Below are 114762 nucleotides of genomic sequence, written 5' to 3'. Positions count from 1 at the left end.
CGACTCACCCGTCTCGAGCACGCCGGGCCCGTTCTGTGGAATCCCGTCCATCTTCGGGTTTAGATTCTTGAGGTGGGGGTGAATCGTGTGTGCGTGCCGCCCAAGATTTTCGAATTTCACCCGGACGAGATCTCCCTCGACGGCGCGGATCGTCGGTCCCGGAACCTGCCCGTTGTACGCCCAGGCCTGGAACTCGATACCCGGCGCGATCGTGATCGTCGTGTCGACTGCGGTGAACTCGAACTCTCGAACGGTTCGCCCGTTTTCCGTGTACACGCGCTGCGGGACGGCGTCCTGGCCGCTCTTTCCGGTGTTGAACGTCGACAGGAACTCGTGAGGATCGAAATTGGTGTTCCGATACTCGTCGACGGCACCGAAGTTACCGTGGTCGTCCTCGTCATCGTCGCCGGCGCCGGCACCCGTCTGACTGGCCCTGATCCCGACCGCCGCACTCCCGGCGACGCCGAGTCCGCCGAGTACGGTGCGTCGGCTAACGTTCGTTTCACCGCCGAGTGCCTCGACGAGTCGCTGCTCGAGCCGTTCCGTGATTGCCGCTGCGTTATCGTACTCTACTGATGTCATTGACGTCACCTCGATCCGATTTTCCGTTTCTCATAGCTGGCGCTTCGATGGCCAACCATAAGAATTTGATGCGTCTAAACTTTGATTGAGTCTAGACAAATATTGGGTTCTCGATATCGCCATCGATAACTCGCTTACCGAGTGCCGAGACTGTGGCAGCCCTCGAACAGCAGCTCGTAGGGGACGATGTCGGTTTAGAGGTCAGAGGCTGTCGGGGAGACACTGCCACAGGAGGGACCGGTGCACACGAACGTCTCCAGATCGGGACTGCAAGCCAATATAATTAGATGCGGCTAATCTTATCGCTCAGAAGCGGAGTGAGAGCACGTCCTCATCGTGAACCACTATCCGCGAGCACCTCAGGTCGCTCACAGTCCGAGGATCTCCCGCGCCTGCGACGGCTCCGCGACTTCGCGGCCGAGTTCCTCGGCCACCCGGACGACGCGCTCGACCAGTTGCGCGTTGCTCTCGGCGAGTTCGCCCTGTCGGTAGTAGACGTTATCCTCGAGCCCCACCCGGACGTGACCGCCGAACAGCAGCCCCATCGTCGCGAACGGCAACTGGTGGCGGCCGAAGCCGAGCGTGTTGAACAGCGCCCCCTCCGGTAGGTTGTCGATCGCGTTCAGGAAGTTCCGCGGCCGCGGCGGCGTCAGCGTGCCGGGGCCGAAGATCAGCGTCGCGTAGACCGGCTCGGCGAGGTCGCGGCGCTCGAGCAGGCCGTGGGTCTCGTTTATGTGGCCGTCGTTGAACACCTCGAGTTCGGGCTTGATGCCGCGGTCGACCATCTCTTCGTGGAGCGAGTCGACCAGCCCGCGGGTGTTCTCGCTGGTGAGGTGATCGTAACGGTTCAGCGGCCCCATGTCGAGCGAGGCCATCTCCGGCGGCGGATCGGTCCGCAGCGGGAGGTGGCGGTCCGCGTCCGGCGCGCCCGTTCCGCCGGTGGAGTGCTGGATGATCACGTCGTCGGCGTACCGGCGGATCGCGTCGTCGATCTCCTGGAAGCGCTCGGTCGCGAAGGTGCGCTCGCCGTTGGGCCGGCGCGCGTGGACGTGGACCACCGACGCGCCGGCCGCCTCCGCTTTCGCCGCCGCCTTGCCGATCTCCTCGGGTGTCTCCGGGAGGTGCGGCGTCGTCTCCTTGCCCTGGACGCCGCCGGTCAGCGCCGCCGTGACGATGACGGGGTCGCCGGCGAGGAAGTCGCTGTAGGTCACGCGTCGTCACCTCCCGCTGACTTCGCGTCGCCGTCCGCGCCCTGCTCGTCGGCGTGCGCACGGTAGATCTCGCAGTCGCGGTCGTGGACGAGGTCGTAGCGGTCGTTGCAGATATCGGCCCGCATCGGCTGGACGAATCGATCGGCCGCCGTGCAGTAGGCCCGCGGCTCGTCGAACGGCTCCCGGTCGGGGTCGTCCGATCCGTCGCGGTACTCGAGGTATGGACAGCCCATAGCATCCCGTTCTATCTGCTAGGTGTTAACGTCGGTTGCCGAGCCGGCCCCGACCGAGGAGGGTCGGATCGAGCTCGAGCGGGGCCGATCGGTCCCGGTAACATCCGCGTCTCCGGGTGACACGAACGCGAGCAAACGGTTCAAGCGGTGGGTCCCTAGAACCGTCAATGTCACCGAACACGCCCGGACTCCACCACGTGACGGCGATCGCCGGCGACCCGCAGGACAACGCCGACTTCTACGTCGGCACGCTCGGCCTGCGGTTCGTCAAGAAAACCGTCAATCACGACGATACCGGCACCTATCACTTCTACTTCGGCGACGGGGAGGGCTCGCCCGGGACGAATATCACGTTCTTCCCGTGGACCGATCAGGGTCGGGAGGGTCAGTTCGGCGCCGGCCAGACGCAAACGACCGCCTACGCGATTCCCGCCGAGTCGGTCGACTACTGGCGCGATCGCCTCGAGTCCGAGGGCATCGACATCGAGGAAACGGAGCGGTTCGACGAGACGGTGCTCCGGTTCGCGGACCCCGATGGGATCGGACTCGAACTGGTAGCAGCTGACGCGGAAACCGCCGCTACTCCCTGGGAAGACGGCCCGGTGCCGACCGAGCACCAGCTCCGCGGGTTCTACAACGTCACGCTGGCGGTCGACGAGTTCGGGCCCACCGAAACGATCCTGACGGACGTGCTCGGCTACGAACTCGAGGCCGAAGCCGACGGTAGACGGCGCTACCGGAGCGCGACTGGCGGCCCCGGTTCGATCGTCGATCTGGTCGAGACCGACGCCGGCCGCGGCCGGATGGGCGTCGGCACGGTCCACCACGTGGCCTTCGTGGCCGAGAGCGTCGCAGAGCAAGAACGGTGGCGCGAGGCCTACGCCGACGCGGGACTCTCCCCGTCTGCGGTCATCGACCGGAAGTACTTCCAGTCGATTTACACCCGCGAGCCCGGCGGCGTCCTCTTCGAGATGGCGACGACCGGGCCCGGTTTCACCGAAGACGAGCCCCTCGACGAACTCGGCGAGCGGCTGACCCTGCCAGAGCGACTCGAGAACGAACGCGAGGAAATCGAAGCGCAGTTGCCCGATTTCGACGGACCGACAGTCGACGCGAGCGGAGAGTGACGCGAGCCGCGATCGCCTGGTCGTCCGCCGTTTGTCGCGTCGCAGGTCGGCCGCGACGGGTAGGCTGCATCGAGCGCTCGAGCCGGGCCGCCGTCGCTTCGTTGCGCTTTCGCCCGTCGGGGGTTTTATCCCTTTGAATGGCCACCACCAGAGCATGAGTACACGATCGAACGCCACCGGCGAGGTGTTCTGGGGGGACGCCGACGACGAGGTGGCGCTCGAGCGATATCGGACGCTGGTCGGGGCCATCGACGACGGGCTCTATCAGCTCGACGCCGACGGGAACTTCGTCGCGGTCAACGAGGCGATCGCCGAGCTGACGGGGTACTCCCGAAGCGAACTTCGCGGCGAACACGTTTCTCTCCTGCTGGATGGGACCGATATCGAAACGATCGAAGCCGAACTACACGACTACGTCGCGGCGAGAACCGACGAGATTTCGCCCTTCGAACTCGGCGTCCGAACCGCCGACGGCGACACGGTTCCTTGCGAACTTCGGATCACCCCACTTGTCGACGGCGACGAATTACGGGGGACGATCGGCGTCGCGCGAGCCCGTTCGGAGACGCCGCAAGCGAACACGCTCGAGTCGGCGCAGCCGTCTTACGAGTCGATCACCGACGTATTGGACGAGGCCAACATCGGCGTCCTCGTCCTCGACGAGCACTTCGACGTCAGGTGGCTCGACGAGACGATCGAGGAGTACCTCGGGCTCGACCGCGAAGCGGTCGTCGGCCGGGACAAGCGGACCGTGATCGACGACTACCTGCGGGGGACGTTCGCCGAGCCCGACTCGTTCACCGACACCGTCCTGACGGCGTACGACGAGGGCGAGTACATCGACCGTCTCGAGTGTCGGGTCGCCGCGGACGGCGACCGAGAGGAACGGTGGCTCGAGTATCAGAGCAAACCGATTACCTCGGGGCAGTACGCCGGCGGTCGGATCGAACTCTACTACGATATCACCGACCGAAAGCGGTCGGAAGGCGCCTTGCAGGAGAGCCAGGAGGCGTTTCAGTCGCTGGTCGACGCCGTCGAGGAGTACGCGATTTTCCGACTCGATTCCGAGGGACGCGTCACCAGCTGGAACAAGGGTGCAGAGCGCATCAAGGGCTACGACCGCGAGGAGATCGTCGGCGAGCACTTCTCGACGTTCTACACCGAGGCGGATCGGCGGGCCGGCGTCCCCGAGCGCAATCTCAGGGCCGCAACCGAGCACGGCTCCACCGAGGACGAGGGGTGGCGGCTCCGGAAGGACGGCACTCGATTCTGGGCGAACGTCACGATCACCGCAGTGCGGGACGACGACGGGAACCACCGGGGCTATCTGAAGGTGACTCGTGACATGACCGGCCGGCGGCAACGCGAGCAGGAACTCGAGAGCGAACTCCAGCGCATCCTCGGGCGAATCTCCGACGCGTTCTACGCGGTCGACGACGAGTTCAGGTTCACGCACGTCAACGAGCGCGCGGCGGAACTCCTCCAGCACTCCGAGGAGGAACTGCTCGGAGAGAAACTCTGGGACGTCTTCCCCTCTGCGGCAGAGATCGACGAGATCTGGGACGCCTTCCACACGGCCCTGGAAGAACAGAAACAGACCAGCTACGAACTCTACTACGACACGCTCGACTTCCGGGTCGAAGCGAACCTCTATCCCTCCGAGACCGGCATCTCGGTGTACTTCCGAGACGTGACCGAACGCCGGGAACGAGAACGGGAACTCGAGCGGACCGAGCGGCGGTTCGAGGCGATTTTCGAGGACCCGAACATCCTCGTCGGCCTCCTCGAGCCCGACGGGACGGTGCTCGACATCAACGGGACAGCGATGGAGTACGTCGACGCCGACCTCGACGCGGTGACCGGCGAACCGTTCTGGGAGACGCCCTGGTGGGGCGAGGGCGATGGCATCCGAGACGACGTCAGGGAGTGGACCGAGCGCGCGGCGGCCGGCGAGTACGTCGACTTCGAGGCCGATCTCACCCGGCCTGGCGGTGAACAGTACACGTTAAACGGCGTCTTCAGACCGGTGACGAACGACGACGGCGGGGTCGTCTCGATCGTCGTCTCCGATCGCGACATCACCGAGCGCAAGAAACGCGAACGCGAACTCGAGGAGTCCGAGCAGCGCTACCGGACCATCGCGGAGTACTTCCCGAACGGGCTCGTCACGCTGTTCGACCACGACCTCGAGTACACGCTGGCCGCGGGCCAGGGCTTCGACCGAATCCCGGTCGAGCCCGCGGATCTCGAGGGACGGACGTTCGACGAGGTCTGGCCCGACGAGGTCGCCGACACGCTCCAGCCGGCGTTTCAGGCCGCGTTGAACGGCGAAGAACGGTCGGTCGAGCTCACGTACGCCGGCCGCGAATGGGTGTTGCACGCTGTCCCGGTCACCGACAACAGAGGCGACGTCTTCGCCGGCGTGACGATGGCGCAGGACATCACCGAGCGCAAGGCGAACCAGCGCAAACTCGAGGAGACGATCGCACAGCTCGAGGAGTCCAATAAACGGCTCGAACAGTTCGCCTACGCGGCCTCCCACGACCTGCAGGAGCCCCTGCGGATGGTCTCGAGCTACCTGCAACTGATCGAGGGCCGGTACGCCGACGAGCTCGACGCGGACGGCGAGGAGTTCCTCGAGTACGCCGTCGACGGGGCCGAGCGCATGCGCGAGATGATCGACGCGCTCCTCGAGTACTCCCGCGTCGAAACGCGGGGCCAGCCCCTCGAGCCGATCGACCTCGATGCCGTCCTCGAAGACGTGATCGAGGATTTGCAACTCCAGATTCAGGAGACGAACGCCGAGATCACGACCGAACGGCTGCCTCGCGTCGAGGGTGACGCCAGTCAGCTCCGGCAGGTCCTGCAGAACCTGCTGTCGAACGCGCTCGAATACAGCGGCGACGAGCCGCCGCGTGTCCACGTCGACGCCGAGCGACGCGGCGACGAGTACGTGGTCTCGGTCCACGACGAAGGCATCGGCATCCCTCCCGAAAACCAGGACAGCGTCTTCGAGGTGTTCCAGCGGCTCCACAGCCGCGAGACGTACGACGGGACCGGCATCGGTCTCGCACTCTGTGAGCGCATCGTCGAGCGCCACGGCGGCGAGATCTGGCTCGAGTCCGCGCCCGGCGAGGGATCGACGTTCTCGTTCACGCTGTCCGCTGCAGACCCCGCCGCGTGAATTCGGCCAGTAACGGGTAGGTCACTTGGTGCCGGGCGAGACGATCGGATCCGCTCCGAGCGGTTCGACTCGAGCGACCGATCGCCGAAGACCACCCCAGCCGGCCGGGACTCTCGCTTTTAACAGCGATCCGGGCGTACGGTCCTCCATGACACGATCTCCCGCGGGGGAGCGCGACGCGCCGTTTCGGTTCGAGTACCACCCGTCGACGATCCGATTCGGATCGAACTGCGTCGACGACCTCGAGACCGAACTCGAGCGACGGGGACTCGAGCGCGCGCTGATCGTCTGTGGATCGACCGTCGGCAGCACGCCCGAAGTGATCGACCCTGTCAGGGAGGGGCTGGGGGACCGACTGGCCGGCGTTTTCGACGAGACGACGCCGAAGAAACGCCTCGCGACGGCGGTCGACGGCCGCGAGGCGCTCGAGGCGGCCGACGCGGACGTGCTCGTCAGCCTCGGCGGCGGCAGCAGCCTCGACGTCGCGGCGGTGATCAGCGTCCTCGCGGCGGGCGATCGGTCGCACGAGGACGTGGCCGCGGAGTTCGCCGAGCGGGGGACGATTTCGGTCCCCGACGAGGGGCTGATACCGATCGTGACGGTCCCGACGACGCTCGCCGGTGCCGACCTCTCGATGGTCGCCGGCGTCACCGCCGCGCCCGACTCGAGCCCGGTCGAGGCGGAACTCGGCGGCGGCATCTCCGATCCGGGGCTGATGGCCGCGGCCGCGTTCTACGATCCGGAACTCGTCGCGACCACGCCCGACGCGATCCTCGCGGGCTCGGCGATGAACGGCTTCGACAAGGGCATCGAGACGCTCTACGCCGGCAACGCGACGCCGATCACCGACGCGACGGCCCGCCACGGCCTCGAGAAACTCGAGGACGGCTTCCGCGCGTTCGGCGACGGCGACCGCGACACTGAGACGTTTGAGACGATCCTCGAGGGGATCGTCCTCGTCCAGTACGGGATCTCCCGACCCGGTGAGACGACGGCCTCGATCGTCCACGCATTCGGCCACGGGCTGACGCGGACCGGCGACCTCCAGCAGGGGGCTGCCCACGCTATCGTCGTCCCGCACGTCCTCGAGTACCTGTTCGACCAGGAGGACGTGGACGCCCGGGCGGGGATGCTCGCGGACGCACTCGGCGTCGGCGAGGCCGCGGATGGGCCGGCGGCAGTCGTCGAAGCGGTCGCGGAGATCCGGGACGCGCTCGGCCTCCCCACGCGGCTTCGGGACGTCGACGGCCCCGAGAAGAGCGAGTTTTCCGACGTGGCGCAAGCGGTCCTCGACGACGCGTTCATGGCGAACGCGCCGCCGGGGCTGGACCCGACCGTCGAGGAGATCGAGGGCATCCTCGAGGCGGCGTGGTGAATACGGGTCGATAGCCGGCGGAGGACTCGTTTCTCGGACACCGTTTCACTGGGCGAACCGATCGCTCTCTCGCGTTTTCCGGCCGGGACGGTATTACCGAACCGATAGTAACGGCGATCGACGGCGACTGGCCGAAGCGAACATGAGCGAGTACGCGAGACGGAACGTGTTGCGGACCGCGGTCGCGATCGGGACAGGTGCGGTGACCGGGGCGGGAGCGGCCGCGAAATCGGGGGACGGCGCCGGCGGCTGGTCGTCGGTCCGCGGCGATCCGGGAAACACGGGCTTCGTTCCGGACGCGACCGGACCGAAGTCGCCGGTCGCTGTCGCCTGGACGTACGACCACGGCGGTCGGTTCGCCGTCGTCGACGGGACGGCGTACCTCGCGACCGACGACGGGTCGGTACACGCGATCGACGCGACGGACGGGTCGCCCGAGTGGGAAACCGAGATCTCGACTGCGAGCGGAGAGGCGGCGGCCGTCGCCGGATCGCCGGCGGTGGCCAACGAGACGGTGTTCGTCACGACGAGGGAACGGGATCCGGACGTGGTCGCGCTCGACGCCGCGACCGGTGACCTCCGCTGGCGGGAGAACGAACTCGGTTACGAGACGAATCAGGTACCCGTCGTCGCGAACGGACTGGTGTTCGTCGTCGCCGATAAAGTCCTGTACGCGCTCGAGGCACGCAGCGGCGAGCGACGGTGGCGGTTCGATCCGGAGCCGATGACGACCGAGGACGGGCAGAAACGAGGGGATCCCCTGCAACGAGAGCCCGTCGCCGTCGCGAACGGGACCGTTTTCGCCGTGAGCAACAATCGGCTGTTCGCTCGAGGGGTCGAAACGGGGGCCGAGCGGTGGACGGACGCGGTCGACGACTGGCGGTCGAGCACGTTCTCCGGCCGTCCGATCGCTGCCGACGGCGTCGTCGCCGTCGTCAGAGACGACACGGTGACGATCTACGACGCCGAAACCGGCGAGCGCAGCTCGTCGGTTCCCGTCCGTTCGCTCGACGTCCTCACCGACGACCGCGTGTACGCCGTGACCGGGAGCGGTGCCGCCGACCGGTCGACCGTCGCCGGCTACGAGCCGACCGGCGACCCCGTCTGGCAGCCGTCTGCCGACGTCGGTTCGATCGCGTCCGCGGTCGTGGGCTCCGAAGCCGTCTACGCGGGGCTGGAGAAAGTAGGTGACGCGGCCGGCGTGGCCGCCCTCGACCGAGCCGACGGGAGCCGCCAGTGGCGCGTCGACACCGACGCGACGCCGCGTCAACTCGCGGTCGTGGACGACACCGTCTACGCGAGCGGCGACTCCCTCGTCGCGATCAGAGCCGAGGGCGACGAGCCAGGCGACGGCGGTGGCGACGGCGAGGCGTCGCCCGGGTTCACCGCCGGGACGAGCGTCGCAGGCGGCGCGCTCCTCCTCGAGTGGCTCCGTCGACGAACGGCCACCGAGCAGTGATCGACGGACTCGAGTCGGCGGTGTCCCGAACGCACTCGTCACCCGCTCCCGTTCGCGTCGGCCGGTGGCCCCGTCTCCACCGTGTCGATCGCCGGCGGCGTATCCGCGCCGCGTCGGGGCGGCTCGAGGCCCCTATGAACCGGCGAACAGAGCCGGACCGCGTAGATACAGAGGATCGTCCAGCCCCCGACGAAGACGAACAGCCCGACCGGATCGGTGAGATGGACGAATTTCAGGACGTTGAGCCCGAATCCGCCGAGTAACAGCGAGAGAAGTTGCCCGCCGCTGGCCCAGTCCGGAACGCGCTCGGTGATGGCGTCTCGATAGTACGTCGCGTACAGCAAGCCACAGCACGCGCCGAGGAGCACCAGCCACGGATGATCGGTCGGACGAGGTAATCCCGTGTCGGCGTGGACGAGCCAACCGTAGACGGGTAGTGCGACGAGCAAGACCACGAACTCGCCGCGACGCCCGTCCGGAAACTGCCAGTCTCCGCCGTCGTCTCGGAACCAGTGTCGCATCGGGAGGGCACCACCCGTCGGTACGACGTGTCTGTTTGTTAAGGATTCTACGGCTCGCCGTCGGCGTACGACGGCCGCTCTGCGTACTCGATCGGGTCGCGGACGCCGACGTTCCGGAACGCCTGTAGCCGGAAGGCGCAGGCGTCGCAGGTGCCACAGGCCGGTTCGTTCTCCCGGTAGCAGCTCCAGGTGTGCTCGTAGGGGACCGCGAGTTCGACGCCGCGCTCGGCGATGTCGGTCTTCGACCAGTCGACGAACGGCGCTTCGATCGAAACGTCGGTCTCGGGTTTCGTCCCCACGTCGACGACGTTCTCGAAGGCCTCGAAGAATTCGGGTCGGCAGTCGGGATAGCCCGAGAAGTCCTCGCTGTGGGCCCCGATGAAGACCGCCTCGCAGTCGTTTGCCTCAGCGTATGAGACCGCCATCGCGAGCAGGTTCGCGTTCCTGAACGGGACATAGGAGGTCGGGATCTCGTCGCTCTCTAGGTCGGCGGCCGCGACCTCCATCTCGTCGTCGGTCAGGCTCGAGGCGCCGATCGCCGCGAGGTGGCCGGTCTCGATTTGCAGAAAGTCGGCCGCGTCGAATTCGGTGGCGAGGCGGCGGGCGCACTCGAGTTCGCGGTCTTCGGTCCGCTGCCCGTAAGAGGTGTGGAGCGCGTAGATCTCGTAGCCGCGGTCGCGGGCCTCGGCGGCGGCGGTGGCGCTGTCCATGCCCCCGGAGAGGAGGACGACGGCGCGTTTCGCGGTCGATTCGTCGGTCGGTGAGTCGGTGGGTGGTGTCATATGCAGCTACTGAATCACGTTTCGGGCGCGTCGTTCCAGAGGTCGACGTGCAGTCGCGGCGTGTATCGGAAACCGTGCTCCATCGCGAGGTCGGCGACCCGCGTTCGGGTCTCGGCGAGGCGTTCGCGGGTCGCCCCCTCGGGCATCAGGAGCACGTCGTCGTCGCGGATCGGCGCGGCAGCGGCCCCTCGAAGGGCCGCGAGGAGATCGAGAATCTCCGGCATGTCGTCGCCGTCGGTGACGACGAACTTCAGCTGGAACTCGTAGTCCTCGACCAGCCGAGCGAGCGTCTCGAGATCGATCCGGTCGCGTTCGTGGCGTTGTGCCCACTCGCCATCTCCCTTGGGATCGCGCTCGGCCGTCGGCGTGCTGCTCTCTAACTTCGGGCTGATCGAGGCGAGGTCGATCGGCGCGTCCCGATAGATCGTCCCGTTCGTCTCGACGGTGGTATGATACCCCCGGTCGTCGAGTGCCTCGAGCAACGCGACGCTCTCCTCGTGGATCAGAGGTTCGCCGCCGGTGAGCACGACGTGGTCGGCGTCGTGGGCCTCGATCTCGGCGAGGAGTTCCTCGAGCCCGAGCCACGCGTGGGTCGGCTCCCAGGAGGTGTGATAGGAGTCGCAGAACCAGCAGCGGAGGTTGCAGCCGCTCGTGCGGACGAAGGTCGACGGAACGCCCGCGAGGATCCCCTCGCCCTGCAGCGAGGAGAACAGTTCGTTGATCGGCAGGCCGTCGGGCGCGTCCTCGGCGCTCGAATCGGACTCGGATCCGAGGTCGACCGAATCGGAAACCGGCATCTCAGATCTCGCCGCCCCCGCAGAGTTCGCTCGTTTCGCTCACCTGGACGGACACGTCCGTGACCGTTTCGGGGAGGGCGGCCGCGAGTTTCCGCTCGAGGACGACGCTCATCACCTCGGCCGTCGGCGGATGCTCGAGAACGACGAGCGCGTCGTCGTCGCCGGCCGCTTCGAAGGCTTCGATCAGCGGATCGCCGGCCTCGAGTAGGAACATGTGATCCCACTCGTCTATTACCTCGGTAATATCACCCTTGTCGGCGATCCATCCCTCCTCGGTCAGGCGGCCGGAGACGGAAACGGCGACCTCGTAGTTGTGGCCGTGGGGCCGCGAACACTTGCCGTCGTGGTGCTGTATCCGGTGGCCAGCGCTGATCCGGATCGGGCGATCCCGCCCGACGTGGAGGGTTCGCTGGGATCCGACGACGGATTCGTCGCGGCGGGGCGCGTCGACGGTCCCCTCGCTCGGCCGACCTTCTATGCGTTCAGTCACACACCGGTATTCTCTCGAGAATACTTAAATCTGGAGGATCGTCGGCGCTCGCGTCGAGCGCGTCGTCGCGCTCCCGGGGGATGTCGACGCTGCGCACGAGGACGCTGCCCGCTGGCGGACACCTAGACGATCCGAGTGATGTCCGGGCCTCTTGCGTGGTGAGTGCCAACGGGGGCTATGTGGAACTTCGAGGACGATGGGGACGAACCGCTCGTGTGGACGGCCGTCGACGCGCCGGCCGAGGGGACCGTCTACGACGTGATTGGCACGGCCAACGGACCCTGTGCCGTCGGCGACGGCGGAACGGTCGTCGGTCGTGCGGCCGACGGCTCCTGGGGAATCATCGTGCCGGACGGCCCCGGTGCACGGGGCGAGACGCTTCGCGCGGTCGCGGCCACCGACGACGGCCGCCGAATCTGGTTCTGCGGAACGGGCGGTGCGGTCGGCTACTTCGACCTCGAGAGCGGCCGCCGAGTCGATTGCTCGAGGCCCGACGGTATGGACGTGACGTTTCACGCGCTGGCGGTCTCGGACGACCGCGCCTCGGAAAAGCTCCTGTTGGCCGACGGCAACGGCGTCGCCCTCCCCGGCACCGTCGACGGAGAGAACCCGGCGTGGGATCGGCGGACGACCCCCGCTGACGGAACCGCGATCACGGCGCTTTCGGCCGACGAATCGGGGTACGGCTACGGCGTCGACGGCAACGGAGCCGTCTGGAAGACGACGCCGTCGGGCCGGGATCGGATCGGTATCGCCGACGCGGAGGACAGTCTCTACGCGGCCGCCGCGTCGGCGTCGACGCTCGTCGTCGGTGGCGGTAACGGCCGCTTCTACGAACGCGACGAGACCGGCGGCTGGACCCCGCATTCGCTCGGTGACGCCGGGATCGAGTGTCTGGACGTAGACGGATCGACGCGGCTGGTCGGCCGAGAAGGCGGCTTGCTTCGCGTTCGCGAACGCGGGACGCGGCGCGAAACGGACTGGGACGGCACGGCGACGGTCCACGGCGTTCTCGCCGGCTCACCGCACGTCGCCGTCTGCGAAAACGGGCTCGTCCTCGAGTCGACGGCCGAGTGATCCGGCCCTCGGTTACGCGTCCGAAGAACTGCTCGAGTCGCCGTCAGATCCGGATTCGTTCGTGCTGCCGTCCGACGGCGACCCGCTCGAATCGCCGGTAGCGACGGATCCGGAGCCCCCGGACCCGTCGCCGGTCCCGGCCTCGCTCGTCCCGTCCGCGGACTCGGAGCCGGCCCCGTTGCTCGAGTCCGCGTCGGTGCCCTCGGTGTCGGCGTCGCTCGGATCGTAGCTCTCGCCGCGGCCGTCGAAGTTGTCACCGTCGGCGCTGGACCGCGCGTCGCGGGGTGCGCCGCGGGGGCGTTCGATGACGAGGCCGCTCTTGCCGACCGCGACGTCCGGCTCCCCCAGCGCGACGTCGTTGAGAACGCTCTCGGTCGGCGTGTGTCGTTTCTCCCACCGTTCGCCGCCGTCGATGCGCTGGTAGAAGGCGCCGGCGTCACCGAGGGCGACCAGCTGATCGCCGTACTTGTCGAAGGCGCGGAGCGACTTCTCGCCGACCCGAATCGGTGTCCAGCTCTGGTACGAGTCGTCGTACCGGTAGACGCGGCCGTCGCCGGCGGCGACGTAGACGCGTTCGTTCTCGCCCGCCCAGACGTCGTAGAATTTCACCTGCGCGTTGACGATGCCGATGCCTTCCCAGCCGTCGTCTTCCGTGGTCTTGAACGCGTTCCCGCTCGTATCGACGGCGTAGCCGTAGCCGTTGGGCGAGGCCGCGAGCCCGGCGACTTTCGATCCCTGATCGTTAGGCTTGCTCGTCACGCCCCAGTTCACGTCGAAGCCGTGGACCGTGACGGGAAGGATCTCCCCGGAGCCGTTCGCGACGAGGAGTTTCTCGTCGCCGGTCTCGCCGGAGACGGCGAGCCCCTCCCACGTGCTCGTCATCTCCTTGGGATAGGAGTAGTCGAACTTCCGGCGCGTCTCGATGTCGTAGCAGCCGATCGCACCGCTCGAGCCGGCGAACCAGATCCGGCGGCCGTCGTCGGTGACGTCCATTCCGCGGAGCTGGTTGCTTCTGACGTTCGGGCCGTCCTCGACGATCGTCTCCCAGCCGTTGCCGCGATTGGCGACGATGACGCCGCCATCACCGATCGCGTAGGGGCCGGCGACGGTGCTTACGACTTCGAAGAGATCGTTCGAAAAGGGCGTTTCGACGGTTTTCCACTCCGGTTCGTCCGCATCGGGGCCGAGTTCCCACATGCAACCTACGGAAACGGCTGGGGAGGGATAAATAGTGTAGACGTTCTAATGTTTCGGAGAATCCACGGGGAAGCGACCCGTGACCCGGATAGCTGCGTTTTCACCGCGCCGGCCGTAGTCGTTCAGTCCTCGAGCTGATCCTGGAGCCTGTTTTTGGCCTCGGTACGGCGTTTTCGCGAGAACTCGGGCGCCTCGTCCGAGAAGTCGATCTCGATCTCGTCGAGCGTTCGCCGGTAGATGTTCGTTCGTCGCCCCTCGTCGGAGAGCTGCCGCCCCTCGCAGGTTAACAGTCCGGCGTCGACGAGCTCTTCGATCCGGCGGTAGCAGGTGGCGATCGGAATCTCGATCGCTTCACTCAGTGCCTGCGCCGATTTCGGCGTCCCCGCGGCACAGAGGATTTCAGCGCTGTATTTGCTCCCCAGCGCGGAGAGGACTGCAGCTGAATCCGCGTCGTCTTCTTGTGTCCGACTCCGAGACATAGTACTCTCGTTACCAATTATCAGAATTGAATCTTGTGGTTATCGAGAGTATCTTTTATGTGTGATTACTCGAATGGTGTCACTCCGCAGACGCGACGATTGGGTCGACCCCGATGGCGCGGCGAGCGAGACGCATTTGAGGACCCGGCTCGAACGACGCGGTATGAAAGTCGCGGTCGTGACGGTCGGCGACGAACTGCTCGCCGGACGAACGACGGACACGAACGCAACGTGGCTCTGCGAGCAACTCGACGACCGCGGCGTCACGGTCGAGCGCGTCACGACGGTTCCGGACCGCGTCGGCGACATCGCTCGCGTCGTCAACGAGTACCGCGCCGAGTACGACGCCGTCATCGTCACCGGCGGGCTCGGTCCGACTCACGACGATCTCACCATGGAGGGCGTCGCGGCCGCGCTCGGGCGCTCGGTCGAAGAACACGACGCCGCGCTGGCCTGGCTCGAGGAAAACGGCTACGCGCGCGGCGATCTCGCCTCGGGGACGACGGAGCTTCCGGCCGGGGCGCGAGCGCTGCACAACGAGGCGGGCGTCGCCCCCGGCGCAGCCCTCGAGAGCGTCTACGTCCTCCCCGGCGTGCCAACGGAGATGAAGGCGATGTTCGAGACGATCGCCGACGAGTTCGCCGGGACGCCGACCTATCGGGAGACGGTGATCGCCGACGAACCGGAGAGCGCGCTGCTCGATCGGATCGCCGACGTTCGCGAACGGTTCGATATCGCCATCGGGAGCTATCCGGGCGAGTCGGTTCGGCTCGAACTCAGGAGTACGGACGAAACGACGGTCGAGGAAGCGGCCGCGTGGCTCCGCGAGCGGGTCGACTCGCCGAACGACGAGCGCTAGCGGTACAGATACGCGACCCAGGCGATCGTCACGATGAGACCGAGGACGAGTGCGCCCCAGCCGACCACGGTCATCGGCAGTTCCGTTTCCGTCGCGAGAACGGCGGCGTGCAGTGCGTTCATGATCGCCGATCGGTCCCCGTCCCCCTTAATCCTTCAGAAATCGCGTCAGTCACCGCTCGCTCGTCGGTTGCGTCGACCGCGGAGCGAGAGGGGTCCCACCGACTCCCCTGGTGAGCCTCGAGCCCGACGAAATCGCACCGAACGGGACACGATACGGCTTTCCGGCTGGCGCGCCCAGTGATCGGTATGGAGTCCATCGGTGTCGTCGTCAACCCGATTGCGGGGATGGGCGGTCGGGTCGGGCTGAAGGGAACCGACGGAAAACTCGAGGAGGCGCGCCGTCGCGGTGCCGAGCCGCGAGCCCCGGAGCGGGCGCGCGAGGCGCTTCGATCGTTGTACCGGCGCGCTCCCGATCTCTCCGTCTACACGGCCGCAGGCGTGATGGGTGAGCGTGCGGCGCGGGATGCCGGCTACGAGCCTACAGTCGTCTACGATCCAGCGACTGCGGCGGACGCCGCTGTCGACGGGCCGGCGAGCGTCGCCGATCCCGCGACGGCGGAGACGACGGCAGCCGACACCCGCGCGGCCGTCCGTGCCTTGCTCGAGCGGGGCGTGGATCTCGTCCTGTTCGTCGGCGGCGACGGGACCGCCGTCGACGTCGCGACCGTGCTCGAGGAGGCGGCCGCGGACGAGACGCCGATGCTCGGCGTGCCGGCGGGCGTCAAGATTTATTCCTCGGTGTTCGGCGTGACGCCGGCCGACGCGGGCCGAATCGCCGCCGAGTTCGACCGCGTCGAAGCCCGCGAGGTCAACGACATCGACGAAGACGCCTATCGCGAGGGCGAGGTCCGGACGGAACTGCAGGCTATCGTGCCCGTTCCCGTCGCGCCGGACGTGCAGTCGGGCAAGCAGGTCTCGAGCGGCAGCGTCGACTCGCTGGCAGCCGGTTTCGCTCGCGAGGTCGAACCGGGCCGAACCTACGTCTTCGGTCCCGGCAGCACCGTCGGCGCGATCGAGACGGAACTGGGCATCGACCCGTCGCCGCTGGGCGTCGACGTCTGGCGGGCCGCCTCAGATACCGAGGCCGGCGGGTCAGCCGAGAGCGGGGGCGACGGAGATTCGACTGGTCGGCCCGGCGAGGTCCTCGCCCGCGACGCGTCGGAGTCGGAGATCCTCGCGGTCCTCGCGGAGCCGATCACGGTCGTCGTCTCGCCGATCGGCGGTCAGGGATTCATTTTCGGTCGGGGAAATCACCAGATCTCGCCGCCGGTGATCCGGCGAGCCGACGAAATCGCCGTCGTCGCGTCGGGGGAGAAACTGGACGGGATCGATTCCCTGCGCGTCGATACCGCCGACGCCGAACTCGACGACCGGCTCCGGGGCTGGACGCAGGTGCGGACGGGACGGTTCACTACCCGCCTGGTGAAAGTCTTCTAGATGCAGCCGTCGGCGGCCGTGTTGTTTAAGGAGGACCGTGACCGGACCGTATAACTCAACCATATAACGATGCGACGATATATAATGACCATATAGTCAAGATTAAGGTCGGGTCGATCATAGAGGGGGATATGGAAACGCGGAAAGTGCAACGACTCGGTCCGTCGACGCTCGCGATGACGCTCCCCGCGGAGTGGGCATCCGAGCACGGCGTCGAGAAGGGCGACGAAGTGTCGTTACGGACGAGCGGCAAGGGCACGCTGACCGTGATGCCCGAGTCCGCGAGTACGGAGGAAACGGAAGCGATCATCCACACCGACGATCTCGACGCCGACGCCGTCGAGCGCGCGATCGTCGCACAGTACGTCCTCGGACGACGCATCATCCGCATCGAGCGCGAAGACGGCGCCCTCGAGTCCGACCACATCAACGCGGTCTATCAGGCCGAAACCCAGCTGATGGGACTGGGCGTCATCGAGGAGACCCCCGAGAGCATCTCGATCCGCTGTTCGGTCGACCCCGAGGACTTCACCCTCGACAACCTGCTCGAGCGCTTAGAACGGACCGGCCAGACGATGCGCGGCGAGGGGATCAAGGCGCTGGCCCACGGCAACCCCGATCTGGCCCAGCGCGCCCTGAACCGGGAACGGCAGGCGAACAAAATCTTCGTCCTCCTGCTGCGACTGATCTTCACGGCCTACCAGAACCCGAACCTCGCCCGCGCAGTCGGTCTCAACAGCGGCTTCCCGCTGATCGGCTACCGCTCGATCGCGAAGAACCTCGAGCTGACCGCCGACAACGCCGAGGACATCGCCGAGATCGTCATCGAGACGGAAGGCCACTCTCTCAACGTCGACAGCTCGGTGATGCGTGACATCCGGGAGCTGAACGATCTCGTCGACGAAATTACCTCGAGAGCCGTCGAGGCGGCCGTCGAACGCGACTACAACAAGTCCAACGAGGTCCGGTCGCTGTTCCACGACATTTCCGACCTCGAGCAGGAGATCCTCACGGAACTGCCGGAGATGGACAACGAGGACCTGCTTCGCATCCGCGAGGTGCTCGTCAGCCTCCAGCAGACCGCTCAGTACGCCATGCGAAACGCCGAGATCGCGGCCAACCTCGCGCTCAACGAGGAGTCCGAGCACACGACGATCAAGTGACACGGCGCCCGCAACACGGTCCCGGCATCCGATCCGCGTCTCGAGGATCGGCCATCGCTCGACGGATCGGTCAGGAATGAGTGAAGTTAAGAGACCCCACACACAACGCCCGAGCATGGCTACGCAATCCGAATCGACGGACAAGGGCGTTGGACTGGCGCTCGCACTGAGCGCACTCGCGGTGATCGGCGCGCTGTTGATGCTGACCGGCGCACCCGATGTCACGGCCGCCTGGGGCTTCGCCGCCGCCGTTCTCTTTAGCTCGCTGGCGGTCGTCGGCATCCACCTCTACTGGGACTGACGCCGACGGGCTCGCGTCGGTCTCGGTTCGCCACTGTCGTCTCCGGATACACGACTCGAGTAGCGACGAACCTGTACTGTTAGCCGTTAAGAGTTAAGACCGACGGTCCCCTAGTGTAGCGTACGGACGATGACCGACTACTCCGACGAAGAGCGACAGATCATCTCGTACCTCCGCGAGAGCGCCGCCCGCGGCGAGCAGTATTTCCGGGCGAAAAACATCGCGGACGCGATCGGACTCTCGTCGAAACAGGTCGGCGCTCGCCTGCCACACCTCGCGGAGAAAGCAGACGAGGTCGACATCGAGAAATGGGGTCGTGCCCGGTCGACGACCTGGCGAGTCACGATCAGCTGATCGTCGTCACCACGTCAGCGCTCGCTCGCGTACCGGAGCACACCCCCGATCCGGTCGCTGCCGCTCGAGCCGGCGACCCCCGCCGGTCCACCGCATTTTTATCCGACAATCGCTCACGTACGGGCATGACTGTACGGGTCGACCGGTCGTTCGACGTGGACGCGTCGCCGGAACGGGTGTGGGAATTCATCGCGGACCCGTCGAACCGGGCCCGGGCGATCAGCGTCGTCGACGAGTATTCCGTGGACGATCCCGACGGCCGCCGGGTCACCTGGCACGTCGAGCTCCCCATTCCGCTCGTCCGGAAGACGGTCCGCGTCGACACCGAAGACGTCACTCGGACGCCACCGGAGTACGTCAAATTCGTCGGGAAGTCGAAAGTGATGGAGGTCACCGGCGAACACGAGATCATCGAGACAGACGACGGCGCCCGCCTCGTGAACTACTTCGTCGTCGACGGTAAACTGCCCGGCGTCGAGAAGTTCTTCAAGCGGAATCTGGACTCCGAACTCGAGAACCTTCAGCGGGCGCTCGAGCGCCACCTCCAGACGACACAGTAACGGTGGTGGGGCGGCCACTGTCAGCATATGACTCTCGAGACAGGCGGCGGAGACGACGGCGACGCCGGCGGTGACGGCGACGGGCTCACGCTCGCGCTCGCCCAGATACGCGTCGAGGCCGGCGAGGTCGAGTCGAACGTCGACCGAGCGCTGGCGGCGGTGTCGCGGGCCGCCGACCGTGGTGCGGACCTCGTCGCGCTTCCGGAACTGTTCAACGTCGGGTACTTCGCGTTCGACCTCTACGCGCGCAACGCCGAGCCGTTCGACGGCGAGACTTTCACCCAACTCCGTGAGGCTGCGGCCGAGAAGGAGATCGCCGTCCTCGCGGGCAGCATCGTCGAGGATCTGGCGGCGACCGAGGCCGTCGACACGCCCGCCGACGAGGGACTTGCCAACACCGCAGCGCTGTTCGACGCCAGCGGTGAGCTGCGACTCGTCTATCGGAAACATCACCTATTCGGCTACGAGTCGGCGGAATCCGAACTGCTCGTCCCCGGCGAGCGCATCGAGACGGCGACGATCGGCGGCCTCACCGTCGGCGTGACGACCTGTTACGACCTGCGGTTCCCGGAACTCTACCGGCGACTGGTCGACGACGGCGTCGAACTGGTTCTCGTCCCGAGCGCGTGGCCCTACCCCCGTATCGAGCACTGGAAGACGCTTTCGCGGGCCCGCGCGATCGAGAATCAGGCCTACGTCGCCACGATCAACGGGGCCGGCGACTTCGAGGACGCCACGCTGCTCGGCCGCTCGAGCGTCTACGACCCGTGGGGCGTCTCGCTGGCCTCGAGCGGCGACGAGCCGGCGCTGGTGACGACCGAGATCGATCCGGCGACGGTCGCCGAGGTTCGCGCGGAGTTCCCGGCGCTTCGCGATCGGCGGCTGTAGGCTGCCGATCACCCCGGCCGGGTGTCGACCGCTGACTTTTTATTTCGGCACCTCTTTTCACTGGATGCCGGCAACAGGCGCTTTTCACGTCTACACCGGCACTGCGCGTCGCTCCGGCCCGTCGCACGCGCTCGGCTCCCGGGACCGAGCGCAACGCCCGCATCCGTCTCCTCGTCCCACCTTTCGCCCCTTTCGTTTCGGACCGCTCGAGCCAGGGCTCCCGGCGTCCTCGAGTCAGAACGGGAAGCCGCCGTAGCGCAGGTAGACCATGTCGAGGATCAGGAGCAGTTGGAAAAAGCCCTGCACACCGCCGAGCATGGCGTTCTGCTGGCCGATGGCGGCGATGATCGACGGGTCGGGGCTGGCGGATCGCATCTCCTTGTACATCCGCAGTTCGCCGGGCAGCAGAAAGCCGAAGCCCTGGACCGAGAGGATCGTGACGATGCCGAGCGCGACGGCGATCGTGGGCTCGGTCATTGCGAACTCGCCGATCGTGAGCGCGACCCAGGCCAGCGAGCCGACCGTCGCGAGGACGAACGGTATCTGCCAGCGCCGGTCGCCCCAGGCGTCGAGACGCCACCCCAGCAACAGCAGGATCGGAATCAGATTCGCCGCCGTAAACAGCGCCAGCCACGGTTCAGCGTGAGGAAACATCCCGATGCGCTGGGCCAGCGTGATGCCGCCAGCGATCGTGACGAACGCCAGCGACGGCAGCAGAAACGCCGTCTTGGGCGTCAGCCGCTGGAACACGGCCGAACTCTGCTCGTCGTCGAGGCCGCCGATCACCGGGCCGAGCACGGTGCCGATGAAGATATCGAACCCCGTCCAGAGCACCCCCGCCATCACGTGGACGTAGGTGTGTTGCTGGACCGAGCCCATCGTCACCGCGTAGCCGAGCGCGGCCAGTGGCACCGCGATGACGGCCACCGCGAAGGCCGGATTCGCTTGCTCCCCCATCCCCCTGATCGTGCCGCGAACCGTCGACGTCGACATACGAGCCAACTACTATCACAACTTCTTAAATGATGTTGCCCGAGCAACTGCTTCCGGAAAATCCGCGTCGCGTCGGACGGAAGTCGACCCGACGCTAGCTGCCGGTTCGGGCCCGATCCGTTATCGATCCCGGTCGACGCTCTCCCCCGGTCGCGTCGTCGCCCCCGTGCCGAGTTTCAGCCCGGGCGAGAGACTCGCATTGATTCCCGTCTTGACCCGATCCCCGGCGACGACGCCGAACTTCCGGCGACCCGTCGAGACGCGCTCGCCTTTGACCGTAAATCGAATATCTTCGTCGTCGTGGCGCAGATTCGCGACGTTCGTTCCCGCGCCGAAGTTGACGTTCCGGCCGAGGACGCTGTCGCCGACGTACGAGAGGTGGCTGACCGACGTGCCGCGCGAGATTACGCTGTTCTTGATCTCGACGGCGTGGCCGATTTCCGCGTTCGGGCCGATCAGCGTCGCACCGCGCACGTATGCGTTCGGGCCGACTTCGGCACCCTCGCGGATCAGGGCCGGCCCCTCGATCACGACGCCTGGGTCGACGGTCGCGCCCGCCTCGACGACCACGTCGCCCTCGAGCGTGGCGTCCTCGCTCACGTCGCCGTCGATCCGGCGCTCGAGCTCACCGAGCTTCCACTCGTTGGCCTCGAGAAGTTCCCAGGGGCGGCCCACGTCCAGCCACCGCTCGAGTGTGATGGGAGTGACAGCGAACTCGTCGATGACGCGCGCGACGACGTCGGTGATTTCGTGCTCGCCCCGCTCGCTCTCGGGCACTTCGAGCCACTCGCGCGCCGCCGCGGGAAAGGCGTACGCGCCGGCGTTGGCGAGGTTCGTCGGCGGATCGGCGGGCTTCTCGACGATCTCCGTCACCCGGTCGGCCTCGCCGTCCGTGCCGGCGGTGCTGAGCACACCGTAGTTGCTGGGCTCGGCGACCTCGATCGCACAGACGGCCGGGCAGGCGTCGAACAGCCGGTCGATCGCGGCCGGATCGTAGAGGTTGTCGCCGTTCAGGACGGCGAACGGCCCCTCGAGGTGGTCGCGGGCGGCGTTGACCGCGTCGGCCGTCCCGGCCTGTTCCTCCTGAACGGCGTAGGAGACCGGGACGCCGCGGTACGCGGAACCGAAGTACTCCCTGACGGTTTCGGCCTCGTAGCCGACGACGAGGACGATCTCGTCGGCTCCGGCATCGACAGCCGCGTCTACCGTGTGGGCGGCGAGTGGTCGATCGGCGACCGGCAGCATCGGCTTCGGCACCGATTCCGACAGCGGTCGCATTCGAGTTCCCTGACCCGCCGCGAGAACGACAGCCTTCATGTGTTCGGCCTTTCCACGAATCGTCGGATAAGCGGTTCGTTCGCTCGCGGCAGCCGGGGAAATCCCGGAAGCCGATATCCGCCGCCGATCGTCGAACGTGTCGGAACGGAACCGCGACGTCAGGGAGCCCCGTTTCCGAAGCGGTCGAACAGCCCCGAGACTGAGTCCGTCCACGACGAGGCGTCCCCGATCGCCGCGAGTCCGCCCGTTCCGCCGAGACAGAGCCGTCCGTTCGCGGCCGCGATCGATGCCGTCCGGCCGACGGCAGTCGACTCGAGCGTCCATCGCGGCGACCCGTCAGCGGTCGAGAGCGCGCGGATACGCCCGTCGGCGGTGCCGAGATAGACGGTGTCGCCAACGACGACCGGATCTGTGGCCGCCTCGCCGACGGCGAGGCGCCAGCGCTCGGCGGCCGTGGCCCCATCGACCGCGTAGACGCTCCCGTCCGCGCTGGCGACGTAGACGTGCCCGTCCGCGACGGCCGGCGATGCAGCGATTCGATCGCCGGTCTCGAACCGGAACCGACACGAGCCGTCGGCTGTCGACAGCGCGAGGAGCGCGTCGCCACAGCCGACGTAGACGCATTCGTCCCCGACCGCCGGCGGCGTGTGCGCCTCACCGTTGCCCTCGAGCGCGGCCTCCCAGCGCCGGCGTCCGTCGCCGGCCGCGAGCGCGATCACGCGGTTCTCACAGGCGACGTAAACGACGCCATCGGTAGCGGCGATTCCGGCGACCACGCCCTCGAGCGGGACAGTCCAGATCGCCTGTCCAGTCTCGGCATCGATCGCGTGGAGTGAGTCGCCGGCGACGGAAACCGTCCCGTCGGCGACGATCGGTGGCGTTCGAACGCCGCCCTCGATCGGATAGCGCCAGTCTCGCTCGCCCGTGTCGGCCGCGAGCGCGTCGACCCCGTTCTCGGTCCCGACGTAGACGGTGTCCTCGACCACGGCCGGGGTCGTCTCGACGGCGCCGTCGGTTTCGACGCCCCAGCGCTCGCTGCCGTCCTCGAGCGACAGCGCGGCGACGCGGCCGTCCTCGCTCGCAACGAAAGCGGTGTCGCCGACCAGCGCGGGTGGGGCCGCGACGGCTCCGGCCGTCTCGACGCGCCACTGCGTCGTCGGTCGGCCGCCGAGCGACTCTCCGTCCGCGACGTGACCGGTTCGCGCCGGATCCGTTCCGGCCATCGGCCAGTCCCGATCGACGGCCCCGTCGCGGTCACGAACGTGCTCGAGGCGTTCCGTGGCGGTCGTCGCCGCGCCCGAAACCGATGGGACGGGGTCGTCGACCAGCGGCCGGACCGCGGGCAGCGCGTCGACGGCCTCGATCGTCGTCAGCGTCCGGACTGCGGCCGCCCTGACGCGCGCGTCGGGATCCGCGAGGCGCGGGCGGAGTGCGGCTGCGATGGCGTCGAGGTCGCCCTCGAGTCCCTCCACTTCGGCGACTTCGGCCAGCGCGGCTCCGGCGGTGGCCCGAACGTCGGCGTCCGGATCGGACAGCGCCCCGCACAGGTCGCTCGTCACCGCGTCGAACCCGCTCGGATCGTCGTCGCCCATCGTCGCGAGCGTTCGTCCCGCTGTAGCTCGCACGACTGCGCTCTCGTCGGTGAGCCCCACCGCGATCTTCGAGAGGCCGGTCGGACGCAGGCGCCTGGACTGGTCCGCGAGGACCGAAAGCGCGAGGACCGCCAGCCCGGCGGCCCACGGCTCGTCGCCACTGTCCTCGAGGCGCTGGCCCATGCCGGTGAGTCGGCTGTTGATCCCATCGATGTCGCTCGGTGTCTCGCCGCCGGCGACGATCGATGCGGCGTCGAACGACCGATCGTCGACCGCCTCGAGTCCGTCTCCGATCGCGGAGCCGTCGTCTCGGCCGGTCATCGCGAGCGTCCCGAGCGCGAGGGCCGCGTATCCACGGACCGCCGTCTGGTCGTCGTGGAGGAGGTCGGTCAGGCGATCCCGCGCCGTCGCCGCATCGTCGGGCTCGGCGGCCGCCAGCCGCGCGATCTCGCCCGCGGTCGCTGCGCGGTCGACCGGGTCGAGGCCGCCCGACTCGAGGCCCTCGCACAGTCGCTCCGTAACCGACTCCCGGTCCGTTTCCGCGAGCGCGGTCGCCAGTGCACGCGCCAGCGACCGTCGTTCGCCGCCGTCGGCGGCTCCCAGCCGATCGATCAACGTCGGTTCGGCGGCGCCGATCAGTTCCGGGTCCGTTCTGGCGACGTCCGCCAGCGCCGCGGCCACCGCTGCCGCGCGCTCGTCACCGGCCGTCAGGACCGCCTCGAGGACCGCGAACGGGGTCGGCTCCGTCCCTGCGTCGGCCCCGAGCAGCGCCTCGAGCGCGTCGAGGGCTGCCGCGCGGACCGCTGGGATGGGGTCGACGAGAACGTCACAGAGGGCCCCGACGGCGGCCTCGGTTTCCCCGCCGGTCTCGAGGCCGAGGACGGCCAGCGCCTCGCAGGACGCGACGCGGACCGCCTCGTCGTCGGCGTCGGTTTCGTCGACGGCCAGCGCGACCGCCGGCCGACGGTCGTCCGGCGCGTCGGGGGCAACCGAGGCGAGCGTCTCGCGGACGGTCCCGCGAACGCTGCGGTCCGGGTCGTCGAGTGCTCCGAACAGCCCCGGAAGCGCCGGTCGGACCTCGTCCGGTGCGCTCTCGGCGATCCGCTCGAGCGCGAGCGCCGCGTTGTTCCTGACGCTCGCGTCGTCGTCGGCGAGCCGATCACCGAGCGCCGGAACGACCGCGCGGACGGCACGCGGCGTCTCGTCTGCGATCGAAAGGAGATCGCGGGCGGCCGCCCGCCGTACCGCCGCGCGCTCGCCCTCGAGTCGCCGACCCAGCGCCCCGATCGCCGGATGCGCGTCCGCGGTCCGCGATTCCCCGACGTCGGCCAGTCTGCGGGCCGCATCGCCGCGAAGCCACTCGTCGTCCCCCTCGAGACGGTCGACCAGCGCGGCGACGGTCTCCCGATCGTCGGCGTCCTCGAGCGCGAGTACGCCCAGCGCGTCGGCCGCGCGGTGGCGGACCGACTCGTGGGGGTCGTCGAGTCGGTCGGCGAGCCGAGATACCACGGGGCGAATCGACGCCGGATCGGCCGCCGCGACGGCCGCGATGGCGCGGACGGCCTCGAGCCGAACGCCGTCGTCCTCGTCGTCGAGAACGCAAGCGAGGTCGGCGACCACGGGGGTGACCGCGTCGGGAACGGCCGCCGCGACGGCGGCGATGGCTTCCACGCCCCGGCTTCGAACGCTCGGCTCGTCGCGGCCCAGTCTGCGGGCGAGCGGTTCGACGGCGACGTCGACCGCGCCGGGCCGCGCCGCCGCCAGCGTCGCGAGCGTCTCGGCCGCACGCGTTCGGACGGTCTCGAGCGGGTCCTCGAGTCGGTCGACGAGCGCGTCGACGGCCGGCACGACCGCATCGGGCGTCGCCTCGGCACAGTCGCGGAGCGCGCGGACGGTCTCGGTGCGAACCGCCGGCTCGTCCGCGAGGGTCGCGGCCAGCGCGTCGACGACCTCGTTGACGGCGTCCGGATCGGCCGCGGCGACTGCCGCCAGCGCTGCTGCCGCATCGGTTCGAACGTCGTCGTGGTCGTCGTCGAGCCCCGCCGCGATCGCATCGACCGACGGTGCGACGGCCGACGGACGGTCGGCCGCGACGGCGTGGATCGCTCGCGCAGCGTGTTTCCTGACGGCCGGTTCGTCCTCGAGTCGATCCTCGAGCGCGGGGAGGGCGTCGACGGCGGCGTCGGGATCCGACGACGCGACGGCCGCCAGGATCGCCGTCGCGTTCTCCCGGACCGCGACGGTCCCGTCATCGGTCGCCGCCGCGACCTCGTCGGCGACCGGAACGACTCGTTCGGGTGCTGCGTCGGCGATCGAGGCCAGCGCGTCCGTCGTTCGGATCCGCACTCGCTCCTCGTCGTCGGTGACGTAGTCCGCGAGATCCGTCGCCGAATCGGCGACTGCGGCTGGTTCGGCCGCGGCGATCGACGCCAGCGCGTCGGCCGCGTCGGTCCGGACGTCGGTCGATCCCTCGAGCCGATCGGTCAGCGACGGCACGCCGTCCCGTGTCGATTCGGGATAGACGGCCGCAACGGCCGACAGCGCCGCGACTGCGTGCGCCCGGACCGCCGGCTCGTCCTCGAGCCGGTCGGTTAGCGACGGGACGGCCGAGCGCACGTCGGCCGGCCTGTTCGCAGCCTCGTCGGCCAGCGTCTCGGCCGCGTACTCCCTGACAGCGGGGTCCTCGGCCGACAGAAAGTCCTCGAGTCGCTCGATTCCGACGGTGACCTCGAGCCCGTCGTGTCCGTCCCCCGGTCCGTCCGTGATCTCGTTCGATTCTGACATGGTGGCTCCACGACGCGTGCTCGTAGCGCACGCCGTCGTATTGATAACTGCACCTCCAGATACAGTCAGTTAATCCTACGCCCGGCAACGTCAGATCGGCCGGCAGACGGGCGCGAGCCCCGTCCCATCAGACGCAGGCCGGTCGCCTAATCTCATTCGTCTCGACAGCGTACACGATTCGCTCCGAACGCGGACGGAGTACTCGCTCCGAGTCAATTATGAGGGAGACGGAGACAATCACGTTGATCTGAAACGTATGGCCGACGGAACGAACGCGCGGTCGGACGGGGCGACGCGACGGGAACTGCTCGCCGCCGTTAGTGGCGCGAGTTCGGCGGCGCTCGCTGGCTGTTCGACGACGCTCGGGACCGGCCCTGATCCGACGTTTCGCGTCGGAACGCTCCGCCCGCCGATCACGCTCGATCCGTTCGACGCGATATCAATCGGCTCCGAGCAGGCGATCGGACGGGTGTTCGACGGCCTCTACGAGTACGGCGAGGGGATCGATACCGTTCCCAAACTCGCGGCCGGCGAGCCCCAATTCGAGAACGATCGCCGCGAGGTCGTCGTCGAACTCGAGGACAGTGCGCGGTTCCACAACGACCGCGAGGTGGTCGCCGACGACGTGGTCTACTCGTTTACCGCGCCGCTCGAGGAGGACGCGCCGACGGCGTGGCGGGTGAGCCCGTTCGACTCGGTCGAGGCCGTCGACGAGCGCACCGTTCGATTCACGCTCGCGGAGCCGTATCCGGCGCTCGAGCACGCGCTCACGCAGCCGATCGTCCCTCGACAGGAGCGGGAGGACGATCCGGAGGCGTTCGCGACCGATCCGATCGGCGCCGGTCCGTTCGAGGCGGTGTCGTTCAGCGAGGAGAAGAAGGCCACGCTGCGCCGCTGGGACGACTACTGGGACGAGCCGACGCCCGCGATCGGACGGCTCACGGTGGCGTACGTCGAGTTCCCGATGACACAGCTGTCGAGCCTGCGGACGAACCGCAACGACGCCATCGAGCCGGTCTCGCCGACGATCGTCGCTCACGTCAGCGACGTCGCGAACGCGTCGGTGAAGCGCCGACGGGGGTACACGTCGTTTTACTTCGGATTCAACCTGAACGAGGGGCCGACGACCGACCCCAAGGTACGGGAGGCGATCAGCTACTGCATCGACCTCGAGAAGGCGGTCTCGGAGTTCGTCGAACCGATGGGACAGCGGCAGTACGGACCGCTACCCCCACAGGTCGCGGACGAGTGGGACATGCCGACCGAGGAGTGGGCGGCGCTCGCCAACGAGAAGAACACCGAACGCGCCCGTCAGTTGTTCCGCGAGGCCGACGCGGCGAGCGGCCAACTCCGCATCCTCACCTCGATGGATCCGAAACACAAGGAGTTCGGCGAGGCGCTGGCCGGCGGCCTCAGAGACGCCAGCCGCGGCGCGCTCGTCGTCTCCGTGCCCGAGACGTCGTTCCTCGAGCGGTACGTCTCCGGCTCCGAGCGCGACTACTCGGTGTTCGTCGGCGAGATCAGCGGCACGCCCGATCCGGACTCGCACCTCTATCCGGCGTTTCACGAGAACGCGGCCGGCGTGACCAACGGGACCTTTTACCGCGAGGACGCGGTCATGGAGCGGCTCTCGGCGGCCCGAGAGACGACGAACCGCGAGCGCCGACGACGGCTCTACGAGGCTGCGATCACGCGGCTGCTCGAGGATCGGGTCTGCCTCCCGATCTGCTCGTTCGAGAACAGTTTCGCCGTGGACGCGGGCCTCGAGAACTTCCGCGTTCATCCGATCGCGAAGGTCAATCCACGGCTCGCAGCGGGTGACGAGGTCGCCAGAGTGAGGTCGGACTCATGAGTTCGAACGGAAACGGCGGCGAGAACGGCGGTGGAAGTGGTGACGGCGGCGACGGGGATGAGAGCGGCGGGTTCGGCGTCGGAACGGCGGTCGCGCTGGGCGTGGGCGGCATCGTCGGCGGCGGCATTTACGCGGCGATCGGCATCGTCGTCGCCGCCGCGGGGATCCTGACGTGGTTCGCCTACTCCCTGGCGACCGTCGTCGTCTTCTGCTGTGCATACTCCTATATCAAGTTGAACGACGCGACCGACAGCAACGGCGGCTCGGTCACGTACATCGAGGAACTCACGGGGCGATCGACCGTGGCGGGCGTGGTCGGCTGGACGCTCGTCGTCGGCTACATCGGGACGATGGCGATGTACGCCTACGCGTTCGGAATGTACGGCCGGATGCTGATCGGGGTCGAATACGTCTGGGGGCTGCCGGTCCGGCAGTTCCTCTCGGTCGGCATCCTCGCTCTCTTCGTGGGATTGAACCTCTTGGGCGCGGGCTCGTCGGCGGCGGTCGAACGGTATCTGGTGTTCGTCCAGGCGGGGATCATCGCAGTGTTCGGCCTCATCGGGCTCTGGTACGGTGCGGCGAACTTCCAGTTACAGTCCGGCCTCGCCGAACTCGGGCTCAATCCCGTCATCGCCGCCTCGGTGGGCTTCGTTTCCTTCGAGGGCTGGCAGCTGCTGTTCTACGATCAGGAACAGTTCGACGATCCGGACGAGACCCTCGGGAAGGGCGTGTTCATCTCGATCCCGATCGCGGCGATCATCTACATCCTCGTCGGGTTCGTGATCACGACGCTGCTGCCCGAGGAGGTGATCGCCGCCCAGCCCGAGCCGGCGCTGCTCTACGGCGCCCTGCTCATCTCGAAGTGGCTCGCGCTCGCCGTCGGGATCGCCGGCCTCATCTCGACGGCCAGCGCGATCAACTCGACGCTGTTCAGCGAGTCCATCTTCGCGAAGAACCTGATCGGCGACGACATCCTCCCCCACGAGATGGGCGATCCGGACGCAGACGCCGCCCCGAAGCGAACCGTGATCGTCATCGGCCTTTTGACGGCCGCCTTCACCGTCCTCGGCAGCCTCGAGGCCGTCGTGGAGTTCGCCTCGCTGGCCTTCATCGTCGTCTTCGGCGCGATGAGCGTGCTGGCGTTGTCGGTGCGCGACTCCGACGAGGTCGACGTCAATCCGATTCCGCCGGTGCTCGGCGCGATCGGCTCGGCCGCGTTCTTCGTGATGCTGACGTGGTACCTCTACTCGCAGCTTCCCGCCGTCTTCTGGCTGGTCGTCGTCATCGCCGTGGCGGTCTTCGCGGTCGAAGCGATGTACTTCAAACGCCAGACGCTCTCCGAGGGTGTACAACAGATGGAGAATCGAGTCTAGGCCTTCGCCTGCCAACTCCGGACGCGATCGGCGCTGATACCGTCGACGTCGTCCGCGACGGCGTCGGGATCGGCCTCGGTCAGGTCCTCGAGGTCCTCGATCCCCGCCGCAGCCAGCTTTTCCACGGTCTTCGCTCCGACGCCGTCGAGCGCCTCGAGATCGGAGCCCGACTCGCTCTCGCGGGCCTGGAACTCCTGGTAGTTGCAGATCGGACAGCCGAGCTCCCACGGCTCGTCGCCGCTATGGACGACGAGTTCGGGCAGGTCGTGCTCGTCGCAGTACTCGTCGGTGACCTCGATCTCGCCGCGTCGGGGCAGGGGCAGCGAGTACTCGCAGTCGGGATAGCGCGTACAGCCCACCAGCCGGGAGCCGCTCTGGAGGGTCTTGATCGCGAGTTCGCCCCCGTGTTCCTCACCGCACTCGGGACAGTCGCCGATGATCGGCCCCTCGCCGGCGTCCTCGGCCTTGCAGAGCGGACAGCCGTGGACGAACGTCTGCCGGCCAGCGAGCATCTTGACCTCGTTCAGGCCGTGGTCCTCGCACTCGGTCTCGAGGATCAGCGGTTTCCCCGTCGAGGGCAGCGGCAGGGTGTACTCGCAGTCGGGGTAGCCGTCACAGCCGATGAAGTAGGAGCCGTGGCGGCTCCGGCGCACGAGCAGGTCCTCGCCGCACTCGGGACACGGCCCGAGTCGCTTGTCGTCTTTCAGCGACTTCTTGAGGTGGTCGCCGATCTCCTCGCGGGAATCGGCCAAACTCGCGAAGATGTCCTCGAGCATCTCCCGGGACTCGTCGGTCACCTCCGACAGGTCGGCCTCGCCGCTGGCGATGGCGTCCATGTCGGCCTCGAGCTGGGCCGTCATCTCCTCGCTGACGACGCGGTCGGCGTAGTTCTCGGCCGCGTCGACGACTGCCATCGCGAGCTTCGTCGGCCGCGGCGGATCGCCTTCGATGTAGCCCCGGTCGTAGAGCTTCTCTAAGGTATTGTGGCGGGTCGACTTCGTTCCGATCCCCATCTCCTCCATCGTCTCGATGAGCCGCGACTGGCCGTATCTGCGCGGCGGCTGGGTCTGCTTGGCCTCGAGTTCGACGTCGGAAAGCGCCAGCTCCTCGCCCTCGTCCACGTCGGGGACGTAGTTCTCCGTCGTGGAGAAGTACGGATAGACGTCGTGATAGCCGGGCTCGACCAGCCGCTTGCCGTTGGCCTTGAGCCGGTAGTCGTCGACCTCGGCGACGACTTTGAGGTGTTCCCACTTCGCGGCGTCGGCGACGGTCGCGTAGAACCGCCGGACGACGAGTTCGAACACTTCCCACTCGTCGTCGCTCACGTCGCCCCGGCTCGGGATCTCTCCGGTCGGGTGGATCGGCGGATGGTCGGTCGTCTCCTCGTCGCCTTCCGTCGGAACGATCTCGTCGGCCTCGAGCAGCGACTCGGCCGAGTCGCCGAGCGTGTTGTGGCCGACGAAGTCGTCGAGCAACTCCTCGGGGTCGAGATCGTCGGGGTAGACGGTGTTGTCGGTCCGCGGGTAGGTGATGTAGCCGGCGGTGTAGAGATCCTCGGCGATCGACATCGCCCGTTTCGCGGAGTAGCCGATCGCGCTGGCCGCGCGGATGAACTGGGTCGTGTTGAACGGTTCAGGTGGCGCGTCGGTGCGGGTCCGCCGGTTGACGTCGACGACGGTCGCGCTGTCGCGGTCGGCGAGTGTGTCGTAGACCTCGTCGGCGACCGCCTCCTCCCAGATTCGCTCGGCCTCGTTGTCGTCCTCGTCGCGGTAGAAGTACTGGGCTTCGAAGGGGGTCGAATCGCCCTCGTGCTTTGCGAGGTCCGCAAAGAGCTCCCAGTAGTCCTCGGGGTCGAAGGCCTCGATCTCGCGCTCGCGGTCGACGATCAGCTTCAGCGTCGGCGACTGTACCCGGCCGACGGAGATGAAGTCGTTGCCTAATTGGCCGGCGGAGAGCGAGAGGAAGCGCGTGAGCGCGGCCCCCCAGACGAGGTCGATGATCTGTCGGGCCTCGCCCGCCGCTGCGAGGTCGAAGTCCAACTCGTCGGGCTCGTCGAACGCGTTCTGGACCTCGTTCTCCGTGATCGAGGAGAACCGCACGCGGCGGATCGGCACCTCCTCGTCGACCTCGCGGACGATGTCGTAGGCTTCCTTGCCGATCAGCTCTCCCTCGCGGTCGTAGTCGGTCGCGATCGTGACGCGCTCCGCGCGGCGCGCGAGGAGTCGCAGCGTCGCGACGATGTTCTCCTGGGTCGCCGTCTTCTCGACGCTCGCATCGATCAGTTCGACCGGCTCGACGTCCCGCCAGTCGGAGTACTCCGACGGGAAGTCGACGCCGACGACGTGGCCCGACAGCCCCACGCAGCGCTTGCCGCCCCACTCGTAGACGTTGACGCCGTTCTCGCGACTCGAGTCGTACGTCCCGCCGCTCAGGATGTCGGCGATCCGGCGGGCCGCGTTGTCCTTCTCCGTGATAATCAGCTCCACCGCGGCTCACCTCCGGGTCCTCGAGCGCCCGGCCGCTGTCGCGGACGAGTATCGTTCATCGTCGCCCGGTACGATTGAGCATCTGATAACGCTTTCGCCAAAACCGGACGACAGCGCGGGTGTGCGTGCGGTCGGGCGTCGCGCAGGCGCGTGCGAGGACGTCGATAAGTCGCTGTCGCGCCGGTCGCGGAAACCGGTTCGACCGAACGACGACTAATCATGCGATATGTTACCGACCACCTTATACTCGCTCGAGTCATAGAAGGGGTGGAGAATAACGAAATGGAACGAAACTTCGGTGGATTCGGTCGCGCCTGGCGCTTGGTCGGTGGCGCACTCGTCGCGTTCGTCTTCGTCGCCTCCTTCGTCGGCCTCGTCTCGATCGGGATCGCCCTTGCCGTGGTTCTGATCGTCGCCGTTCCGGTAGCCCTCTCCACCGGCAACCGTCGGCGGCGCATCGTCAACCGGTTGCCGGGGATCGGCACCTACCGCAGCTACCGGTCGAAGACGGGTCAGACAGACGAGATCTCGATAGAACGGCCGAGCTAGCTGATCGACTGGATCCGCGAGCGGCGCGGAATCATCGCCAGAAACGGATGAGCATCGTCGGCTCCGGAACCGGCAACGGCTCCCGCGAGCCGATCCCTTTTACTGTGTCTGTCTGAGACTCACACACGAGATCTCGTGGCAGCGACGGATCCCGAGCGCAAGCGCGTCGACATGACGACGGGGGCCATCTCCCCGAAGCTCCTCCGACTCGCGTGGCCGCTGGTCCTGGGGAACCTCCTCCAGACCGTCTACAACCTGGCCGATATGTTCTGGGTCGGCCGCGTCGGCAGCGACGCCGTCGCCGCCGTCTCGCTGATGTTCCCCCTCTCGTGGCTGTTCGTCTCGACCGCGATGGGGATCACCGCCGCCACCATCGCGCTGGTCTCCCAGCACGTCGGCGCGGGCGACGACCGGACGGCCGACCGCGTCGTCGCGCAGACGATCCTGCTCACGCTCGCCGTCTCGAGTGCCCTCGCGGTGCTGGGCTTCGCCGCTCGGCGGCCGTTGCTGACGCTAATCGGCGCTCGCGGGCAGGTGTTCGTCGAGGCGCTCGCCTACATCGAGGTGATCTTCCTCGCGCTGCCGTTCACGTTCCTCTTTTTCGCCTTCCGGGCCTCGCTGCAGGGCGCGGGCGATACGAAGACCGCGATGTGGCTCGTGTTCGTCTCGGCCGGCCTCAACGTGGTCTTCGATCCGTTCCTCGTCCTCGGCTGGGGGCCGTTTCCGGCGATGGGGACTCGCGGAGCGGCGATCGCCACGTTCCTCTCACGCGGGTTGGCGACTGTAGCAGGGATCGCGATCCTGCTCGACGGCCGCTTCGGCGTGCGGCTCCGTCCGGGTGATCTGACGCCCGATCTCGACGTGCAGCGACGGTTGCTCGAGATCGGCACGCCGGCCACGCTCGACGGCTGGGCGCGCAGTTTCGCGGCGGTCGCGATGGCCGGCTTCGTCGCACGGTTCGGGGCTGCGCCCACCGCGGCGTTCGGGATCGGCGTCCGGCTGATGTCGGTGACGTGGGCCGTCGCGGGTGCGGTCGGCCAGGCGACCGCGACCGGCGTCGGCCAGAACCTCGGCGCGGAGACGCCCGATCGCGCCGCCGCCGTCGCGCGAACGGCCACCGCGGCGACGATGGCGCTCATCTTCGTCGTCGCGGCCGTCCTGTTCGCGTTCCCGGCGGCCGCGATCCGGATCTTCGTCGCCGATCCCGCCGTGATCGCCGAGGGCGTCGTCTTCCTGCGGATCACGACCCTCTTCTGGGCACCCTTCGCCGGCGTCATGGTCATCCAGGGCGCGTTCCGCGGAGCCGGCAACACGCGCGAGGCGATGGTCCTCTCGATCCTCTCGCGGTGGGTCTTCCGGTTCCCGCTCGTGATCGTGCTGGCCTTCTCGTGGACCGCGACCGTCCCCGTGGTCGGCGTGACGGTCGCCGGCCTCGGCTGGGGCGTCGAGGGCATCTGGTGGGCGCTCGTCTTCGGGATGGTCGCCTCGTTCGTCGTGGCCGTCGTCTGGTTCCGGCTGGGAACCTGGACCGACGTCGTCATCGACGACGAAGGGGAGGCAGACCGCGGCGACCTCGCTCGCGACGATCGAACCGCCGCCGGCGACGGCGACCGGGAATTCGTCGACGACTGAGCGGCCAGCCGCGGTTCACCGGCCGACTCGAGGGATCGACCGACCCTTCGATCACTCCCAGCGATCGGACACAGCGACCAGTCGATTCGATCGAGTGAGTGGTGGCGCGTTTACTGACTTCAAGCAGTGCGAGTACCCTCACGAACGTTGATACGCGTCGCCTGGCGACCGTAACAGACTTAACACCACCTGATGATACCACCTAGTTGTATGAGCGACTTCGAGCAGTTCAGTCAGGTCGGCGAAGCCGACGTCACCCGCGCGATCGGACAGGAGTGGACCGAGGAGTTCATGGACTTCTCGGATTCGGACGTGATCATCGTCGGCGGCGGCCCCTCGGGGCTGACCGCGGCGAAGGAACTCTCCGAGCGCGGCGTCAAGACGATGGTCGTCGAGAAGAACAACTACCTCGGCGGCGGCTTCTGGCTCGGCGGCTTCCTCATGAACAAGGTGACGGTCCGCGACCCGGCCCAGCAGGTTCTCGACGAACTCGAGGTATCGTACAAACAATCGCAAGACAGCGAAGGGCTTTACATCGCGAACGGCCCCGAGGCCTGTTCCGGGCTGATAAAAGCCGCCTGCGACGCCGGCGCGAAGATGCAGAACATGACCGAGTTCACCGACATCGTCATCCGCGAGGACCACAAGGTCTCGGGGATCGTCATGAACTGGACGCCGGTCCACGCGCTGCCCCGCGAGATCACCTGCGTCGATCCCATCGCCGTCGAGGCCGACCTGGTCATCGACGCCACGGGTCACGACGCGATGGCCGTCAAGAAACTCGACGAACGCGGCGTGCTCGACGCCCCCGGCATCGCCGACGCCGAGGAATCCGCGACGGGGATGGACCAGACCGGCGACGACAGCTACGGCGCACCTGGTCACGACTCGCCGGGCCACGACTCGATGTGGGTCGGTAAGTCCGAGGACGCCGTCGTCGAACACACCGGTCTCGTCCACGACGGTCTCATCGCGACCGGCATGGCGACCGCGACGACCTACGGCCTGCCGCGGATGGGACCGACGTTCGGTGCCATGCTCGTCTCCGGCAAGCGCGCCGCCCAGGTCGCGCTGGACGAACTCGAGGTCGACGCCGACCCCGTCGAGTTGACCTCTCGCGCTGCGCCGGCCGACGACTGACCACCGTTCTCGGCTTTCCCGAATCTCGGCCCGTCCCCGGTCGACCGGAGCGGTCAGTTCCTACTTCCCGATGTCCGAGGCCCTGGCCCGAGCGAGGAGCGTGCGGGCGTCACGCGCCAGCATGTGGCCGCGGCCGACGGCCGTCGCGCTCGCCGCTTTGAGGTCGTCGACGTATGCGTCGTGGGACGGGTAGAGTTCCGACAGCGTCGCGTCGTTTAGCTGTACCGTCCGCCCGAAGAGATCACAGGGGACCGCCTCGTAGGTCGCCACCGGAACGTCGATCGGCGGCAGCCGGAGGCCGCCTTCCGCGTTGCCGTACTCGTCGCGCTCCAGAACGACGTTCCCCTCGTCGTCGATGGTACGGTCGAGCCGGTCGGCCCACGGCGGTTCGTCGCCGCGGGCGACCCACTCGCGAAGCTGTTCTAAGGCCGCGCGCCACCCGAATCGCGCCGGGAAGTAGTTGTACCCGCACTCGCCGAGAGTGTCCGCCGGGCGCTGGCCGTAGTTGCCGGCCCGCTTCGGATCCCGGTTTGCGTTCTCTCCCTGAAAATCGCGACGGCTGACTGCCGCAGTCCATTCCCGGAGCCAGGTGTTGACGTGCGACGTGCCGGCGACCTCCCAGAGCTTGAACAGCCCTTCGTCGTCCCGTGGGCCGGGCCGGGCATCCTCGAGGTTTAATCCCGTCGAGGGGAAGTCGATCTCTCCCTGCGGGATGTCTCCCTGGCTGTCGTCTCCCTGACCGATATCGGTGTCGAAGCCCGTCGCCTCGTCCTCGCTGTTGAGCCAGAGGATCGGTGCGAGGTCGGCTCGCGCGGTCGTGAGCGGGCTCCCGGCCGGAACGAAGCCGTCGACGAGGCCGTATTCGGGCGCGACCATGTTGATGTACCGGAGCAGGAAAAACGCCGACTGCGAATGGCCGGTCGCCAGGGCGTGATCGGGCCGGAGGTTCCCCATCGGATCGGTCTCCCTGCTCCAGCGATCCAGGCCGCGGGGCCTGAGAGCGGTGATCGCCTGAGCGAAGATGTCGAGCGCGTACCGGTCGCCAGGGTGGGCAAGGCTCCCGTATCGTTCGGAGTCCCAGCTCACCAGATCTCGACCGGTCCGCGAATCGTCGACGCCGACTTTCTGGGCCGAGACGAGCGCGACTGCGGTCCCGTTGCGCATCAGCGAGTCGTAAGCGTTCGGCCATGCGACGGGCGCGTCCATCTGCGTGCTGAGTTCAGCCATTCAGCGGTGACGGTGCCGTTGAAGTCCGTGCGGCGTTTTGGCCGATAAACGAGCACGCGCGTCTTGTACTCGGCCGTCGTCCCCGTTTGCTCACCGTCGACGAAGTAGTCGTCGTGGCGCGCCTCGCCCGCGATGAAGTACTCCTCCTCGACGTAGCCGTACGACTCGAGGTCGTGCGGCGCTGCGAGCAGCGGTCCACCGGTTTGGCTCCCGCCTTCGACCGGCCCCTCGACGGTCGGCTTCGGAACCGAGGAGGAAGTCGTTGCACTCCCAACCGCGCTCCCGACACCCATCGCGGCCAGTCCTGTCATGCCCCCGAGAACGGTTCGTCTGGAAAATCCGTTCCCGCGATGCGGCACGGACGATCGATCGTCTGAGTCGGTTCGGTCGGTATCGTTCGTGTCGTCTGCCATGATCCGCCCAGCCGTACCACGATCGGAGGTATCGGCATATTAATTTCAGACTAATTTTCTCGTATAAAAAGTAATTTGCAGTATAGATAATAATGTAAAGTGTGGCGGTGTGAACTGAGCGTGTTTTTACTGGGGACGATGGTATCTGGCTTCGCGCCTGCGCTACGGCCGGGTTGCTCCGAACGGCACTGATCACTGCGGTCGCCATCGGTCCCCGAGGCGTTCGAAATACCGATTCGATCGGTGCGACTCGGTGTCGGCAACACCCCGATCGTAAGTGTTTCACCCAGTGGTACCACGAGATAGTACATGGTCGATCGAGTCATCTGTTATCGCGCGCCGACGACGGTGGCCGATATCGACGCGGTCGCCGACTGGCTGCGGGCGCGGATCGACGCCGACGTCAGCGTGCGCGATCGGTTCCTCGAGGTCCATCGCACGGATGACCTCGCCGAACGGTTCGCCGAAGCCCGCGTGCCGTCGCCGTACGAGCGCGAGACCGGCAACACGATGTTGGGGACGATCCGCTACGAGGAGCGGGCGCTCGAGCAGCCTGAACGCGAGGGCGGCGTCCTCTACGACGGGGCGGCCGTCCAGCGCACACTCAACGCCGCGCTGCCCGCGGAGGAACGGGACCTCGAGACGCTGCACGTGGCGGTCCTCGATCGGGCGATCGGGACGTGGGGCGACCACGACGGGCGGTGGCACAAGCGCGTCACCGTGCTCGGCCAACCGGCGCTGATTTCGGTACCGGGACTCTACGAGGCCCCGGCCAAGCCCGAGGCGTACTACAAGGAAAAGCAGCGCCACGCCCTGCTCTCGGGCGATGCGCCGCCCAGAGAGGTCCTCGAGAACCAGGTCGAGGGTGACTTCCTGGTCGACGACGATCCGCGGACCACCGACGCGCTAAAGGGCTACGTCCTGCAGGCGTACCACTACCTCGAGACCGGCGAGCCGTTTTGCGATCGGGAGGGCTGTCGGCTGTTCAACGCGCACTACCACGAGGACCTGATCGACGCGCAACTGCGCGAGCCGGCGTTCTGCGGCGAGCACGCGCCGGTATACGACGCGTGAGTGAAGCAGCCGAGGTGGGCGTCGCGAACCCCAAACTCGTTGCCACAATAGCGGGACGTTCGTTTCGTCGGTCGCTCTCGCATCGCCTTCCCCTCTCGGCCTCTCTCTGGTCGAATCGGTGCGTACTTTTGTCCCAGCCGTCTTCAAAAACGTACAATGAGTGCCGAGTTTACCGTCGACGTGCCCGTTCGCTTCCGCGATCTGGACCCGATGAACCACGTCAACCACGCCGTCTACGCGAGCTATCTCGAGGCCGGTCGGACCGCGTACCTCCGTGACGTGGCCGGACTCGGCGACGAGGAAATCTCCTTCGTCATCGTCGATCTCCAGATCTCCTACGAGCGCCCGATCACCAAGGGCGACGATCCCACGGTCGCGCTCTCGGTGACCGGCCTCGGCGACTCGAGTTGCACCATGGACTACGAGATCCGCGTCGACGGCGACGTGGCGGCGACGGCCGAGACGACGATCGTCCACATCGACCCCGAGACGGAGCGGCCGAGTCCGATTCCCGACCCGATGGCCCAACGGATTCGGGAGCACGAGGGGCTCGAGGCCGTGGCGTAATCGACCGTAAGCGGGTTCGACTGCTCGGTTTTCGATGAGTCAGCGCTTCACCATTAAAATGATTAGTATGCTCTACCGAACGAAGGAGAGTGTCCTGCTATCGTGGCAACAGGGGATTTCCACGTCCTCCCAACCGATTCGCTCCCTCACTCCGTTCGGTCGGTCATCCCTCGCGCGCTGTCGAGCAGACGGTCCGCCGTCGACGAACCGTCGCACAGCACGCGCCACCGCAGACAACTGATTGAGCTGGCGTGAGACCGATCCCCACGTAGCGCTACTCGAGGACACCGCCGGTCAATCGAACGACGCCGAAGACGTGGGTCTCGTCCGCGACGGCGCTCGAACGTTCGCGGAGGCGGGCGTGAGCGGCGTCGATCTTCTCGTCGAGTCGGATGTGGGGCTCGTTTTCGTATCGGAGTTGCGTCGTCGGCGGCGTCGAGAGGACGACGATCGCCCGGAAGACGGCGTTGACCGGCGGTGCGTACCACTCGTCGCTGCGCGCGGCGTTGGCGAGGACGACGGTGCCGTCGGGGCCGACGAGGTCGCACCAGTCGTCGACCGCGCCGGCCGGATCGTCGAGCATGCCGACGACGAACGTCGCGAGAATCGCATCGATTTCGCCGTCCACCCCCGGACCCTCGTCCTCGAGGGCACCACCCACCGGCGGTTGTGTCGCATCGCCTTGCACGACGTGGACGTTGTCGAACGCTGCGGTAGCCGCACGTGCCCGCTCGAGGACGGGGCCGGTGAAATCGATCCCGATCACGGTTCCCTCGGGACCGACACGCTCGCGGAGGGAGGGGAGGTTCGCGCCGGTGCCACAGCCCATTTCGACGACGGTATCGCCTGGCTCGAGGCGGCAGGCGGCGGCCGCCCGTCTGCGGAGACGGGCGATACCTGGCGTTCTGCGCGCGATCAGATCGTAGAGGCGGGCCCAGCGGCCGTAGAACTCCTGGGCGGATTCGGTCGACATCAGTGTGCAGATTTAGACGAGCGAGCGGATCGTGTCCGCGACCGACTGCGCGTCGGGGCCGAGGACGTAGATGAGCGGTTCGATCCCCATGCCGCCAGTCTGGTACAGCACGGTCGCCTCGGGTTGGTCTTCGATCGCCGCGCCGACGCTCGAAGCCACGTCGTCCGACTCGTCGAACTCGGCGGCGACGTGGCCCGCCTCGGCGAGCTCGTCGATCAGATCGGACTCGTATCGGATGTTGATCGCCGCCGAAACGTCGGCACCGTGGCGTCGGGCGGCGAGCAACACTCGCGCGACGTGTTCGGAGACGCCGAACTCGGGGGCGGCGGGAACCGTCGCTTGCCCCTTCACGTCGAAGATCCGGCCGGGAACGCCCGCAATGTCGTCGACGGTCTCGGCGTCTGGCGTGCAGGCGACCAGATTCGAGCCGACCGCCGGGATCAGTCCCGAAAAGCCGCTCGCGGTCTCGAGAACGCTCAGCCCCTGCCGGACCGACGAGAGCACGCGCTCGCTGGCTCGGAGGTCGCTCTCGGGATCGTGTACCCGGAATCCGGAGCCGTGTTCGGCGAGTTCGGGCACCGCTTCCTCGTGGAGCTGTGCGAGCAGGTCGCCGCCGGACTCCAGTTCGCGGATCAGCACCTCGAGTTCGATCAGCGCCTGGACCGGCGAGATGTCGCCGGCCGCCAGCCCCGCGCCGAGGTCGTCGACGAGGTCACGGACCCGGTCGTCGTCGGCGATGCGGTCGTTGACGGTTACATCGCCGTGGGCGTACTTCGACACGGCGCTCTGGCTAATTCCGAGTACGTCGGCCACCTCGCTCTGGGTGAGCCCCCGGTCGCGCAGGTTGCTGGCGAGCAGCGACCGGACGGTCGGGAGGAACTCGTCCACGACGATTTCTTCGACGAATTGCATTCGTTAGGTGCGAGTACGAGCGGCCGGCGGGATAACTTGTCGGTACGTCCCAGCAGGGCTACACGATCGGCACGAGGATCGCTGCGAACTCGTAGCTGTAGACGTGATTGAGCAGTACGTAGGTGACGACGCCGAGTGTGAGACTCAGGATCCACGCGCCGGCAGCGATCCGGCCGATCCTCGCGTGGGGCGTCGTCCGGAGTTCGGCGGGGGTGTGGGTCAGTCCGAGGATGAGGGCGTAGAGGACCACCGGTACGGAGACGACCGAGAGGATGATGTGGATCGCGAGCATGATGAGATACGGATAGTAGACGATGTCGGGTCCGACGAAGTGTTTCTCGCCGCCGCCGCCGACCTTGAACAGGTAGACGACCAGAAACAGCAAGATAAGCACGAACGCGCCGACCATCGACAGCTGGTGTTTCCTGACCTCGCCCGAGCGGATCCAGTACCAGCCGCTCGCAAGCAGGATCGTCGCCGTCGTGTTGATGACGGCGATCGCGTGGGTCAGCAGGTTGATCTGTCCGTGCGTGAGTTCGGGATAGATCGGCACGTCAAGCAGGAACGTGCCGAGCACCAGCGCGTATCCGACAATCGACAGGAGGATCGTTACGCCCATCGGCCGCTCGCGGAGCCGCCGTCTCGCGTCAGCGGTTGCCATTATCGGACGTTAGGAGCACCGCCGTATCACGCTTGCTGTTCTGTTACGGCAGCGGGACGCTCGCGCCGTCCACTCGAGGCACGAAAAGAGCGGGACGACTCGAGGAGCGACGGGCGGAGGGGAACCGGGTTCTCAGTCTCGCGCGAACGGAAGTCGATCCAGCCGCTCGCGGACGAGCGGTTTCAGTTCGAAGAGGTATCGTTCGGTGTCCGCGAGCCCGTCCGAGTCTGTGCGGGGCACGTGTTGCGTGTACATGACCTGATCGAGCGTGACGCCGTCGGGAATTTCCTGGGCGATGACGACGCCGTCCAGCGCGCTGCCGGGCTCGAGTTCGGCGTCGGTTCCGGTCCACCGATCGGGGAGGTCGGTGGCGTGGGGTGTGACGATGCTCGAGCCTTCGTAGAGGAAGCCGTCGTCGCCGAAGAAACTCGTGTTCGTCTTCCCCTGCCAGGAGAGGGGCCGGTCGCTCTCGTTGCGGACGCGGAAGAACGCGACCGTCCGCGTCGTCGCGGCGGTGACCGGGCCGTCGACCAGCGACGCGAGGTCGACGCCGTGAACGAGGCCGGCCAGCGTCAGGGAAAGGTACTCGCCGCTGACCGTCAGTTCGTGGGTGCGGCCCTCGTCGAACTCGTCGGGCTCGTAGGTCGGTTCGTGTCGGTGCCGTGATCCGTCGTTTCCACGGGTTATGGCACCGCCGTCCGTCTGTTCGTTCGGCGCTCGTTCGCCGATGATCGCCTCGTAGGCCTCCTGAATCCGTAGAAACCGTTCTCGAGAGCCGCCCTGATCCGGATGGTGTTCCTTCAGCAGGGTCCGGTAGGCCCGCCGAACCGCCCGTTCGTCGGCGTCCGACGACAGGCCGAGGGCCTCGTAGTGGCTCTCCATCGTGGCTGCAATCGATGCTTCGACGAAAAGAGTCTTTCCGTGTGCGACCCCGGGGGGCGTCAGTCGACGGACTCGGTCAGCTCCTCGAGCACGACCGTCCCGTCTCGATCGACGGTGACGTCGTATCCGCAGAACGGGAACGAGACGACTCCGTGCGAGCGCTTCGCCCCGTTCGACCGGTCCGCGAAGAGCGCGTCGAGCGCCGCCGGATCCACGACGGCGTGGAGCGGCTCGTACTCCGGCGGTGCGACGGCTGTCGGCTCGACTCCCTCTGCTTCTGCGACCGCTTCGATCACCGCCTGACTCGGCGTCTGTTGGGACGACGACCCGACGCTACCGCCACCCTCCACCATCGTATCCACCTCTTCCAAATCCGGTGGAATAAAAGTGTCCTTCCGAGCTAATCGGTCGCCGGCGCTGGGGACGGCGGCAGCGATCGCGTCTCGACTGGCCGCGAACCGACCACGGCGTCTCAACTGATATGGATCGCTGGCTTGCCGGGGCGGGCTTTCGCCCCCAGTTCGTCGTCGCCGGTCGCTCGGCGAACGGTCACGTCTGCGTCGAACTCGTCGACCACGAGCCAGGTAGCGCGCTCGAGGAGCGCGAGTTCTCGATCGGCCGCCAGTTCCCGGCCGCCGTCCGGGCCACCGTCGCGGCCGAGGATGTCGCCGACGAACGCCGCGACGGTCCCGCGGTCGACGTCGGTGTCGTCGCCCTCGAGGACTCGATCGACGACCGATTCGACGTCGACGGCTCTGGTTTCGCCGTCGTCGGCGGCCGCCCGTCCGACCAGTTCGGCGGCCCGGTACTTCCACTCGCGGGCGACGACCAGTTCGACCCGCTCGGGTTCGTCGATGTCGGCGACGTCGACGATGTCGCGGACGTCCTCGAGGGTTCGGTCGACGAGTCGGCGCTCGCGCTGGTAGGCCGCGACGTCGCGTTCGGGTTCGGGCCAGTCGGCCGCGACGACCAGTCCTTCGCCGCGCAGTTTGTTCCACAGCTCTTCGCCGAGGTGGGGGGCCATCGGTGAGATCATCGCCGCGAGGGTCAGCAGGCCGCGCCGGTACACCTCGCCGTGGGGTCGGTCATACTCGCGGTAGCGGCGCAACAGCCGCGCCAGTTCCTGAATTTCTGTGGCGGCCCGGTGGAACCGGAACCGCTCGTACTCCTCCGTGACGGCGGCGATCGTGCGGTCGATCTCGCGGGCCAGGTACTCGTCGTGGGCCCGCCGCTCGAGTCGCGTGTCGCCCTCCTCGACGAAGTCGGTCGCCATTCCGTAGAGGGTCTGCTGGAGATCGTAGGCGCCGCGGACGTTGTTTGCGGTCCACTCGAAGTCCTGTTCGGGGTGGGCCGCCGAGAGGACGAACAGCCGGGTCGTCTCGGCACCGTACTCCTGGGGCGCGACGACGTTGCCCTTCGAACTGGACATCTTCTCGCCGTCGTACAGCACCGTCCCCTGACTTCGCAGCTCCGCGATCGGCTCGCGGCGATCGAGCAGGCCGAGATCGGCCAGCGCCCGCGTGAAAAAGCGGGTGTAGAGCAGGTGGAGGATGGCGTGTTCCTCGCCGCCGACGTAGACGTCGACCGGCAGCCACTCGTCGGCCAGCTCGGTGTCGAAGGGGGCGTCCTCGAGCTGGGGAGAGAGAAAGCGCAGGAAGTACCACGAGGAGTCGACGAAGGTGTCCATCGTGTCGGTCTCCCGTTCGGCCGGACCGCCACACTCCGGACAGGTCGTCTGCTTCCACTCCTCGGCGGCGTCCAGCGGGTTGCCGGTGGTCTGGACGAACTCCGGGAGTTCGACGGGGAGCTCCTCCTCGGGAACGAGGACGCGCCCGCAGTCGTCGCAGTGGACGACCGGGATCGGCGTCCCCCAGTAGCGCTGCCGGGAGATGAGCCAGTCTCGAAGGCGGTACGTAACGTCTTCTTCGAGTGCGTCGTGGTCCGCGACGATCTGCTCGCGCGCCGTCTCGCTGTCGAGGCCGTCGTACTCGCCACTGCTCTCGAGGACTCCCTCGCCGGTGTACGGAATCGTTTCCGCGGTTTCGCCGTCGCTACCGCCGGTGGTGGCGTCGCTTTCGCGGTCGGTACCCTCCCCACCTTCCGGGACGACCACGCGCTCGATCGGAAGGTCGTGCTCGAGCGCGAACGCGTGGTCGCGCTCGTTGTGGCCGGGGACGCCCATCACGGCCCCGGTTCCGACGTCCTCGAGGACGTAGCCGGCGACGTAGACTGGCAGTTCGTTCCCGGTCAATGGGTGGCTCGCGGTGGCATCGGTCTCGACGCCAGCGAAGCCGACTTCGTCCGGGTCCTGATCGCGAACGGCGTCGACGTACTCGGCGACTCGGTCGTCTTCGTCGGCGAGTTCCCGCGCCAGGTCGTGGCCGGGCGAGACCGCGAGGTAGGTCGCGCCGTAGACCGTCTCCGGCCGTGTGCTGAACACGTCGACCGCCCGGTCGCCGCCGTTTCCAGTCGCGTCGCCGTCGACGGCCACGTCGAAGCCGATCCGCGCTCCCTCCTGGCGGCCGATCCAGTTGCGCTGGATCTCCCGGACGCCCTCGGGCCAGCCTGCCAGATCGTCGAGCCCGTCGTAGAGTTCCTCGGCGTAGTCGGTGATCGTGAAGAACCACTGATCGAGTTCGCGCCGGCCGACCGGGGTCTCGCAGCGCCAACAGACTCGAGTTCCGTCGTCGCCGCTCCCCCGGTCCGAGGACTCGCCGTGTTCGTCCGCGCGCTCGACCACCTGCGCGTCGGCCAGCACCGTCTCGCAGTCGGGACACCAGTTGACCGTCGCCGCTTCGTACTCGACGAGTCCCGCTTCGTAGAGTTGCTCGAACAGCCACTGATTCCACCGGTAGTAGTCGGGCTCGCAGGTGGTGATCTCTCGAGACCAGTCGTAGCCAAAGCCCATCGTCTCGAGTTCCTCGCGCATACGCCGGATACAGGCCTGCGTCCAGGACTCGGGGTCGGTCTTGCGCTCGACGGCCGCGTTTTCGGCGGGGAGGCCGAACGCGTCCCACCCCATCGGGTGGAGCACGTCGTCGCCCTGCATGCGACGATAGCGCGAGTAGGCGTCCGTGATCGCGTAGTTGCGGATGTGCCCCATGTGGAGCGTACCGGACGTGTAGGGAAACATGCCGAGGACGTACGTCGGATCCTCGGCGTCGGAATCCAGCGCGTAGACGTCGTCGCGCTCCCAGACGTACTGCCAGAACTCCTGTACCTGCGCGTGATCGTAATGACTCGTCATTGTCGGCGAGGTCCGTTGTTCCCACTCGGTCGGCCGGCTATATCATTGTTCGGCCGCGCGACGCGGTTTCGGCCCCTCGAGGGGCCAGCCGACCGCGCCCCGACGGCGGTCACCGCCGACCGGTTGGGAGTTCGTACAGTCTGTGGGCTGAGATTAACAAAGCCGATCGGCCGTCTACGGTCGGGATGTCGAATGTCCCGCGTTCGCGACGATCTCCCATCGGCGGTCGCACTGCTCGTTACCATCGCCGCCGTCTTGCTCGCGTTCGGGGCGCTCATGACGGTGTTCGCCCCGCAACTGACGGCCGGCGACGGTACGACTACCGCGGCGAACGAAACGAACCTATCGAACGCGACGGCCGACGACGCCGACGCCAGCCTCGATGCGACGTCGGACGGCAGCGGGTCCGACGAGTCGACGGCCGAGCCGACCGAGGACGGATCGGAATCGACCGCAGCCGGCGACGACGAGCCGGAAGACGACTCCGATCCGCCGGCAGACGACGAGCCGGCCGAGGAGACGGAATCGGCCGACGATGAGCCGTCCGAAGACGACGAGCCGGCCCCGACCGACGACGAGGACGAACCCAGCCTGTTCGAGCGAGTGTTCGGGGACAACGGGCTGGACGACGAGGACGACGTAGATGTGGACGGCGACGGGGACGACGTGGAGGAAGACGAGGACGAGGACGAACGAGGACCGCCCGAGGACGCCGGCCGAGGACCGCCCGAGGACGCCGGCCCCCCTGACGATGACAATGGACTGTTCGACGACTGAACGGGAGCGCGGCGCCGGCCGTCCGTTCCCTCGTCGATCGTGACCGTGTTCGAATCCGACGCACGATGACACCCTTCTCCGATGCCGTCGAAGACGCGTCCGTGACGACCACTGCACTCGTAACTGGCTGTTCGTCCGGGATCGGCTACGAAACGGCCCGTGCGCTCCTCGATCATGGCTGGCGCGTCTACGCGACCGCCCGCGACCGTGATCGGGACGGCCTCGAGAAGCTCGCCGACCGCGGAGCCGACATCGCGGCGCTGGATCTGACCGAGCCCGACGACATCGATCGCGTCGTCTCGCGGATCCGCGAGGAGGCCGGCGGCGTCGATTGCCTCGTCAACAACGCGGGCTACGGCCAGTTCGGCCCGGTCGAAGACGTTCCGACGATCCTGCTCGAGCGGCAGTTCGCGGTCCACTGCTTCGGCCCGCACCGGTTGATCCGGGCGGTGCTGCCGGGAATGCGCAGACGCGGACGCGGACGGATCGTTACCGTCACCAGCGCCGCAGATCGGCTCGCGCTGGCTGGAATCGGCGGGTACACCGCCTCGAAGTGGGCGATGGCGAGTTTGAGCGACGCGCTCAGACAGGAGCTGGTCGATACGGATATCGACGTCGTCGTCGTCCAGCCCGGGATCGTGAAAACGCCGTTTTACGACCGCGCGGTTCGCGCAGTCGGCGACGCAGCGGCTACACGAGATCGATCGCGATCGGATTCCGACGCGACCGCGGCAGAGCGGAACGTGACCGTCGTCCAGCCCGATCACTATACGGACCTCTACCGAGTCCTCCGTCGGCTCCGCGCCGTCGAAGCCGGCGGGCCGTTCGTCAACGAACCCGAGCGCGTCGCGTCGACGATCCGTGAGGCCGCGACCGATCGAAACCCGGATACGCACTACCGCGTCGGGCCAGTACCGCTGCTGGGCTCGCTGTACGGGACGCTCGTCCCTGGATCGATCCGCGATCGGCTCACGCGCCTCGGGGTTCGACTCGCCGCGAGCGAACCCGTACTGGACCTGCTCGAGCGACGCACGGCCGACGCGGATGCCGAGCGGTATCCGCGGCGGTGACGCGGCGCTGAAAAACGGGACTTCGACCTGGCGGCTACCGCGTGCCGGCAGCCGTTCCGGTGCGGACGTCTCGGCCGCCGGCGTAGGCGATGTACGCCGCCAGCGCGGCGGCGACGAGCCCCGAGACGATGTTGCTCCAGATCAACCCGATTCCGGCGACCTCGAGGGCCTCTATGGCGAACTGGCCGTCGATGGCCCACTGTGAGACGACGATCCACAGCGCTAACAGGGCGACGAGCGACATGACGCCGGTACTGGTGGGGTGACCGCTGCTGATCCGGTAGTAGTTGTACCCCGCGAGCAGGAAGATCGCCGCGCCGATCAGGACGTTGTTCCAGAACATAGCCGGGTCCTGTGAATAGAGGAACGGCGAAACGGCGATCCAGAGGCCGATCACGGAGACGAACCCGCTCAGCCACTTTCGTCCCGACGCGTCGTCGTCGCGGGTGCGCGATTCACCAGTCGTTGGTTCGTTCGTCGTGGACTCGGTCATGATTCTCCCGATCGTCGGTACCGCGGGAGAACTGAAAAAGCGCGACGACCGTTCCAGTCATGCGCCGGAAACCCGCTCGAAAATCGGCCGCTCCGCAGAGCAGTCAATACGAGATGTGGACAACCAAAATCCGGTTACGACACTCCAATGGACGACTGGTGAGGGACACGCTGATCCGGTAATCAGATGTTACGACACAGCCGGGCAGGGCAAAAACTATCTAGCCGAGACGGTGCACCGGAATCGCTACGACAGCTCTCGAGGGGGCCGACTGGCCGTCTGCCGGTTAGTACTGCCGTCTCGACCGCCGCGGAGTCGTTTCGAACGGCTGAGCGGGAGTCGACCGACCGCGTGGCCACTCGAGCGAGGGGGCCTCGATCTGATCGGTGCTCGAGTCGACCACCTCGACTGCCGCTTACGATCGATTTCGACCCCAGTCGTGTTCGACTTCGCATCCCCCCAGTGGTGCAGTGTATACGGAGTGTTCGCCCATCGTCACGCCGGAACTGGCCGCTCTCCGCGATCGTTTCGCCCGCTGAAACCGTTTTATCGTCCGTATAGTGAACCGCCGACCGGCGAAACGGTCGCGTAATGAAATCACGCGTACCGACAGCTCGGAGACGAAACGGCTCGTGGCGGTCCCCGGTTTGCTACTCGAGTTCGTATTCCCACGGTGATTCGAGGGTGGCCAGCGCGGCCGCAACCGGCTATGCAGTTCCCTCCAATCGATCGGCCGCTGCTCGAGCGAAACCGGCGGTGGCGAACGAAGCCGAGACGGCGAACGCGTAACGACTGCACGACGGTCCCCCTACTACTATACAATGCGTCGCAATGTCCGACGACAGCAGACGAAAACTCGATCGATTCAACGCAGCGTCCAGCTTCTGCTCATCCTCAGCGGAATCGCGTTCCTGCTGGCAGGGCTAGTACTCGCTGCGAGCGGTGCCTCGGTCACTAGCGCGTTCGGGGCAGTCGACGACAGGTTGGACGATTCGAGCCAGCCAGCCGATGACGGTGCCGGCTCGACGGACGGAGACGCCGCGAGCAGTGGCAACGAATCCGCCGGGGCCACCAACGAAACCGACGGCGGCGGGGAGAACAGCGACTCCGACGGCGGCGGAACTGGTAGCGACACGGTCGACTCCGGCGGGGACGACTCAGGAAGCGAAAACGACAGCGAGAGCACTCCTGGGGACGAAACGCACGTCCTGACGGCAGTCGTGGAAACCGAGAACGGGCAACCGATCGATAACGCGACTGTCAGCGTCGATAGCGGTGGTTCCTCGAGCGACGAACGAGCGGTCGACGGAACCGGTGAGGCCGAGTTCGAACGCACGAACGGCGAGTACACCGTCACTGCGAGCGCGGACGGATACGAGTCCGCCGAACGGACCGTGCAGCTCGACGGTGCCGACGAGACGGTCACGCTGACGCTGACCGAGCGTAGCGACACTGGCGGCGGTGGCAGCAACGACGACGGGACTCACTCGCTGGCGGTAACCGTAGCCGACCAGAACGGGTCGCCGATCACCAACGCAACCGTCGAACTCCGGGACGAGTCGGGACTGTTCGCCTCGAGCGAAACGAAAACGGTCGGCGGAAACGGGACGGCGGTCTTCGAGCGCGAGAACGGCGAGTACACGATCGTCGCGAGCGCGGACGGATACGGGACCGCGGAACGGACCGTCCAGCTCGACGGATCGGACGAAGCGATCACGGTGCTACTCGACGCACGCGACGGCTGACGTCTCGCGAGACGAACGATACCTGTTTCTGGGCGGTCGATAGCCGACCCTTGCCCCGTCCGATCCGCACTCGTGTTTCCGGTGACTGTCCCGACCGGTGGCCTCGAGCACCAGTAGGATGCGTGCGCGACCGGCCGGCGTTCACACAGCATCTGACGCCGCGAGCACTGCCGCGGCGGCAGCCACAGCGATCCGTCGCGGGGATCAGACCGAACACTGACGGACTCGAGCAGTGCACACGAGACGGTGTGTTTTACTGGTCTCCTCGACAGGACGGAACCGAGTCGGGGTTCTGATCGCCGGGATGCCAAACGTCGTCCGGTCCGATAGAGGCGGTCGCGTCGTTCGAACGGGGGCATCCAGGGCCACCGCCACACTCCGATCCCGGCTCTCGATCGCTTCGATCGGTGATCGACAACGGATGCTCGGACGACGGGCTGCCGGACAGTACGACGGCGGACGACTACCGGACGACGGATACGATACTGCGCGGACGGAGAACAGCAAACCGGCTCGAGGACGGACGGACGACGCGTCGAAAAGGCGTTATGCGGTGACCGAGACGATCATTCGACCGTTACGCTCTTCGCGAGGTTGCGCGGCTTGTCGATCGGGCGCTCGAGCAGCTTCGCGGCGTGGTAGGAGAGCAGTTGCAACTGGACGTTGGCGAGCAGCCCCGCCCAGACGGGGTGGGTCTCGGGGACCGACAGGTGGGCGTCGGCGACGTCGACGAGGGGATGGTCGTCCGGCCCGACGGCGATGATGGGCGCGCCGCGGGACCGGGCCTCGATCGCGTTCGTCTTCGTCTTCTCGTCGTCGCTGCTCGTATAGACCGCGAACAGCGGCGTCTCCTCGGTGACGAGCGCCAGCGGGCCGTGTTTGAGCTCGCCGGCGGCGAAGCCCTCGGCGTGCTCGTAGGTGATCTCTTTGAACTTCAGTGCCCCCTCGAGCGCGACCGAGCGCCCGAGGCCGTTCCCGATGAAGAAGAACGACTCGCTGTCGATCGTCTCGCGTGCGAGCGTTTCGGCCGCGCTCGTCTCGAGGACGGTCTCGACGTGGCCGGGGAGGTCCGCGAGCGCCTCGAGCATGGCCGCGCGATCCTCGGCGGGGGTCCCATCAGGCGCATCCCCGGCGATCCGCTGAGTGAGCAACGCGAGCGTGACCGCCTGCGAGGAGTAGGTCTTCGTCGCGGCGACGCCGACCTCGGGGCCGGCGCGGATGTAGACGGCGTCGTCGGCCTCGCGCGCCGCGGTCGATCCCACGACGTTGGTGACGGCGAGGGTTCGCGCGCCGCGGTCGGCCGCTTCCCGAAGCGCGTCGAGGGTGTCGGCGGTCTCGCCGCTCTGGGTGACCGCGACGGTGAGCGTGGTTTCGTCGACCGGCCCGGACGCGTATTCGTACTCGCTCGCCCGAAGGACATCCGTGCGGACGCCGGCGGCGCGCAACAGCTGGCCGCCGTACAGCGCCGCGTGGTACGACGTACCGCAGGCGACGAACTGGACCGAATCGATCTCGCCGAACGAGCCTGGCGGGAGCCCCTCGAAGGCGACGTCGCCGTCTTCGACGCGGCCCTCGATCGTATTAGCGAGCGACGTCGGCTGGTTGTTGATCTCCTTGCGCATGTAGTGGTCGTATCCGCCTTTCCCCGCGTCCTCCGGGTCCCAGTCGACGGTGTCGACCGGCCGCTCGAGCGGCGTGCCGGTGAGGTCCGTGATCCGGTAGGAATCGGGCTCGAGGACGATCAAGTCGCCGTCTTCGAGGTAGATCACTTCGTCGGTGTGATCGAGGAATGCGGGGACGTCGCTCGCGAGGAACCACTCCTCGTCGTCGACGCCGAGGACGAGCGGCGACCCCTTCCGGGCGGCGTACACCGCTTCCTCGCCGTCGACGATCGCGGCGATCGCGTAGCTGCCCTCGAGCGTATCGACGGCCCGACGGACCGCCCGTTCGGTGTCACCGGTCTCGTCCTGAAACTCGTCGATGAGATGCGGGATGACCTCCGTGTCGGTGTCGCTCTCGAACTCGTGGCCCTTCGCGCGGAGGTCCGCACGGAGCTCGTCGTAGTTGTCGATGACACCGTTGTGAACCACGGCGACGTCGCCCGCCGTGTCCGTATGCGGGTGAGCGTTCTCGTCGGTCGGCGGCCCGTGGGTGCTCCAGCGGGTGTGGCCGATCCCCATGTTGCCGTGTGGCTCCGTGGGAAGCGCCGACTTGAGTTCGGACACCTCGCCCGAACACTTGTGAACCTTGACCCCGGAGCCGTTCTGGACGGCGATCCCGGCGGAGTCGTAGCCCCGGTACTCGAGGTTCTCGAGGCCGGAAAGGAGCGTCTCCGCGGCGTTTCCGTGGCCGATCCGGGCGATGATCCCGCACATCAGCCCGTCACCCCCGCTCGAGCGGTGGTCGATACCCGCGAATCGGCGCTCAAACGGCGTCCGATGGCGGAAGCGAGGGCTGTATCGGGGGAGTCGAGTCGGCACGAGACCGCTGCCAGGGCAGTGCTGTTCCGTATCATTGGTATCACCGACCCGATCCGTCTTCGTTGCTGACGGACCGGGCGTCACTCCAACCACGTGCGACAGCGGGCATTACTATACGACGAGTAAGACGATACCGGGAATACGACGGACGCTATCGACTGTCTAAGTCGGTATTCGTTTTTGCAATCCCGTTCGTGCCGTCGCCGTCCCGCCGTCGGGAATCCATTCAGTTCGGACCGTTCCGTCTGACCGAACGCTTCGCCGACCGTTTCGAAGCGGACAGCTGTACCGCGCGAAGAACGTGAGGGCCCGCTCGGCGCGGTATCGCATAGACGCTCGACCGTCTCGCGTTCGAGAAGCGATCGCGGAGGAGGTGGTCACCAGCTTGGGCCGTCCCGACTTCCGAGACGGCAATCGGGTGTCGCCAGCCGGGGCCAGAAGTGGGTGCGTGATTACGGAAGCGGATTTCCGATCTCGTCCGCCTGTGCCTCGTCGTTCGGCGTTCGGTCGGCCAGGGTGATGACGTTCTCCCGGCCGACCGATTGCTTCTCGATCGTTCCATCGGAGTGCATCTGCGAGCAAATTCGACTGACTTTCGATTTCGACCAGCCGGTTTCTTCGGCGATTCGATGCTGGCGGATGCGACCGTGGTTCGCGACGAGTAGCCGGACTACCTTCCCTTCGTCGCTCAGCAGCGTCGGTGGTGTTTCGGGTGAGAGATACGACTCGTACGCTCGGTGATCGTCGGTGTGTTCGTGGTTCGAATCGCCGTCGTCACCTGCCGCGGTCACCAGCGGGAGCGACGATAACTCGACGTCACGGGTCGACAAAACCTCGGCCAACCGGAGCCCGACGAGCCCGCTGATCAGCAGGAAGAGAACCGCGATCAGGGCCGATTCCCAGCCCGATGTCGTGCGAAGTAGTTGTATGACGGACAACGGTCCACCGGAACGTTCGCCCATCCGCAGCACGACCGCTCCCGATGCGATCGCACGGCCATCGTAGTGCGCTGTCGAAGCCGGGCCGTCGCCGCTCGAGATGGTGGTGTGAATCGATGCGAGTGCGGTTCCGACTTCGATCTGGGGCGTGGACACCATGATTCGCGGTTCTTCTGCAGTCGGTGCGTGATCGAGCCACGGATCGTCGTGGACTCGCCGACCGCACCGGACATCGGATTCACGGGACCTTCATTATAGAGTCGTACAGGACCGCTTAACAACGGTATAAGCGCTCGCACCGCCGGGCGATATCCCGGGATATATCGGCCGGTAGCGCTCTCGACCGGGGGAATCAGCCCGTTGTCGCTATCGCATCCGTTTATTCGCGGTATAGTAAACCCCGAACGGCGACTCGACGAGACTACGGCACGGCCGCCGATTGCGGGTATACCAATTCCGAAACGACCCCGTTGCACGACGTGTGCGACGGGCCAGCGATACCGATAACCCATGACCTCGATAATCAGCGACACGGAGACACGAACGGGCGACCGAGAGAGCGACGGGAACGCACGAGACGAATTCGGCACGACCCTGGAGCACGCGGACGCGTCGGCGCGTTCGGCGACGATCTGCGTCGTCGGACTCGGCTACGTCGGACTCCCGCTCGCGGTGGGATTCGCCCAGTCGAACTACCGCGTAATCGGGTACGATATCGACGAGACGACGGTAGAGCGGCTACAGGCTGGCACCGACACGACCGGCGATCTCTCCGACGAGGCGGTCCGGGACGACGACATCTCCTACACCACCGACGCCAGCGAGATCGGCGAGGCGGACTACGTCATCATCACCGTTCCGACGCCGATCGACGACGACGATCGACCGGACCTCAGCTACGTCGAGGGCGCGGCGACCACCGTCGGCGCGCAGATGGACCCCGGAACGACGGTCGTCCTCGAATCGACCGTCTACCCCGGCTCGACGCGGGAGGTCCTCGTGCCGGCGCTCGAGGACGCCTCGGATCTGACCGCCGGCGAAGACTTCTTCGTCGGTTACTCGCCGGAGCGTGCGACGCCCGGGGACGGCGACCACGGTCTCGCAGACGTCGTCAAGGTCGTCAGCGCACAGACCGAGACGGTGCTCGAGGACGTGGCGACGCTGTACGAATCGGTCGTCGACGCGGGCGTCCACCGCGCCCCGTCGATCGAGGTCGCCGAGGCCTGCAAGGTCGTCGAGAACGCCCAGCGAGACCTCAACATCGCGTTCGTCAACGAACTCTCGATGGCGCTCGACTACATGGACGTCGACTCGACGGCAGTCCTCGAGGCCGCGCGCACGAAGTGGAACTTCCACGACTACCGGCAGGGACTGGTCGGCGGTCACTGCATTCCGGTCGATCCGCACTTCTTCGCCTATCGCTCGGCTCAGGAGGGGTTCGAGCCCGAACTCATGCAGACGAGCCGCCGGGTCAACGAGTCGGTGCCCGACCACGTCGCCGAGTTGACGATCAAGGCGCTCAACCGCTGCCACAAAACGCTCCGCGAGAGCCGCGTGCTGGTACTGGGGCTCTCGTACAAACCGGGCGTTGGGGACATCCGCAGTTCGAAGGTCGCGGACGTCGTCGACGCGCTTCGGGAGTACGACATCGAACTCGAGGGATTCGACCCGTTCGCCGATACCGACGCGGTCGAAGCGGCGTTCGAGATCGACGTTCAGGACCGGCTCTCGTTCGAGGGCTTCGACGCGATCCTGCTCGCGACGCCACACGCGGAGTTCGAACAGCTCGATCTCGAGGCCGTAGCGAGCGAACTGGCGGACGATCCGGCACTGATCGACGTGACGGGTGCGCTCGAGGAACGCGCGGCCGTCGATGCGGGACTCATGTACCGGAGGTTGTGAGCCGATGCGAGTAGTGGTCACGATCCAGCATCCCGGACACGTCCACTTCTTCCGGCACCCCATCGCGGAGCTGGAAGACCGGGGTCACGAGGTGTCCGTCTTCGCTCGCGAGAGCGACGTCGCTATCGACCTCCTCGAGGCGTACGACATCGACCACGAGGTGCTGGCCGGCGAATCGGACTCGCTGCTTTCGCTGGCGGCGGTCCAGGCGACGTACGAGCTGCGACTGCTGCGGCGTGCGCGACGGATCGATCCGGACGTGATCGCTGCTATCGGCGGTGTCGCCGCGGCCCACGTCGCGTCGATGCTGGGGGCGAAGAGCCTCGTCTTCTACGACACCGAACACGCGAGCCTCATCACGAAGTTGGGGTATCCGTTCGCGGACGTGATCTGCACGCCCGACTGTTACCGCGACGAGATCGGCTCGAAGCAGGTGCGCTACCCCGGGTACCACGAACTCGCGTACCTCCACCCCGATCGGTTCGATCCCGATCCCGACGCGCTCGAGGCGGTCGGGATAGACCCCGACACGCCGTTCGCCGTCGTCCGGCTCAGCGGCTGGGGTGCCTCTCACGACGTCGGCCACGATGGCTTCGATGACCCGCGAGCGGTCGTCGATCGGCTCGAGGACGCCGGCCTCCGGGTCCTGCTCGCCGCGGAGGGGTCACTGTCAGCCGACCTCGAGCCCTACCAGTTCGAGACGTCGCCCGACCGGATGCACGACCTCCTCGCCCACGCCACCGTCGTGCTGAGCGAGGGGGCGACGACCGCGGCGGAAGCCGCCGTGCTCGGCACGCCGGCGGTTTACGTCAATCCGCTCTCGCTGGGCTACACGACGGAACTCGATGAGGAGTACGGCCTGCTGTTCGAGTACACCGGCGAGGAGCGACGCGTCCGCGGACTCGAGCGGGCCGTCTCGATCGTCGACGAACCCGCCGAGACGTGGGAGCGCCGGCGCGAGCGTCTGGTCGCGGACCGAGTCGACGTCGCGGCGCTGGTCGTCCGGCAGATCGAGACGCTCGCCCAGTCTCGCGAAAAGAGCCGATCGCCGACCGCAGCCGAAACGGGCCATCCATGAAGGTACTCCAACTGGTCACGTCGTCGCGACCGTTTTTCGACCAACAGGTCTCAGCGCTCGAGGACCGCGGCGTCGACTGTACGGTCCTCGAGGTTCCCGGCCGATACAGCGGCCGTTCGGGTCGATCCGCGACTGACTATGTGCGCTACTACCGTCGCCTCCTCTCGACGGTCCGGTCGTCCGCGTACGATATAGTCCACGCCAACTACGGTCTCGTCGCGCCGTTCGCGCTCGCCCAGCCGACCCGACCGGTCGTGGTGACGCTGTGGGGAACGGACCTCATGAGCGAGCGGACGTGGCTGCGATCGATCAGTCGCCACGGTGCCCGATACGCGGACGCCGCGGTCGTCCCCAGTCGGATCATGTCGCGCGACCTGGAGGTCGACCACGAACTGATCCCGTTCGGCGTCGACACCGACCTGTTCAGGCCGATGCCCCGCTCGAGCGCACGCCAGCGGGTCGGCTGGGAGACCGATCGACCGGTCGCGCTGTTTCCCTACGATCGGACCCGTTCGGTGAAAGACTACCCGCGAGCGCGGCGGCTCGTCGAGCGCGCCGACGCCGACCTCGAACTGCGGACGGTTTCCGGTGTCGACCACGACGAGATGCCCTACTACATGAACGCGAGCGATATCCTGCTGGTCACGTCGAAACGCGAGAGCGGTCCGATGGTCGTCAAGGAGGCCGCCGCGTGTAACCTGCCGATCGTCTCGACGGATGTCGGTTTCGTCCGCGAGACGGTCGGCGGGGTGACGAACTGCGTTGTCAGCGACGACGACGGCGCCCTCCTCGGCGGCATCGAGCGGATCGTCGCCGACGGCGGCCGATCCGACGGCCGCGAGTCGGTCGACGGACTCTCCCTCGAGGCCCTCGGCGAGCGCCTCCACGACGTGTATCGCCGGGTGCTCGAGCGAAACGGGGGAAACGCGTCTCTAGCGGAGGTCGGTCATGAAGTATAAATCGCTCTCCGAGCTGCGGCCGCTGCGCCTCGACACCGTCGCGGCGATCGGCGGGCTACTGCTCGCACTCGCGTTGCTCCCGCTGCGACTGCTTTCGTCGCAGATCTACCTCGAGACCGTGCCGATCGTCCTCGGTACCGCGTGCGCGCTGTACATCCTGTCGCTGTATCAGGGGGACACCGCTCCGGCGATCCCGACCCTGCCCTCGTCGGCGGCGATGGCGCTTCCTAGCGTCGTCTTCGTCGGTCTCTCGGGGCTCGTCATGCTGGCGGTCGTCCAGGGAGCGCGGACCCATCTCTTCTTCGGGCTGGCGAGCGTCGTCGGCACGCTCGTGCTCGGCCAGATCGTCTTCGTGAGCGACCGCGACCTCAATCCCGGACTGCTGGTGCTCCAGATCGTGCTGTTCGCGTTCGTCTTCCGACTCGCCGCGCTCTACACGACGCCGGGGTACATCGGGATCGACATCTGGACGCACCGAGAACTCGTCGACGCGATCCTCACTGAGCAGTCGCTGAGCGCGATCTCGGACAATAAACACTACGGCTCGCCGTTCTACCATCTGCTGGTGGCCGCCTCGTCGCTGCTGTACGACGTGCCGATCCGCGCCGCGTTGTATCTCTCCGTGGGGCTCGTGATGCCCCTGTCAGTCCTGCTGGTATACGCGACGACGAATCTGCTCGTCTCGGCGCGCTGGGCGGTGCTGGCCACGGCGTTCTACGCTTTCGGCAGCCACGTCGCGAGGTGGGGGATGCACCTCATCCCCACGAGTCTGGGGCTGGTGTTCTTCCTGGGGATGCTGTACGCGCTGATCCGCGTGATGCGGATCGAGTACACGATCCGTGACTTCTGGGTGCTGCTGCTGTTGAGCATCGCTGTCATCCTCACCCACCAGGTGTCGACGTTCATCATGCTGGTGTTGCTCCTCGCGGCGTTTCTCGCCCAGGTCGTGTTCGTGATCGGCCCGTTCGGGCTCACGCGACTCGACACGAACGTCTTCCGGACGAAAAAGCCGGTCAACCTCGTCGGGCTCGTCGTCTTCAACTTCGGACTGACAATCTTCGTCTGGTCGCTGACGCCGTACCGGCAGGACTCGTTCCTGGCGACGGTCCTGAGTTACTTCACGCAGACGCTCGAGGAGAGCGCCGGCTTTCTCAACACCGCGGGCGAGTCGTCCGCCGATCCGGGGGAGGTCGAGGCCGTGCAGACGCTACTCGACCAGCTCGTGCCCTACGTGGACAATCTCGGCTTCCTGTTCTTGCTCGGCGTGACGTTCGTCGGCTGCCTGTACGTCGTTCACCGGCGGCGTGCCGAACAGTCGGTGTTCACGCTCCTGTTGGCGGCCGCCTTCATGCTGGTGTTCGTCCTCGGGTTGCCGATGTTTGGGGTTCGGACGTTCATTCCGACTCGCTGGTTCGCGTTCCTCTACGCTCCCATGGCCGTCCTCGGCGCGATCGGTATCCGGACGCTCCGAGGGAGCTTGAGTCCGGGCATCGTCGCCTCGGTGTTGTTGCTGGTCGTGCTCGTGTATCCGGGGGCGATGTTCCTCGCGGCCGAAAGCAGCGCGGACAACCCGGTCTTCGGCGATCACCACGAGCGCCTCGCCTACGACGAGACGGAACTCGCCGCAGCCGAGTCGGTCGCCGCCATGACCGGCTCGCCCGACGGCGAGGAGATCCGTCCGGATCAGCAACTCTACACCGATCATCCCTATCAGACGCTGTTCAGTCGGACCGGCGCGTATCCGTCGACGACGACGGCGACCGTCCCACCTGACGGTGTCGCAAACCACAGCTACACGGTCTATCGATCGGCCCAGTCGAACGACGCCACGTACGTCACGGACGCGGACGGGAACGCGCGGATCGCACGGCTCTCTCAGTCCCAACTCTGTCGTCCGGGGCAAGCGACGGTCTACACGAACGGTGACGTGACGCTGTGTACGCCCTCCCCGAGAACGACCTGATCGGCACGCGTTCCAGTCCCCGTTGACGCTTCCGTCGACTACTTTCCTCCACTTCTCCGGTACGGCGGTATCGGTACGCCTATCCCGCGAGGTGACCGACCGGTCGGTTCCTCGAGCAGGTGTCGTCGCTGTCGTCTCCGCCGCGTCTGCTCTCACGGGCACGCTCGTCGAACGATCGCTCGTCAGTGCGGTCGCGAGCGAGTTTACGACGCCACCTCGCGTTCCCGTCCATCCGTTCGTGAAGGGCGGCCCGAAGTGGGTGGCGGAACGAGCGCGGGTGGCCAAAACGAGGCGACTCGAGCCGTCACAATCGCTCGAGAGTCGATCGGTCACGAAGGAGGACAGGAGAACAACTGATAGTCGTGGCGGGGGTTCTACGGCGCTCGAGCGTCGCTCATCGGTGCCGTCGGGCGGACAACAGTCGCCAGCCGTCCGAGACGATCGGCGCACCGTCGGCCAGCCAGAGCGCCAGGACGGCGAGACCGAGCAGCGTCTGGAACGCGACTTGCAGCGTCAGTCCGCCGGTGACGACCAGATAGACGTACCCGAGGAAGTACCGGACGACGTGATCGAGGAAATCGCCGCCAGTGCCTGCTGGTGGCGAGGCGACGGGCCAGAGGACCATCCTGATATCGACCGCTTCATCCCTGAGTAGCCGGCTGAGGATGTCGGCAGCCGGATGAGAGAGATGTGCGAGCGAGAACGCTCCGGCGAGCGCTCGCTCCCCTCGCTGAGCGGCCATCGCGTACACTACAAGGCAGATGATCGGCGCGACGATGATCGAGTGACCGACCGAGTAGCCGGTCTCCGTGAGCCCGAGCGTCCAGGCGAGGGGTTTGTCGATCAGATCCGGCAGCTGCGAGCCGATGGCGACGGCAGCCGTTTCGCGGGCCGAGGGTGACCGTCGCAGGATCACATTCGCCGTCAGCGAGTAGAGGACGTACGCGAAGGCGAGGTGCTCCCACGGCCACATCTACGCCACCTCGATCGGGAGGCGAACGACGCGATAGGCGTCGTCGACGGTCGGCTCGGCCGGCGGTTCGCCCTCGTAGAGCAACACTGCCAGCTGAAGGTTTTCTCCTCGCATCGTCGGCGTGATATCGAGGGACTGGCGGTGTGAGTCCCCGTCGGCAACCGTCGCTGTCTTTCTGGTTAGTTCTGCGGACTCGTTGACAGCCACGTCGTCCCCGTCGTAGTTGACCCGCTGGAGCAATACAACAGTCGTATAGCGTCGCTCTTCGTGTTCCTGATTCGTGATCGTCAGCGTCAGCTGCTGGGATTCTCCCGCGGCATAGGTCGCATTGTACATCGTTTCGATCTCGCCGGTGACGTTCCGCGTTTCGACCGATACCTCGGTGAATCCGTCGTGCTGGGGCGGATTCGCGATCGCGAAGCCCCCGCTTGCTACTAAGAGGACCAGTCCGATCGCGATAGCCACGTTGTACGGTTGGGCGCTCGTTCGTTGGTAGGGGCTCAATCGTTTCGGTGTGAAGAACGGGGATACCGACGAAAGTGCAGGCACAAAGCGTCTATCTGGCGAACAGCGGTACCGAGCGCCGATCGCGATGAGTGCGAGGAGAACGGTGACAACTGAGAGCCCGGAAAGTACCGGTTCGAGCGCCAATCCCCCTGGGGTTGCGGTCGACAAAAGGGTGATCGCTGGAACCAGCGAAACACTAAATACGATTGATAGTATCGTTCGTTCGATCGCCTCGAGTCCACCGCTGACAAGGAGGGGGTTGCCGAGTCCGGTTTTCTCCTCGTCGAACGACCGATACTCGTCGTTCGGTTCGTCCGGAAACAGCGCAGAGACGAGCGCATATCCCGGGAGAAAGAGGACGAGAGGGATCGCGAGTACGATCCGCCCACTGCCGGAAACTCCGGAGAGAAGGCCGAACGTGAGCGTGCCAGTCGCTGCGATAACGATCGCCAAGTCGAAGAACCACCAGTCGGTGTCGCTCATTCCGTCGATACTGGGCACCAGCGGTGGTTAATTATCGCCAGGATAAGCCCCCTGTGAGGGGGGCAGTCCGACGGCCGTCTGACGCCGAACTATAACGATCCCGACAACGAATTTGATGCCGGAGATACCCGTCGATACGAGACCGTCACGGATTCGTGAACGGATCGAAATTCGGATTTAGCGTTCAAAGTATTCGAACGCCATACTACCGAAATTACCACCCTACCCCATTCGAGAAATGGGCGATAGAAGTCCTAAAAAGCTATATATTCGGGTTTAAAAATCACTTGAAGAGAGGTCAAGATCTGTGAAAGCACGTGAAAAGAGTAATCAAGAAATACACGATTTCGATACTTTATTACCTCCCTCTGAATAGGGAAGACTGTGCAATGAACGCGGAATATATCAGCCCGGAAGAAAAGGATGAGCAGGAGTCCGACGACGACGCTCAGGGCGAGGATACCGAAGCTGATTGCGCCACCGAGGACGGGGCGTTTTCGAAAGACGAAATCTTTCATCTCCTGCAAAACGAGCGCCGTCGGATGGTGCTTCGGTATCTTCGGGGCACTGAAGATCCCGTACGCATGCGCGACGTCGCGGAACAGGTCGCGGCGTGGGAACACGATACCACCGTCGAGGAGCTGACGTCGACGCAGCGCCAGCGCGTCTACATCCCGCTCTACCAGTCACATCTCTCGAAGCTCGACAACGCGGGGCTGATCGAGTACCAGCAAAACCGCGGTATCGTCGAGCGAAAGCCGCCCGCCGACCGCGTCGATCAATACCTCGAGACGGATTCGGAAGCCGAATCGGCCGATCAGGAGCGCTCCGATGACGGCGGGTGGGACGACTACTACGTCGTCACCATCGTCCTCTGTTATGCCATCCTGCTCGGTGCGGTGATCGAGTTGCCGGTCGTTTCCTTCCTCTCCGGAATCGGCCTGAGCGCGGTTATTCTGTTCCTCTTTACGGTTCTGACGCTGTCCCGCCTAGTCGACTGAGCTACAGTAACAACTGGACCAATGTACACACCGATCGCACGATCCGCGGTTCTCGCGCTCGCTGCTCGCTTCGACCCGCGCTCCCGTCGTACGATCGGGTGTGCAGTGACGTTCCGTGGCAACTATAAGACAGCCGCCACTTTCGAACGATCCGACAGTGACACGAGAGCAGCAGTCGTCGTCGATCGACGATCAGGCGATCAGCACGGAAATCGAGACGAGTCCGATCGCGATGAGCAAAAATCCAAGGGAAAGTGCCGCCAGTAACGTACCCGAGAACCGACCGCCGTCGCTCGAGTGAGCGGTGCGTTCGACGAGGCCGTGTGTTTCGTCGAACGCGATGGCCCCCGACGCGTCGAGGGCCGGGAGTCGGTCGCGGTGGAGTCGTTCGTGAACGGTCGCCCACGTTTCGATGGATGGGCGCGCCGGTTCGATCAGCGTATCGGCGATTTCGTCAACGGTTACGGGTGTGTCCAGCTCGTCGATGACGGACAGCAGAGCGGCGTCGGACTCTGGAAGGAACGTTGCTGCTCTCCCATCGTCATCACCATCGTCTATCGAGGGTCCGGCATCCGGAGCGTAGACCATCGTCACTCCCGATGTATTCCGTGAATCGCCGGAGGGCTCTTCCGTGGACCCGTCCGCTGAAGTACGTAACCAGGACGGCGTCAGACGCATATTCCGCGCTAACCTCCATTGGTATATAAGCATACTCATGGTTCACCGACGGTAAACGGAATAAATAGACCTTGATCGATTTTCCGCTCGTGATAGTCCCAACAAACCGACATCAAGGAACCGTATTATCGACCGAACCGAACCGGGTGCGCTATGCAACAGCCGGTTTCGGTGGGTGCAACCAAGAAAGCGGTCGCTCCTGTGTGTCCGACCAGTTCTCGAGCCATCCGCGGAGGTCGGTGAGCCTGAGCTTGTGTCTGGCCGGCAGGCCGTGGAGGTGCTCTACGTCGCCCAGCAGGCGTTGATCGAGGTCGTACCGGTCGAAGAGCGTTTTGCGGTCCGGCCACGGGGGTTCGAACGACGTGAGGAACGGCGTTTTTCGGCGGACAAATCCTTCGATTTCGTTGAGAACGGTCGTATCGTACGGCCGATCCGGCGGCCTGTGTCGTAAGATATCGGCATCGATTTGCCGGCACGCCCGGAGGAAGGTATCCGTCGTTCGGTACTCTGGAGGGGTCTGCAGGTGCCAGTCGATCAGTTCGCGGTCCGTCGCCAGAAACGACGTCAGGAACCGATCCGAGAGGTGATCGTGGAACGGCATCGACGGCTGGTTCGCGATTCCGCAGCACGTGAGGGCGTTCTGAACCGAGTCCGCGCGCCACCGCTTTGCGGCGAACTCGTCGGCGATCGCCTCCCTGACGAACGTGTTCGGATCCGCGTCGAACGACGTCCGATCGGCGAGTTCACGACTGGCTGCACGGCTGTAGCCGAACTTTTCTAAGAGCACCTCAACGGGGTTCGGATCGGACTCGAGCCGACCGGTCGGGATGCGTTTGCCGAGGACGTCGATGGTCTCCTGTGCAGCGAAGTGACCGCGGAAGAACGTGTCACAGAGGAGGCCATGGTACATCGTATCGATGTCGATCTCGTCCGCGTACCCGGCGTGGTGGATGTGGAGCGATTCCTTGATGCCGTGTGAGTGTCGGACCTTCGACTCGTCGACGCGGAGATAGCGCTCGTCCGGCGAGAAGGCCGTGTGGCTCGCCCCGTACTGGTCGGCGAGGCGCTTCGCGCCGCGGACCTCGGCCGCGTTGGGTTCGCCCACCGTATAACTGCGCTCGATGTCGTCGAGCTGCGAGAGAATGATCCGCGAGTCGTAGCCCGCGGAGAGCAAGACGCCCTTTCGACCGGGCAGCACCGACCGGCGCTGGAGCGCCCGCTCGAGTCGGTCGGCGAGTTCGTCCACGACGTCGAACTCCCGTGGTGAGTAGACGAACCGATCGAGCGCGTCGGTCGCCGTGGGCAGGAGTCTGCTATCGAGAGACAGCCGATGGAGTTCGCTGACGGCCGTCTTCTCGCCGAGCGTGACTCCCAGATGGAGAAACTCGAGGATGGCCTCCCGGTGAAGCGTCGGGTCTGTAACCGTTCGGGCGATCGCGGCGGCATCGGTACCGAACGCTCGAACCCCGGGTTCGTCGGTGTAGAAACACTCCCGAGAGCGGACCGGATCCGTGGCGACGAACGCATCGCCGTTCGTCCCGGCGTCGAGGACTGCCAGATACGACCCGTTGAGTTTCCGCAGCGCCTCGAGTCCGTCTGCTTCGTACGACTCGAGGAGCCAGCGTGCGGCGTTGGACTCGTCCCCGGGAACGTACGCTTCACCCCAGATCAGGCAGCAGCCGTCGTCGCCCGCGTAGGCGGTGGTCCAGCCTGGGGTTCCGAGGTCGGGGTCCGTGATGCCGACCGTGAGGGTCGACCCGGTAAACACCGAATCGAACTCGTCACGGGATCTGAACCGCTCGAACGCGTCGATACCGCCGAATACTCCGAATAGTTCTCTGTTCATCGTCGACGACTCTGTCGTGGATGGCATCCGCCCACTCGCGTCGGAACGGCCGCGTCCCGGACGTGAGTTCGCCGAACGGACGCCTCCGTCGTCTCCCTCGTCGGTTCGTTCAATAACTATGCAACCGTTAAGTGCCGCAGCAGGCGTCACACACCGCTTCGGGACCCCACCGTTTCGAACTACCCTCTCCATAATAATGGGAACGCTGTCGGTAGTTTCGGCTCGCCAATGTCTCAGCAACGCGCGACGCGACGGCGGTTCCTCGCACTGACGGGTGCGGCCGGAATCGCCGGTACGGCCGGCTGTACGGAGCGACTCAAGTCTGCGACCGGCCAGCTCGATGGGGAGTCGAACGAAACGGGAGACGGGGACGACTCGTCCACGCCGGGGCTTGCCGACGGCGTTCCGCCGCTCGAAACCGAGTTCGACAGCCGAGAACGGTTTCGCCAGCCGGGCGAGTCCTTCGACGACTTCGCAGATCTCGAGCCCTGGACCGTCGTTCAGGGCTCCGGCCAGGCGGACACGGACGTCGTGTTCGACGGCGAACAGAGCTTCCGGCTCCAGTCGAACGGGGGCGAAAACATCTTCGCGGAACGGAGCCTCGCAGGCGAAGATCTCCGGGAGACGGATCTGTCGTTCGCGGTTCGGACGTCGACACCCAACAGCATCGCGGTCAACCTGCGTATCGTCGACCAGTTCGGGAGCGACAAAATATACTCCCTTCGGCAGATTCGGTATCGAGAGCCCGACATCGGCTGGTTCCGAGCGAGTCCGGGCGTCTTCCAGCAAAGCGAGTACGAACCCGCACTGGACCACCTCGATCGACTCGAGATTCAGGTGCTCCACTCCATGCCGGAGGCGGAGGTCTGGATCGACGACCTACGCACGCACGAGACAGCCGATCAGGGGTACGTCATGTTGAGTTGGGACGACGGGATGCTCGACTACTACGAGACGGCCGCGCCGATGCACGACGAGTACGGGTTCCCGGCGGTCCAGGCCCCGGTGCCGCGGTGGGTCGAACGGGGGCAGGACGGCGTGATGTCGATCTCGGAACTGCAGGAGCGCCAGGACGCCGGCGACCAGATCGTCGTCCACGGGACCCACGATCCGATTCACGAACTCGACGACGAATCGACCATCCAGGCGCGGCTCGAGCAGGACAAACGGTGGTACATCGAAAACGAGTTCGAGGGCGCGAACTACCTCGTCCACCCGCACAACAGCTTCGACAAGACGAGCCTCGAACTGGCGACGAACTACCACTACTGTGCCGGCTTTAACCAGGCCGGCAACGTCAACACGACCAGCGTCTACGGCTTCGACCCGATGGCGTTGCCGCGGACGATCGGTCACGACCTCGAGATCGCAAAGCGGAGCGTCGACCTCGCCGCAGCGCACAACCAGTGTACCATTCTGAACTTCCACACGTTCTCGGCCGAGAACACGATGCCCGAGGCCGACTACGAGGCGCTACTCGAGCACATCGATAGCGCCGACGTCGAGGTCATCACGTTCGACGACCTCTGGTCGCTGCGGACGAGCGATCGTTGAATTCGGATTCGGAACGCCGACGACCTGTTTCTCGCCGCTAGCAGTCGGTCGTATACCCCGTAGATTCGTCTCAACAGCTCGTCGAGAGCGTGACTTCGTCGGTATCGGTCCGACCGCTCTCGTCGACGACGCGCAACGCGACCGGATGCACCCCGTCGCCGTTCGGCCCGATCGTCACCTCGAGCGTCTCACCGGTCTCGTCGAACGCGCCGTTCTCACCGACGCGCCACTCATACCGGACGATCTCCCCGTCCGGGTCACGCGACCGTGACGCGTCGAGCGTGATCGCTTGCCCCGGCTCGAGTGCCGTCTCGTCGGTCCACGTCGGCAGCACCTGCAGGCGCGCGGTCGGCGCCTTGCTGTCAGCTTCTTCGGTACCGTCGTCGCCTTCGGCTTCCGATTGGGTCCCCGCCTCCTCGTCGACCGGTTCCTGCGGCGGACTGCCGTTGAGCAGGAGTTCGTCCTGAAAGAGCCGGTCGACGATGGTCGTGTGCCACTGGACGCGAGTCTCGAGGGCCACGTCGGACAGGGTCTCCGCGAGGAACGACTCGGCACCGAGATCGCGGGCGGCCTTGTGGGCGAGGAGTCCGTCCGGCTCCGAGTCGGGCGAGGAAAACGGACCTATCTGGAACGCGAGGTCGGGATCGTCGACGTGGTTTCTGGTAACGTAGTTGGCGGCGTCGGCGGCCGCGTCGGTGGCTGCCTGACCGTCCGAATGAAAGATCGCCTGACCGACGCCGTCGACGGGGTTCCCCGCGTAGATCCCGGTCGATTCGTGGCAATCGATCAGGATATCGGGATCGTACTCCCTGACCACGTCCCAGATGGCGCGTGCGAGTTCCGTCTCCGGTGTTTCTCCCTCGTGGAACTGCCGATTGAGGTCGCTCCCGTCTCCGCCGTTTCTGGTTCCTCGTTCGATCGCGGCGGCGTTCGCCTCGGGAATCGTGACGAGCCTGCCGGCATCGATCGGCCAGTCGGCGATCTGCCCCGCCGCCCTGTAGCCCGCGACCTCGTTTCCGTGTACGCCGCCGACGACGATAGCCGTCGGCCCCGCCACATCTGCGGTCGTGACGTACACTGTCGTTGCTTCGGCCGTCCCCTCACGGATGACGAACGAATCCCGGGAGACGGGACCCTCGTCGCCGTCTATCGATTCGCCGACAACGCCGGTGGCACCGGCACCGGCGAGTGTCATCCCGGCTGTCCCGGCCAACACTGATCGTCGCGACAGTATCTCGCATCTCATTTCATCTGCCCCATCGGCGTTAGTCGGTTTTACTACAGGTTCGATAACCGGCGGCAACTGAACCGTTTCGCTGCCGCAACGGTCTGCGTCGATAGAATTCGCCGCCTTCGATCGTTCCGAATCAGAAATAATCGACGGGGATCCGGTTCGCCTTACCGGGCAAGTGCGCGCCGGCCGAGCACGGTCGCGACGAGCACGAACAGCAGCGTTCCGGCGATCGGACGGGGGCGCCGTCGCACGCCAACGCCGGCGACCCAGCAGAGCCCGGGGTACGCCCGCGGCGACACCGCAGCCGCTCGCAGATGCCGAATCCCCCGTAGAAACCGTCCCTCCGCGAGGTATCGCTTCGCCATAACGAGTTCGTGGCTCGAGCGGATCTCGTACCCCGATTCCTCGAACCGCTCGACCTCGGATTCGTACGCCGAGAGGTACTGTTCGCTCGCGTTCTCGATCACGGCCGCCGGTGGGTAGCCGGTTTCGTCCCGGCGGACGAGCACCTCGTCGACGTAGGCGAGCTTCCCGTGTTCGAGCACGCGAAGGCAGAACTCCGGATCCTGGAACCGGTCGAGGTCCTCGTCGAAGCCGCCGGCGTCGCGAGCGACGGTCGTCCGGACGAGCAGCGTCGAGCCCGCGCCCGGTTGGACGTTGTCCGCGAGTATCTCGGCCATTAGCTCCTCGCCACCCTCCCGCGTCGGCTCGTCGCCTCCACGAGCGAGAAGCGACGCGGCCGTCGTTCGGAGTCGACCGCTCGTGCCGGAGAGATCGAACGCTGAGTCACAGTAGGCACCCACCCAGTCGCTCGAACGCTCCTCGAGGACCGACAGCTGGCGCTCGAGCTTCTCGGGGTGCCAGCTATCGTCCGAATCGAGGAACGCGACGTATTCACCTCGTGCGCGCTCGATACCGGTGTTCCGGGCGACGTTCGCGCCCCGATTGGTCGCGTGGGTGACTGGCCGAACTCGCGGGTCCTCGTAACCGGCCAGCACCGAGTCGGTGTCGTCGGTCGAGCCGTCGTCGACGACGACCACCTCGAGGTCGTCGAGCGTCTGGGCGAGCGCGCTGTCGATCGCGCGCGGGAGCGTCTCCGCCCTGTTGTACGTCGGAATAATGACGCTGACCTGGGTCATGTCACGGCCTTCCCGTCGCGATCGGATTATTATCGCGTGGGTAAGCGCCGCCTGCCGACGGCTCCGGCCGCCTGGCCCGAGCGATCGTCGACGGGCGTCTCCAGGGTCGTGCGACACCTCGAGCAGCGACAACGGCGCTAATAACTGTATAAGAAAGATCGAACGGTTCGTCGACGCGGTCGATGACGAAGCGAAACCGCCGATCGTTCGTAACGACGGTCGCGACGGCCGGGACGCTCGGGCTGGGGGGCTGTCTCTCGCAGGTGCGCGAGTGGGGCAGTGGGGACGACGAGCCAGCCGCGGCCCGGTCCCAACCGCGGCCGAACGGGGACGAGGCCGACGACTTGCCGCCCCTGCCCGGTGATTCGATCGAGGATTTCGACTCCCTCGAGGAGTGGACCGCGATGATCGACGCCGGCGAACTCGGCGCCGAAACGGACGATCCGTACGCGGGCTCGCAGTCGGCACACCTCGCGGCGGACGCGGGAACCGAGTACGCCGCCGCCTACACCGTGACCGACGGCCTCGACTTACGCGGGCGGAGCCTCTCGCTCGCCGTTCGGTTTACCGGCCGCGAGCAGCTTCACCTCGAACTCGAGCTGTACGCGCCGAACTCGCGCAACGTCGCCACCCTGGAGCGGACGTTGATCGGCCCGCACGATCGATGGACGCGTGTCGACTTCGGTACCGTCGGGATCGAGGGCCAGCCCGATCTGGCGGACGTCCGCCAGATTCAGGTGACTGCCCGCCGGCGGGGCACCACGTCCGGGCCGCTCGACTGTTCGATCGACGACCTCCGTGTCGCCGACCGGCCCGAGACGGGCTCCATCGTGTTTCTGTTCGACGGCACGCTCGAGAGCCATCGCACGACCGCCTTCGAGCGGATGCAGTCGTACGGCTTCGCGGGCGTCGAGGCGGTCATTCCCGAAGCCGTCGGCGAGGACGGCAGGCTCACGATCGACGAACTCTCCGAACTCCACGACGCAGGCTGGGATATGGCGGCCCGGCCGCGAACCGGCGCGAACTTCCTCGACGAGTTCCCCCCCGCGAAACAGGAGGGACTGATCCGGCAGACGAAGGCCTACCTCGAGAGTCGCGGCTTCGAGGACGGCGCGAAGCACTTCGTCACGCCGCGGAACGTGCTCGGCCCGACCGCTCGCGACCTCGTCGAAAAGTACCACGAGCAGGCGTTCCGGTTCGGCGGGGGTCCGAACGGACTGCCGCTGACGGACCCGTACAACGTCGGCTTCTTCGCCGGCGACGCCGGTGAGGTGGCGAAGACGTACGTCGACTACGCCGCCGACTACGGCCAACTCGCCGTCCTGCACTTCGAACGCGTCGGCGACGGAGGCATGAGCGAGGCGGCGTTCGCGGACCTGCTCGCGTACGTCGACGACCGGAACGTCGCGGTCGTCACCGCGACCGATCTGCTGGGGGAAGCGTGATTCCGATCAGCGACGTCAGCGCGGCCGGCGTCGCCCTCGAGCCGACAGCCGCCACGGAGGGCGACTGATGTACCGCGGCGCGAGCGTCGGCGTCGTGCTGCCCGCCTACAACGAGGAGGGGTTCGTCGGCGACGTGATCCGCGAGATGCCGTCCTACGTCGATCGGATCTACGCGATCGACGACCGGTCGACGGACGGCACGCTCGAGGAAATCCTCGAGGCGGCACGGGCGGACGCGAACGAGAACGAGAACGAGTCCGTCGGGCAGCTCGTGACAGACGGTGGGGCGACCGCCCTCTCGAGCCGTGCAACGGTCCGCGACGCCGTCGGTCGGGTCGTCCCGATCGAGCACCGTGAGAACCGCGGGGCCGGCGGCGCGATCAAGACCGGCTACCTCGCCGCGCTTGCGGACGGCGTGGACGCGACGGTCACCGTCGACGCGGACGGCCAGATGGACCTCTCGCAGATGTCGCGTCTCCTCGATCCCATCGTCGACGGCGAGGCCGACTACGCGAAAGGGAACCGACTCCGCTCCCGGGAGTACCGGGCGGCGATGCCGCGGTTTCGGTTCGTCGGGAACGCGATACTGTCGTTCCTGACGAAGATCGCCTCCGGCTACTGGAAAACGATGGATCCGCAGAACGGCTACACTGCCATTTCTCACGACGCGCTCGCGGCGATCGACGTCGAGAACCTCTACGAGTACTACGGCTACTGTAACGACCTACTGGTGAAGCTGAACGTCCGCGGAATGCGCGTCGCCGACGTGGCGATGCCGGCCGTCTACGGCGACGAGGAGTCGAGCATCGCGTACTCGCAGTACGTCCCGAAGGTGTCGCTGATGCTACTCCGGAACTTCCTGTGGCGGTTGCGAACGAAGTATCTCGTACTCGATTTTCACCCGCTGGCGCTGGCGTACCTCTTCGGGGCCGCGACGGCTGCGACCGGCGTTCTCGGCGCTGGCGTGGCGCTGGCTGCCACGCTTTCGAGCCCCGGCGTGCCGGCCGTCGGGGGAGCGACGAGTCTCCTCCTGTTCGTCGCCGGGACTGCCCTCCTCCTGTTCGCGATGACGTTCGATATGGCCGAGAGCGAATCCCTCGAGACGCAGGTGCAGTAGCCTCGCGTTGCCCGGATCAGCCGATCCCTGGCCAGTCTTCCGAGCGCCCCCGTTCTTTTTGCAGCCACTGATACCGCCCTGCTGTCCACGCTCGAGACTGGACAAAAACGACGGCTGCAACCGACTCGCCGACGACGCGCTACAGTCCGGAACCGAGAATCCCCAATGCGAGTCCGGAGACGAACAGCGACAGTCCGGTGACGAACAACAGGCTGTGCAGTAAGTTACGCGACTCGGGATCGCTTCCGTCGCTCGCGAGCCGATCGCGGATCGTGTCCGCCTTCGCGCCGAGCGGATCGGGAAACGCCGACAGCACTTCGAACGGCTCGGCCGGATCGAGCGCGCCGACGAGCAGCGCGAAGGTCACGAAGATGACGAACCCAATGGGTGGGACGACGGTGAGTGCGAGCCACGGGTCCGAGATCATCGTAGCGAGGGCGACGATCGGAACGGCTGCGAGCACGGTCGTCAGGACCGCACGCGCGAGCCGTGCGTCCGCGAGCGGGTCGAAGCCGACGCGGCGGGCGCTCCAGCAGTGACAGACGAACATCGAGCCGTAGCCGACGCTGGTCGCGACAGCCGCACCGCTCATCCCGTACCGTGGGATGAGGAGGAGGTTGAGTACCAGATTGATCACGGCCGCAACGCCGGTCGCGGCGACCGGATAGCGGAGCGTCCCCTCCCCCTGCGAAATCGCGAGGATCGGCCGCGCGAGCGAGAACCCGAGCGCCCCCGGGAGCAACAGCAGCAGGGGCGTTATCGCCGGCTCGGCCTCGGCACCGAAGTAGATCGGGACGGCGACGTCCGCCAGCGCCGCGAGCCCGACCGCCATGATGGCGGTCAGCAGGAACGTATAGCGTGTCGTCCGAGATGCGAGCTCCGAAATCTCTCCGAACCGGTTCTGCGACCACAGCTCCGACGTCGAGTGGACGAACACCGTCTGAATCGCCATCGGGACGAACCAGAGGAACTCGGCGAGCGTCAGCGCCGCCCGGTAGTTACCGACCGCCGCGTCGGCCCGAAACCGGTGGAGCATGACGATGTCGATGTGATACAGCGACATTAACAGGAACACCAACACAATGCTCATCGAATTGAACGTGAGCAGTTGTGTCCGGGGGAACCGCGCCGGCGGGCGGCGAAGCGCACTCGAGAGCGGGATCCGGCGGTTGACGAGCGCGAGTCCGATGACGGCGACGAGCGTACTCGCGACCAGATGGCCCGCGAGCGCACCCGCGACGCCGACGCCGGCGTAGGTCAACGGTATCGCGACCGCCACGAAACCGACCTTGTCGACGATCTTCAGCGGTTCCGAGTAACGCTCGAGGCCGAATCCCATGAGCGTCTTGCGGGCGTAATCGCGGAACTGCGCCGTGACGACGAGTGCGGCGAGAACGTAGAAGTACCCCGTCAGCTCGGCACCGAACGCACGGCCGACGAGACCGACCCACGTCGCCAGTACCAGCAAGAGCGCGCCGAGAACGGAGAGGAGGACCGCCAGCCGGAAGTAGAAGCCGACGACGTGTTCGCTCCAGTTCGCCGCGGCGCGGTCCTCCGCGAGGAACTTCCGGACCCCGTCGGTGATGCCGGAGCTCACGAAGATCATGTAGATCGCGAAAACCGACAGCAGAAACGCGTACTCGCCGAACGCCGATGCGCCGAGGAACCGGTACAGTAACGGCGTCGAAAGGGCGGTGACGACGAGTACGACGACTTTCGCGCTGACGACCGAGACGACGCCGCTCGCAATACTCCTGTTCACGGTTTCCCTCTGTGACGGTCGAGCCGATGGTCGACGGACTCCATCGCCGACGGTCGTTCACCATCCGGCAGACTCACTGTACCGAGACGGAGACAACTGCGAGGCGTTATTATACGGGTGTTAAACGGCATGAAAAGGGCATCCGCGAACGGAGAACGAAGAGCTGGTTTGAGGGCGGCAGTCGGACGGGATCGGTTACTCGTACGTGTTCGCCCAGGTCGTGACGTCGCTGGCACCGAGGTCGCGGATCCCTGCGGCCAGTCGGTTCTTTTTGAAGGTTGGACTCGTCGACGAGGCATAGAGGCAGACGGCCTCCTGACCGTCGGAGGACTCGAGCGCCGAATCGCGAACGAGCGCGTTCGCACCGAGGTCGATGTACGGGTATTGGCTGGCGCGGAGTTCGCTCTCGTAGATTGTCAGATCGCTCGCCGTGTTGACGATGGCGTTCCGCTCGACGCCGCTGCGCCCGGGTTGTGCGATGTCGACGTTGCTGAACCGGCAGTTGTTACGTTCGCAGCGGACCCCGTCACGAAAGCCGCTAGCGTCGCCCGCCTGCCCCCTAATCGTGAGGTGTTCGGCGAGGATCCGATCGGTCCTGTCGCTGTTCTGGATCCAGAACGGGTAGCCGCCCGCGGTCTCGTGGGTGATCGTCGTATCGACGATCGTCGCCTCCCCGCAGTCCGGTGAGATGACGACCCCGTGATTCACGTCGTCGCCCTGCAGGTCGAGGCGGGTGTTTTCGATCCGTGCGCTTTCGCAGGTATTCATCACCGAAATCGCGTGGCTGGTCGGCTCCGGCGACGAGATCTCCACCGCGGCACCGTGGATCGTGATGCCCCGACCGTTTTCGATCCTGATACCGCGCTGGGACCGGTCTTCCGGTCGCGTCGAATCTATTTCGACGGTCGGCCATCGAATTTCGCTTTCTCGGCCGCCAACGCGGACGTTCGCGCCGTTGCTGTTCCGATAGAGCCCGCCCTGGACGATGATCTTCCCGTTGCCGTCGGCCGCGTAGAGGCCGTTGTCCGGGAACGCGCCGAGCCAGCAGTGTTTGAACTTCAGGGTCCCCTCGTTTTGGTTCGCCACGATGCCGATCGGTCCGCGCCAGCGGTCGCCTGCGGTGGGGGTGTTGTTGATCCACGCACCGCCGTCCGGGGCCCGGAACTGATCGACGAGCCCCGTGCCGTCCGAGTCGGTGATGTTGAACATTCCCGGTCCCCAGGTGCCGCTATCGTGCTGGCCGTGAATCGTTACGTCCCGCACCTCGAGCCGATCCGAGGCGTAGGCTTCGATGGTCCTGATCCCCGTTTCAGGAGCCGTCTGATCGACGTCGAACCCCTCGAAGCGAATCCGACTTCCCGGACTGTACGAGACGCCGAGGCGGAAGAGCCGATACTGTGGTCCCGCGAAATCGTAGTAGTTCGCCGGTACCAGCGTCGCGTTCTCCCCGACGAGTCCGAAGTTATCGAAACCGGTGAATCGGAACTGCTCGTCCATGTAATATCGCCCCTCGGGAAACACGAGCAGCGTGTCGTCGTCCCGTAAGTCTTCGAGAACCGGCGTTATCGGTTCGTCACCGGTGTCGTCCGCCCCCGCCTCGGTCACGTCCACGACGGTCGAATACTCGTCGTAGTAGTGGCCGTACGGCTCCGACGACGCGCTTGCAGTCGATGTCAGTCCCATGCCGACGGCGCACGCGGCGACGGTCCCCTGTAAGAACGTGCGTCTCGATCCCGTTCCAGCAGACGAGTCGTCGACCGATGACCGGTTGCCTCCCCTATCGGCCGGCCGAGAACCGCGAGAATCGCTTCGATTCGAGTGTTTCATACCACTTCGTTCCGACATTGAAATTCAATTCGTTCTGAGTAATGAGGAGGTCCAGTATCTATGGATTCGGATGGCAAGCTTTTAAGAGCGAGCCTCGATCGTCCCGTTCGGACCTGGGATACCTGCGAACCTGAGCGGACGAATCCGGTCAATACGAGTGGCACGTTCTCTCGACCGGTAGCGCAGGGGTTACTTCTCGTCGGTCACCGCTCCAGTTTCCGCGGTAATGGTCGGGATCGAACAGTTCTAACAGCCCCGCAGAGAACGGGGATCGCATCCCGTCCGGCGTCATCTTCGTTTGGCCGGCAACCGATCGTTCTCGAGCGTCGCAGCGATCAGTTCGGCGATGGCGCGGCGAAGCCGCTGGGAGACTGCCGAATCGGAGACGTCGAGCCGGTCGGCGAGGTCGTCCTGCGTCGCGTTCCGCGGGACCTGAAAGTAGCCGGCGTAGTACGCCATCGTGAGGATCTCGTGCTGTCGATCGGTCAGGAAGTACGTCTGGTCGTCCGACACCGACGAGTCGTACAACTGGGTGACGCGAAACGAAATCCCGCGGTCGCGACAGTGCGTCCGGAACGCGGATAGCGCGTCGCGATCCGGGAGGTGAACTCGCGCTACCCAGCCGCCGTCATCGCTCGTGATCGTGAAGACGAACAGCCCGCGGTCGGCACACCTGGCGGGGACGATCTCGAGATCAGTGTCGACGACGACGCGGTAGATCGCGCGGTTGTCGAACGTGGCGATGCGGGTCGGCTCCGAAACGGTCGGATCTGACGCCATCGCGGCCTCGAGCGCCGGGTAGTCGTCGCCGAACGCGGAAACGAACTGCAGGCGTCGCTCGTCGTGTGTCGTCCCGTATTCGTATCTGAGGGTCGTACCGGAACGACGTTCGATGGTCGGTACCAGCGGCAAGTCGTCGTGCGACAGGTGGACTTCTGCGATAAATCCCATTGCGATGTCGGAAGGTACTGAGCCCTCGGACCGATCGGCCCATACTTATAGCGCGTCTAAGCGACGATTGCAGCGACTCGAATCGGTCCCGTAGCGCGGTTCAGTTCATGTAGCCGAGGTCGGCCAGCCGGTCCGTCACCGCCTCGTCCGTCGTCGGCCGCCCCTCGTCGCCACCGTCGTACGCCGGATAGGAGATCGGATCGACCGGATCGACGACGGGAACGACGCTCCCGTCCATGCGGTCGCTGTAGGGGACGCCCATCGCAGCCATGATCGTCGGCGCGACATCGAAGAGGTGCGCTCGCTCGAGCGGGGCATCCTCGTCGATTCCCTCGCCCGCCGCGACGAAGATTCCGTCGAGTTTGTGGTTCCAGGGTTCGGCCGGTCGGAAGTAGTCGCCGTCGTCCAGTTGCTCGGAGAGCATGTGTTCGAAGTCAGTGGGGATCGTGACGATATCGACGGTCGCGTCGATTTCGTCGCCGTGGAAGTACTGTTCACGCGGCGCGACCGTCTCGAAAAACGGCTCGCCGTCGGGCGTCTCGACGGCCTGCAGCTGTCGGATGAGGTCCTCGCGGAGCTGTTCGTACGCGTCCTGTCTGACGACCCCTTCGGGATCGCGACCCTCGAGGTTGATCCGGATGCCGAGTTCGGTTCGGGCCCGCACGTACGCCTCCGAGGCGGCGAAGTCGACCTGCTCGTTTGCCGTCCGGGAGACGCCACCGGGTGCGTACTCCCTGGCGAGGTCGGCGAGTCCGACCCGCTCGAGGGCCGTCCGGATGCGACGGGCGGTGACGCCGAACCGCGCAGCGACCGACGCTGCGCGCGCGATCGCGCCCGGTTCCCAGGTGTCGACCTCCTCGCCCTCGCGGAGCCGCCGGCGCATCGGCGTCCACGACGGCATTCCCTTGCCGCCGGTCGTCGTCTCGATGTAGCCCTCGTCGCGGAGGAACTCGTTGATCCGGAACTCGTAGCCGTCGTACGGCCCCATTCCGTGATCGCTGACGAGGAAGACCCGATCCGGGTCGCAGGCCGCGAGAATCTCGCCGATCTGCTCGTCGGTCGCCTCGTAGACGCGGTCGACGTGTCGTTGCTCGCCGCTGAACTCGTGGAAGACCGTGTCCGTCTTCTGGAACTGGACGAAGCCGAAGTCGGGCCGGAACTCGTCGACGAGGTAGCGAAAGGCCTCGCCGCGCATCCGGACGAGGGTTCTGTACTCCTCGATCTTCGCGGCGTCGGAGAGCGAATCGTCGTCGCGCGTGTATTTCGGATAGATGCGGTACTCGCCGATCGCATCGCGGACGTCGTCGAGTAGCCCCGTCGGATGGCACGGCGGGTCCTCGGGTCCGAGAAAGCCCGGAATAACGGCCCCGTCGAACTCGTCCGGCGGGTGGGTAACCGGCGCGTTGACGACGACGCTCGAGCGGTCGTGTCGGTCCAGTAGCGTCCAGAGCGGATGCTCGTGAACGTCGTCGTTGCTCGTCACGTGCCAGTCGTAGCCGTCGTAGCCGACGAAACCGACCACGCCGTGTTTCCCGGGGTTGACGCCCGTGTAGATCGACGGCCAGGCGCTGGGCGTCCACGGCGGGATCTGCGACTCGAGGGGGGCGCTCACGCCCTCCGTGCAGAGTCGCTCGATGTTCGGGATCCGATCGGCTTCGAACAGCCGCTCGAAGACGGGCAGACACCCCGCGTCGATACCGATCAGTAGCGTGTCCAGTCCGTCCCGATTGGTTTCGGTCCGTTCGGTCGATGCAGTCTCGTCACGGCGAAACGTCCGAGTCATCGTTTCATTCGTATAGTCTCTCAATCGATGTTCCCGTTCCCGCTGCCGGCGATCCGCAGCAGCGGTGCGTTCGTTGCACCACGTCTCTACGTCCGTCGAGCGCGACGAAACACTTCATTATCGATCCGATAAACCGTCGCAGTAGACGGAATCGTCGGTTTCAGCGACTCACAGACGAAACCAGAAGGGGCCACAGCAGCAATCGCCGACCGGTCAGCATCGATCCGGGGCGAGCGGTTCGGTGCGCCGAACACCGTCTCGGTCGGATCGCCGCTCCGGTTCCGAACACGCTTCGATCGCCTCCTCGAGGACCGCGACGGCGTCGGCTTCCAACTGTTCGGCTCGCGCTGTGTCTCGTGCCTCGGCCGTGACACGGACGACCGGTTCGGTGCCGCTCGCACGCAGCAGGAACCAGCCGCCGTCCGCGTCGACGTACACGCCGTCGAGGACGTCGACGTCGTCGTATCGTTCGCGGACGCGGTCGCGAACTCGCTCCATCACCGCGGCTTTATCCGCGACCTCGAGCGATCTGCGGCGGATGGGGTACGTCTCGACGCTCCCGACGAGTCCGGACAGCGGCCCCCGATCGGCGACGAGTTCGACGAGCTTGCACGCGGCCAGCGGCCCGTCGGGGCACGGGGTTTCGTCCGGCCAGATCCAGGCGCCGCTGGGTTCGCCGCCGAAGACGACGCCCGGCCGTGCCGCGCGGTCGGCGACGAAACCGTCGCCGACTCGCGTTCGAGTCACCGACGCGCCCACGGTCGCCAGTGCGTCGTCGACGGCCATGCTCGTCCCGACCGGTGCGGCGACGGTGTCGCCGTCGCTCGCGGCTTCGCGCGCGAAGAGCGCGAGGAGTACGTCTTTCGGGACGAACGAACCCGTTTCGTCGACGGCCAGCATCCGATCGGCGTCGCCGTCGTGTGCGACACCCAACTCGGCATCCGTGGCCGCGACGAGTGCGGAGAGATCGGCGAGCGTCTCCCGCGTCGGCTCGCTGGGTCTGCCCGGAAACGCACCGTCCCGTTGCCCGTTTAGCGTCGTGACGTCGCAGCCGATCGCCGAGAGAACGCGCGCGGTGAGCCCCCCGGTTCCGTTGCCGACGTCGACGACGACGCTCGGCGGGTCGCCGACCGTAACGGCCTCGCGCAGTGCCGCCGCGTGGCGCTCGGTCGCGTCCGGGAGCGGGTCGCTCGAGCCCTGTCCGTCCCAGGGCTGGAGGTCGTACTCCTCGGCCTCGAGTCGCGCCGCGATCCCCTCGAGTTGCTCGGGATCGAACGCCTTGCCCGATGCGGCCCAGAGTTTGAGCCCGTTGTCCGGTGCGGGATTGTGCGAGGCCGTCACGACGATTCCCGCGTCCGCGTCCGTCCGCGGAACGGCCCGCGCGACCGTCGGCGTCGACGCGACGCCAGCCTCGAGCACGTCCGCGCCACACTCGCGGAGCCCGGCAGTGAGCGCGTCGGTCAGGACAGCGCCGCTCTTCCGAACGTCTCGCCCGACAACGACGCGGTCGTAGCCGTCCGACGCGACGGCACGCCCGACCGAGAGCGCGAGGGAAGCCGTTACCTCCGTGCCGACGGGACCGCGGATACCGCTGGTTCCGAACATAGCGAGTATCGGTGACGACGCGGGGATTATTATGAAGTTGTTAGACCGAGAGGGGTGCTGTTTTCATGACACGGACAGGAGCCGAGAACGAACCACAGAACCGTCGACGGCCATCGAGCCCGCAATCGAGACCGACCGGCGGCACTCCGAGATAGCGGCATGGCTGTCCGGCAGGCGCGAGTACGGGTACGTGTTGCTCGCTATCGAGTTTTTATGCGCATCCCCCTCTTTTTCCCGTCCAATGACAGACGCAGTCGAAGACTATCGGGAGGCGACCGAGTCGGACGAGAAGCGAGACGACACCCATCTGGACGATATCGAGGAAGGTGCCGGCTGCACGGAGATCTGGGAGCATCTCGCGGAGAAACGGTCGGAGTAGCGGCCTACTGACGGCTTTCGACTTCTCTCGACGGAACGTGACCAGCGCCGTCGGACGGCAGTTTTATAGTCTACAGAGCGACATCTCCGATGAAGGTCATGCAGACGACTGTCGGACGAGAGGCCGAACGCGGGATCCGGTATGCGCTCCTCGCCGTGTTCATCGTGGGCGTTCGCCGACGGAATCCGGGGGCTGTCGCGAACGCGGCCGTCGCCCTCGCGGCGACGTACTTGCCCGGCGTCGCCGAACGGCGGTACGACGTCGAGTTCCAGACGTGGCAGCGCGTCTACCTCGAGAGCGCGATGTTTACCCACGCCGTCGGCATGCTCGGTCCCTACGACGACGTCTGGTGGTGGGACCACCTGACGCACACCCACTCGGCGACGCTCGTCGGCGGAGCCGTCTTCGCGGTCGCTCGCCGTCGCGGCCGTGATCCCCGTCCGCGGGTCGTCGCGATCGTCGCCTGCGCCGGTGTTCTCTGGGAGATCGGCGAGTACATCGTCCACGCAGTTGCCAATCGGCTCGGCCTCGAGCCGCTGCTCGTCACCTACGGGCGGGCCGATACGCTGTTCGACCTCGTCTTCGATCTCGTCGGCGCGCTGCTCGTCCTCATGTTCGGCGATCGGATCCTCGGTGATCTCGAGCAGGACGGCCGGTGACCGAGTACGTTCGGTCGCCATCGGGAGACGCCCTCGACCGCCGTGTCACGTCGCAGTCTCGGGCGGTTCCTTCGGCGGGAGATAGAAGTGAACGACGTTTCCACGGGGTTCCCGGGTTTCGAACGCGAGTTCGCCGCCGATCGATTCGATACACCACTTCATGACGAAGAGCCCGACGCCGGAGCCGTGGGACGTGCTCGTCACGGCGGTGAACTCGTCGAGCGCATCGATTTCGATCTCGGGGATCGGCGGCGCGCTGTCGGCGATGCGGATCTCGACGCGGCCGGTGTTGGGCGACGCGTCGACCGTCACGTCGACGGTCGGCTCCGGTTCGTCGCTGTGGACGATGGCGTGGTCGAACGCGCTGTCCGCGCGGATCCACATCCGTTCGCGCTCTTCGATCGTGATCGCCGCGGCCGGGTATTGGTCTCGAAATCGATCGGCAGCGTCGCGGACGGCGTCGGCTGCGCGTCTGGTCGCACGCGGGGCCTCCGTCGGCGTCGTCGCCCGCTCGATCTCCTTGACGGACTCGGTGATCCCGCCGAGATCCATCGCAGTCGCTCGAATCGTCTCGGCTGTTCGGCGGACGTCTTCGATTTCGGCGTCGGTCGTCATTTTCCCCGCACAGCCCGCGATGACGTTCACTTCGTTTCGCAGATTGTGTCGGAGGATCCGCGAGAACAGCCCCACGCGACGGCTGGCGACGTAGGAGTCGGTGATATCGTGGACCTCCGCGAGGACGTACTCCGTCCCGTCGAGAACCGTCGGGGAGAGGTGAAACCGAACCCAGATCAGTTCCCCGTCCGACCGTTTGACTCGCCACTTGAACTGCTGTGGGTTTCCGTCGGCCGTCGCGCGGAGCCGTTCGACGAGTTCCGTTCCCGAAAACGAGTAGGTGTTCGCGCTGTACTCGTCGGCGAGCATCGTCCGCAGTTCGTCGAGCGGATAGCCGAACAGCGACTCGAGCTGAGCGTTCGCATCTACCACGGACCCCGTCGCCGGATCGTACAGCACGATACCGACGTGAAGCGTGTCGTACTCTGCCGGCAATCCCGCATCAGCGTAGATCGACATGAACTCGTCCGCTACGACGGAGCACCCCTTGGTGGCTGTTACTAGAAGTGCTATATATCGCTCCGATGACCGAGTAGCGAATCGACGCCCGTGGCGTTCGCGCCGAGTGGTCGCTCAGTCGGATCGCCGTTCCTCGTCCGCGAGCGCGGCCCGCAGAAGCCGCTCGCCCTTCTCGGTGCTGACCGTCAGGTCGGGCACCGTCGTCGGCTCGTTGTCGTCGTCGATCGCGACGTAGACGAAGTACGACTCGGTCGTCTTCTCGCGCTCTCGCGTCCGCAGATCTTCGCGCTCGGTGATCAGCCGCACCTTCACGCTCGAGGTGCCCGCGTCGTAGACGTAGGCGGTGATGTAGGCCGTGTCGCCGACGGCGATCGACCGTTCGAAGTTCATGCTGTCGACCCGCGCGGTGACGCAGGTCTCGCCCGAAAACCGCATCGCCGACATCGCCCCCACTTCGTCCATCCACTTCATGACGTTGCCGCCGTGGGCCGTGTCGAGCATATTGGCGTGGCTCGGCTGAACCATCTCTCTGTTCTCGACGATCGTTTCCGTGAGATCCGTCATTGCGCGACGTTTCCCGACGCCTGCAATCAGTCTTGCTTTCGACGCGCATTCGGTCGAGCGGTCGATTCCGACGGCTCGAGCCGTCAGAGCGTAGACTCTGCCCAGACCTCGGTTCGGTCGCGCTATTTTCCATCGGTTCGCGGTCCGATACTGGTAAAAGTCGCCGCCGAGTTGATCGGGTAATGAGCGATGCAGGCGAGGCCGACGTGCCGGAGCCGCCAGCCCCACCCGACCGCGAGCGCGGCTCCGTCGAAGTCCTCGGAACGGCACACGTCTCGCAGGCGAGCGTCGACGAAGTACGGGACACGATCGAACGGGAGCGGCCGGACGTCGTCGCCGTCGAACTCGACGAAGGGCGCTACCGCCAGATGCAGGGCGGGACGCCCGACGACATCGAGGCGGAAGACCTCCTCTCGGGGAACACCGTCTTTCAGTTTCTGGCCTACTGGATGCTGTCGTACGTCCAGTCCCGGCTCGGCGACCAGTTCGACATCGAACCCGGTGCCGACATGCGCGCCGCCATCGAGGCCGCGGAGGAACACGGCAGCGGCGTCGCGCTCGTCGACCGCGATATCCAGATAACGATCCAGCGGTTCTGGCGCCGGCTTTCGTTTACGGAGAAACTGAAGATGGTCGGCGGGCTCGCGCTGGGGATCACCGACCCCCGGACGATCGGGCTCACCTTCGGCGCGATCGGCGGGATCGTCGTCGGCTTCCTCGTCGGAGCGTTTCTCGCCCCCCTACTCGGCTTCGGCGACCTCCTGCTGGTCGGGATCAGCGACCCCGCGACGCTGCAGTACGTCGGTGGCGCCGCGTTCGGCGGGCTCGTCGGGGCCTTCGCCGGGTTGCTCTTCTTCCCCCCGCTCGAGTCAGCCGGGCGGTACACCGGCGGCTACCTCTCCGGGTTCTCGATACGGGTGCTGGCCGGGATCGCCCTCGGGATCGGCGGCTTCCTCGCGCTGGTCGCCACCGACACCTTCGTCGGCCCGTTCTCGGCCGCGGCCGCCGAGAGCGCCGGCGTCTACGCGGTTCGGGGGACGACCGGCGTTCTCGCGGGACTCGGCGTCGGCGTCACGATCGGTGCCGTCCTCGGCCTCTTCCTCGAGGCCGTCGGCGGCGACGTCGAGGAGATCGACGAGATCGACATCGAGGAGATGACCGACGGCGACGTCGTCGCCGCCATGATGGAGGAGTTCCGCCGCTTTAGCCCCCGCGGCGCGAACGCGCTGATCGATGAGCGCGACGCCTACATCGCGCACAACCTCCACGACCTCCGCGAACAGGGGTACGACGTCCTCGCCGTCGTCGGAGCGGGCCACAAGGCCGGCATCGAGCGCCACCTGCTGAATCCCGAGGAGATCCCGTCGCTCGAGTCGCTGTCGGGCACTGCTTCGGGACGGCGGTTCTCGCCGCTGAAGATCGTCGGCTACCTGATCATGGTCGGCTTCCTGGCCTTCTTCTTCCTGCTGATCATGGCTGGGGTCAGGAACGCCTTCCTGCTGAAGCTGTTCGTCGCCTGGTTTCTGTTCAACGGGGTCTTCGCGTTCACGCTTGCCAGACTGGCCGGCGCGCGCTGGACCAGCGCGGGCGTCGGCGGCGCGATCGCCTGGCTGACGAGCATCAACCCGCTACTCGCGCCCGGCTGGTTCGCCGGCTACGTCGAACTCAGACACCGGCCGGTCAACGTCCGGGACATCCAGACGTTAAACGAGATCATCGGCGACACCGAGCGGCCGATCGACGAGGCGATCGGGGCGATGTTCGACGTGCCGCTGTTCCGGCTCATCATGATCGTCGCGCTGACCAACATCGGGAGCATGATCGCAACGGGACTGTTCCCCTTCGTCGTGTTGCCGTGGCTGGCTCCCGAGATCGGCGGCGTCGACGCGCTGATGGGCGAACTGCTCCAGGGGGCGAAAAATAGCCTCGAGCTACTCCGGGGGCTGCTATGAGCTATCAGCCCCAGCAGAAGTCCGGTTCGGAACTGCAGTTCAGCGACCGGGAACTGCGCGACCTCGCCGTCGCGTGGCTCACGCTCAGCGTCGCGTTCGCGCTGCTGTTCGCGCCGATCCACCGGGGCAGCAGCGTCGGAACGTTCCTGACGATGGTCGCGCTGAGCCTCGTCACCGTCGGCGTCGCCTTCCTGCTCCACGAGATTGCACACAAGATGGTCGCGATCGAGTTCGGCCAGCTCGCCGAGTTCCGGGCGGACTACCAGATGCTCTTCCTGGCGATCATGGGCGCGCTCATCGGCTTCCTCGTCGCCGCACCGGGAGCCGTCTACCACCGCGGCCAGATCACGACGCGGGAGAACGGGCTGATCGCGCTCGCGGGGCCGGTCACGAACCTCTTCCTCGCCTTGCTCTTCCTCCCGCTGGTAATCCTGCCCGAGCCGCTGGGAACCATCGGACAGATGGGGATCTGGATCAACCTCTTCCTCGCGGCGTTCAACATGATCCCCTTCGGCCCGCTGGACGGGAAGTCCGTCCTCGAGTGGCACAAGGGCGTCTTCGTGCTAGTCTTCGTCCCGAGCGTAGCGCTGGCGGCGTTCGTGATCTTCCGCGTCGGGCTGTTCTGACGAGTCCGTCGCCCCCTTCCGTCTCCGCCGGACCGGTGGCCTTTTGCTCGCCCCGCGAGGTCGTTCGACTATGACCGACACGGACGACGAGGGGGAGCGGCTGACCTACGCCGAGACCGGCGTCGACATCGAGGCCAGCGAGGACGCGACCGCCGCGCTGCTCGAGGCCTTCGGCAGCGACCTGCGGACCGAGTACGCCGGGCTGATCGACATCGGTGACCGATATCTGGCGCTGGCGACCGACGGCGTCGGCACGAAGTTGCTCGTGGCCGAAGCGATCGAGGACTTCTCGACGATCGGCATCGACTGCATCGCGATGAACGTCAACGACCTCGTCGCGGCCGGCGTCGAACCCGTCGCGTTCGTCGACTATCTGGCGATCGACGAGCCCGACGAGGAGCTGACCAATCAGATCGGCGAGGGACTCGCGGTGGGGTTAGAGCAGGCCGACCTCACAATGCTCGGCGGCGAGACGGCGGTGATGCCCGAGGTCGTGAAAGGCTTCGACCTCGCGGGGACCTGCGCCGGGTTGGCGACGAAAGACGACATTCTCGAGGGCGAGGCGCAGGTCGGCGACGCGCTCGTCGGCTTCCCCTCGAACGGGATCCACTCGAACGGGCTGACGCTCGCCCGAGAGGCCGTGACCCGCGAGCACGAGTACACCGACGAGTTCCCGCTGGACCCCGAGCGAACGATCGGCGAGGAACTGCTGCGGCCGACCCGGATCTACACCGATTTGCTCGAGCCGATGCGCGACCACGGCGTCCGCGCCGCGGCCCACGTCACCGGCGGCGGCTGGACGAACCTGCTGCGGATGGGCGAGCGCGAGTACGTGATCGACGACCCGTTGCCGGCCCAGCCGATCTTCGAGTTCATACAGGAGGAGGGGAACGTGACCGACGCGGAGATGCACCGCACGTTCAACATGGGCACCGGCTTCGTCGTCGCGCTCCCGGAAGACCGGGCCGACGCTCTCGTCGCGGAAACGGACGGGCAAATCATCGGTCGCGTCGAAGACGGGCACACCGTCGAGATCCGCGGCCTCTCGCTGTCCTAGCCGTCGGTCGCCGCCCGCATCGCCTCGTACTCCGCGTCGCTGTAAGCGATCAGGCGAACGTCCGCGAGCGTCGCCGGCTCGTAGTTCCGGACCTCCTCGCCGATGATCTCGGCACCGTCCATCAGGTCGAAACCGGCGACACCACAGCCCAGCGCGGGGACGACGAGCGACTCGCAGTCGAGGTCGTCTGCTTTCTCGAGCGCGTTGCGGGTCGCATCGCGGATGCTCTCCTCGGTCGCGTCGCCGTCGCCGTAGTGGGGCATCGCCGCGGCGTGGATGACGTACTCGGCGTCGAGATCGTAGGCGTCGGTGACGGCAACCGCGCCGAGATCGACCGGCCCCTGCTCCATCGCCGCGTCGTTGATTTCCTCGCCCGCGCCCCGTCGGAGCGCGCCGGCGACGCCCGACCCCATCCGGAGGCTTGTGCCGGCGGCGTTGACGAGCGCGTCGGCGGACTGGTCGGCGATGTCGCCCTGAATGACGTCGAACTCCATACGCGGTACTTCTGGAACGAGCCCAAAGAACCTGACCGTGACGACTGTCGGCGCGCACCGGTTGCGGGTCAGTCGGCCCGAACCCACTCGTCGCTCTCAGGCGGGGTCGCGATATCTGCGTTTGCCACGCCGTAGAATTTCTCGCGCCCGATCGGGGTCCGGAGACGCAGGACGCTGGTGTAGTCGGTCGCCTCGAAGGCGGTTACCGTCCGCACGGAGCGTCGATGTGCGAGTTCGAACCGGCGCGTCGCGTCCGCCTCGACGGTGATGCGATTGCCGAGGGGCCAACTCAGCGATTCGACGCGGTCGGCATCGACATCGAACAGTTGCGCGATCAGTTCCCGTCCTCGCCGTCGACCGTTCGCGCCCTGTGACCAGTTCTCGTGTGAACTCATATGATGATCGTTTCGGGCAATCCGGAAAAATGATGCTATCTTCGTGAGGCCCTCTCGCACGGGAGCGCCTCCAGACGCACTCGAAATGACGCCCCACCTACATTCGAGCGACCGTTCTCGGGATCTTAGGGCGACCAAAACCTTTTTAGATTTAGGCTCGCCTAACTCCACCTGATGGAAGCACCCGCCCGTAGGGAGGATCCCGAACTCGACGAAGAACTCGAGGAGCCGGCAGTCGTCGTGACGAGTCACGAGACCCGTCCCGGAAAAGTCGTCTTTACCGAACAAGACAACAGCGACGGCTGGATCGCGACGGATCTGGCCGTCGAACTCGAGCGCTAACCGGTTCACACTCGTCCGGCCGAACTGTCAGTCAGTGTCGACTACGAACGATAGATCGGTACGATCTCTGCGAAAAACCGTCTTCGCTGTTCGGCAGCCGCCGACGCGGTCCGCTTTCGCTCGTCTCTCGATTCCCGTCTCTGTTCGGTCGAACGGCGATCAGTGCGTCGCTTCCTCGAGCACCAGCGTGTCGTCTTCGAGGTAGTGCTCGAAGTGGTGGCCGTCCTCCTCGAGCGTGACGAGGATTTCGCGTAGGATCTCCGCGGTCGCGGGGTCGCCGAGGTTCTCGGCGAGTTCGATGCTGTCCCGCATCGACTGGATGATGTCGCCGTACATCTCGAGGTCGTTCTGGAACATCGTTCGGACGTCGTAGACGTCTTCGCCCTCGAACTCGACGGTCGCGCGTTCCTCCTGGTTCGCGGGGCCGGAGACCGGGACGCCGCCCAGCGCCTGCGCGCGCTCGGCGATGACGTCTGCCCCTTCCTCGACGTGTTCGTACGCCTCTTCGAGGAACTCGTGGAGAGGCAGGAACTCCGCGCCCTCGACGACCCAGTGGTGCTTTTTCAGCTGGTGGTAGAGGACGTACGAGTTCGCCAGTTCGGTGTTCAGCGCTTCGACGATCTGTTCGGCTTTCTCCTGCTCGAGGCGAAGTGCGTTCTCCTCGACGGTGCCGGCCTGTTGACGGACGGTCTTCTGGGTGCTCATCTCGTTTCACGATACACGCGCGACCCACTTAAAGACTTCCCTCGAGTAAACATTTCTTTGGCACACCTAAAGAATTGTTTTCGGTAGATGCCCTATATTTGCCAGATGGACGAATAATATGTGTTAGCGAACGTCACGGTCACCGCATTCTTTATTTTTTCGGGGTTGAGTAAACATTTTCAGTGAGGGGGTCCAAGAGACTGTTATGGCAACCAGAATCGCACAGCGGCGGGAGCGACTGTTCGTCGACGGTGAATGGCTCGAGGCCGAGAACGCGCTATCGGTCTCGGATCTCGCCGAGGGCGGGACCTTCGCGCAAGTCGCCGCGGCGGGGCCGGCGGAGGCGCGGGCCGCCCTCGCGGCCGCCCACGAGATCAAACCGACGATGCGCGAGACCACGGTCGTCGAACGCGCGGAGTGGTGCGAAGCGATCGCCGACGGGCTCCGCGAGCGCGAGGAGGAACTCGCGGAGGTCATCGTCCGCGAGGCGGGGAAACCGATCTCGTCGGCCCGCGGCGAAGTCGGTCAGGCGGCCGAGCGGTTCGATCGGGCGGCCGAGGAGGCTCGCAACATCGTCAGTAAGGGCGAGTTCCGCGAGGGCTCGACCGCGGGCCACGAGGGCTGGCAGGCTATCGTCAAGCACGAGCCGATCGGCGCCGTCCTCTGTATCACCCCCTACAACTACCCGCTGGCGACGACGGCCCTGCAGGTCGCACCAGCGCTCGCGGCCGGCAACAGCGTCCTGCTCAAGCCCGCGAGCAAGACGCCCATCTCGGCGGCCATCCTCGCGGACGTCATCGCCGACGTCGACGGGATTCCGGACGGCGCGTTCAACTTCGTCCCCGGCGAGGCGAGCGAGATCGGCGACGTGCTGGCCGGCGACGACCGCGTCAACGCCATCGCCATGACCGGCTCCTCGGGTGCGGGCAAACACGTCGCCCGCGAGAGTGGCATGGTCAACCTTCACATGGAACTGGGCGGGAACGCTCCGGCAGTCGTCTTCGACGACGCCGACCTCGCCGACGTGGCGGGCAACTGCGCCAAGGGCTCGTTCAAGTACGCCGGCCAGCGCTGCTCGGCCATCTCCCGCGTGCTCGCTCACGAGTCGATTCACGACGACCTCGTCGAGCTGCTCGACGGCCAGATGGACGCCTGGCAGGCCGGCGATCTCTTCGACGAGGACACCGCCTTCGGCCCGCTGATCAGCGAGGAGCAGGCCGACTGGGTCGAGGAACTCGTCGACGACGCCGTAGAGAAGGGCGCGGAGATCGTCCGCGGGGGCGAACGCCGCGCCCCCGAAGGCGTCCCGGACGAACTCGGCAACCAGTTCTTCGAGCCGACGCTGCTGGCGAACGTCCCCCACGACGCCCGTCTCGTCGACGAGGAGCAGTTCGGCCCCATCGCGGCGATCACCACCTTCGAAGACGAAGACGAGGCCCTCGAGATCGCCAACGGCTCCGACCTCGCGCTCGACGCGGCGGTGTTCACGAACGACTACAAGCGCGCGATGCGGATGGCCGAGCGCATCGACGCCGGTGCGGTCCGGATCAACGGCGCGCCGAGCCACGGCCTCGGCGACGTTCCCTTCGGCGGTAACAAGGACTCGGGGATCGGTCGCGAGGGTCTCGACGCCTCGATCCACGCGATGATGCGACAGAAGAGTATCGTCCTCTAACTTCGCCCGGTCAGAACTCGACCGTTTCGGTCAGAAGCACCGACTCTTCGCCGCCGCCGACGACGACTACGGAGACGGTCTCGGTCTCGCCGACCCCGTACTCGAGCGTCGCCTCGTCACCCTGCTCGGTCAACGTCGCCTGCGTGCCGCCGCTATCGCGGAGTTCGACGTGGCCGCCCCCGATAGCCGTGAGTTCGACGGTAACCGACTGCGTCGCCGTCTCGACGTCGACCGAGACGCTCGCGCGGACCGGTCTGCTGGTCCCGGCCTGGTGTTTCGAGATGGAGTCGGTGTACCGGAACTCACTCGTGGAGAGGGTCCCAGTCGTGACGACGGTATCGCCCTCGATGTCGAGTGAAAACTCGTCGAGTCTATTGTAGGGCGACTCGGAGGCGAGTTCCGATTCCAGTTGATCCTCGTCTACGTCGGACGTGTTCATCCCGAGCATGACCTGCGTGTACGTCGCCGTCTCGGCGGCGACCGACCACGACCGTCCGACGGCGATCTCGTCGGTCGACTCGGGGACGATTCCGAACGCGAGCGTGTCGTCGCCCACGTTCTCGAGTACCGCTTCAAACGACCCGCCGCTGTCCACCCGTCGATCCGTCCCGTCGAGTCCCGCTGCTAGCACGTCGTCGATGCTGCCGATCTCCGGATCGACGACGATCAGCGTGTCGCTCGAGGCGGCGATCGAAGCCCCAGCGGCCTCGAAGCGCTCGAAATCCCCGACTTCGTCGATGGGGTCGCCGAGGTCCAGTCCGGCGAGATCGAACTCGCCGCCCATGACGTAGTGTTCACCGTCGCCCTCCGGACCGAACTCGAGGACGTACTCGAACGTCGGCTCCGTTTCCATGCGGCCGACGACCCGGCCGCCCGCACCGTGCGGTACGAACGGAATTTCGTCGAGCGTCTCGGCGGGGAGGATCGTTTCGTGGCTTCGAACGGTCTCGAGATCCGTATACGAAAAGAACAGCCGCGACCCCGCCGAAGCCGGAATCCATCGTGCTGGCGGCACGAGCGACTCGTCGCCCCCGTTCTGTTTTCCGGACCCGTCTGACCCGTCTCCGTCAGACCCATCTCCGTCCGACTCGCTGTTCAGACAGCCGGCCCCACCGACGACGAGACCGGTCGCGCTCGTCGCGAGGAGCTTTCGTCGAGAGACATCAGTCATGGTTACTGATAGGTGTAAACCAATACCATTTGATTGTTCCTATGAGAATACGGCGCCGAGCGGTGGCTCTGGACACCGAACGGATTACCGTGGTGGGCGTGGACGAGACGAGATATGCCCGAGCAGGTCCTCGTCGCCGGCGAGACGCTCGTCGATTTCATCCCCGACCGACCCGGTTCGCTCGAGGACGTCTCCGGCTTCGAGCGGCGTCCTGGCGGCGCGCCGGCGAACGTCGCCGTCGCGCTCGCTCGGCTCGAACGGCCGCCGCTGTTCTGGACTCGGGTCGGGGCGGATCCGTTCGGTCGCTTTCTCGAGGGAACCTTCGCTGAGTACGGCGTCCCGGACAACTTCGTCGAACGCGACGCCGACGCGAAGACGACGCTCGCGTTCGTCACCCACGACGAGACCGGCGACCGCGAGTTCAGCTTTTATCGGGACGGAACCGCCGACACACGCCTCGAGCCCGGCCGGATCGACGACGAGACGCTTACCGAGTGCGAATGGGTCCACGCCGGCGGCGTGGCCCTCGCGAGCGGTTCCTCGCACGCGGCGACGCTCGACCTGCTCGAGCGCGCGGCAGCCGCCGGCTGTACCGTCTCGTTCGATCCGAACCTGCGACCCGAACTGTGGCCCGACGAGGAGACGTTCGCCGACAGCGTCGGCGACGCGCTCGCTCACGTCGACGTCTGTCTCGCGACGGCCGCCGAACTCGCGGCGATCGGGTGTCCGGGCGAGTCGCCGACCGAGGCGGCTCGAGCCGTGATCGACCGCTGGCCGGTTCACACCGTGTTCGTCACGCGCGGGAGCGAGGGGGCGGTCGCCCTCGCGGCCGACGATGCACCGTGGCCTGCGGACGCGGTCGACCAACCGGGGTTCGATGTCGACGCCGTCGATACGACGGGGGCCGGCGACGCCTTCGTCGCTGGCTCGATCGCCGCGTTGCGAGACGGGCGGCCGCTCGAGGATGCGACGAGGTTCGCGAACGCAGTCGCTGCGACGGCGATTACCGAACCTGGCGCGATGACGGCGCTGCCGACGCGAGACGAGGTGGCGACGCTACTCGAGGAGCACCGCTCGGCCGGCTGAAACTGCGTCCCTGGCTGGCTCGAGTCGGCCGAACTGACACGTGGTTGCAAGCCGGGCCGCTATCCGCGTCTGTGATAGACGATACCGTATGAGCATCAGCGAACGCGGAACGGTTTCCTTCGCGAAGTCGGTCGTGACGGGAATTCAGGAGAAGAACGTGACGTTCATGGCGGCCAGCATCGCGTATCAGGCGTTCGTCTCGTTGATCCCGCTGCTCGTCCTCCTCTTTTTCCTCGTCTCGCTCGCCGGCGATCAGGCGCTCGCCGCACGAGTCTCGTCGATGACCGAGGGTTTTCTCCCCGAGAGCGGGCAGCTCATGCTCGAACAGGGGATCGAAGGCGATACCGGTAGCGTCGGGACATCGATCATCGGGCTCGTGGCACTCCTCTGGGGATCGCTGAAGATCTTCCGCGGGCTGGACACCGCGTTCTCGGAGATCTACGCGACGACCGAGGAGAACTCCCTGACCGACCAGCTTCGCGACGGCGCCGTCGTCTTCGGGGCCATCGGCGTCGCGCTGGTCGCCGCGGCACTGACCACCATCGTGTTCGCGTTCTTCCCGAGCATCCCCTTCATCGGGCTGTTGAATCCGCTGTTGCTCGTCGTCGGGCTGACGATCGCGTTTCTCCCCATGTACTACTTCTTCCCGGACGTCGACGTCTCCGTCCGGCAGGTGCTGCCGGGCGTGATCGTCGCCGCCGTCGGCTGGGCGGCCCTCCAGTCGCTGTTCCAGATCTACGTCGCCCTCTCGAGCAGCTCCGAGTCGGCCGGGCCGATCGGGGCCATCCTCCTCTTGCTGACCTGGCTGTACTTCGGCGGGCTGGTGTTGCTCGTCGGAGCCGTCGTCAACGCCACTCACTCGGACCACATCGAGATCGAGTCCGACGAGGCGACCGCCGGCGACGATTCGCTCGAGGGGATTCCCGAGGACGCTGACCGCGGCTCCTTCGACGATTCGGCGGCGCGCGAGCGAGATCGACTCGAGGAGCGCATCACGGCGCTTCGACGGGACCGCGATCAACTGCAAAACGATCGCGAGGCCCAGCGCACCCGCCGCTACCGACTCGAGGACCGGGTCGACGAACTGGACGCGCGGATCGACCGCCTCGAGACCGAAAACGGCGAACTCGAGGACGAAAACGAGCGATTACGGCGCGAACTCGAGGCCCGTCGGGAATCGTCGTGGCGGCGGCGACTGCGCGGCCTGCTGCAGCGAGCTGGCACGGTGAAGATAGGCGTCGTCGAGAACCGGAACGACTAGCCTCGAGTCGGGACACATTAGTGAGTCCCCGTTCCACCGGGAACCGTGTCCCATCCAGTCCGGGCCGCCCGGCGTCGCATCCAGACCGAGCACGCGTCGGTCATCGACGGGATCGACGCCTGCGCCGACGCGATCGCCGACCCCTGGGATACCGCTCGCACGACGGACAGTCGAGCGGTTGCCGACGGACTACGGCGGACGCTCGAGGAGACGGGGGTCCTCGCGGCGTTGCCCGGCCTCCTCGCCGACGCGGTCGACGCGACCGGCCACGACCTCCGGGCGACCCCAGTGCCGGCACCGCCCTACGTCGTCGTGACGAGCCGCGGCCCCGTTCTTCGAGCGACGATCGATCCGGGACGGCTGGTGATCCGATTCGACGCCTTCGAGGTCATCCGCGATCCCGACCCGACGCAGCCGCCGGCCTATCGGCGGCGCGACGGGGTGGCAGTCACGGTCTCGCTCGAGAGCTAGTAACTCGACTCGCCATATCTCCAGTTTTTGTTAACGACGGTAGCTATCTGAAGCGCGAATTAACAATACTGGCCCTGAGGATAATAACTCTTATAGCCCGAAGCAGCCATTTCCGACTATGAAGCTGACACGACGTGCGCTGGTTGGGAGGGGGGTCAGCGCAGTCGCTGCGGGAGCCCTGGCCGGCTGTCTCGACGACATCGAATCCGCGGACCGGTCCCTCGACGGCGGTTACGCCGCCTTCTTCACCCTCTGGGACTGGGCACAGCGGGTGAGCGGCGATACCATCGACTTCGAGAACCCGGTTGGAACCGGCCAGGCCGGCCACGGCTGGTCGCCGAGCGGTGACCTCACCCGCAATATCGCCGACGCCGGCGTCTTCGTCTACTTCGATACGCCAGAGTTCTCGTGGGCCCAGGACATCGCGGCGACGCTCGAGGCCGACTACGACACCGTCGCCGTGATCGACGGACTGGAGGGACTCGAGGACCAGTTACTCGGCTGGAACCACGAGGTCGAGACCGGCGATCACAGTGACGACGGCGACGACGACGGGAACCACAGTGACGGCGAGCACGACGACCAGAGCAGCGATGGACACGGACACGACGAATCGTCGGTCGATCCCCACGTCTGGCTCGATCCCGTGCTCGCGGGGGAGATCGTCGGCACCATCGCCGACGGCCTCGCCGACGCCGACCCGGACAACGCCGAGACCTACGAGGAAAACGCCGCCGCGTACACGAGCGACCTCGAGGACCTCGACAGACAGTTCGAGGAGGTCGTCGACGCGGCGAACCGCCGAACCGCCGTCTACGCCGGGCACGACTCGTTCACCTACTTGCAGGAGCGGTACGGGTTCGAGGTCCACACGCCGGTCGGCGTCGCTCCGCAGGAGGAACCGAGCCCGAACGATATCTCCGAGACGATCGATCTGGTCGACAGCGAGGGGATCGAGACGATACTCTACAACCCCTTCGAGGCGGTCGACGGCGACTACCCGCTCGTCGACACGATCATCGCGGAGAGCGGCGCCACCGACGCCATGCCGATCACCCACCTCTCGGGGACGCTCGCGACGTGGCAGGACGAGGGGTGGGGCTACGCGGAACAGATGCAAGAGATAAACCTCCCCGCGTTCAGAGAGGCACTAGACGCACAGTGACCGTCGTCGAGCTCGAGGACGTGACGTTCGCCTACGGCGAGCAGCCGGCGGTAAAAGACGTCTCGCTGACGGTCGAGGACGGCGACTTCCTGGGGCTGATCGGCCCCAACGGCTCGGGCAAGACGACCCTCCTCCATCTCATGCTCGGCCTTCGCAGTCCCGACAGCGGCTCGATCGAGCTGTTCGGCGAGCCCGTTTCCGAGTTCGACGACGGCGAGCGGATCGGCTACGTCTCCCAGCAGGCCACCAGCGGCGGCGGTTCGATGCCCGTCACCGTCCGCGAGGCCGTCACCATGGGCCGGTTCGCCCACGCCGGCCACGGCCGACTGCGCGACGAGGACCGCGCGGCCGTCGACGACGCCCTCGAGACGGTCGCCATCGCCGACCTCGCGGATCGGCAGCTGAACCAGCTCTCGGGCGGCCAGCGCCAGCGCGCCTACATCGCGCGGGCGCTCGCCTCCGACGCCGACCTGCTGGCGCTCGACGAACCCACCGTCGGGGTCGACGCCGAATCGCGCGACGCCTTCTATCAGTTGCTCGAGTCGCTCAACGACGACGGGATCGCGATCATCCTGATCGAGCACGACATCGGCGTCGTCACCGACCGCGCGAACCGGATCGCCTGCATCAACACGGAGCTGTACCACCACGGAGACACCGAATCGTTCGTCGAGAGCGACGCGCTGACCGAGGCCTACGGCGCGACGGGCCAGGTCGTCCACCACCACCACTGACCGATGACCGGAACTCACACTCTCCGACGGCGACTCGAGCACGTCGGCATCGGACTGACCGCGCTCCTCGCGGTTGCGATGATCGGCCTGCTCGCAATCGACGCGCTGCGCGACGTTCCCGTCGTCGGCGTCCTCTACGAGCAGGCCCGCATCGCGGGCTGGTGGGCCGATCACTACCTCGGGACGAACGTCTTCTACCATCCGTTCATGTGGCGATCGATCGCGACGGGAATCCTGATCGGGGTCGTCGCGCCGCTGGTCGGCACCTACCTCGTTCACCGCGAGATGGCGCTGATCGGCGAGACGCTGGCACACACCGCCTTCGCCGGGGTCGCGGTCGGCTTCCTCGTCAGCGGGATGACCGGCTGGCAGGGCTCGCTGATGCTCGTCGCGCTGGTCGTCGGCATTCTCGGCGCGCTCGGCGTCCAGTGGCTCGCCGAACGGACCGACACCTACGGCGACGTGCCGATCGCGATCATGCTGACCGGCAGCTTCGCCGTCGGGACGCTGGTCATCAGCTACGGCCGCGGGATGACCGGCATCAACGTCGAGGACTACATTTTCGGCAGCATCTCCGTCGTCACCCCCTCGGGCGCGCGGCTGATGGCCGTCATCAGCGTCCTGGTCGTCGCGGCCGTCGTCGCGACCTACAAGCAACTCCTGTTCATCACCTTCGACGAGCAGGCAGCCCGCGTCGCATGCCTCGACGTGACGTGGTACAACACCCTGCTGATCGTACTGACGGCCATCGTCGTCGTCGGCGCGATGCAGATCCTCGGCGTAATCCTCGTCGCCGCGATGCTCGTCGTCCCCGTCGCCGCGGCCACCCAGATCGCCCGCAGCTTCCGCGAGACGCTGTACCTGTCGATCCTGTTCGGGCAGATCGCCGTCGTCGGCGGCTTCGTCCTCTCGATCTCGCAGGAGCTGCCGACCGGCGGCTCGATCGTCGTCGTCGCTATCGCCTGCTACCTGCTCGCGGTCTTCGCCTCGAGTCGATCGACGGCGGCGATTTCGACGCACTGACCGACGGGGTCGGTCCAGGCGCGACCGTCGGAACTACGTGGCAGCTGGATAATCATTCTGCATGAACGGCAGATCGATCGAGATCGCTGCGAGCGCCGTCTTCGTGTTCGCCGCCGGATTCGCACTCTGGCCGCCGCGACACGTTTACTGGTCGCGGGTCGGGAACGTGCTCGGCGAGCCGTTGACGCTCGCTCTCGTGGTCGTTCTCGCCGTAATCGTCGGGGGCGGTGCCGTCGCTCTCCTCAATGTCCGCCTCGCGGCGTTCGCCGCCGGTGGACTGATCGCCTACGTCGCGGGCATGGCGCTTATCGCGGTCGTCATAGAGCCGATCAGCCCGGTCCACCTGGTGTTGTACGGCGGACTGCTCGCCTGTTTCGTCCTCGGGGCGGCGATTTCGGCGCGGTAGCGTCTCGTCACGCGCGGGCTTCGGTCCGCGATCCGTCGAGAAGCCGGAAGACGACGCCGAGCGCGGAGCAAACCGCGCCGACAGGGACGAGCACGAGTCCGATTCCGAGTCCCCACGGGGGGCCGGGAATCAGTACGTCGAACGACCGGGCGACCAACACGGGCACGGCCAGCAGGACGACAGAGAGGCTGCCGGCGACGGCCCCACCGGTGAGGAATCGCTGTGCCCGTGCGGTCGGATTCCACAGGCGAGTGACGAGGAACAGGAGCCCGGCTTCGGCGAGCGCGATGAAGCCCGCAACCGCGCACACCACAGCGAAAATCGCCGCGATTCCGGCTGCGAACCCGTCGCCGGGCGGATTTTCGGGGACCGATACGTACAACATCGCAGCGGTCAGGAGGCTGATCGCGCCCAGCAGTGCGGTGCCGGCAGCGAGGGTACGGGGTCGAAGGGAGGGCATCGACTGAACAGGTTGACATACCGACAGTTCCGAGTTAAAAGTACCTCATCGTCGCAACCGACCGCGAAACCCGATCGAAGCGGCGACTCGAGGCCGAACGTCCGATTTCCGACGCCGGCCCGATCGGCTCGCGGGTCCTCTCCGACTGCTGGAACACGCCGCACGTTTAACACCCTACTCGGCGAACCCCTCGACCGATGGGACGGTTATCCGCACTCTTCGATCCCGAGACCGTCGCCGTGGTCGGCGCGACCGACCGCGAGGGCGCGGTCGGGCGGGCGATCCTCGAGAACCTGCGCGACGAGTTCGCGGGGAGGGTCGTGCCGATCAATCCCTCGCGTGACGAGGTGCTCGGGCTCGAGTGTTATCCGGACGCGACGAGCGCGCCGCCGATCGACCTCGCGGTGGTCGTCGTTCCGCCCGAGATCGTGATCGAGTCGATCCGCGATCTCGCCGCGGCAGGCACCGAGAACGTGGTCGTCATCACCGCCGGCTTCTCGGAGACGGGCAGCGAGGGCGCCGCGCGCGAGCGACGGCTCCGAGAGATCGCCGCCGAACACGACCTGAACGTCGTCGGCCCCAACAGTCTGGGAATCATGTCGACGCCGAACGGGATGAACGCCACGTTCGGCCCCGAGAGCGCGCTCGAGGGCTCGATCTCCTTCATGAGTCAGTCGGGGGCGTTCATCACCGCCGTCCTCGACTGGGCCAACGACCAGGGGATCGGCTTTCGGGACGTGGTCTCGCTGGGCAACAAGTCCGTCCTCGACGAAACTGACTTCGTTCGCGAGTGGGGCGACGATCCAGACACCGACGTGATCATCGGCTACCTCGAGGACATCGGCGACGGCGGGGCGTTCCTCGAGGCCGCCCGAGAGGTCACCACCGACACGCCGATCGTCCTCGTCAAGTCCGGCCGGACCGACGCCGGCGCACAGGCGGCCTCCTCGCACACCGGCGCGATCGCGGGCAGCGAGCGGGCCTACGAGGCCGGCCTCGAGCAGGCCGGCGTCATCCGGGCGCGCTCGGTCCAGGAACTGTTCGACTACGCCCGGGCGCTCTCGGGGCTGCCCGAACCCGAGACCGACGGCGTCGCCGTCGTCACCAACGCGGGGGGCCCGGGCGTTCTGACGACCGACGCGGTCGGCGACTCGACGCTCGAGATGGCCTCCTTCACCGACGAGACCGTCGACGCGCTGGCCGACGCGATGCCCGACGAGGCCAACGTCTACAACCCGATCGACGCGATCGGCGACGCCGACGTGGAGCGGTTCGGCGAAGCCCTGGAGATCGCGCTCGCGGATCCCAACGTCGGCAGCGCGATCGTCGTCGCCGCGCCGACGGCGGTGCTCCCCTACGACGACCTCGCCGAGACGGTCATCGACGAACTCGAGGCCCACGACACGCCGGTCGTCACCTGCCTGATGGGTGGCGAGCGGGCGCGCGAGGCCGAGGCGACGCTGCGCGACTCGGGGATTCCGAACTACTTCGATCCCTCGCGGGCGGTGGCGGGGCTGGACGCGCTCGCTCGCTTCCGGGATATCCGCGAGCGGACGGTCGCCGAACCCGAGACGTTCGACGTCGACCGCGCCCGCGCCCGCGAGATCCTGTCGCGGACGAAGCGCCGGGACGACAACCGCCTCGGCGTCGAGTCGATGGACCTGCTCGAGGCCTACGGGATTCCGACGCCGGCCGGCGAAATCGTGGACGATCCCGATCGGGCTCGCGAGGTGGCAGCGGGGATCGACGGCGACGTCGTCCTCAAGATCGTCAGCCCCGATATCTCGCACAAATCCGACATCGGCGGCGTCAAGGTCGGCGTCGCTGACGAGGACGTCTACGACGCCTACGAAGACATCGTCGCTCGAGCGCGTAACTACCAGCCCGACGCGACGATCGTCGGCGTGCAGGTCCAGGAGTTGCTCGACCTCGAGTCGTCGACCGAGACGATCGTCGGGATGAACCGCGACCCGCAGTTCGGCCCGTTGCTGCTGTTCGGGCTGGGCGGCATCTTCGTCGAGATCCTCGAGGACACGTCGGTCCGCGTGGCCCCGATCGGCGAGAGCGAGGCTCGTGAGATGGTCGACGAGATTCGGGCCGCACCTCTCTTGCGCGGCGCTCGCGGCCGCGAGCCGGCCGACGTCGACGGCGTCGTCGAGACGATTCAGCGGCTCTCCCAGCTGGTGACGGAGTTCCCGGCGATCCTCGAACTCGACGTGAACCCGCTCGTGGCGGGCCCCGATGGCGTACAGGCGGTCGACCTGCGGCTCACCGTCGACCCGGACGAACTCGACACGGAGGAACCATGACCGACACCGATTCAGACGCCGAACCAACGGACACCGAACCGGAGACAGCATCCGATACCACCGCCGCCGGCGCCGGCGGCGACACCGAGACGCTGCTCGTCAGCTCGCTCGCCGAGAGCAGCGGCAAAACTGCCGTCGCACTGTCGCTGGCCCGACTCGCGCGGGCCGAGGGCGACAGCGTCGGCTACATGAAACCCAAGGGGACCCGGCTGCAGAGCAACGTCGGGAAGACCCTGGACGAGGACCCGCTGCTCGCCCGCGAACTGCTCGACCTCGAGGCGGAGATGCACGACCTGGAACCCGTCGTCTACTCGCCGACGTTCATCGAGCAGGCGATCCGCGGCCGCGAGGAGCCGGCCGAACTCCGCGAGCGCGTTCGGGAGGCCTTCGAGACGCTCGCGGCCGACCGCGACCGCATGTTCGTCGAGGGCGGCGGACGCTACGACGTCGGCGGCATCGTCGAGCTGGCGGACGCCGACATCGCGGACCTGCTGGACGCGCGCGTGCTGCTGATCGCGCCCTACGAGGTCCCCGCGGACGTCGACGACGTCATCGCCGCCGCCGAACGGTTCGGCGATCGGCTCGGGGGCGTCGTCTTCAACAACGTCTCCGACGCGGCCTTCGACGGCCTCGAGACGGACGTGATCCCGTTCCTCGAGGACCGGGGAATTCCGGTCCACGGCGTCCTCCCGAGCGAGCGGGAGCTCTCGGGCGTGACGGTCGCCGAACTCGCGGACGAGCTCGGCGCGACGACCCTCGTCGACGAGGGACAGGACGCCTACGTCGAGCGGTTCGCCGTCGGCGCGATGGGTGCCGACAGCGCCCTGCGACGGTTCCGTCGGACGAAAAACGCCGCCGTCATCACCGGCGGCGACCGCGCCGAGATCCACACCGCCGCCCTCGAGGCCCCCGGCGTCCGCTGTCTCATCCTCACCGGCGGCCACCGGCCCTCGGGGGCGATCCTCGGCCAGGCCAGCGAGAAGGGCGTCCCGATCCTCGCGGTCCGGACGGACACGCTCGCGACCGTCGAGCGCGCCGAGGACGTGATCCGGAGCGGCCGGACGCGGGACGAGGCGACCGTCGATCGGATGCAGCGGCTGCTGTCGGATCACGCCGCCGTCGACGCGATTCTCGAGTAGGCTCGAGGTCCTGTACGCCCGTGGAGCGACTCGCGGCGGCCGCCCGCCCCGACCGACGGTTCGTTTTTGTCGCTGGCCGAAGTCGGGTCGAACGGATGACTGACGTTACCGTCTCACACGACGACGCGGACCGGTTCGCGACCGTAACTATCGACCGCCCGGACGCGGGCAACGCGATGTCACCGGCCGTCATCGCCGATCTCGGAGAGCTCATCGAGGCGACTGCAGCGGACGACGCCGTCCGCTCGATCGTCGTCACCGGCGCCGACGGGACGTTTTCGGCGGGTGCCGACGTCGACGTCTTCGCCGCTCGAGCCGACGATCCCGACGCCGTGATCGACTACCTCGACTCGTTTTCGGAGCTGTACGCACGTATGGAGGGCGTCTCGGTGCCGATCATCGGACGGGTGAACGGCCCCGCCTACGGCGGCGGGTACGAACTCGCGATGGCCTGCGACGTCAGGATCGCCTCGACCGACGCGGAGCTCTGCCCGGCCGAGCTTCGGATGGGAATCGTGCCGCCGTTCGAACGCCTCGCCATGGAACTCGGCGAGGGGCCGGCGAGGGAGCTCTGTTTCACCGGCGGCGTCCTCGAGGCCGAGGCGGTCGCCGACACCGGCCTCTTCAGCCGCGTCGTCGCGCCCGATCGACTCGACGACGCGGTTCGCGATATCGCGAGTCGTATCGCCGCCCGGAGCCCGAACGCGGTCGCGCAAACGAAGCGGGCGATGATCAGACATCGGGCCGACGAACTCGCTCGCGGACAGGCGTATCGGCACGCCCTCGACGAACAGTGCGTGCGCCACCCCGACTTCGCCGAGTCGGTCGCGGCGTTTCGCGAGGGTCGGGACCCCGACTACGAGTGACCGGACTCGAGTCCGCGGACCACATTCGGCAGCGTGACTGTCACGTCTGACCAAGAATTAAGAGTCCGCCACGCATGGAGCCAGACATGGACGACATTCCCCAGGAGATCACGTCCCTCGTCGGCCGCGAGGTGTACTCGAACAACGGCGTCTTCGTCGGCGAAGTCGAGGACCTCCGGCTGAACGTCGACGGCGAAGCCGTCACCGGACTGGCGCTCTCGAACCTCAACACCGAACTGTTCGCGGACGAGGCCCGCAGCGGGCGAGGCATCATCGTTCCCTACCGCTGGGTGCGGTCCGTCGGCGACATCATTCTCATCAACGACGTCGTCGAGCGCGTTCGCGAACCGGACGAGGAAGAAGACGAGCTGCTGGCCTGAGTTCCCTAACTGCCGTTCGATCCTTCGCTACTCCCTTCGACGCCCATCGCGTCGAACAGCGTCCGCTTGACCGCCTCTTCGGTCAGATCGAGCAGCGTATCCCGCGTGTCCTCCGAGATTTCGATGCCGGTAAAGATTCCCAGCGGAATCTCCGCGCTGGCCTGCGTGGAGTGGCCGGCGGTCTCGCCGATCTCGCCGTAGGCGTCGTCGAGCACCTTGCCGATGTTGATGCGGATGTCCTTCGAGCGCCCGGCCAGGAAGATCGTCTCGTCGGCGATGCCGAAGACGGCGGTCGTCGTGACGCCCTCGAGGTTCAGCAGGTGGCTCGCGGCCTGGGTCAACGCCTCGCGGTCGCGGACGAAGCCGGCGTTGGAGACGAGGTGGCTGCCCTGCACGTCGCGGTTCGTGATCGCCTCCGCGAGCACGTCCAGCGTCTCGGGGGACATCGACGGCGACTCGACCTGTTCTAGCGTGTCGTGGTTCGCGAACGGATAGAGGTAGGCCGCGGCGGTCAGATCGGCGGGGGTAGTGTCGCGTTTGAAATCCAGCGTCTCCGCGCGGATGCCGTAGAGCAGTGCGGTGGCGACCTCCTCGGAGACGTTCATGTCGAACTCCTGAATGTACTTCGTCATGATCGTCGACGTCGAGGACATGTTCGGCCGGATGTCGACGAACTCGGGTTCGAACTCCGTCTCGGATTCGGCCTCGTGGTGGTCGATCACGATATCGACCGGGAGCTCCATCTCGCTCGAAGTGGCGTGATCGACCAACGCGACGGTGTCGTAGATCGAGTGGTCTTCGATCTCGTCCCACCCGACGAGGTCGATCCCGAGCAGATTGACGAACGCGCGGTTCTCCTGATGGCCCACGTCGCCCAGATAGATGATGTCCGACTCGACGCCGAGGTGATCGGCGATCGCCTGCAAGGCCGCCGCGCTGGCGATCGAGTCCGGATCGGGGCTGTCCTGAGTGACGATCGCCAATCGCGTCGAGGTCTCCTCGACGATGCCGGCGAGCTTCCCCGCGTTGTACTCGAGTTCGCCGGACTCGAGCGCCCGCAGCGCGGATTCGGCGATGACCGAGGAGGGGTTGATGACGATATCGGCGCCGAGTTCGGAGAGTTCGTCGCCGGAGACGGGGTCGCTCGCGCGGGCGACGATGAACTGATCCTCGCTGCTGTTGCGGATGTGTTCGACGGCACGCTTGTTGGACTCGACGTCCGAGGCGAGGATGAGGACGACGTCCCGGTCGGTCACTAGCTCCGCGACCTCTGGTTCCCGAATGTCGGCCGTTCGAGCGTCTAGGTCCTGATCTCGGAGCGATTCGACGCGGCTCTCGTCGCGGTCGATGATCGAGACGTCTTTGCCCTGCTCGACGAGTTCCTCCGCGACGGCGTACCCCACGCTGCCACAGCCCAAGATAGCGTAGTCAGAAATCGACGAAATCGTAACCCCCGTACTCATTGCCCGAGTGGTCGGACCGGCCGCACTTAACGCTCCCGAAGAGTGGCACGAACTGACGGCAACCGGGTGACTCGAGGCCGGCGCGATTCGCTCGTGGATCACTGCCACGGAGCCCGCCAAGGGAAACGTATTTGAACGACCGAAGGAAAGTCGGAGGTACAGGGCCGGTAGCTCAGTCCGGCAGAGCGTCTGACTCTTAATCAGACGGTCGCGTGTTCAAATCGCGCCCGGCCCGCTTTTGCGAGGAACGGTTTCGTGAGGAGCAAAGCGGCAAGCATCGAGGGGCAAGGTGCCGTGACTCCGTCGCCGCCTCGAGGACCGACCGACTGATCTATAAGCCGCCGCAGGTCGTACGCTCGAGCCGCAATGACTGTCGACTACGAGGGACTCACGTTCGAGCGCATCGGCCACGCGAGCGTCCGACTCGAGACCGAGGATGGAACGACGATCTACGTCGATCCCTGGGGCGAGGTGCTCGAGGACGAACCGGCAGACGGCGACGTGGTGTTCGTCACGCACGACGATTACGACCACTACGATCCGGACGCGATCGAGGCCGTCGCGGGGCCGGACGCGACTGTCGCCGTCTACGAGGCGGTCGACACCGCGGACCTCGCGTTCGACGTCGTCGACCTGCCTCACCAGGGGGAGACGACCGTGGCGGGTATCGACGTCCGAACCGTTCCGGCCTACAACGATCCCGATGGGGACCACGTCGACGACGACGGGAACCCGTTCCACGCCGAGGGCGAGGTGGTCGGCCTATTGCTGACGATCGACGGGACGACGGTCTTCTTCCCGTCGGACACGGACTTCCTCGAGCACCACGAGTCGATCTCGGCGGACGTGTTCGTCCCGCCGATCGGCGGTCACTTCACGATGGATCGCCGCGAGGCCGCCGACTTCGCGCGACGAGTCGATCCCGAACTGGTCCTGCCCGAGCACTACGACACGTTCGAGCCGATCGAGACCGACGCCGAGGCGTTCGCCGCCGAGCTCGAGGGAGACGACATTCGCGTCGAACTGTTCTGACGAGTACCGGCGCTCGGTGCTCGGCTGTCGGTCCAGTGATCGAGGACGCGATCGGAAGCAATCCGGCTGCGAGCAACCTGTTTCAGTTACGCTCCCGCAAGATAGGAACCAATACCAGTTGTATTTACCCTTACAATCGAATGGGACGTATGCGCAGTGATGACAGCCGTATCGGCGTCTCCGCGTCGAGCCGTCGCGCGGTCCTCGCCGCGACCGGCGGGTTGACGGCCGGCGTGATCGGAACGGCGGGCTGTCTCGGGAGCGCTGACGGCGTTCGGGTGCTCGCTGCGGGCAGTCTTGCCACCCTGCTCGAGGACGGCGTCGGGCCGACGTTCGAGTCCGAAACGGACAGCCGGTACGAGGGCGAGTACTACGGGACCAACGCCCTGTTGCGGCTGGTCGAAGACGGAACGAAGCATCCGGACGTGGTCATCGGTGCCGACGTGGACCTCCTGCGCGAGCGGCTCTACCCCGAGCAGGTCGACTGGGACGTCGCGTTCGCGGCAAACGAGGTCGTCATCGCCTACGCGTCGGAGACCGAACTCGGGTCGCGGCTGGCGGCCGGCAAGCCGTGGTACGAGGTCTTCGCCGACGCCGACGCCGGTGAGATCGCGATCAGCGATCCGGACCTCGATCCGCTCGGGTATCGGGCGATCCTGCTGTTCGAACTCCTCGAGCGCGAACACGGCCTCGAGGGCTTTCGCGACGCGATGGCCGAGAAGGTATACCGCGAACCCGACGAGCCGCGCCTGCTCGCCGGTCTCGAGAACGGCAACCGGGCCTGCGCGGTCGCCTACGGTAACATGGCCGCCGAGCGCGACGTTGCGGTTCGCGAGCTACCCGACGCATACAACTTCGGGAATCCCACCTACGCCGACCGCTACGCCCAGGTGAGCTACACGACCGAGAGCGGCCACACCGTCGCGGGATCGCCGGTCGTCTACAACGCGACGGTTCTGACCGGGGCAGATACCCCGGACGCGGGCCGGGAGTTCGTCTCGTTTCTGCTCGAGCGCGGGGACCTGCTCGCCGAACACGGCCTTCGCGTCGGCGACGCCCTGCCGCGGTTCCACGGCGATCCGCCGGAGGCGATCGAGCCGTGAGAGCGCCGATCCGTCGCTCCGGGTCGTCGGGCGACGGACCCTCGAGCGACGGGTCGTCGAGCGATGCACCGGCCGGAACCCGGGTCTCCGGGGGTCTCGGGGGGCTGTCTGGCGGGCTCGCCGTGCCGGCGTTGCTCGGCGCAGTCTTGCTCGCGTACTTCGTCGTTCCCGTCGCCGTCTTCCTATCGCAGGCCCGCGAAGTAGATATCGCCGCCGTCGTCGCCGATCCGGCGATTCGCGACGCCGTCGCGACCTCGCTGCTAACGGCACCCGTCTCGACGGCCATCGCGACCGTTTTCGGCGTTCCATTGGCGTACATCCTCTCTCGAGTCTCGTTTCGCGGGAAGCGGTTGCTCGAGGCCGTCGTCTTGCTCCCGCTGGTCGTCCCGCCGATCGTCGGCGGCGTGATGCTGCTGACCGTGGTTGGCCGATACACGCCGATCGGGGCGGCTGCGGCCGCCCTCGGTGTCCCGTTGACTGGCAGTCGCGTCGGCGTGATCCTCGCTCAGACGTTCGTCGCCGGCCCGTTTCTCGTCGTCGTCGCCCGGTCGGGCTTCGACAGCGTCGATCCTCGGCTCGAGGAAGCTGCCCGGACGCTCGGGCACAGCCGGCTGGGGACCGTTCGACGCGTCTCGCTGCCGCTCGCACGCGACGCCATCGCCGCCGGCATCGTGTTGACGTTCGTCCGGGCGATCGGCGAGTTCGGCGCGACGATGATGGTCGCCTACACGCCGCGGACGATGCCGACTCAGATCCGCGTCTCGTTTATCGCCCGCGGAATCGACGCGATCGTCCCGATCGCGCTCGCCCTGCTCGCTATCGCGGTGATCGTCGTCGTCGCCGTCCAGTTGCTCGTCGGAACGCCGCGTCGGCACTAATCCGGCGTGCTGGCGGCGCACATCCGTGCCGGACGAGAATCGATCAGATCTCGTGTAATTCGGTCTAATCTCCTCTAAGTGCTTTGGAAGTGGGGTTATGGATATTGTCGTTCTATTCCCGAGTGAGACTCATGACATCCATCGCAGACATCGAGATCCCGGCCGACGGAACCGGAACCGGCCAGTTGTTCGAGGACGTGCCCTCGCTCTCCTGTGAAATGGAGCGAGTGATCGCCTCGAGCGGTCACGGACTCTGGCTCTCGGGACCGTCGCAGTCGGAGATCGAGGACGCGCTCGACGAGGCGGACGCGATCGGCACCTACTCCCAGATCAGCAGCGACGAGGACCGCTGGCTCTACGACATCGAGTTCGAGCCGGACACGGTCGACCCCTTCGAGATCGTCCTCGAGGAGGGCGGCACGGTGCTGAGCGCCTCGGCTTCGAACGGGACCTGGCTGCTGAGCGTCCGCGTCGTCGACCGCGAGAGCGTCAGTTCGCTGTACGACCGCCTCGACGACAACGACGTGACGCCGACGATCGTCCGGCTGTTCGATCTGGCCGAAGAGACGCACTCCCAGTGTGGCCTGACGACGCGCCAGTACGAGACGCTGGTTGCCGCGATCGATCACGGCTACTTCGAGATTCCTCGTGAAGTCTCGATGCAGGAACTCTCCGAGGAGCTCGGGATCTCTCATCAGGCTCTCTCCGAGCGCCTGCGCCGTGCCTACCGCGCGCTGGTCACGTCCGAACTCGACGTGACCGAAGAGGACGCTGCCGTATCTCCCGTCCCGTCGAACTAAGTCCACCAGATACCGGTTGTCGCGCCGACTCGATGCTTTTCGCCGGTCGTTACACCAGCGACGACGTCTATCGTCGTCGCTCTGCTGACAGCGCTCGACCCGTAGACCCCGCGCGGACCCGCTGCCCGCGGACCGCCTACCGTTAAGAGCACGGCAGCCGACGCTCACGGTATGAAGATCGACAGCGACGGCGGCATACTTCGACTGACCTTCGATCGTCCGGACGCGCTCAACGCGCTCACGGCGGAAACGGCCGACGACCTGGCCGACGCGATCGAGGACGCCACGACCGACGAGTACGACGCGATCGTCGTCACCGGCGCGGGCGACGCCTTCAGCGCCGGCGGCGACCTCGAGTCGCTCGCCGAAACGCCCGGCTCCTCGCGGGAGGCCTACGAGGAAGTCACCGCGACCTTCGGCCGCGTCGTCGAAGCCATGCTCGAGTGCCCGGTGCCGATCGTCGCGAAGGTCAACGGCGACGCCATCGGCGCGGGGCTCTCGATCGTCGCACTCGCGGACATCGCCTACGCCGCTGCGGACGCGACGTTCTCCTGTGCGTTCGTCAGGGTCGGACTGATCCCCGACACCGGCGGCACTGTCATGCTCCCCCACATCGTCGGTCTGCGAGCCGCGAAAGAGCTCGCCTTCACCGGCGAGTTCTTCGACGCCGAGCGCGCCGCCGACCTCGAGCTGGTCAACGAGGCGGTACCCGCCGACGAACTCGACGACCGGGTCGCCGAGACCGTCCAGCGCCTCGCGAACGGCCCGACGGACACCATCGGTATGATGAAGCAGGCGATGCACGAGAACATGACCCGACCGTGGGACGAAGCCCTGGACTACGAGAACCTGCTGCAGGCTCAGGCTCGCACGTCGGCCGCCCACGAGGAAGGGGTCGCGGCCTTCCTCGAGGACCGGGAGCCGAAGTTCGAGTAGTCGAGACGAACCGACTGTCTACGGGGTCCCGACGGCGGCGACTCGAACTCCCACGCCGATCGCAAGCGGACGCAAGCACCATTGGCTTGCGCGAATCTAGCGTACGGAAAAATGCAATGTCCACACAGTTTACTGACAGCGACGTCGGCAAGCGTGTCGTCAACGCCGACGGCGACGAGGTCGGAATGATCGCCGCCGTCGAACACGGCACCGCCCACGTCGAACCGGACCCCGGAATCACGGACTCGATCAAGGCGAAACTCGGCTGGAGCGACAGCGGCGAAGACACGTACCCGCTCCAGGAGGAGGCGGTCGGCCGCGTAACCGACGACGAAGTCCACCTCGAGCGGGACCTCTCCGGGGTGGGGTCGACGAGCGGAACGGACACCGCTACCGGAACCACGGGTACCGGAACGACCGACGATCGCGGTATCGACCGGGACGAAAACGATATCGGCGGCACCGACGACGAGGGGATCATCCGCGACGATGACGACGACGATCTCCTCGGCGACGATACCGATCGCCGTCGGTAAGCTCGGTCCGCAGTCACAGTTTGTTTTTCAGCGTTGAGACCGGTGGCGAGCCGGGCGACCGTCGGTTCCGACGGGAGTCGCCGAGCGACTTACTCCTGCTCCGAGTTTCGATCCTCGCCGCGGTTTCCGGTGGTCCGCGGGGACCCTTCGGTCGAGATGTTCATTTCCTCCATCGCGCTCATCTCGTCGGTACGGTGTCGCTCGCTCCGGTTGCGCTCGTCGGTGCGCTCCGACCCAGGACCGCGCATGGCCGACTGTCCGGTCTGTCTCTGCCCTGTCTGTGTGGTCGAGCGCCCCTGCTCGCCCTGTTCGCGGCGGTCGGTATCGATCCGCTGGGAATACTCCTTCGGCGCCCGACCCTGCCCGGTCCGCGGCTGTGACGACTGCTGCTGTCGAGTCGGTCGGTCGAACGCTTGCTCACCGCCGCGGTTCGGCCCGCCGGTCTGCGTCTGCTGTGTCTCTTGGGGTTGCCGTGATCGGGCCCGCTGCGGGGGTTGTTCTTGCTCCCGTCGCTGCTCGATGTGTCCCGTCGGCGGTGCGCGACCCGACTCCTGTTGCGATTGGCCGGGACCGCCCTGCTGGGACTGGCCCTCGAACTGGCCGGTTGGCTGGGGTTGGGGCTGTGGCTGGGACTGCCCCGTGTGCGTTGGCGTCGCGGTCATCGGCTGTCGCTCGGGACGGGTCGTACCGGCCGATTCGCCGCCGTACTCGGCCGGCGAGACCCACTCGCCGGTTTCCGAATACTGCTGTTGGGGCTGTGTCTGCGCTCCCTGCCCCGTCTGTCGCCCGGTCGTCTGGCGGCTACTGGGCTGCTGCCCCGTGCTGTAGCCCGTCGTCCGTTGACCGATACCCTGTTCGCTCGTCTGACCCTGACCCGGCTGCTGTCCCATCGCCTGCATCTGACCCCCCATCTGCTCCATCTGCTCCATCTGGGCCATCTGCGGCTGTGCTGCGGCCTCGAACCCCTGTTCCATCACCTGCTCCATCTCCGGCATCATCGCCTCGACGCCCTGCAGATAGCTCTCCATCATCGATTCCGTGAACCGCGGCCCGGGCGTGTTCTCGAGCAGCGACTTCGTCATTTCGAGGCCCTGCTGCTGGGCGGTCTCTTGCCACTTGATCGCGCTCAGCGTCATTCGCGCCATGTTACGCTGGAGATCGATCAACTGCTCCATCGTCTCCTGGCCCTGATTCATCGCCGACTCCGCCATCCGTCCGGTGTCCGTCGACTGCTGGGATTGATTCTGTCTCATGGGAATCACCTGAAGATCGCGCGCCGCGACCGCCCGATCCTCGGGTCACGATTGCGCGCGACCGAGACGCAAATAAAGAGGGGCGTCGGTTCCGCTCGGAAGCACGAGCCAAACCGCTCGTAAACGAACGACCGTCGAACCGCTCAGGGTGTCTCGAGATCGCCCGCCGTCTCGATGGTATCAGACGATAATCGTCTTGTACAGCGACGTAATCTCATCTTAGGAACGGAAACAGTGGGCCGAAATGCAAAGACGGCCTCCGATCGGGCGATCAGGTGTCATCGTCGACGTTCGGGTTGCCGTGGGTGACTCCCTCGCGCTCGTCGGCTCGCATCCGACGGAGCGCCGCTCGTCCGTTGCTCGCCTCGTACCCGAAGAAAACTCCCTCGGCGTACTCCTCGGCGACCTCGACCGCGTGGATCAGGTTGTCGACGTCGACGTTTACCGCGTACAACTCGATATTAAACAGCGTCTCGAGTGCGCTCTCGAATCCCTTCGCGATCGTCTCGAGCCAGTAGGTCGTCCCGTAGGCGGTGTCGTACAGCGGGACGACGAACTCGTCGACGTACTCCTCGATGGCCTCGAGGTCGATGCCGGCGCGCTCGTAGAGGTGCCCGGGATACGGATCGGGGTAGAGCGTCATGTAGACCGTCCCGGGGATGTGTGCGACGGCTTCTTCGACGAATTCGGTGATGACGCTGGCTCGCCACGCCATGCGGTCGTCGTATTCGCTGGCGTCGAACGCCTGCTCGCAGACGCCACAGCGGCAGTACTCCGCACGCGGGAAGCCGATATCGTCGAGGCGGACGTCCTCGTTCTCGGCGACGCAGTCGTCGATGACCTCGAGCAAGCCTTCTCGATAGTCCTCGCGAGAGGGGCAGATGTAGGCCCAGTCGAAGTAGGACCGTTCGCGGTCGGCCGGCCGGCCCATGTCGTCGACGGGAACGAGCGACGGGTCGGCGTCGGCGGCGGCGTTGTCGCCGAAACAGGAGACCATGTTCACCCCGTCCTCGATCGGTTCGGCAGACCGGCCGGTCACGTCCTTGACCTCGTAGAAGCCGCGGTCGAACTCCGGCCACCGTACTTCTTCGGCGTTACGGGTGACGACGCCGTACATAACTCAGGGTACGGCCCCGTCCCCGTAAGCCGTTCGGAATCGTGCGTTACGCTTCGGTCGGTTCGTAGTCGACTTCGACGTCCGACGAGCCGCTGAAGGCGACCTTGTAGAGGACGGCGATGACGAACAGGGCGAGTACGATCTTGACGGTACGTGACATGTACAGGAGAAGATTCGGCTGGGAAATACTTAGGTATTCTGGATACTCACCCGGCCGTGAAGATGCCGACCCGCACGGCCCTTCAGGTGTCGATCAGCGACGGGATCTCGTCGCGGACGATCGTCTCACAGTACGAGCAGCGAACGCCGTCCTCGAGGACGGAAAATCGCGACGTGACGGGCTCGCCGCCGGTCGTGATACAGCCGGGGTTGGGACACGAGAGGACGCCCTCGACGACTTCGGGGCGTTCGACCCGGTGTTTCTCGACGACGTCGTAGTCCCGGACGATGTTGATCGTCGCATCGGGCGCGATAAGCGAGAGGACGTCGACCTCGTCCTGGCTCAGCTCGCGACCCTCGACCTTGACGATGTCCTTGCGCGCGAGCCGGTCCGAGGGGACGTTCATCCCGATCGAGAGCTCCTCGCCCTCGCTGCCGTCGATGCCGAGGATCGCGAGGACGTTCAGCGCTTGCCCGCCCCGGACGTGGTCGATCACGGTCCCGTCGCGGATCTTGCTGACGCGCAGTTCGTGGTCGTCGTTCCCGTCGTGGTGGTCGTGATCGTTACTCATCGTCGTCACCCCTGATACCGCGGTCGTCGCTCAACAGCAGGTCCAACAGCGCCATCCGGACCGGGACGCCGTTGTGTGCCTGCTCGAAGTAGGCCGCGTGGTCGGTCTCGTCGATCTCGGGTGCGATCTCGTCGACGCGGGGCAGCGGATGCATCACCGTCAGGTCGTCGCTCGCGGCCTCGAGCGTGTCGGCGTCGATCCGGTACTCGCCGGCGACCTTCTGGTACTCGTTCTCGTCGGGGAACCGCTCGCGCTGGATGCGCGTGACGTAGAGGACGTCCAGTGAGGGCAGGACATCGTCCAGAGATTCGTGTTCGCGGATCCCCGTCGCACCCCCCTGCTGGTGAAGGTCGTAGACGACCTCGCGGGGCAGTTGCAGACTCTCCGGGCTGATGAAGTGCTGGCGCGCGTCGAAGTTCGTCAGCGCGTAGGCCAGCGAGTGGACGGTCCGACCGTACTTCAGGTCGCCCATGATCCCGATCGTGAGACCCTCCAGACCGGCGTTCTCCCTGATGGTGTAGAGATCGAGCAGCGTCTGGGACGGATGGTGACCCGCGCCGTCGCCCGCGTTTACCAACGGCACGTCGACGAACTCGCTGGCCATCGTCGCCGACCCCTGCTTCGGGTGACGCAGGACGAGCGCGTCGGCGTAGCCCTCGATGACCCGGACGGTGTCGGCGAGCGTCTCCCCCTTCTTCACGCTCGAGGACTCGACCGAACCCATGTCGACGACGTCCCCCCCGAGCCGCTTCATGGCGGTTTCGAAGCTCATCTTCGTCCGCGTGCTCGGCTCGAAAAAGAGCAGCCCGAGCAACGCCCCGGCGTGGCGGTCGGCGACGGCCGAGGGGTCGGCGTCGATCTCGGCCGCGTGGTCGAGGACGGTCTCGATGTCCGCCCGCGAGAGTTGTTTGCTCGTGATGAGGTGATCGTGGCGCATTCGTTCGTGTAGGCTGTGGCATGCCCCTTGAATCTCTCCATTCGGCGATGGTGCTGGGCGACCCTACCGTCGACCGTCGTCCGGTCCGCCGGTTACGAGACGCGTGCATCTAAGGCAAAGAGTTATACAGACACTACAGCAATTGGTCACAATTGTATGGTCGGTCGGCTGGATACCGGAATCGACGTGCTCGATCGGAAACTCGACGGCGGACTTCCGCCGGGGTGTATCGTCGCGTACGCCGCCGAGGCGGCCAGCCAGTCCGAACTCCTCCTCTACGAACTCACTGCTGCTCGCGGGACGCTCTACCTCTCGACCGAGCGGTCGGACGATGCCGTTCGCCACGCTATCGAATCCTCACCGTCGGCCGTCGGTAGCCCGACGGTCAGACACGTCACCAGCGACACGCCCATCGAAGAAGCGACGCGACTCATCGGCGCGCTCCCCGACGGTGCGAACCTCATCATCGACACGATGGACGTCCTCGAGCGCTGTGATACCGACGAGTACATCGCGTTCTGCAACGACCTCAAATCGCAGATGCTCGAGACGGGGAGCATCGCCGTCCTCCACTGTCTCAAAGGCAACGCCCCCGAGAACCGGTCCCGGACCTTCCACGCCGCCGACGCCGTCTTCGACCTGCGAACCGAGATCGCGGGCACCGAACTCGAGAATCACCTGACGGTACCCAAGTTCCGCGGCGGCAGCCAGCCCACCGACGCGATCAAACTCGAGCTGACAGAGGAAGTGGCGATCGACACGAGCCGTGACATCGCGTAACTCCCGCCAGAGCTGGAGCTGATCGATCGAGTCGACGACGATGAGAGCGTCACGTTCTCCGAAATCGAGCCGCTGCGCGAGTGAATTCGCGGTTAGCTGTCCGTCAGTGACGCGACGTTAGCCGTCGGTAGTGCAAGTACGCGACGGCGGACGCGATCGCGAACCGAGTACCGCTCAGTAGGCACCTCGGTCCACCCGACCGCCGCTCGCGACTGCTCGTCGGCTCACCCATCGCTCCGCTGGCCGTACGCTTCGTCGGGGGAAAATCCGTTCCGCGCATCTTCGTGGTCGGACGACCGGCCGGCGGGCGATCCCACCGGTGTGCCGCCGCGTTACTCTTCTGCGCCTTCGAGCTCTTCGACGATCTCGTCGGCGTCGACGTCGGCGTCCTCGAGAGCCTCCTCGATGTCGCCGCCGCCCATGCCGCCCATACCGCCCATCATGCCGCCCATACCGCCCATGCCCATGCCGTCGATGACTTCCTGGACGATGACGCGGTCGACGCCGATCTGGTCGATGATCTGCTGGCCGATCTGCTGTTTGCCCATCATCCACTGCTGGTTCATCGTCATCTGGGGCGTGGCCTCGAGGTAGAGCGTCTCCTTCTCGACGGTCTGGGTCTCGAACTCGGGCTCGGCGTCCTCGTCTTCGTCCTCGTCGGGCTCGACGGGGACTTCCTCCTCGACCTCGTCCGTCTCGATCCAGAGTTCGGGCTCCATCCCGAGGAACATCTCGAACAGGCCGGCGGCCTGCCGCTCGCGATCCTCGACCTCCTCGACGACCGTGTACTCGTACTCGACGTCGTCACCCGCGAGCGGGTGGTTGAAGTCGACGCGGGCGCGGCCGCCGATGATCGTGCTGATGTAGCCCTGCTGGCCGTCGATCTGGACGTTCGCGCCGGGGTAGCGGTCGTCCTCGTCGATCTTCTCGGCGCTGACGGTCTGGACGTCGTCGGGGTCGTACTCGCCGAAGGCGTCCGCGGCGGGGACCGTCACGGTACCGGAGTCGCCGGGCTCGGAGCCGACGATGGCGTCCTCGACGGCGTCGAAGATGTGGCCCTCACCCAGAATGATCGTTCGCGGCTTGAACTCCTGGCCCTGGTCGTCGACGCCCTCCTCCTCGGCGACTTCGGGGTCGGTCGTGTCGACCAGCTGTTCGTCCTCGACGGTGTAGGCGGTGTACTCGATCTCGACGAAGTCGCCTTCCTGCAGCCCCTCGGCTTCGGTGGCGTCTTCGTCTTCGACTTCTTCGTCGACGTCATCGGCCTGCTCCTCGAGCTCGGCCTCCTGATCCTCGGTCATACGTTGTACGTCCCGCCGTCTGCATTTAAGGGCGACGCTTTGCGGCCGGGAGCGACTGATTCTTACGACCGCCGTTCGTTACCCCGAGCATGTACGAGGTCGAAGTGAAGGTCCCCGCCGATCTCGCGACCGTCCGCGACCGGCTCGCGGCCCTCGACGCGACGCCCGAGGGCAGCGTCGTCCAGGTCGACACCTACTACGATGCCCCCCACCGTGACTTTCCGGAGACGGACGAAGCGCTGCGGATCCGCGAAGAGCGGCCCGCCGACGGGGCCGACGAGACGCGGATCACGTACAAGGGCCCGCTCGTCGACGACGAGTCCAAGACCCGCGAGGAGGTCGAGACGGCCATCCGAGATGGCGAGAAGTTCGACGCGATCCTTATGAACCTCGGTTTCGAACCCGCCGCGACCGTGCGC

General features: G+C 66.4%; 105 protein-coding genes and 1 tRNA gene (2 of these 106 cut by a window edge). 57 read left to right on the top strand and 49 right to left on the bottom strand.

All coding sequences use genetic code 11. From position 1 onward, the window contains the following. From NDO75_RS22195 to NDO75_RS22185, 3 genes are all read right to left on the bottom strand, one after another. On the bottom strand, window positions 1-582 hold the 5' end (the start) of the coding sequence (locus NDO75_RS22195) for a multicopper oxidase domain-containing protein (protein WP_310908799.1). It extends 681 nt beyond the left edge of the window; 582 of the gene's 1263 nt are visible here — the first part of the coding sequence; its start codon is at window positions 580-582; its stop codon lies off the left edge, out of view. Window positions 583-950: 368 nt separating this feature from the next. Then, entirely contained in the window at window positions 951-1793 is an 843-nt protein-coding gene (locus NDO75_RS22190) for a 3-keto-5-aminohexanoate cleavage protein (RefSeq protein WP_310908798.1), read from the bottom strand. Then, entirely contained in the window at window positions 1790-2026 is a 237-nt protein-coding gene (locus NDO75_RS22185) for a hypothetical protein (protein ID WP_310908797.1), read from the bottom strand. Before NDO75_RS22185 ends, NDO75_RS22190 begins: the two co-directional genes overlap by 4 nt. A 167-nt stretch (window positions 2027-2193) precedes the next feature. Between NDO75_RS22185 and NDO75_RS22180 the strand changes: the two genes are divergently transcribed. From NDO75_RS22180 to NDO75_RS22165, 4 genes are all read left to right on the top strand, one after another. Then, entirely contained in the window at window positions 2194-3153 is a 960-nt protein-coding gene (locus NDO75_RS22180; RefSeq protein WP_310908796.1) for a ring-cleaving dioxygenase, read from the top strand. Window positions 3154-3307: 154 nt separating this feature from the next. After that, window positions 3308-6337, top strand: a complete 3030-nt coding sequence (locus tag NDO75_RS22175; RefSeq protein WP_310908795.1) for a PAS domain S-box protein — start codon at window positions 3308-3310, stop codon at window positions 6335-6337. A 148-nt stretch (window positions 6338-6485) separates the two neighbouring features. Continuing rightward, the gene (locus tag NDO75_RS22170; protein ID WP_310908794.1) at window positions 6486-7712 is read left to right on the top strand and encodes an iron-containing alcohol dehydrogenase family protein; all 1227 of its coding nucleotides are present in this window, start codon (window positions 6486-6488) and stop codon (window positions 7710-7712) included. Window positions 7713-7854: 142 nt separating this feature from the next. Next, complete coding sequence (locus NDO75_RS22165; protein ID WP_310908793.1) at window positions 7855-9171, top strand: PQQ-binding-like beta-propeller repeat protein; 1317 nt, start codon at window positions 7855-7857, stop codon at window positions 9169-9171. Window positions 9172-9209: 38 nt separating this feature from the next. Here the strand turns inward: NDO75_RS22165 and NDO75_RS22160 are convergent, their stop codons facing one another. From NDO75_RS22160 to NDO75_RS22145, 4 genes are read right to left on the bottom strand one after another with little or no spacing between them, the layout of a single operon-like run. Further along, window positions 9210-9692, bottom strand: a complete 483-nt coding sequence (locus NDO75_RS22160) for a hypothetical protein (RefSeq protein ID WP_310908792.1) — start codon at window positions 9690-9692, stop codon at window positions 9210-9212. A gap of 47 nt (window positions 9693-9739) precedes the next feature. Continuing rightward, window positions 9740-10474 (bottom strand): 7-cyano-7-deazaguanine synthase QueC, encoded by a 735-nt coding sequence (gene queC / locus NDO75_RS22155; protein ID WP_310908791.1) that lies wholly within the window; start codon window positions 10472-10474, stop codon window positions 9740-9742. 14 nt (window positions 10475-10488) lie between these two features. Next, window positions 10489-11271: a 7-carboxy-7-deazaguanine synthase QueE gene (locus tag NDO75_RS22150; protein ID WP_310908790.1), complete on the bottom strand. Its 783-nt coding sequence runs from the start codon at window positions 11269-11271 to the stop codon at window positions 10489-10491. Between the two features lies 1 nt (window position 11272). After that, window positions 11273-11749 (bottom strand): 6-pyruvoyl tetrahydropterin synthase family protein, encoded by a 477-nt coding sequence (locus NDO75_RS22145; protein ID WP_310908835.1) that lies wholly within the window; start codon window positions 11747-11749, stop codon window positions 11273-11275. 189 nt (window positions 11750-11938) lie between these two features. Between NDO75_RS22145 and NDO75_RS22140 the strand changes: the two genes are divergently transcribed. Next, a complete protein-coding gene (locus tag NDO75_RS22140) occupies window positions 11939-12838 on the top strand; it encodes a hypothetical protein (protein ID WP_310908789.1) in 900 nt (299 codons plus the stop codon). Between the two features lie 12 nt (window positions 12839-12850). Here NDO75_RS22140 and NDO75_RS22135 read toward each other — a convergent pair whose 3' ends face one another. Both NDO75_RS22135 and NDO75_RS22130 read right to left on the bottom strand, forming a co-directional pair. Beyond that, complete coding sequence (locus NDO75_RS22135; RefSeq protein ID WP_310908788.1) at window positions 12851-14035, bottom strand: hypothetical protein; 1185 nt, start codon at window positions 14033-14035, stop codon at window positions 12851-12853. Between the two features lie 122 nt (window positions 14036-14157). Beyond that, window positions 14158-14514 carry a helix-turn-helix domain-containing protein gene (locus tag NDO75_RS22130; RefSeq protein ID WP_310908787.1) on the bottom strand — a complete coding sequence of 119 codons (357 nt, stop codon included), beginning with the start codon at window positions 14512-14514 and terminating at the stop codon, window positions 14158-14160. A gap of 163 nt (window positions 14515-14677) precedes the next feature. Between NDO75_RS22130 and NDO75_RS22125 the strand changes: the two genes are divergently transcribed. Beyond that, window positions 14678-15373 (top strand): molybdopterin-binding protein, encoded by a 696-nt coding sequence (locus tag NDO75_RS22125; RefSeq protein WP_310908786.1) that lies wholly within the window; start codon window positions 14678-14680, stop codon window positions 15371-15373. Here the strand turns inward: NDO75_RS22125 and NDO75_RS22120 are convergent. Then, complete coding sequence (locus NDO75_RS22120; RefSeq protein ID WP_310908785.1) at window positions 15370-15495, bottom strand: hypothetical protein; 126 nt, start codon at window positions 15493-15495, stop codon at window positions 15370-15372. The two genes, NDO75_RS22125 and NDO75_RS22120, sit on opposite strands and share 4 nt — an antisense overlap. A 186-nt stretch (window positions 15496-15681) precedes the next feature. On the opposite strand from NDO75_RS22120, the gene NDO75_RS22115 reads away from it, so the two are divergent. From NDO75_RS22115 to NDO75_RS22090, 6 genes are all read left to right on the top strand, one after another. Further along, window positions 15682-16872, top strand: coding sequence for an ATP-NAD kinase family protein (locus tag NDO75_RS22115; protein WP_310908784.1), 1191 nt, complete (start codon window positions 15682-15684; stop codon window positions 16870-16872). A gap of 131 nt (window positions 16873-17003) precedes the next feature. Beyond that, the gene (locus NDO75_RS22110) at window positions 17004-18035 is read left to right on the top strand and encodes a PhoU domain-containing protein (RefSeq protein WP_310908783.1); all 1032 of its coding nucleotides are present in this window, start codon (window positions 17004-17006) and stop codon (window positions 18033-18035) included. A 115-nt stretch (window positions 18036-18150) separates the two neighbouring features. Further along, window positions 18151-18336, top strand: coding sequence for a hypothetical protein (locus NDO75_RS22105; RefSeq protein ID WP_310908782.1), 186 nt, complete (start codon window positions 18151-18153; stop codon window positions 18334-18336). 129 nt (window positions 18337-18465) lie between these two features. After that, window positions 18466-18690: a hypothetical protein gene (locus tag NDO75_RS22100; RefSeq protein ID WP_310908781.1), complete on the top strand. Its 225-nt coding sequence runs from the start codon at window positions 18466-18468 to the stop codon at window positions 18688-18690. Between the two features lie 125 nt (window positions 18691-18815). Further along, window positions 18816-19250, top strand: a complete 435-nt coding sequence (locus tag NDO75_RS22095) for an SRPBCC family protein (RefSeq protein ID WP_310908780.1) — start codon at window positions 18816-18818, stop codon at window positions 19248-19250. Between the two features lie 27 nt (window positions 19251-19277). Further along, on the top strand, window positions 19278-20138 hold the full coding sequence (locus tag NDO75_RS22090; RefSeq protein WP_310908779.1) for a carbon-nitrogen family hydrolase: 861 nt from the start codon (window positions 19278-19280) through the stop codon (window positions 20136-20138). A gap of 234 nt (window positions 20139-20372) precedes the next feature. Here NDO75_RS22090 and NDO75_RS22085 read toward each other — a convergent pair whose 3' ends face one another. From NDO75_RS22085 to NDO75_RS22075, 3 genes are all read right to left on the bottom strand, one after another. Beyond that, window positions 20373-21095 (bottom strand): hypothetical protein, encoded by a 723-nt coding sequence (locus tag NDO75_RS22085; RefSeq protein WP_345784918.1) that lies wholly within the window; start codon window positions 21093-21095, stop codon window positions 20373-20375. Window positions 21096-21251: 156 nt separating this feature from the next. After that, the gene (gene glmU / locus NDO75_RS22080; RefSeq protein WP_310908777.1) at window positions 21252-22448 is read right to left on the bottom strand and encodes a bifunctional sugar-1-phosphate nucleotidylyltransferase/acetyltransferase; all 1197 of its coding nucleotides are present in this window, start codon (window positions 22446-22448) and stop codon (window positions 21252-21254) included. A 119-nt stretch (window positions 22449-22567) separates the two neighbouring features. Next, window positions 22568-26785: a sister chromatid cohesion protein PDS5 gene (locus NDO75_RS22075; protein ID WP_310908776.1), complete on the bottom strand. Its 4218-nt coding sequence runs from the start codon at window positions 26783-26785 to the stop codon at window positions 22568-22570. A gap of 256 nt (window positions 26786-27041) precedes the next feature. On the opposite strand from NDO75_RS22075, the gene NDO75_RS22070 reads away from it, so the two are divergent. Together NDO75_RS22070 and NDO75_RS22065 are read left to right on the top strand one after the other, a co-directional pair. Further along, window positions 27042-28637, top strand: a complete 1596-nt coding sequence (locus NDO75_RS22070; protein WP_310908775.1) for an ABC transporter substrate-binding protein — start codon at window positions 27042-27044, stop codon at window positions 28635-28637. After that, complete coding sequence (locus NDO75_RS22065; RefSeq protein WP_310908774.1) at window positions 28634-30010, top strand: APC family permease; 1377 nt, start codon at window positions 28634-28636, stop codon at window positions 30008-30010. Before NDO75_RS22070 ends, NDO75_RS22065 begins: the two co-directional genes overlap by 4 nt. On the opposite strand, the gene NDO75_RS22060 is transcribed toward NDO75_RS22065, so the two are convergent. Further along, window positions 30007-32496: a DNA topoisomerase I gene (locus NDO75_RS22060; RefSeq protein ID WP_310908773.1), complete on the bottom strand. Its 2490-nt coding sequence runs from the start codon at window positions 32494-32496 to the stop codon at window positions 30007-30009. The genes NDO75_RS22065 and NDO75_RS22060 overlap by 4 nt on opposite strands. Window positions 32497-32778: 282 nt before the next feature. Between NDO75_RS22060 and NDO75_RS22055 the strand changes: the two genes are divergently transcribed. From NDO75_RS22055 to NDO75_RS22045, 3 genes are all read left to right on the top strand, one after another. Further along, the gene (locus NDO75_RS22055) at window positions 32779-33045 is read left to right on the top strand and encodes a hypothetical protein (RefSeq protein WP_310908772.1); all 267 of its coding nucleotides are present in this window, start codon (window positions 32779-32781) and stop codon (window positions 33043-33045) included. Between the two features lie 135 nt (window positions 33046-33180). After that, complete coding sequence (locus NDO75_RS22050) at window positions 33181-34677, top strand: MATE family efflux transporter (protein ID WP_310908771.1); 1497 nt, start codon at window positions 33181-33183, stop codon at window positions 34675-34677. A 210-nt stretch (window positions 34678-34887) separates the two neighbouring features. Then, complete coding sequence (locus NDO75_RS22045) at window positions 34888-35817, top strand: sulfide-dependent adenosine diphosphate thiazole synthase (RefSeq protein WP_310908770.1); 930 nt, start codon at window positions 34888-34890, stop codon at window positions 35815-35817. A 60-nt stretch (window positions 35818-35877) separates the two neighbouring features. On the opposite strand, the gene NDO75_RS22040 is transcribed toward NDO75_RS22045, so the two are convergent. Together NDO75_RS22040 and NDO75_RS22035 are read right to left on the bottom strand one after the other, a co-directional pair. Continuing rightward, window positions 35878-37044: an alpha/beta hydrolase domain-containing protein gene (locus NDO75_RS22040; protein WP_310908769.1), complete on the bottom strand. Its 1167-nt coding sequence runs from the start codon at window positions 37042-37044 to the stop codon at window positions 35878-35880. Next, the gene (locus tag NDO75_RS22035; RefSeq protein WP_310908768.1) at window positions 36981-37355 is read right to left on the bottom strand and encodes an alpha/beta hydrolase domain-containing protein; all 375 of its coding nucleotides are present in this window, start codon (window positions 37353-37355) and stop codon (window positions 36981-36983) included. Before NDO75_RS22035 ends, NDO75_RS22040 begins: the two co-directional genes overlap by 64 nt. A 411-nt stretch (window positions 37356-37766) precedes the next feature. Between NDO75_RS22035 and NDO75_RS22030 the strand changes: the two genes are divergently transcribed. Then, entirely contained in the window at window positions 37767-38531 is a 765-nt protein-coding gene (locus NDO75_RS22030; protein ID WP_310908767.1) for a DUF6775 family putative metallopeptidase, read from the top strand. A gap of 156 nt (window positions 38532-38687) precedes the next feature. Next, window positions 38688-39098: a thioesterase family protein gene (locus tag NDO75_RS22025; protein ID WP_310908766.1), complete on the top strand. Its 411-nt coding sequence runs from the start codon at window positions 38688-38690 to the stop codon at window positions 39096-39098. Between the two features lie 274 nt (window positions 39099-39372). On the opposite strand, the gene NDO75_RS22020 is transcribed toward NDO75_RS22025, so the two are convergent. The 6 genes from NDO75_RS22020 to leuS all read right to left on the bottom strand — a co-directional run bounded on the left by NDO75_RS22020 (window position 39373) and on the right by leuS (window position 45773). Continuing rightward, entirely contained in the window at window positions 39373-40071 is a 699-nt protein-coding gene (locus tag NDO75_RS22020; RefSeq protein WP_310908765.1) for a methyltransferase domain-containing protein, read from the bottom strand. Window positions 40072-40083: 12 nt separating this feature from the next. Beyond that, a complete protein-coding gene (locus tag NDO75_RS22015; protein WP_310908764.1) occupies window positions 40084-40983 on the bottom strand; it encodes a thiamine-phosphate synthase family protein in 900 nt (299 codons plus the stop codon). Window positions 40984-41041: 58 nt separating this feature from the next. Further along, window positions 41042-41644 carry a DUF420 domain-containing protein gene (locus tag NDO75_RS22010; protein WP_310908763.1) on the bottom strand — a complete coding sequence of 201 codons (603 nt, stop codon included), beginning with the start codon at window positions 41642-41644 and terminating at the stop codon, window positions 41042-41044. Between the two features lie 132 nt (window positions 41645-41776). Then, a complete protein-coding gene (locus NDO75_RS22005) occupies window positions 41777-42526 on the bottom strand; it encodes a J domain-containing protein (RefSeq protein ID WP_310908762.1) in 750 nt (249 codons plus the stop codon). A gap of 59 nt (window positions 42527-42585) precedes the next feature. Next, complete coding sequence (locus NDO75_RS22000) at window positions 42586-42879, bottom strand: HalOD1 output domain-containing protein (protein ID WP_310908761.1); 294 nt, start codon at window positions 42877-42879, stop codon at window positions 42586-42588. Between the two features lie 119 nt (window positions 42880-42998). Then, entirely contained in the window at window positions 42999-45773 is a 2775-nt protein-coding gene (gene leuS / locus NDO75_RS21995) for a leucine--tRNA ligase (RefSeq protein WP_310908760.1), read from the bottom strand. Window positions 45774-45965: 192 nt separating this feature from the next. Between leuS and NDO75_RS21990 the strand changes: the two genes are divergently transcribed. Further along, window positions 45966-46550 carry a hypothetical protein gene (locus NDO75_RS21990; protein WP_310908759.1) on the top strand — a complete coding sequence of 195 codons (585 nt, stop codon included), beginning with the start codon at window positions 45966-45968 and terminating at the stop codon, window positions 46548-46550. A 101-nt stretch (window positions 46551-46651) separates the two neighbouring features. Beyond that, window positions 46652-47620 carry an SDR family NAD(P)-dependent oxidoreductase gene (locus NDO75_RS21985; RefSeq protein ID WP_310908834.1) on the top strand — a complete coding sequence of 323 codons (969 nt, stop codon included), beginning with the start codon at window positions 46652-46654 and terminating at the stop codon, window positions 47618-47620. 34 nt (window positions 47621-47654) lie between these two features. On the opposite strand, the gene NDO75_RS21980 is transcribed toward NDO75_RS21985, so the two are convergent. Continuing rightward, window positions 47655-48113: an SPW repeat protein gene (locus tag NDO75_RS21980; protein ID WP_310908758.1), complete on the bottom strand. Its 459-nt coding sequence runs from the start codon at window positions 48111-48113 to the stop codon at window positions 47655-47657. Between the two features lie 821 nt (window positions 48114-48934). Here NDO75_RS21980 and NDO75_RS21975 point away from each other — a divergent pair. Continuing rightward, on the top strand, window positions 48935-49858 hold the full coding sequence (locus NDO75_RS21975; protein ID WP_310908757.1) for a carboxypeptidase regulatory-like domain-containing protein: 924 nt from the start codon (window positions 48935-48937) through the stop codon (window positions 49856-49858). A gap of 566 nt (window positions 49859-50424) precedes the next feature. On the opposite strand, the gene glmS is transcribed toward NDO75_RS21975, so the two are convergent. Next, the gene (glmS, locus tag NDO75_RS21970; protein WP_310908756.1) at window positions 50425-52233 is read right to left on the bottom strand and encodes a glutamine--fructose-6-phosphate transaminase (isomerizing); all 1809 of its coding nucleotides are present in this window, start codon (window positions 52231-52233) and stop codon (window positions 50425-50427) included. A gap of 557 nt (window positions 52234-52790) precedes the next feature. Next, window positions 52791-53435 carry a MarR family transcriptional regulator gene (locus tag NDO75_RS21965; RefSeq protein WP_310908755.1) on the bottom strand — a complete coding sequence of 215 codons (645 nt, stop codon included), beginning with the start codon at window positions 53433-53435 and terminating at the stop codon, window positions 52791-52793. A 351-nt stretch (window positions 53436-53786) separates the two neighbouring features. On the opposite strand from NDO75_RS21965, the gene NDO75_RS21960 reads away from it, so the two are divergent. The 4 genes from NDO75_RS21960 to NDO75_RS21945 are packed head-to-tail and all read left to right on the top strand — an operon-like array spanning window position 53787 to window position 59178. Beyond that, complete coding sequence (locus NDO75_RS21960; RefSeq protein WP_310908754.1) at window positions 53787-55178, top strand: nucleotide sugar dehydrogenase; 1392 nt, start codon at window positions 53787-53789, stop codon at window positions 55176-55178. A 4-nt stretch (window positions 55179-55182) separates the two neighbouring features. After that, window positions 55183-56256: a DUF354 domain-containing protein gene (locus NDO75_RS21955; RefSeq protein ID WP_310908753.1), complete on the top strand. Its 1074-nt coding sequence runs from the start codon at window positions 55183-55185 to the stop codon at window positions 56254-56256. Continuing rightward, window positions 56253-57215: a glycosyltransferase gene (locus NDO75_RS21950; protein WP_310908752.1), complete on the top strand. Its 963-nt coding sequence runs from the start codon at window positions 56253-56255 to the stop codon at window positions 57213-57215. Before NDO75_RS21955 ends, NDO75_RS21950 begins: the two co-directional genes overlap by 4 nt. Continuing rightward, window positions 57205-59178, top strand: coding sequence for a hypothetical protein (locus NDO75_RS21945; protein WP_310908751.1), 1974 nt, complete (start codon window positions 57205-57207; stop codon window positions 59176-59178). The genes NDO75_RS21950 and NDO75_RS21945 overlap by 11 nt, the downstream gene beginning before the upstream one ends. Window positions 59179-59572: 394 nt before the next feature. Here NDO75_RS21945 and NDO75_RS21940 read toward each other — a convergent pair whose 3' ends face one another. Beyond that, a complete protein-coding gene (locus tag NDO75_RS21940) occupies window positions 59573-60151 on the bottom strand; it encodes a metal-dependent hydrolase (RefSeq protein WP_310908750.1) in 579 nt (192 codons plus the stop codon). Further along, entirely contained in the window at window positions 60152-61141 is a 990-nt protein-coding gene (locus NDO75_RS21935; RefSeq protein ID WP_310908749.1) for a DUF1616 domain-containing protein, read from the bottom strand. Between the two features lie 389 nt (window positions 61142-61530). Here NDO75_RS21935 and NDO75_RS21930 point away from each other — a divergent pair, with 389 nt between their 5' ends. After that, window positions 61531-62142, top strand: a complete 612-nt coding sequence (locus tag NDO75_RS21930; RefSeq protein WP_310908748.1) for a hypothetical protein — start codon at window positions 61531-61533, stop codon at window positions 62140-62142. Between the two features lie 192 nt (window positions 62143-62334). Here the strand turns inward: NDO75_RS21930 and NDO75_RS21925 are convergent, their stop codons facing one another. Then, window positions 62335-62730: a hypothetical protein gene (locus NDO75_RS21925; RefSeq protein WP_310908747.1), complete on the bottom strand. Its 396-nt coding sequence runs from the start codon at window positions 62728-62730 to the stop codon at window positions 62335-62337. 241 nt (window positions 62731-62971) lie between these two features. Continuing rightward, on the bottom strand, window positions 62972-64666 hold the full coding sequence (locus NDO75_RS21920; protein ID WP_310908833.1) for an asparagine synthase-related protein: 1695 nt from the start codon (window positions 64664-64666) through the stop codon (window positions 62972-62974). 228 nt (window positions 64667-64894) lie between these two features. Here NDO75_RS21920 and NDO75_RS21915 point away from each other — a divergent pair, with 228 nt between their 5' ends. Continuing rightward, on the top strand, window positions 64895-66220 hold the full coding sequence (locus NDO75_RS21915; RefSeq protein ID WP_310908745.1) for a polysaccharide deacetylase family protein: 1326 nt from the start codon (window positions 64895-64897) through the stop codon (window positions 66218-66220). A 70-nt stretch (window positions 66221-66290) separates the two neighbouring features. Here the strand turns inward: NDO75_RS21915 and NDO75_RS21910 are convergent, their stop codons facing one another. Then, window positions 66291-67466 carry a PKD domain-containing protein gene (locus NDO75_RS21910; RefSeq protein WP_310908744.1) on the bottom strand — a complete coding sequence of 392 codons (1176 nt, stop codon included), beginning with the start codon at window positions 67464-67466 and terminating at the stop codon, window positions 66291-66293. Between the two features lie 152 nt (window positions 67467-67618). Then, window positions 67619-68593, bottom strand: a complete 975-nt coding sequence (locus NDO75_RS21905) for a glycosyltransferase (protein ID WP_310908743.1) — start codon at window positions 68591-68593, stop codon at window positions 67619-67621. Window positions 68594-68775: 182 nt separating this feature from the next. Between NDO75_RS21905 and NDO75_RS21900 the strand changes: the two genes are divergently transcribed. Beyond that, entirely contained in the window at window positions 68776-70038 is a 1263-nt protein-coding gene (locus NDO75_RS21900) for a hypothetical protein (RefSeq protein WP_310908742.1), read from the top strand. 67 nt (window positions 70039-70105) lie between these two features. Next, complete coding sequence (locus tag NDO75_RS21895; protein WP_310908741.1) at window positions 70106-71155, top strand: glycosyltransferase family 2 protein; 1050 nt, start codon at window positions 70106-70108, stop codon at window positions 71153-71155. Between the two features lie 139 nt (window positions 71156-71294). Here the strand turns inward: NDO75_RS21895 and NDO75_RS21890 are convergent, their stop codons facing one another. The 5 genes from NDO75_RS21890 to glmM all read right to left on the bottom strand — a co-directional run bounded on the left by NDO75_RS21890 (window position 71295) and on the right by glmM (window position 79083). Beyond that, window positions 71295-72917: a polysaccharide biosynthesis C-terminal domain-containing protein gene (locus NDO75_RS21890; RefSeq protein WP_310908740.1), complete on the bottom strand. Its 1623-nt coding sequence runs from the start codon at window positions 72915-72917 to the stop codon at window positions 71295-71297. A gap of 195 nt (window positions 72918-73112) precedes the next feature. Continuing rightward, the gene (locus NDO75_RS21885) at window positions 73113-74600 is read right to left on the bottom strand and encodes a right-handed parallel beta-helix repeat-containing protein (protein ID WP_310908739.1); all 1488 of its coding nucleotides are present in this window, start codon (window positions 74598-74600) and stop codon (window positions 73113-73115) included. 432 nt (window positions 74601-75032) lie between these two features. After that, window positions 75033-75695, bottom strand: a complete 663-nt coding sequence (locus tag NDO75_RS21880; RefSeq protein WP_310908738.1) for a helix-turn-helix domain-containing protein — start codon at window positions 75693-75695, stop codon at window positions 75033-75035. Window positions 75696-75795: 100 nt separating this feature from the next. Beyond that, the gene (locus tag NDO75_RS21875; protein ID WP_310908737.1) at window positions 75796-77478 is read right to left on the bottom strand and encodes an alkaline phosphatase family protein; all 1683 of its coding nucleotides are present in this window, start codon (window positions 77476-77478) and stop codon (window positions 75796-75798) included. 213 nt (window positions 77479-77691) lie between these two features. Beyond that, window positions 77692-79083: a phosphoglucosamine mutase gene (gene glmM, locus NDO75_RS21870; protein WP_310908736.1), complete on the bottom strand. Its 1392-nt coding sequence runs from the start codon at window positions 79081-79083 to the stop codon at window positions 77692-77694. Window positions 79084-79324: 241 nt separating this feature from the next. Between glmM and NDO75_RS21865 the strand changes: the two genes are divergently transcribed. Both NDO75_RS21865 and NDO75_RS21860 read left to right on the top strand, forming a co-directional pair. After that, a complete protein-coding gene (locus NDO75_RS21865) occupies window positions 79325-79462 on the top strand; it encodes a hypothetical protein (protein WP_310908735.1) in 138 nt (45 codons plus the stop codon). 98 nt (window positions 79463-79560) lie between these two features. Next, window positions 79561-80121, top strand: coding sequence for a hypothetical protein (locus NDO75_RS21860; protein WP_310908832.1), 561 nt, complete (start codon window positions 79561-79563; stop codon window positions 80119-80121). Between the two features lie 45 nt (window positions 80122-80166). On the opposite strand, the gene NDO75_RS21855 is transcribed toward NDO75_RS21860, so the two are convergent. After that, on the bottom strand, window positions 80167-81195 hold the full coding sequence (locus NDO75_RS21855) for a PAS domain-containing sensor histidine kinase (RefSeq protein ID WP_310908734.1): 1029 nt from the start codon (window positions 81193-81195) through the stop codon (window positions 80167-80169). Window positions 81196-81309: 114 nt separating this feature from the next. Beyond that, a complete protein-coding gene (locus NDO75_RS21850; RefSeq protein ID WP_310908733.1) occupies window positions 81310-81759 on the bottom strand; it encodes an acyl-CoA thioesterase in 450 nt (149 codons plus the stop codon). 182 nt (window positions 81760-81941) lie between these two features. Between NDO75_RS21850 and NDO75_RS21845 the strand changes: the two genes are divergently transcribed. The 3 genes from NDO75_RS21845 (at window position 81942) to purM (ending at window position 85394) form a co-directional block, all read left to right on the top strand. After that, window positions 81942-83711, top strand: coding sequence for a TraB/GumN family protein (locus tag NDO75_RS21845; RefSeq protein WP_310908732.1), 1770 nt, complete (start codon window positions 81942-81944; stop codon window positions 83709-83711). After that, window positions 83708-84337: a metalloprotease gene (locus NDO75_RS21840; protein WP_310908731.1), complete on the top strand. Its 630-nt coding sequence runs from the start codon at window positions 83708-83710 to the stop codon at window positions 84335-84337. The genes NDO75_RS21845 and NDO75_RS21840 overlap by 4 nt, the downstream gene beginning before the upstream one ends. Window positions 84338-84407: 70 nt before the next feature. Next, on the top strand, window positions 84408-85394 hold the full coding sequence (gene purM, locus NDO75_RS21835; protein ID WP_310908730.1) for a phosphoribosylformylglycinamidine cyclo-ligase: 987 nt from the start codon (window positions 84408-84410) through the stop codon (window positions 85392-85394). Here the strand turns inward: purM and NDO75_RS21830 are convergent. Both NDO75_RS21830 and NDO75_RS21825 read right to left on the bottom strand, forming a co-directional pair. Continuing rightward, window positions 85391-85888: a macro domain-containing protein gene (locus tag NDO75_RS21830; RefSeq protein WP_310908729.1), complete on the bottom strand. Its 498-nt coding sequence runs from the start codon at window positions 85886-85888 to the stop codon at window positions 85391-85393. The two genes, purM and NDO75_RS21830, sit on opposite strands and share 4 nt — an antisense overlap. Window positions 85889-85956: 68 nt before the next feature. Then, window positions 85957-86283 (bottom strand): hypothetical protein, encoded by a 327-nt coding sequence (locus NDO75_RS21825; protein ID WP_310908728.1) that lies wholly within the window; start codon window positions 86281-86283, stop codon window positions 85957-85959. A gap of 174 nt (window positions 86284-86457) precedes the next feature. Here NDO75_RS21825 and NDO75_RS21820 point away from each other — a divergent pair, with 174 nt between their 5' ends. After that, window positions 86458-86625 (top strand): hypothetical protein, encoded by a 168-nt coding sequence (locus NDO75_RS21820; protein WP_310908727.1) that lies wholly within the window; start codon window positions 86458-86460, stop codon window positions 86623-86625. A 159-nt stretch (window positions 86626-86784) separates the two neighbouring features. Here the strand turns inward: NDO75_RS21820 and dpsA are convergent, their stop codons facing one another. Continuing rightward, window positions 86785-87330: a DNA starvation/stationary phase protection protein DpsA gene (gene dpsA / locus NDO75_RS21815; RefSeq protein ID WP_310908726.1), complete on the bottom strand. Its 546-nt coding sequence runs from the start codon at window positions 87328-87330 to the stop codon at window positions 86785-86787. Window positions 87331-87535: 205 nt separating this feature from the next. Here dpsA and NDO75_RS21810 point away from each other — a divergent pair, with 205 nt between their 5' ends. Continuing rightward, window positions 87536-89005 (top strand): aldehyde dehydrogenase family protein, encoded by a 1470-nt coding sequence (locus NDO75_RS21810; RefSeq protein WP_310908725.1) that lies wholly within the window; start codon window positions 87536-87538, stop codon window positions 89003-89005. 10 nt (window positions 89006-89015) lie between these two features. On the opposite strand, the gene NDO75_RS21805 is transcribed toward NDO75_RS21810, so the two are convergent. Then, window positions 89016-90176 (bottom strand): hypothetical protein, encoded by a 1161-nt coding sequence (locus tag NDO75_RS21805; protein WP_310908724.1) that lies wholly within the window; start codon window positions 90174-90176, stop codon window positions 89016-89018. A 114-nt stretch (window positions 90177-90290) separates the two neighbouring features. Here NDO75_RS21805 and NDO75_RS21800 point away from each other — a divergent pair, with 114 nt between their 5' ends. The 7 genes from NDO75_RS21800 (at window position 90291) to NDO75_RS21770 (ending at window position 96322) form a co-directional block, all read left to right on the top strand. After that, the gene (locus tag NDO75_RS21800; RefSeq protein ID WP_310908723.1) at window positions 90291-91262 is read left to right on the top strand and encodes a carbohydrate kinase; all 972 of its coding nucleotides are present in this window, start codon (window positions 90291-90293) and stop codon (window positions 91260-91262) included. A gap of 88 nt (window positions 91263-91350) precedes the next feature. Further along, a complete protein-coding gene (locus NDO75_RS21795) occupies window positions 91351-92523 on the top strand; it encodes a YhjD/YihY/BrkB family envelope integrity protein (protein ID WP_310908722.1) in 1173 nt (390 codons plus the stop codon). Window positions 92524-92568: 45 nt separating this feature from the next. After that, window positions 92569-92994, top strand: a complete 426-nt coding sequence (locus NDO75_RS21790) for a hypothetical protein (RefSeq protein ID WP_310908721.1) — start codon at window positions 92569-92571, stop codon at window positions 92992-92994. Between the two features lie 118 nt (window positions 92995-93112). Beyond that, window positions 93113-94159 (top strand): zinc ABC transporter substrate-binding protein, encoded by a 1047-nt coding sequence (locus NDO75_RS21785; RefSeq protein WP_310908720.1) that lies wholly within the window; start codon window positions 93113-93115, stop codon window positions 94157-94159. Then, a complete protein-coding gene (locus tag NDO75_RS21780) occupies window positions 94156-94893 on the top strand; it encodes a metal ABC transporter ATP-binding protein (RefSeq protein ID WP_310908719.1) in 738 nt (245 codons plus the stop codon). The genes NDO75_RS21785 and NDO75_RS21780 overlap by 4 nt, the downstream gene beginning before the upstream one ends. A 3-nt stretch (window positions 94894-94896) precedes the next feature. Next, complete coding sequence (locus NDO75_RS21775; RefSeq protein WP_310908718.1) at window positions 94897-95916, top strand: metal ABC transporter permease; 1020 nt, start codon at window positions 94897-94899, stop codon at window positions 95914-95916. A 61-nt stretch (window positions 95917-95977) separates the two neighbouring features. Continuing rightward, complete coding sequence (locus NDO75_RS21770; protein WP_310908717.1) at window positions 95978-96322, top strand: hypothetical protein; 345 nt, start codon at window positions 95978-95980, stop codon at window positions 96320-96322. A 7-nt stretch (window positions 96323-96329) separates the two neighbouring features. On the opposite strand, the gene NDO75_RS21765 is transcribed toward NDO75_RS21770, so the two are convergent. After that, window positions 96330-96782 carry a hypothetical protein gene (locus NDO75_RS21765; RefSeq protein WP_310908716.1) on the bottom strand — a complete coding sequence of 151 codons (453 nt, stop codon included), beginning with the start codon at window positions 96780-96782 and terminating at the stop codon, window positions 96330-96332. Between the two features lie 197 nt (window positions 96783-96979). Between NDO75_RS21765 and NDO75_RS21760 the strand changes: the two genes are divergently transcribed. From NDO75_RS21760 to NDO75_RS21745, 4 genes are all read left to right on the top strand, one after another. Continuing rightward, on the top strand, window positions 96980-99091 hold the full coding sequence (locus NDO75_RS21760) for an acetate--CoA ligase family protein (RefSeq protein WP_310908715.1): 2112 nt from the start codon (window positions 96980-96982) through the stop codon (window positions 99089-99091). Then, complete coding sequence (locus NDO75_RS21755) at window positions 99088-100230, top strand: phosphotransacetylase family protein (protein WP_310908714.1); 1143 nt, start codon at window positions 99088-99090, stop codon at window positions 100228-100230. The genes NDO75_RS21760 and NDO75_RS21755 overlap by 4 nt, the downstream gene beginning before the upstream one ends. 95 nt (window positions 100231-100325) lie before the next feature. Further along, window positions 100326-101096 (top strand): enoyl-CoA hydratase/isomerase family protein, encoded by a 771-nt coding sequence (locus NDO75_RS21750; protein ID WP_310908713.1) that lies wholly within the window; start codon window positions 100326-100328, stop codon window positions 101094-101096. A gap of 86 nt (window positions 101097-101182) precedes the next feature. Further along, window positions 101183-101476 (top strand): PRC-barrel domain-containing protein, encoded by a 294-nt coding sequence (locus NDO75_RS21745; protein ID WP_310908712.1) that lies wholly within the window; start codon window positions 101183-101185, stop codon window positions 101474-101476. A 5-nt stretch (window positions 101477-101481) separates the two neighbouring features. Here NDO75_RS21745 and NDO75_RS21740 read toward each other — a convergent pair whose 3' ends face one another. After that, window positions 101482-102939: a DHH family phosphoesterase gene (locus NDO75_RS21740; protein ID WP_310908711.1), complete on the bottom strand. Its 1458-nt coding sequence runs from the start codon at window positions 102937-102939 to the stop codon at window positions 101482-101484. A 161-nt stretch (window positions 102940-103100) separates the two neighbouring features. Between NDO75_RS21740 and NDO75_RS21735 the strand changes: the two genes are divergently transcribed. The 7 genes from NDO75_RS21735 (at window position 103101) to NDO75_RS21705 (ending at window position 108224) form a co-directional block, all read left to right on the top strand. Further along, a tRNA-Lys gene (locus NDO75_RS21735) sits at window positions 103101-103174 on the top strand. A gap of 131 nt (window positions 103175-103305) precedes the next feature. Then, on the top strand, window positions 103306-103971 hold the full coding sequence (locus NDO75_RS21730) for an MBL fold metallo-hydrolase (RefSeq protein ID WP_310908710.1): 666 nt from the start codon (window positions 103306-103308) through the stop codon (window positions 103969-103971). A 149-nt stretch (window positions 103972-104120) separates the two neighbouring features. Beyond that, complete coding sequence (locus NDO75_RS21725; RefSeq protein WP_310908709.1) at window positions 104121-105074, top strand: extracellular solute-binding protein; 954 nt, start codon at window positions 104121-104123, stop codon at window positions 105072-105074. Window positions 105075-105178: 104 nt separating this feature from the next. Continuing rightward, window positions 105179-105952 (top strand): ABC transporter permease, encoded by a 774-nt coding sequence (locus tag NDO75_RS21720; RefSeq protein ID WP_310908831.1) that lies wholly within the window; start codon window positions 105179-105181, stop codon window positions 105950-105952. A 131-nt stretch (window positions 105953-106083) separates the two neighbouring features. Then, entirely contained in the window at window positions 106084-106752 is a 669-nt protein-coding gene (locus tag NDO75_RS21715; RefSeq protein ID WP_310908708.1) for a helix-turn-helix domain-containing protein, read from the top strand. Window positions 106753-106923: 171 nt separating this feature from the next. Next, complete coding sequence (locus tag NDO75_RS21710; RefSeq protein WP_310908707.1) at window positions 106924-107688, top strand: enoyl-CoA hydratase-related protein; 765 nt, start codon at window positions 106924-106926, stop codon at window positions 107686-107688. Between the two features lie 116 nt (window positions 107689-107804). Beyond that, the gene (locus tag NDO75_RS21705) at window positions 107805-108224 is read left to right on the top strand and encodes a hypothetical protein (protein ID WP_310908706.1); all 420 of its coding nucleotides are present in this window, start codon (window positions 107805-107807) and stop codon (window positions 108222-108224) included. Between the two features lie 89 nt (window positions 108225-108313). Here NDO75_RS21705 and NDO75_RS21700 read toward each other — a convergent pair whose 3' ends face one another. The 4 genes from NDO75_RS21700 to pyrB all read right to left on the bottom strand — a co-directional run bounded on the left by NDO75_RS21700 (window position 108314) and on the right by pyrB (window position 112262). Beyond that, a complete protein-coding gene (locus NDO75_RS21700; protein WP_310908705.1) occupies window positions 108314-109477 on the bottom strand; it encodes a hypothetical protein in 1164 nt (387 codons plus the stop codon). A gap of 271 nt (window positions 109478-109748) precedes the next feature. Then, window positions 109749-110594 (bottom strand): hypothetical protein, encoded by an 846-nt coding sequence (locus NDO75_RS21695; RefSeq protein ID WP_310908704.1) that lies wholly within the window; start codon window positions 110592-110594, stop codon window positions 109749-109751. A 242-nt stretch (window positions 110595-110836) separates the two neighbouring features. Next, window positions 110837-111325, bottom strand: coding sequence for an aspartate carbamoyltransferase regulatory subunit (gene pyrI / locus NDO75_RS21690; protein ID WP_310908703.1), 489 nt, complete (start codon window positions 111323-111325; stop codon window positions 110837-110839). After that, window positions 111318-112262: an aspartate carbamoyltransferase gene (gene pyrB / locus NDO75_RS21685; RefSeq protein WP_310908702.1), complete on the bottom strand. Its 945-nt coding sequence runs from the start codon at window positions 112260-112262 to the stop codon at window positions 111318-111320. Before pyrB ends, pyrI begins: the two co-directional genes overlap by 8 nt. Before the next feature lie 156 nt (window positions 112263-112418). On the opposite strand from pyrB, the gene NDO75_RS21680 reads away from it, so the two are divergent. Beyond that, entirely contained in the window at window positions 112419-113042 is a 624-nt protein-coding gene (locus tag NDO75_RS21680) for a transcriptional regulator (protein ID WP_310908701.1), read from the top strand. Between the two features lie 332 nt (window positions 113043-113374). Here NDO75_RS21680 and NDO75_RS21675 read toward each other — a convergent pair whose 3' ends face one another. Beyond that, a complete protein-coding gene (locus NDO75_RS21675) occupies window positions 113375-114343 on the bottom strand; it encodes a peptidylprolyl isomerase (RefSeq protein WP_310908700.1) in 969 nt (322 codons plus the stop codon). Window positions 114344-114432: 89 nt separating this feature from the next. Here NDO75_RS21675 and cyaB point away from each other — a divergent pair, with 89 nt between their 5' ends. Beyond that, window positions 114433-114762 carry the 5' portion of a class IV adenylate cyclase gene (gene cyaB, locus NDO75_RS21670; protein WP_310908699.1) on the top strand. The gene runs 213 nt beyond the window's last position, so the window shows 330 of its 543 coding nt (coding positions 1-330); the start codon lies at window positions 114433-114435; the stop codon falls past the right edge of the window.

Source organism: Natrinema sp. 1APR25-10V2 (genome assembly GCF_031626495.1).
Taxonomy (GTDB): domain Archaea; phylum Halobacteriota; class Halobacteria; order Halobacteriales; family Natrialbaceae; genus Natrinema.
Note: the sequence above shows the minus strand (reverse complement) of the source record. Positions and strands in the feature narration are given on the sequence as shown.

Coding starts and splice junctions, on each gene's coding strand:
- dpsA (WP_310908726.1), bottom strand. CDS start 87,330: ATGAGCACCCAGAAGACCGTCCGTCAACAGGCCGGCACCGTCGAGGAG.
- NDO75_RS21820 (WP_310908727.1), top strand. CDS start 86,458: ATGGAAGCACCCGCCCGTAGGGAGGATCCCGAACTCGACGAAGAACTC.
- NDO75_RS21710 (WP_310908707.1), top strand. CDS start 106,924: ATGAAGATCGACAGCGACGGCGGCATACTTCGACTGACCTTCGATCGT.
- NDO75_RS22040 (WP_310908769.1), bottom strand. CDS start 37,044: ATGGCTGAACTCAGCACGCAGATGGACGCGCCCGTCGCATGGCCGAAC.
- NDO75_RS22070 (WP_310908775.1), top strand. CDS start 27,042: ATGGCCGACGGAACGAACGCGCGGTCGGACGGGGCGACGCGACGGGAA.
- NDO75_RS22130 (WP_310908787.1), bottom strand. CDS start 14,514: ATGTCTCGGAGTCGGACACAAGAAGACGACGCGGATTCAGCTGCAGTC.
- NDO75_RS21880 (WP_310908738.1), bottom strand. CDS start 75,695: ATGGGATTTATCGCAGAAGTCCACCTGTCGCACGACGACTTGCCGCTG.
- NDO75_RS21875 (WP_310908737.1), bottom strand. CDS start 77,478: ATGACTCGGACGTTTCGCCGTGACGAGACTGCATCGACCGAACGGACC.
- NDO75_RS22055 (WP_310908772.1), top strand. CDS start 32,779: ATGGAACGAAACTTCGGTGGATTCGGTCGCGCCTGGCGCTTGGTCGGT.
- NDO75_RS22005 (WP_310908762.1), bottom strand. CDS start 42,526: ATGGAGAGCCACTACGAGGCCCTCGGCCTGTCGTCGGACGCCGACGAA.
- NDO75_RS21845 (WP_310908732.1), top strand. CDS start 81,942: ATGAGCGATGCAGGCGAGGCCGACGTGCCGGAGCCGCCAGCCCCACCC.
- NDO75_RS22000 (WP_310908761.1), bottom strand. CDS start 42,879: ATGGTGGAGGGTGGCGGTAGCGTCGGGTCGTCGTCCCAACAGACGCCG.
- pyrI (WP_310908703.1), bottom strand. CDS start 111,325: ATGAGTAACGATCACGACCACCACGACGGGAACGACGACCACGAACTG.
- NDO75_RS22065 (WP_310908774.1), top strand. CDS start 28,634: ATGAGTTCGAACGGAAACGGCGGCGAGAACGGCGGTGGAAGTGGTGAC.
- NDO75_RS21900 (WP_310908742.1), top strand. CDS start 68,776: ATGACGAAGCGAAACCGCCGATCGTTCGTAACGACGGTCGCGACGGCC.
- NDO75_RS21955 (WP_310908753.1), top strand. CDS start 55,183: ATGCGAGTAGTGGTCACGATCCAGCATCCCGGACACGTCCACTTCTTC.
- glmM (WP_310908736.1), bottom strand. CDS start 79,083: ATGTTCGGAACCAGCGGTATCCGCGGTCCCGTCGGCACGGAGGTAACG.
- NDO75_RS21840 (WP_310908731.1), top strand. CDS start 83,708: ATGAGCTATCAGCCCCAGCAGAAGTCCGGTTCGGAACTGCAGTTCAGC.
- NDO75_RS22140 (WP_310908789.1), top strand. CDS start 11,939: ATGTGGAACTTCGAGGACGATGGGGACGAACCGCTCGTGTGGACGGCC.
- leuS (WP_310908760.1), bottom strand. CDS start 45,773: ATGACGAGTCATTACGATCACGCGCAGGTACAGGAGTTCTGGCAGTAC.
- NDO75_RS22135 (WP_310908788.1), bottom strand. CDS start 14,035: ATGTGGGAACTCGGCCCCGATGCGGACGAACCGGAGTGGAAAACCGTC.
- NDO75_RS21730 (WP_310908710.1), top strand. CDS start 103,306: ATGACTGTCGACTACGAGGGACTCACGTTCGAGCGCATCGGCCACGCG.
- NDO75_RS21800 (WP_310908723.1), top strand. CDS start 90,291: ATGCCCGAGCAGGTCCTCGTCGCCGGCGAGACGCTCGTCGATTTCATC.
- NDO75_RS21895 (WP_310908741.1), top strand. CDS start 70,106: ATGTACCGCGGCGCGAGCGTCGGCGTCGTGCTGCCCGCCTACAACGAG.
- NDO75_RS22085 (WP_345784918.1), bottom strand. CDS start 21,095: ATGGGGGAGCAAGCGAATCCGGCCTTCGCGGTGGCCGTCATCGCGGTG.
- NDO75_RS22120 (WP_310908785.1), bottom strand. CDS start 15,495: ATGAACGCACTGCACGCCGCCGTTCTCGCGACGGAAACGGAACTGCCG.
- NDO75_RS21750 (WP_310908713.1), top strand. CDS start 100,326: ATGACTGACGTTACCGTCTCACACGACGACGCGGACCGGTTCGCGACC.
- NDO75_RS21680 (WP_310908701.1), top strand. CDS start 112,419: ATGGTCGGTCGGCTGGATACCGGAATCGACGTGCTCGATCGGAAACTC.
- NDO75_RS21885 (WP_310908739.1), bottom strand. CDS start 74,600: ATGGGACTGACATCGACTGCAAGCGCGTCGTCGGAGCCGTACGGCCAC.
- NDO75_RS21745 (WP_310908712.1), top strand. CDS start 101,183: ATGGACGACATTCCCCAGGAGATCACGTCCCTCGTCGGCCGCGAGGTG.
- NDO75_RS21775 (WP_310908718.1), top strand. CDS start 94,897: ATGACCGGAACTCACACTCTCCGACGGCGACTCGAGCACGTCGGCATC.
- NDO75_RS22035 (WP_310908768.1), bottom strand. CDS start 37,355: ATGACAGGACTGGCCGCGATGGGTGTCGGGAGCGCGGTTGGGAGTGCA.
- NDO75_RS21935 (WP_310908749.1), bottom strand. CDS start 61,141: ATGAGCGACACCGACTGGTGGTTCTTCGACTTGGCGATCGTTATCGCA.
- NDO75_RS22180 (WP_310908796.1), top strand. CDS start 2,194: ATGTCACCGAACACGCCCGGACTCCACCACGTGACGGCGATCGCCGGC.
- NDO75_RS21675 (WP_310908700.1), bottom strand. CDS start 114,343: ATGACCGAGGATCAGGAGGCCGAGCTCGAGGAGCAGGCCGATGACGTC.
- NDO75_RS21770 (WP_310908717.1), top strand. CDS start 95,978: ATGAACGGCAGATCGATCGAGATCGCTGCGAGCGCCGTCTTCGTGTTC.
- glmU (WP_310908777.1), bottom strand. CDS start 22,448: ATGAAGGCTGTCGTTCTCGCGGCGGGTCAGGGAACTCGAATGCGACCG.
- NDO75_RS21725 (WP_310908709.1), top strand. CDS start 104,121: ATGCGCAGTGATGACAGCCGTATCGGCGTCTCCGCGTCGAGCCGTCGC.
- NDO75_RS22125 (WP_310908786.1), top strand. CDS start 14,678: ATGAAAGTCGCGGTCGTGACGGTCGGCGACGAACTGCTCGCCGGACGA.
- NDO75_RS21825 (WP_310908728.1), bottom strand. CDS start 86,283: ATGAGTTCACACGAGAACTGGTCACAGGGCGCGAACGGTCGACGGCGA.
- NDO75_RS22100 (WP_310908781.1), top strand. CDS start 18,466: ATGACCGACTACTCCGACGAAGAGCGACAGATCATCTCGTACCTCCGC.
- NDO75_RS21860 (WP_310908832.1), top strand. CDS start 79,561: ATGCAGACGACTGTCGGACGAGAGGCCGAACGCGGGATCCGGTATGCG.
- queC (WP_310908791.1), bottom strand. CDS start 10,474: ATGACACCACCCACCGACTCACCGACCGACGAATCGACCGCGAAACGC.
- NDO75_RS21910 (WP_310908744.1), bottom strand. CDS start 67,466: ATGAGATGCGAGATACTGTCGCGACGATCAGTGTTGGCCGGGACAGCC.
- NDO75_RS22090 (WP_310908779.1), top strand. CDS start 19,278: ATGACTCTCGAGACAGGCGGCGGAGACGACGGCGACGCCGGCGGTGAC.
- NDO75_RS22170 (WP_310908794.1), top strand. CDS start 6,486: ATGACACGATCTCCCGCGGGGGAGCGCGACGCGCCGTTTCGGTTCGAG.
- NDO75_RS21785 (WP_310908720.1), top strand. CDS start 93,113: ATGAAGCTGACACGACGTGCGCTGGTTGGGAGGGGGGTCAGCGCAGTC.
- NDO75_RS21940 (WP_310908750.1), bottom strand. CDS start 60,151: ATGTGGCCGTGGGAGCACCTCGCCTTCGCGTACGTCCTCTACTCGCTG.
- NDO75_RS22105 (WP_310908782.1), top strand. CDS start 18,151: ATGGCTACGCAATCCGAATCGACGGACAAGGGCGTTGGACTGGCGCTC.
- NDO75_RS21965 (WP_310908755.1), bottom strand. CDS start 53,435: ATGGTGTCCACGCCCCAGATCGAAGTCGGAACCGCACTCGCATCGATT.
- NDO75_RS22115 (WP_310908784.1), top strand. CDS start 15,682: ATGGAGTCCATCGGTGTCGTCGTCAACCCGATTGCGGGGATGGGCGGT.
- NDO75_RS22045 (WP_310908770.1), top strand. CDS start 34,888: ATGAGCGACTTCGAGCAGTTCAGTCAGGTCGGCGAAGCCGACGTCACC.
- NDO75_RS22175 (WP_310908795.1), top strand. CDS start 3,308: ATGAGTACACGATCGAACGCCACCGGCGAGGTGTTCTGGGGGGACGCC.
- NDO75_RS21855 (WP_310908734.1), bottom strand. CDS start 81,195: ATGTCGATCTACGCTGATGCGGGATTGCCGGCAGAGTACGACACGCTT.
- NDO75_RS21990 (WP_310908759.1), top strand. CDS start 45,966: ATGTCCCGCGTTCGCGACGATCTCCCATCGGCGGTCGCACTGCTCGTT.
- NDO75_RS22150 (WP_310908790.1), bottom strand. CDS start 11,271: ATGCCGGTTTCCGATTCGGTCGACCTCGGATCCGAGTCCGATTCGAGC.
- NDO75_RS21760 (WP_310908715.1), top strand. CDS start 96,980: ATGGGACGGTTATCCGCACTCTTCGATCCCGAGACCGTCGCCGTGGTC.
- NDO75_RS21980 (WP_310908758.1), bottom strand. CDS start 48,113: ATGACCGAGTCCACGACGAACGAACCAACGACTGGTGAATCGCGCACC.
- NDO75_RS22165 (WP_310908793.1), top strand. CDS start 7,855: ATGAGCGAGTACGCGAGACGGAACGTGTTGCGGACCGCGGTCGCGATC.
- pyrB (WP_310908702.1), bottom strand. CDS start 112,262: ATGCGCCACGATCACCTCATCACGAGCAAACAACTCTCGCGGGCGGAC.
- NDO75_RS21925 (WP_310908747.1), bottom strand. CDS start 62,730: ATGGTCTACGCTCCGGATGCCGGACCCTCGATAGACGATGGTGATGAC.
- NDO75_RS22185 (WP_310908797.1), bottom strand. CDS start 2,026: ATGGGCTGTCCATACCTCGAGTACCGCGACGGATCGGACGACCCCGAC.
- NDO75_RS21930 (WP_310908748.1), top strand. CDS start 61,531: ATGAACGCGGAATATATCAGCCCGGAAGAAAAGGATGAGCAGGAGTCC.
- NDO75_RS21705 (WP_310908706.1), top strand. CDS start 107,805: ATGTCCACACAGTTTACTGACAGCGACGTCGGCAAGCGTGTCGTCAAC.
- NDO75_RS21915 (WP_310908745.1), top strand. CDS start 64,895: ATGTCTCAGCAACGCGCGACGCGACGGCGGTTCCTCGCACTGACGGGT.
- NDO75_RS21830 (WP_310908729.1), bottom strand. CDS start 85,888: ATGGAGTTCGACGTCATTCAGGGCGACATCGCCGACCAGTCCGCCGAC.
- NDO75_RS22160 (WP_310908792.1), bottom strand. CDS start 9,692: ATGCGACACTGGTTCCGAGACGACGGCGGAGACTGGCAGTTTCCGGAC.
- NDO75_RS21715 (WP_310908708.1), top strand. CDS start 106,084: ATGACATCCATCGCAGACATCGAGATCCCGGCCGACGGAACCGGAACC.
- NDO75_RS22095 (WP_310908780.1), top strand. CDS start 18,816: ATGACTGTACGGGTCGACCGGTCGTTCGACGTGGACGCGTCGCCGGAA.
- NDO75_RS22025 (WP_310908766.1), top strand. CDS start 38,688: ATGAGTGCCGAGTTTACCGTCGACGTGCCCGTTCGCTTCCGCGATCTG.
- NDO75_RS22020 (WP_310908765.1), bottom strand. CDS start 40,071: ATGTCGACCGAATCCGCCCAGGAGTTCTACGGCCGCTGGGCCCGCCTC.
- NDO75_RS21865 (WP_310908735.1), top strand. CDS start 79,325: ATGACAGACGCAGTCGAAGACTATCGGGAGGCGACCGAGTCGGACGAG.
- NDO75_RS22075 (WP_310908776.1), bottom strand. CDS start 26,785: ATGTCAGAATCGAACGAGATCACGGACGGACCGGGGGACGGACACGAC.
- NDO75_RS21905 (WP_310908743.1), bottom strand. CDS start 68,593: ATGACCCAGGTCAGCGTCATTATTCCGACGTACAACAGGGCGGAGACG.
- glmS (WP_310908756.1), bottom strand. CDS start 52,233: ATGTGCGGGATCATCGCCCGGATCGGCCACGGAAACGCCGCGGAGACG.
- NDO75_RS21945 (WP_310908751.1), top strand. CDS start 57,205: ATGAAGTATAAATCGCTCTCCGAGCTGCGGCCGCTGCGCCTCGACACC.
- NDO75_RS21755 (WP_310908714.1), top strand. CDS start 99,088: ATGACCGACACCGATTCAGACGCCGAACCAACGGACACCGAACCGGAG.
- NDO75_RS21975 (WP_310908757.1), top strand. CDS start 48,935: ATGCGTCGCAATGTCCGACGACAGCAGACGAAAACTCGATCGATTCAA.
- NDO75_RS22030 (WP_310908767.1), top strand. CDS start 37,767: ATGGTCGATCGAGTCATCTGTTATCGCGCGCCGACGACGGTGGCCGAT.
- NDO75_RS22110 (WP_310908783.1), top strand. CDS start 17,004: ATGGAAACGCGGAAAGTGCAACGACTCGGTCCGTCGACGCTCGCGATG.
- NDO75_RS21695 (WP_310908704.1), bottom strand. CDS start 110,594: ATGTACGGCGTCGTCACCCGTAACGCCGAAGAAGTACGGTGGCCGGAG.
- NDO75_RS21765 (WP_310908716.1), bottom strand. CDS start 96,782: ATGCCCTCCCTTCGACCCCGTACCCTCGCTGCCGGCACCGCACTGCTG.
- purM (WP_310908730.1), top strand. CDS start 84,408: ATGACCGACACGGACGACGAGGGGGAGCGGCTGACCTACGCCGAGACC.
- NDO75_RS21920 (WP_310908833.1), bottom strand. CDS start 64,666: ATGAACAGAGAACTATTCGGAGTATTCGGCGGTATCGACGCGTTCGAG.
- NDO75_RS22010 (WP_310908763.1), bottom strand. CDS start 41,644: ATGGCAACCGCTGACGCGAGACGGCGGCTCCGCGAGCGGCCGATGGGC.
- NDO75_RS21960 (WP_310908754.1), top strand. CDS start 53,787: ATGACCTCGATAATCAGCGACACGGAGACACGAACGGGCGACCGAGAG.
- NDO75_RS21795 (WP_310908722.1), top strand. CDS start 91,351: ATGAGCATCAGCGAACGCGGAACGGTTTCCTTCGCGAAGTCGGTCGTG.
- NDO75_RS21805 (WP_310908724.1), bottom strand. CDS start 90,176: ATGACTGATGTCTCTCGACGAAAGCTCCTCGCGACGAGCGCGACCGGT.
- NDO75_RS21700 (WP_310908705.1), bottom strand. CDS start 109,477: ATGAGACAGAATCAATCCCAGCAGTCGACGGACACCGGACGGATGGCG.
- NDO75_RS21740 (WP_310908711.1), bottom strand. CDS start 102,939: ATGAGTACGGGGGTTACGATTTCGTCGATTTCTGACTACGCTATCTTG.
- NDO75_RS21950 (WP_310908752.1), top strand. CDS start 56,253: ATGAAGGTACTCCAACTGGTCACGTCGTCGCGACCGTTTTTCGACCAA.
- NDO75_RS21850 (WP_310908733.1), bottom strand. CDS start 81,759: ATGACGGATCTCACGGAAACGATCGTCGAGAACAGAGAGATGGTTCAG.
- NDO75_RS21810 (WP_310908725.1), top strand. CDS start 87,536: ATGGCAACCAGAATCGCACAGCGGCGGGAGCGACTGTTCGTCGACGGT.
- NDO75_RS22015 (WP_310908764.1), bottom strand. CDS start 40,983: ATGCAATTCGTCGAAGAAATCGTCGTGGACGAGTTCCTCCCGACCGTC.